General features: G+C 62.3%; 106 protein-coding genes, 2 tRNA genes and 1 riboswitch (1 of these 109 only partly in view). Of the genes, 47 read left to right on the top strand and 61 right to left on the bottom strand.

Annotated elements, in window-relative coordinates:
- The 5 genes from D618_RS19960 to D618_RS0101665 form a co-directional block, all read left to right on the top strand.
- Window positions 1–198: hypothetical protein (locus D618_RS19960; protein WP_026091172.1), on the top strand; the 198-nt coding region annotated here is incomplete at its 5' end.
- A 490-nt stretch (window positions 199–688) separates the two neighbouring features.
- Complete coding sequence (locus D618_RS0101680; protein WP_026091171.1) at window positions 689–1,819, top strand: fumarylacetoacetate hydrolase family protein; 1,131 nt, start codon at window positions 689–691, stop codon at window positions 1,817–1,819.
- Complete coding sequence (locus tag D618_RS0101675) at window positions 1,819–2,595, top strand: SDR family oxidoreductase (RefSeq protein ID WP_040370062.1); 777 nt, start codon at window positions 1,819–1,821, stop codon at window positions 2,593–2,595. Before D618_RS0101680 ends, D618_RS0101675 begins: the two co-directional genes overlap by 1 nt.
- 1 nt (window position 2,596) lies before the next feature.
- Window positions 2,597–3,457: an SMP-30/gluconolactonase/LRE family protein gene (locus D618_RS0101670; protein WP_040370060.1), complete on the top strand. Its 861-nt coding sequence runs from the start codon at window positions 2,597–2,599 to the stop codon at window positions 3,455–3,457.
- A 16-nt stretch (window positions 3,458–3,473) separates the two neighbouring features.
- Window positions 3,474–4,895, top strand: a complete 1,422-nt coding sequence (locus D618_RS0101665) for a sugar porter family MFS transporter (protein WP_081590379.1) — start codon at window positions 3,474–3,476, stop codon at window positions 4,893–4,895.
- A gap of 11 nt (window positions 4,896–4,906) precedes the next feature.
- Here the strand turns inward: D618_RS0101665 and D618_RS0101660 are convergent, their stop codons facing one another.
- Window positions 4,907–5,980, bottom strand: a complete 1,074-nt coding sequence (locus tag D618_RS0101660) for a LacI family DNA-binding transcriptional regulator (RefSeq protein ID WP_026091169.1) — start codon at window positions 5,978–5,980, stop codon at window positions 4,907–4,909.
- A gap of 83 nt (window positions 5,981–6,063) precedes the next feature.
- Here D618_RS0101660 and D618_RS17385 point away from each other — a divergent pair, with 83 nt between their 5' ends.
- Window positions 6,064–6,870, top strand: a complete 807-nt coding sequence (locus D618_RS17385; protein ID WP_017669744.1) for a ThuA domain-containing protein — start codon at window positions 6,064–6,066, stop codon at window positions 6,868–6,870.
- A gap of 4 nt (window positions 6,871–6,874) precedes the next feature.
- Here the strand turns inward: D618_RS17385 and D618_RS0101650 are convergent, their stop codons facing one another.
- Window positions 6,875–8,968 (bottom strand): alpha-glucuronidase family glycosyl hydrolase, encoded by a 2,094-nt coding sequence (locus D618_RS0101650; protein WP_017669743.1) that lies wholly within the window; start codon window positions 8,966–8,968, stop codon window positions 6,875–6,877.
- Window positions 8,969–9,109: 141 nt separating this feature from the next.
- On the opposite strand from D618_RS0101650, the gene D618_RS0101645 reads away from it, so the two are divergent.
- Genes D618_RS0101645 through D618_RS0101630 form a run of 4 tightly spaced genes read left to right on the top strand, consistent with a single transcriptional unit; the run spans window position 9,110 to window position 15,298 of the window.
- Entirely contained in the window at window positions 9,110–11,503 is a 2,394-nt protein-coding gene (locus D618_RS0101645; protein ID WP_017669742.1) for a glycoside hydrolase family 3 N-terminal domain-containing protein, read from the top strand.
- 8 nt (window positions 11,504–11,511) lie between these two features.
- A complete protein-coding gene (gene manD / locus D618_RS0101640; RefSeq protein ID WP_017669741.1) occupies window positions 11,512–12,723 on the top strand; it encodes a D-mannonate dehydratase ManD in 1,212 nt (403 codons plus the stop codon).
- A 5-nt stretch (window positions 12,724–12,728) separates the two neighbouring features.
- On the top strand, window positions 12,729–14,021 hold the full coding sequence (locus tag D618_RS0101635; RefSeq protein WP_026091167.1) for an MFS transporter: 1,293 nt from the start codon (window positions 12,729–12,731) through the stop codon (window positions 14,019–14,021).
- Window positions 14,018–15,298 (top strand): SGNH/GDSL hydrolase family protein, encoded by a 1,281-nt coding sequence (locus tag D618_RS0101630; RefSeq protein WP_238550561.1) that lies wholly within the window; start codon window positions 14,018–14,020, stop codon window positions 15,296–15,298. Before D618_RS0101635 ends, D618_RS0101630 begins: the two co-directional genes overlap by 4 nt.
- 174 nt (window positions 15,299–15,472) lie before the next feature.
- Here D618_RS0101630 and D618_RS0101625 read toward each other — a convergent pair whose 3' ends face one another.
- Entirely contained in the window at window positions 15,473–18,535 is a 3,063-nt protein-coding gene (locus tag D618_RS0101625) for a TonB-dependent receptor (RefSeq protein WP_017669738.1), read from the bottom strand.
- A gap of 176 nt (window positions 18,536–18,711) precedes the next feature.
- Window positions 18,712–20,013, bottom strand: coding sequence for a sugar MFS transporter (locus D618_RS0101620; RefSeq protein WP_026091164.1), 1,302 nt, complete (start codon window positions 20,011–20,013; stop codon window positions 18,712–18,714).
- Window positions 20,014–20,122: 109 nt separating this feature from the next.
- On the opposite strand from D618_RS0101620, the gene D618_RS0101615 reads away from it, so the two are divergent.
- Together D618_RS0101615 and D618_RS0101610 are read left to right on the top strand one after the other, a co-directional pair.
- Window positions 20,123–21,259 carry an aldose epimerase family protein gene (locus D618_RS0101615; protein ID WP_152414476.1) on the top strand — a complete coding sequence of 379 codons (1,137 nt, stop codon included), beginning with the start codon at window positions 20,123–20,125 and terminating at the stop codon, window positions 21,257–21,259.
- Between the two features lie 42 nt (window positions 21,260–21,301).
- Entirely contained in the window at window positions 21,302–23,098 is a 1,797-nt protein-coding gene (locus tag D618_RS0101610) for an IlvD/Edd family dehydratase (protein ID WP_017669735.1), read from the top strand.
- Between the two features lie 21 nt (window positions 23,099–23,119).
- Here the strand turns inward: D618_RS0101610 and D618_RS0101605 are convergent, their stop codons facing one another.
- From D618_RS0101605 to galB, 8 genes are all read right to left on the bottom strand, one after another.
- Complete coding sequence (locus tag D618_RS0101605; RefSeq protein WP_017669734.1) at window positions 23,120–23,830, bottom strand: FCD domain-containing protein; 711 nt, start codon at window positions 23,828–23,830, stop codon at window positions 23,120–23,122.
- A gap of 19 nt (window positions 23,831–23,849) precedes the next feature.
- Window positions 23,850–24,770, bottom strand: a complete 921-nt coding sequence (locus D618_RS0101600; RefSeq protein WP_017669733.1) for a Gfo/Idh/MocA family oxidoreductase — start codon at window positions 24,768–24,770, stop codon at window positions 23,850–23,852.
- The gene (gene araD1 / locus D618_RS0101595) at window positions 24,767–25,738 is read right to left on the bottom strand and encodes an AraD1 family protein (RefSeq protein ID WP_017669732.1); all 972 of its coding nucleotides are present in this window, start codon (window positions 25,736–25,738) and stop codon (window positions 24,767–24,769) included. The genes D618_RS0101600 and araD1 overlap by 4 nt, the downstream gene beginning before the upstream one ends.
- The gene (locus D618_RS0101590) at window positions 25,735–27,315 is read right to left on the bottom strand and encodes an aldehyde dehydrogenase (NADP(+)) (protein WP_017669731.1); all 1,581 of its coding nucleotides are present in this window, start codon (window positions 27,313–27,315) and stop codon (window positions 25,735–25,737) included. Before D618_RS0101590 ends, araD1 begins: the two co-directional genes overlap by 4 nt.
- A gap of 93 nt (window positions 27,316–27,408) precedes the next feature.
- Window positions 27,409–28,716, bottom strand: coding sequence for a xylose isomerase (xylA, locus tag D618_RS0101585; RefSeq protein WP_017669730.1), 1,308 nt, complete (start codon window positions 28,714–28,716; stop codon window positions 27,409–27,411).
- 29 nt (window positions 28,717–28,745) lie between these two features.
- Window positions 28,746–30,194: a xylulokinase gene (xylB, locus tag D618_RS0101580; protein WP_017669729.1), complete on the bottom strand. Its 1,449-nt coding sequence runs from the start codon at window positions 30,192–30,194 to the stop codon at window positions 28,746–28,748.
- A 5-nt stretch (window positions 30,195–30,199) separates the two neighbouring features.
- Window positions 30,200–31,318 (bottom strand): glycoside hydrolase family 43 protein, encoded by a 1,119-nt coding sequence (locus D618_RS0101575; protein ID WP_017669728.1) that lies wholly within the window; start codon window positions 31,316–31,318, stop codon window positions 30,200–30,202.
- A 114-nt stretch (window positions 31,319–31,432) separates the two neighbouring features.
- Window positions 31,433–34,153, bottom strand: a complete 2,721-nt coding sequence (galB, locus tag D618_RS0101570) for a beta-galactosidase GalB (protein ID WP_238550560.1) — start codon at window positions 34,151–34,153, stop codon at window positions 31,433–31,435.
- 202 nt (window positions 34,154–34,355) lie between these two features.
- Between galB and D618_RS0101565 the strand changes: the two genes are divergently transcribed.
- From D618_RS0101565 to D618_RS19595, 4 genes are all read left to right on the top strand, one after another.
- Window positions 34,356–35,990 carry a glycoside hydrolase family 43 protein gene (locus D618_RS0101565; RefSeq protein ID WP_040370056.1) on the top strand — a complete coding sequence of 545 codons (1,635 nt, stop codon included), beginning with the start codon at window positions 34,356–34,358 and terminating at the stop codon, window positions 35,988–35,990.
- Entirely contained in the window at window positions 35,990–37,939 is a 1,950-nt protein-coding gene (locus tag D618_RS0101560; RefSeq protein WP_040369986.1) for a sialate O-acetylesterase, read from the top strand. The genes D618_RS0101565 and D618_RS0101560 overlap by 1 nt, the downstream gene beginning before the upstream one ends.
- 483 nt (window positions 37,940–38,422) lie before the next feature.
- Window positions 38,423–39,118 carry a hypothetical protein gene (locus tag D618_RS19600; RefSeq protein ID WP_152414475.1) on the top strand — a complete coding sequence of 232 codons (696 nt, stop codon included), beginning with the start codon at window positions 38,423–38,425 and terminating at the stop codon, window positions 39,116–39,118.
- Complete coding sequence (locus D618_RS19595; protein WP_152414474.1) at window positions 39,115–39,837, top strand: hypothetical protein; 723 nt, start codon at window positions 39,115–39,117, stop codon at window positions 39,835–39,837. The genes D618_RS19600 and D618_RS19595 overlap by 4 nt, the downstream gene beginning before the upstream one ends.
- On the opposite strand, the gene D618_RS19230 is transcribed toward D618_RS19595, so the two are convergent.
- The 3 genes from D618_RS19230 to D618_RS0101550 all read right to left on the bottom strand — a co-directional run bounded on the left by D618_RS19230 (window position 39,834) and on the right by D618_RS0101550 (window position 43,231).
- Complete coding sequence (locus D618_RS19230; RefSeq protein ID WP_040369985.1) at window positions 39,834–41,108, bottom strand: DNA cytosine methyltransferase; 1,275 nt, start codon at window positions 41,106–41,108, stop codon at window positions 39,834–39,836. The two genes, D618_RS19595 and D618_RS19230, sit on opposite strands and share 4 nt — an antisense overlap.
- Before the next feature lie 52 nt (window positions 41,109–41,160).
- The gene (locus tag D618_RS19225) at window positions 41,161–42,342 is read right to left on the bottom strand and encodes a DNA cytosine methyltransferase (RefSeq protein WP_202949929.1); all 1,182 of its coding nucleotides are present in this window, start codon (window positions 42,340–42,342) and stop codon (window positions 41,161–41,163) included.
- A gap of 379 nt (window positions 42,343–42,721) precedes the next feature.
- A complete protein-coding gene (locus tag D618_RS0101550; protein WP_152414473.1) occupies window positions 42,722–43,231 on the bottom strand; it encodes a hypothetical protein in 510 nt (169 codons plus the stop codon).
- A 267-nt stretch (window positions 43,232–43,498) separates the two neighbouring features.
- On the opposite strand from D618_RS0101550, the gene D618_RS0101545 reads away from it, so the two are divergent.
- The gene (locus D618_RS0101545; RefSeq protein ID WP_017669722.1) at window positions 43,499–44,179 is read left to right on the top strand and encodes a hypothetical protein; all 681 of its coding nucleotides are present in this window, start codon (window positions 43,499–43,501) and stop codon (window positions 44,177–44,179) included.
- A gap of 38 nt (window positions 44,180–44,217) precedes the next feature.
- Here the strand turns inward: D618_RS0101545 and D618_RS19590 are convergent, their stop codons facing one another.
- On the bottom strand, window positions 44,218–44,787 hold the full coding sequence (locus D618_RS19590) for a hypothetical protein (protein ID WP_152414472.1): 570 nt from the start codon (window positions 44,785–44,787) through the stop codon (window positions 44,218–44,220).
- 924 nt (window positions 44,788–45,711) lie between these two features.
- Between D618_RS19590 and D618_RS0101530 the strand changes: the two genes are divergently transcribed.
- The 3 genes from D618_RS0101530 to D618_RS19220 all read left to right on the top strand — a co-directional run bounded on the left by D618_RS0101530 (window position 45,712) and on the right by D618_RS19220 (window position 47,860).
- Entirely contained in the window at window positions 45,712–46,041 is a 330-nt protein-coding gene (locus D618_RS0101530) for a hypothetical protein (protein WP_152414471.1), read from the top strand.
- A gap of 238 nt (window positions 46,042–46,279) precedes the next feature.
- Entirely contained in the window at window positions 46,280–46,936 is a 657-nt protein-coding gene (locus D618_RS0101520) for a recombinase family protein (RefSeq protein WP_017669717.1), read from the top strand.
- Window positions 46,937–46,981: 45 nt separating this feature from the next.
- Entirely contained in the window at window positions 46,982–47,860 is an 879-nt protein-coding gene (locus tag D618_RS19220) for a Fic family protein (RefSeq protein WP_081590378.1), read from the top strand.
- 50 nt (window positions 47,861–47,910) lie between these two features.
- Here D618_RS19220 and D618_RS0101515 read toward each other — a convergent pair whose 3' ends face one another.
- The 5 genes from D618_RS0101515 to D618_RS0101500 all read right to left on the bottom strand — a co-directional run bounded on the left by D618_RS0101515 (window position 47,911) and on the right by D618_RS0101500 (window position 51,289).
- Window positions 47,911–48,279, bottom strand: coding sequence for a hypothetical protein (locus tag D618_RS0101515; RefSeq protein WP_152414470.1), 369 nt, complete (start codon window positions 48,277–48,279; stop codon window positions 47,911–47,913).
- Window positions 48,280–48,363: 84 nt separating this feature from the next.
- A complete protein-coding gene (locus D618_RS19585) occupies window positions 48,364–48,783 on the bottom strand; it encodes a hypothetical protein (protein WP_152414469.1) in 420 nt (139 codons plus the stop codon).
- A gap of 69 nt (window positions 48,784–48,852) precedes the next feature.
- Window positions 48,853–49,608, bottom strand: a complete 756-nt coding sequence (locus D618_RS19580; RefSeq protein WP_152414468.1) for a hypothetical protein — start codon at window positions 49,606–49,608, stop codon at window positions 48,853–48,855.
- Window positions 49,609–49,815: 207 nt separating this feature from the next.
- A complete protein-coding gene (locus tag D618_RS18860; protein ID WP_152414467.1) occupies window positions 49,816–51,111 on the bottom strand; it encodes a tyrosine-type recombinase/integrase in 1,296 nt (431 codons plus the stop codon).
- Window positions 51,112–51,214: 103 nt separating this feature from the next.
- A tRNA-Gly gene (locus D618_RS0101500) sits at window positions 51,215–51,289 on the bottom strand.
- A 240-nt stretch (window positions 51,290–51,529) separates the two neighbouring features.
- Here D618_RS0101500 and D618_RS0101495 point away from each other — a divergent pair.
- Window positions 51,530–52,435 carry a tetratricopeptide repeat protein gene (locus D618_RS0101495; protein WP_017669713.1) on the top strand — a complete coding sequence of 302 codons (906 nt, stop codon included), beginning with the start codon at window positions 51,530–51,532 and terminating at the stop codon, window positions 52,433–52,435.
- Between the two features lie 14 nt (window positions 52,436–52,449).
- Entirely contained in the window at window positions 52,450–53,067 is a 618-nt protein-coding gene (locus tag D618_RS0101490) for an LON peptidase substrate-binding domain-containing protein (RefSeq protein WP_040370050.1), read from the top strand.
- Window positions 53,068–53,106: 39 nt separating this feature from the next.
- On the opposite strand, the gene rpoN is transcribed toward D618_RS0101490, so the two are convergent.
- The 6 genes from rpoN to D618_RS0101460 all read right to left on the bottom strand — a co-directional run bounded on the left by rpoN (window position 53,107) and on the right by D618_RS0101460 (window position 58,392).
- Entirely contained in the window at window positions 53,107–54,657 is a 1,551-nt protein-coding gene (rpoN, locus tag D618_RS0101485) for an RNA polymerase factor sigma-54 (protein ID WP_017669711.1), read from the bottom strand.
- Between the two features lie 30 nt (window positions 54,658–54,687).
- Window positions 54,688–55,470: an LPS export ABC transporter ATP-binding protein gene (lptB, locus tag D618_RS0101480; protein ID WP_017669710.1), complete on the bottom strand. Its 783-nt coding sequence runs from the start codon at window positions 55,468–55,470 to the stop codon at window positions 54,688–54,690.
- 193 nt (window positions 55,471–55,663) lie between these two features.
- Window positions 55,664–56,191 (bottom strand): LptA/OstA family protein, encoded by a 528-nt coding sequence (locus D618_RS0101475; protein ID WP_026091158.1) that lies wholly within the window; start codon window positions 56,189–56,191, stop codon window positions 55,664–55,666.
- Window positions 56,192–56,256: 65 nt separating this feature from the next.
- Window positions 56,257–56,898: an LPS export ABC transporter periplasmic protein LptC gene (lptC, locus tag D618_RS0101470; RefSeq protein WP_017669708.1), complete on the bottom strand. Its 642-nt coding sequence runs from the start codon at window positions 56,896–56,898 to the stop codon at window positions 56,257–56,259.
- Window positions 56,899–56,962: 64 nt separating this feature from the next.
- Window positions 56,963–57,580, bottom strand: coding sequence for a ribonuclease D (locus D618_RS0101465; protein WP_017669707.1), 618 nt, complete (start codon window positions 57,578–57,580; stop codon window positions 56,963–56,965).
- Window positions 57,577–58,392, bottom strand: coding sequence for a TerC family protein (locus tag D618_RS0101460; protein ID WP_017669706.1), 816 nt, complete (start codon window positions 58,390–58,392; stop codon window positions 57,577–57,579). Before D618_RS0101460 ends, D618_RS0101465 begins: the two co-directional genes overlap by 4 nt.
- Before the next feature lie 476 nt (window positions 58,393–58,868).
- Here D618_RS0101460 and D618_RS20135 point away from each other — a divergent pair, with 476 nt between their 5' ends.
- The 5 genes from D618_RS20135 to D618_RS0101430 all read left to right on the top strand — a co-directional run bounded on the left by D618_RS20135 (window position 58,869) and on the right by D618_RS0101430 (window position 63,063).
- On the top strand, window positions 58,869–59,636 hold the full coding sequence (locus D618_RS20135) for a cold-shock protein (RefSeq protein WP_026091157.1): 768 nt from the start codon (window positions 58,869–58,871) through the stop codon (window positions 59,634–59,636).
- Between the two features lie 149 nt (window positions 59,637–59,785).
- Complete coding sequence (locus tag D618_RS0101445; protein ID WP_017669705.1) at window positions 59,786–60,067, top strand: type II toxin-antitoxin system RelE/ParE family toxin; 282 nt, start codon at window positions 59,786–59,788, stop codon at window positions 60,065–60,067.
- Window positions 60,067–60,387 carry a HigA family addiction module antitoxin gene (locus tag D618_RS0101440; protein WP_017669704.1) on the top strand — a complete coding sequence of 107 codons (321 nt, stop codon included), beginning with the start codon at window positions 60,067–60,069 and terminating at the stop codon, window positions 60,385–60,387. The genes D618_RS0101445 and D618_RS0101440 overlap by 1 nt, the downstream gene beginning before the upstream one ends.
- A gap of 739 nt (window positions 60,388–61,126) precedes the next feature.
- Entirely contained in the window at window positions 61,127–62,311 is a 1,185-nt protein-coding gene (locus tag D618_RS0101435) for an acyl-CoA dehydrogenase family protein (RefSeq protein ID WP_017669703.1), read from the top strand.
- Window positions 62,308–63,063, top strand: a complete 756-nt coding sequence (locus D618_RS0101430; RefSeq protein ID WP_017669702.1) for an SDR family oxidoreductase — start codon at window positions 62,308–62,310, stop codon at window positions 63,061–63,063. The genes D618_RS0101435 and D618_RS0101430 overlap by 4 nt, the downstream gene beginning before the upstream one ends.
- 12 nt (window positions 63,064–63,075) lie before the next feature.
- Here the strand turns inward: D618_RS0101430 and D618_RS0101425 are convergent, their stop codons facing one another.
- Complete coding sequence (locus tag D618_RS0101425; RefSeq protein ID WP_017669701.1) at window positions 63,076–63,456, bottom strand: VOC family protein; 381 nt, start codon at window positions 63,454–63,456, stop codon at window positions 63,076–63,078.
- 125 nt (window positions 63,457–63,581) lie between these two features.
- On the opposite strand from D618_RS0101425, the gene ung reads away from it, so the two are divergent.
- Window positions 63,582–64,286 (top strand): uracil-DNA glycosylase, encoded by a 705-nt coding sequence (gene ung, locus D618_RS0101420; protein ID WP_017669700.1) that lies wholly within the window; start codon window positions 63,582–63,584, stop codon window positions 64,284–64,286.
- Here ung and D618_RS0101415 read toward each other — a convergent pair.
- From D618_RS0101415 to D618_RS0101395, 5 genes are all read right to left on the bottom strand, one after another.
- Window positions 64,283–64,687 (bottom strand): DUF2177 family protein, encoded by a 405-nt coding sequence (locus D618_RS0101415; protein ID WP_017669699.1) that lies wholly within the window; start codon window positions 64,685–64,687, stop codon window positions 64,283–64,285. The two genes, ung and D618_RS0101415, sit on opposite strands and share 4 nt — an antisense overlap.
- A gap of 39 nt (window positions 64,688–64,726) precedes the next feature.
- Entirely contained in the window at window positions 64,727–65,290 is a 564-nt protein-coding gene (locus D618_RS0101410) for a hypothetical protein (protein WP_152414466.1), read from the bottom strand.
- Between the two features lie 266 nt (window positions 65,291–65,556).
- Complete coding sequence (locus D618_RS0101405) at window positions 65,557–66,030, bottom strand: hypothetical protein (RefSeq protein WP_017669697.1); 474 nt, start codon at window positions 66,028–66,030, stop codon at window positions 65,557–65,559.
- 153 nt (window positions 66,031–66,183) lie between these two features.
- The gene (locus D618_RS0101400; protein ID WP_017669696.1) at window positions 66,184–66,567 is read right to left on the bottom strand and encodes a VOC family protein; all 384 of its coding nucleotides are present in this window, start codon (window positions 66,565–66,567) and stop codon (window positions 66,184–66,186) included.
- 150 nt (window positions 66,568–66,717) lie between these two features.
- The gene (locus tag D618_RS0101395) at window positions 66,718–68,310 is read right to left on the bottom strand and encodes an isocitrate lyase (protein WP_017669695.1); all 1,593 of its coding nucleotides are present in this window, start codon (window positions 68,308–68,310) and stop codon (window positions 66,718–66,720) included.
- 394 nt (window positions 68,311–68,704) lie between these two features.
- On the opposite strand from D618_RS0101395, the gene D618_RS0101390 reads away from it, so the two are divergent.
- A complete protein-coding gene (locus D618_RS0101390) occupies window positions 68,705–69,646 on the top strand; it encodes a MipA/OmpV family protein (RefSeq protein WP_017669694.1) in 942 nt (313 codons plus the stop codon).
- A gap of 67 nt (window positions 69,647–69,713) precedes the next feature.
- Window positions 69,714–71,102: a hypothetical protein gene (locus tag D618_RS0101385; RefSeq protein WP_017669693.1), complete on the top strand. Its 1,389-nt coding sequence runs from the start codon at window positions 69,714–69,716 to the stop codon at window positions 71,100–71,102.
- 12 nt (window positions 71,103–71,114) lie between these two features.
- Here D618_RS0101385 and D618_RS0101380 read toward each other — a convergent pair whose 3' ends face one another.
- The 3 genes from D618_RS0101380 to D618_RS0101370 all read right to left on the bottom strand — a co-directional run bounded on the left by D618_RS0101380 (window position 71,115) and on the right by D618_RS0101370 (window position 74,086).
- Window positions 71,115–71,909, bottom strand: coding sequence for a TIGR00266 family protein (locus D618_RS0101380; RefSeq protein WP_017669692.1), 795 nt, complete (start codon window positions 71,907–71,909; stop codon window positions 71,115–71,117).
- Window positions 71,910–72,044: 135 nt separating this feature from the next.
- Window positions 72,045–73,454, bottom strand: a complete 1,410-nt coding sequence (locus D618_RS0101375) for a hypothetical protein (protein WP_017669691.1) — start codon at window positions 73,452–73,454, stop codon at window positions 72,045–72,047.
- On the bottom strand, window positions 73,451–74,086 hold the full coding sequence (locus tag D618_RS0101370) for an ATP-binding cassette domain-containing protein (protein WP_017669690.1): 636 nt from the start codon (window positions 74,084–74,086) through the stop codon (window positions 73,451–73,453). Before D618_RS0101370 ends, D618_RS0101375 begins: the two co-directional genes overlap by 4 nt.
- Before the next feature lie 76 nt (window positions 74,087–74,162).
- A riboswitch (TPP riboswitch) is annotated at window positions 74,163–74,268 on the top strand.
- 47 nt (window positions 74,269–74,315) lie between these two features.
- Between D618_RS0101370 and thiC the strand changes: the two genes are divergently transcribed.
- Both thiC and D618_RS0101360 read left to right on the top strand, forming a co-directional pair.
- Window positions 74,316–76,220, top strand: a complete 1,905-nt coding sequence (thiC, locus tag D618_RS0101365) for a phosphomethylpyrimidine synthase ThiC (protein ID WP_017669689.1) — start codon at window positions 74,316–74,318, stop codon at window positions 76,218–76,220.
- A complete protein-coding gene (locus D618_RS0101360) occupies window positions 76,213–76,812 on the top strand; it encodes a hypothetical protein (RefSeq protein WP_081590375.1) in 600 nt (199 codons plus the stop codon). Before thiC ends, D618_RS0101360 begins: the two co-directional genes overlap by 8 nt.
- Window positions 76,813–76,897: 85 nt before the next feature.
- Here D618_RS0101360 and D618_RS19575 read toward each other — a convergent pair whose 3' ends face one another.
- Together D618_RS19575 and D618_RS17365 are read right to left on the bottom strand one after the other, a co-directional pair.
- On the bottom strand, window positions 76,898–77,326 hold the full coding sequence (locus tag D618_RS19575) for a hypothetical protein (RefSeq protein ID WP_152414465.1): 429 nt from the start codon (window positions 77,324–77,326) through the stop codon (window positions 76,898–76,900).
- Window positions 77,323–77,766, bottom strand: coding sequence for a DNA/RNA non-specific endonuclease (locus D618_RS17365; protein WP_238550559.1), 444 nt, complete (start codon window positions 77,764–77,766; stop codon window positions 77,323–77,325). Before D618_RS17365 ends, D618_RS19575 begins: the two co-directional genes overlap by 4 nt.
- A gap of 738 nt (window positions 77,767–78,504) precedes the next feature.
- Between D618_RS17365 and D618_RS0101350 the strand changes: the two genes are divergently transcribed.
- Window positions 78,505–78,924: a hypothetical protein gene (locus D618_RS0101350; protein WP_017669686.1), complete on the top strand. Its 420-nt coding sequence runs from the start codon at window positions 78,505–78,507 to the stop codon at window positions 78,922–78,924.
- Here D618_RS0101350 and D618_RS17360 read toward each other — a convergent pair.
- The 4 genes from D618_RS17360 to D618_RS0101330 all read right to left on the bottom strand — a co-directional run bounded on the left by D618_RS17360 (window position 78,911) and on the right by D618_RS0101330 (window position 82,041).
- The gene (locus tag D618_RS17360; protein WP_193746659.1) at window positions 78,911–80,149 is read right to left on the bottom strand and encodes a glycosyltransferase family 87 protein; all 1,239 of its coding nucleotides are present in this window, start codon (window positions 80,147–80,149) and stop codon (window positions 78,911–78,913) included. The two genes, D618_RS0101350 and D618_RS17360, sit on opposite strands and share 14 nt — an antisense overlap.
- A gap of 16 nt (window positions 80,150–80,165) precedes the next feature.
- On the bottom strand, window positions 80,166–80,681 hold the full coding sequence (locus D618_RS0101340) for a GtrA family protein (protein ID WP_017669684.1): 516 nt from the start codon (window positions 80,679–80,681) through the stop codon (window positions 80,166–80,168).
- Window positions 80,682–80,810: 129 nt separating this feature from the next.
- Window positions 80,811–81,245, bottom strand: coding sequence for a DUF2141 domain-containing protein (locus D618_RS0101335; protein WP_017669683.1), 435 nt, complete (start codon window positions 81,243–81,245; stop codon window positions 80,811–80,813).
- Between the two features lie 4 nt (window positions 81,246–81,249).
- Complete coding sequence (locus D618_RS0101330; RefSeq protein WP_017669682.1) at window positions 81,250–82,041, bottom strand: sterol desaturase family protein; 792 nt, start codon at window positions 82,039–82,041, stop codon at window positions 81,250–81,252.
- A 206-nt stretch (window positions 82,042–82,247) separates the two neighbouring features.
- Here D618_RS0101330 and crtY point away from each other — a divergent pair, with 206 nt between their 5' ends.
- A complete protein-coding gene (crtY, locus tag D618_RS0101325) occupies window positions 82,248–83,423 on the top strand; it encodes a lycopene beta-cyclase CrtY (RefSeq protein ID WP_017669681.1) in 1,176 nt (391 codons plus the stop codon).
- A 171-nt stretch (window positions 83,424–83,594) separates the two neighbouring features.
- Window positions 83,595–85,082, top strand: a complete 1,488-nt coding sequence (locus D618_RS0101320; RefSeq protein ID WP_238550558.1) for a diguanylate cyclase — start codon at window positions 83,595–83,597, stop codon at window positions 85,080–85,082.
- 194 nt (window positions 85,083–85,276) lie between these two features.
- Here D618_RS0101320 and D618_RS0101315 read toward each other — a convergent pair whose 3' ends face one another.
- From D618_RS0101315 to D618_RS0101290, 6 genes are all read right to left on the bottom strand, one after another.
- Window positions 85,277–85,525, bottom strand: a complete 249-nt coding sequence (locus tag D618_RS0101315; RefSeq protein ID WP_017669679.1) for a hypothetical protein — start codon at window positions 85,523–85,525, stop codon at window positions 85,277–85,279.
- A 233-nt stretch (window positions 85,526–85,758) separates the two neighbouring features.
- Window positions 85,759–85,989, bottom strand: a complete 231-nt coding sequence (locus D618_RS0101310; RefSeq protein ID WP_026091154.1) for a biotin/lipoyl-containing protein — start codon at window positions 85,987–85,989, stop codon at window positions 85,759–85,761.
- Entirely contained in the window at window positions 85,989–87,026 is a 1,038-nt protein-coding gene (locus tag D618_RS0101305; RefSeq protein ID WP_017669677.1) for an alpha-ketoacid dehydrogenase subunit beta, read from the bottom strand. Before D618_RS0101305 ends, D618_RS0101310 begins: the two co-directional genes overlap by 1 nt.
- The gene (locus tag D618_RS0101300) at window positions 87,023–88,006 is read right to left on the bottom strand and encodes a thiamine pyrophosphate-dependent dehydrogenase E1 component subunit alpha (protein ID WP_017669676.1); all 984 of its coding nucleotides are present in this window, start codon (window positions 88,004–88,006) and stop codon (window positions 87,023–87,025) included. Before D618_RS0101300 ends, D618_RS0101305 begins: the two co-directional genes overlap by 4 nt.
- Before the next feature lie 2 nt (window positions 88,007–88,008).
- Window positions 88,009–88,647, bottom strand: coding sequence for a glutathione S-transferase family protein (locus D618_RS0101295; RefSeq protein ID WP_017669675.1), 639 nt, complete (start codon window positions 88,645–88,647; stop codon window positions 88,009–88,011).
- Window positions 88,648–88,663: 16 nt separating this feature from the next.
- Window positions 88,664–89,428 carry an SDR family oxidoreductase gene (locus D618_RS0101290; RefSeq protein ID WP_026091152.1) on the bottom strand — a complete coding sequence of 255 codons (765 nt, stop codon included), beginning with the start codon at window positions 89,426–89,428 and terminating at the stop codon, window positions 88,664–88,666.
- A 246-nt stretch (window positions 89,429–89,674) separates the two neighbouring features.
- Here D618_RS0101290 and D618_RS0101285 point away from each other — a divergent pair, with 246 nt between their 5' ends.
- The 6 genes from D618_RS0101285 to D618_RS0101260 all read left to right on the top strand — a co-directional run bounded on the left by D618_RS0101285 (window position 89,675) and on the right by D618_RS0101260 (window position 94,639).
- On the top strand, window positions 89,675–90,184 hold the full coding sequence (locus D618_RS0101285; protein WP_017669673.1) for a DUF4345 family protein: 510 nt from the start codon (window positions 89,675–89,677) through the stop codon (window positions 90,182–90,184).
- Window positions 90,185–90,277: 93 nt separating this feature from the next.
- Entirely contained in the window at window positions 90,278–91,384 is a 1,107-nt protein-coding gene (gene gspL, locus D618_RS19795; RefSeq protein ID WP_017669672.1) for a type II secretion system protein GspL, read from the top strand.
- Entirely contained in the window at window positions 91,381–91,860 is a 480-nt protein-coding gene (gene gspM, locus D618_RS19790) for a type II secretion system protein GspM (protein ID WP_017669671.1), read from the top strand. The genes gspL and gspM overlap by 4 nt, the downstream gene beginning before the upstream one ends.
- Window positions 91,861–91,868: 8 nt before the next feature.
- On the top strand, window positions 91,869–92,576 hold the full coding sequence (gene gspN / locus D618_RS0101270) for a type II secretion system protein N (protein ID WP_026091151.1): 708 nt from the start codon (window positions 91,869–91,871) through the stop codon (window positions 92,574–92,576).
- A gap of 87 nt (window positions 92,577–92,663) precedes the next feature.
- Entirely contained in the window at window positions 92,664–94,208 is a 1,545-nt protein-coding gene (locus D618_RS0101265; RefSeq protein ID WP_017669669.1) for a hypothetical protein, read from the top strand.
- Window positions 94,205–94,639 carry a thioesterase family protein gene (locus tag D618_RS0101260; RefSeq protein ID WP_017669668.1) on the top strand — a complete coding sequence of 145 codons (435 nt, stop codon included), beginning with the start codon at window positions 94,205–94,207 and terminating at the stop codon, window positions 94,637–94,639. Before D618_RS0101265 ends, D618_RS0101260 begins: the two co-directional genes overlap by 4 nt.
- A 3-nt stretch (window positions 94,640–94,642) precedes the next feature.
- Here the strand turns inward: D618_RS0101260 and D618_RS0101255 are convergent, their stop codons facing one another.
- Window positions 94,643–95,395 (bottom strand): ferredoxin--NADP reductase, encoded by a 753-nt coding sequence (locus D618_RS0101255; protein ID WP_051041198.1) that lies wholly within the window; start codon window positions 95,393–95,395, stop codon window positions 94,643–94,645.
- 103 nt (window positions 95,396–95,498) lie between these two features.
- Window positions 95,499–95,575 (bottom strand) — tRNA-Arg (locus tag D618_RS0101250).
- Between the two features lie 66 nt (window positions 95,576–95,641).
- Here D618_RS0101250 and D618_RS0101245 point away from each other — a divergent pair.
- Window positions 95,642–96,394, top strand: a complete 753-nt coding sequence (locus tag D618_RS0101245) for a queuosine precursor transporter (RefSeq protein WP_017669666.1) — start codon at window positions 95,642–95,644, stop codon at window positions 96,392–96,394.
- A 22-nt stretch (window positions 96,395–96,416) separates the two neighbouring features.
- Here the strand turns inward: D618_RS0101245 and D618_RS0101240 are convergent, their stop codons facing one another.
- Both D618_RS0101240 and D618_RS20105 read right to left on the bottom strand, forming a co-directional pair.
- Entirely contained in the window at window positions 96,417–96,605 is a 189-nt protein-coding gene (locus D618_RS0101240; RefSeq protein ID WP_017669665.1) for a PspC domain-containing protein, read from the bottom strand.
- Window positions 96,606–96,649: 44 nt separating this feature from the next.
- Window positions 96,650–96,778, bottom strand: a complete 129-nt coding sequence (locus D618_RS20105) for a hypothetical protein (RefSeq protein WP_017669664.1) — start codon at window positions 96,776–96,778, stop codon at window positions 96,650–96,652.
- A 255-nt stretch (window positions 96,779–97,033) separates the two neighbouring features.
- Here D618_RS20105 and recF point away from each other — a divergent pair, with 255 nt between their 5' ends.
- Window positions 97,034–98,128 carry a DNA replication/repair protein RecF gene (gene recF / locus D618_RS0101230; RefSeq protein ID WP_026091150.1) on the top strand — a complete coding sequence of 365 codons (1,095 nt, stop codon included), beginning with the start codon at window positions 97,034–97,036 and terminating at the stop codon, window positions 98,126–98,128.
- A gap of 412 nt (window positions 98,129–98,540) precedes the next feature.
- Here recF and D618_RS0101225 read toward each other — a convergent pair whose 3' ends face one another.
- Window positions 98,541–98,750 carry a hypothetical protein gene (locus D618_RS0101225; protein WP_017669662.1) on the bottom strand — a complete coding sequence of 70 codons (210 nt, stop codon included), beginning with the start codon at window positions 98,748–98,750 and terminating at the stop codon, window positions 98,541–98,543.
- A gap of 180 nt (window positions 98,751–98,930) precedes the next feature.
- Between D618_RS0101225 and D618_RS0101220 the strand changes: the two genes are divergently transcribed.
- A complete protein-coding gene (locus tag D618_RS0101220) occupies window positions 98,931–99,122 on the top strand; it encodes a hypothetical protein (protein ID WP_017669661.1) in 192 nt (63 codons plus the stop codon).
- Window positions 99,123–99,128: 6 nt separating this feature from the next.
- Here the strand turns inward: D618_RS0101220 and D618_RS0101215 are convergent, their stop codons facing one another.
- The 3 genes from D618_RS0101215 to D618_RS17350 all read right to left on the bottom strand — a co-directional run bounded on the left by D618_RS0101215 (window position 99,129) and on the right by D618_RS17350 (window position 101,329).
- On the bottom strand, window positions 99,129–99,860 hold the full coding sequence (locus tag D618_RS0101215; protein ID WP_017669660.1) for a DUF2807 domain-containing protein: 732 nt from the start codon (window positions 99,858–99,860) through the stop codon (window positions 99,129–99,131).
- Window positions 99,857–100,513, bottom strand: a complete 657-nt coding sequence (locus tag D618_RS0101210) for a methyltransferase domain-containing protein (protein WP_017669659.1) — start codon at window positions 100,511–100,513, stop codon at window positions 99,857–99,859. Before D618_RS0101210 ends, D618_RS0101215 begins: the two co-directional genes overlap by 4 nt.
- Before the next feature lie 66 nt (window positions 100,514–100,579).
- Window positions 100,580–101,329: a head GIN domain-containing protein gene (locus D618_RS17350; protein WP_017669658.1), complete on the bottom strand. Its 750-nt coding sequence runs from the start codon at window positions 101,327–101,329 to the stop codon at window positions 100,580–100,582.
- Between the two features lie 166 nt (window positions 101,330–101,495).
- On the opposite strand from D618_RS17350, the gene D618_RS0101200 reads away from it, so the two are divergent.
- Window positions 101,496–102,479: a LacI family DNA-binding transcriptional regulator gene (locus tag D618_RS0101200; protein ID WP_017669657.1), complete on the top strand. Its 984-nt coding sequence runs from the start codon at window positions 101,496–101,498 to the stop codon at window positions 102,477–102,479.
- Between the two features lie 50 nt (window positions 102,480–102,529).
- On the opposite strand, the gene D618_RS0101195 is transcribed toward D618_RS0101200, so the two are convergent.
- Window positions 102,530–103,063, bottom strand: a complete 534-nt coding sequence (locus tag D618_RS0101195; protein WP_238550557.1) for a helix-turn-helix domain-containing protein — start codon at window positions 103,061–103,063, stop codon at window positions 102,530–102,532.
- Window positions 103,064–103,231: 168 nt separating this feature from the next.
- Here D618_RS0101195 and D618_RS17345 point away from each other — a divergent pair, with 168 nt between their 5' ends.
- Together D618_RS17345 and D618_RS0101185 are read left to right on the top strand one after the other, a co-directional pair.
- Window positions 103,232–103,570: a hypothetical protein gene (locus D618_RS17345; protein ID WP_051041197.1), complete on the top strand. Its 339-nt coding sequence runs from the start codon at window positions 103,232–103,234 to the stop codon at window positions 103,568–103,570.
- Between the two features lie 196 nt (window positions 103,571–103,766).
- Complete coding sequence (locus tag D618_RS0101185; RefSeq protein WP_026091147.1) at window positions 103,767–105,860, top strand: bifunctional (p)ppGpp synthetase/guanosine-3',5'-bis(diphosphate) 3'-pyrophosphohydrolase; 2,094 nt, start codon at window positions 103,767–103,769, stop codon at window positions 105,858–105,860.
- Window positions 105,861–105,866: 6 nt separating this feature from the next.
- On the opposite strand, the gene D618_RS0101180 is transcribed toward D618_RS0101185, so the two are convergent.
- From D618_RS0101180 to D618_RS0101165, 4 genes are all read right to left on the bottom strand, one after another.
- Window positions 105,867–108,179: a UvrD-helicase domain-containing protein gene (locus D618_RS0101180; RefSeq protein WP_017669653.1), complete on the bottom strand. Its 2,313-nt coding sequence runs from the start codon at window positions 108,177–108,179 to the stop codon at window positions 105,867–105,869.
- 233 nt (window positions 108,180–108,412) lie between these two features.
- The gene (locus D618_RS0101175; RefSeq protein WP_017669652.1) at window positions 108,413–109,654 is read right to left on the bottom strand and encodes a DUF2254 domain-containing protein; all 1,242 of its coding nucleotides are present in this window, start codon (window positions 109,652–109,654) and stop codon (window positions 108,413–108,415) included.
- Window positions 109,655–109,693: 39 nt separating this feature from the next.
- Entirely contained in the window at window positions 109,694–112,429 is a 2,736-nt protein-coding gene (locus D618_RS0101170; protein WP_017669651.1) for a valine--tRNA ligase, read from the bottom strand.
- Window positions 112,430–112,453: 24 nt separating this feature from the next.
- On the bottom strand, window positions 112,454–113,407 hold the end of the coding sequence (locus D618_RS0101165) for a S9 family peptidase (protein ID WP_017669650.1). 1,119 nt of this gene lie beyond the right edge of the window; the window shows 954 of its 2,073 coding nt (coding positions 1,120–2,073); its start codon lies off the right edge, out of view; the stop codon is at window positions 112,454–112,456.

Here is a 113,407-nt window from a genome sequence, read left to right as displayed (position 1 = left end):
TCTATGTTGGCGACCGGCGAAAGTGCGATGCGTTGGCGCCGCGTCCCGTCCGGTGAAAGGGCGTATATGGAGCACTTCGATTCGGGTCAAACGCTTTTTGCAGTTTTTTTCGCCGACGTCGCAAACCTGGCCAAAACGCCCTGCTTGCCTGTGCATTCCCTCTATCAGCGCACCATGACGATATTGGTTCCCCTATAGGCGTCGTACGGCTGGTCCCCTCGCATGCCCACACTTCCTTATGGGAGCCATCGATACGTCTGGCGGAGCCTGTCTCCATATACCGCGTCTCTATATAGCTCCGCACGGCTCTATATGTACGAGCTGGATATACGAGCAGGCAGACCGGCAGAATGCGGCGGGCGCCCCAGGCATCATGGCGCGCCTCCGCCACAGAACGGGGTCGATCCCTTTATATAGAGTACACCGTTATATAGCCCCCACACGCCTGTAGGTTCATGGCACCCCATAGCCCGAACAGTCCTGCATAGGCCTGGCGAGTGCGCACCCTCCCTTTCGCGAGCAAACATATGCCCTCGGATCGCATGATGCACCGCGCAAGGTCGGCTGTCGGCCCCGGACGCAGAACCGGACGCACCACGCAAAAGCCTGCACCGCCCACTGGAGGGCGCTTGACAAGTCGCGCAAAACCATGATGGTAGCGCTATCAGAAAGCAAGAAGGCTAATCACATGGAGGGGGTTCCCCAAGATATCCGGTCGGCATTGCCCGACGACTGGGAGGCCGGCGTCTTTGTCGGACGCATGCTTACCCAAGCAGGGCCCAGCCCTTTGCTCGTCATCCGCGGCGAGGCCTATGACATGGCACAGGTCGCCCCCACCGTCGCTGCGCTGGTCGAGCGTAGGGATTTCACCGGCACGGGCGGTGTCCATCTGGGTCGCTTTTCATTGACCGACACCGCCTTGCTCGCACCGATCGATCTGCAGTGCATCAAGGCCTGCGGTGTCACCTTCGCCGTTTCTGCCATCGAGCGCGTCATCGAAGAACGCGCCCGGGGCGACTGGACCGCCGCCTCTGCGATTCGCGAGAGGCTCGAAGACCGAATCGGCGGCTCCATCCGGTCGGTCGTGCCGGGTTCCCCGGAAGCCGCTGCCCTCAAGACCGCGTTGATCGAAGACGGGCTGTGGTCGCAATATCTGGAAGTGGCGATCGGCCCCGATGCCGAGGTCTTTACCAAGGCCCCCGTGCTGGCATCGATCGGTGCCGACGCGGATATCGGCGTGCGCTCCGATTCGCACTGGAACAACCCCGAACCCGAGGTCGCGCTGCTGGTCAGCAGCACCGGTGATGCGGTCGGTGCCATGCTCGGCAACGACGTGAACCTGCGCGATTTTGAAGGCCGGTCGGCGCTGCTGCTGGGCAAGGCCAAGGACAACAACGCCTCGTGCGCGCTCGGCCCGCTGGTTCGCCTGTTCGACGACACCTTCACCATCGACGATGTGCGGCAGGCCGAAGTCCGGCTTACCATCCGCGGCGAGGACGGATTTGTCCTGCGCGGCGAAAGCAACATGCGCGAAATCAGCCGCGATCCGCTGGACCTCGTCCGCCAGACGCTGAGCGAACACCAATATCCCGACGGCTTCGTGCTGTTCATGGGAACGCTGTTTGCACCGGTCGAAGATCGCGACGAACCCGGGCGCGGCTTCACGCACAAGGTTGGTGACATCGTCGCCATCGAAAACGGCAAGCTCGGGCGGCTGGTGAACCGCGTAATCACTTCACAAGACGCGGCCCCCTGGCAGATGGGGATAAGCGCGCTGATGACCAATCTGGCCGCACGCGGCCTGCTTCAGGGGGCATGATGACACAGATAAAGGCTGCCGAGGCGGGGACGGATCGCGCGATCTACCCCAGCCTGGCGAACAAACGCGTGCTGATAACCGGCGGAGCCAGCGGCATCGGTGCGGCTCTGGTGGAACAGTTCGCGCAGCAGGGCGCTGCCATTGCGTTTCTGGATGTCGATGATGCTGCAGGAGAAGCGCTCGCACTCACCATAGCCGGGGCCCATTACCATCATTGCGACCTGCGCGATCTGGACGCGCTGAACGCGTGCATGACCACCGTCATCGGTCAGCTTGGCGGAATCGACGTGCTGGTCAACAATGCCGCCAATGACGATCGCCACGACGTGATGGATGTGACCGCCGCCTATTGGGACGAGCGCATGGCCACCAACCTGCGCCACCTGTTCTTCACCGCGCAGGCGGTCGTTCCCGCGATGCGTGCGGCAGGCGGCGGTGCGATCATCAATTTCGGTTCGATCAGCTGGCATCTGGGCCTGCCCGATCTGGTGCTCTACCAGACTGCAAAGGCGGCCATCGAAGGCATGACCCGCGGGCTGGCGCGCGATCTGGGCCGCGACAACATCCGCGTCACCACGATTGTCCCCGGCAATGTCCAGACCCCGCGCCAGGAGCGCTGGTACACGCCCGAGGGCGAGGCCGAGATCGTGGCAGCGCAATGCCTGAGCGAACGGATCCAGCCAGCCGACGTCGCTGCAATGGCGCTGTTCCTCGCGTCGGACGATTCGCGGATGTGCACCGGGCACGAGTATTTCGTCGATGCCGGGTGGCGCTGAGATGACCGTCACTTCGGTCCTGGCCGTCGCAGCCATGCTGGGCGAAGGACCGGTCTGGCACGGCGATGGCCTGTGGTTCGTCGATATCAAGGGCAGGCGCATCCATCGCTTCACCCCGCACGACGGAGCCAGCCGCCAATGGCAGGCCCCCGATCAGGTCGGCTGGGTTCTGCCTTCGGTCCGGGGTGACATGATCGCCGGCGTCAAGACCGGGCTGCACCGGTTTGATCCGGCCAGCGGGCAGTTTGCCCTGCTGCACGATCCCGAGCCAGGCCAGCCTGGCAACCGACTCAACGATGCCGCGACCGATCCGGCAGGACGCCTGTGGTTCGGCAGCATGGACGATGGCGAGACGCTCGCGTCCGGACGGCTTTATAGCTGCGATGCAGGCACTTGCCGCGATTCGGGACTGCCGCCCGTCGTCATCACCAACGGCCCTGCCATCCAGCGCGATGGACCAACGCTGTATCACACGGACACCCTGGGCAAGACGATCTGGCAGGCGGCGATCAATAACGACGGCAGCCTTGGGCCTGCCCGCCGCCATGTCGTGATCGAGGATGGTGCCGGCTATCCCGATGGTTCGGTGATCGATGCCGAAGGCTGCCTGTGGGTGGCGCTTTATGGCGGTTGGGGCGTGCGGCGATACGATCCTGCAGGAACGCTGATGCAGACGATCCGCTTTCCGGTGGCCAATGTCACCAAGATCGCGTTTGGCGGCGAGAATCTGGCTACCGCCTTTGCGACGACAGCGCGCAAGGGGCTGAACGCCGCTGAGCTGGCGGATCAGCCGCTGGCAGGCAATGTGTTTTCGTTCGATCCCGGCGTTGCCGGCCTGCCGGTGGTACCGGCCAATATATAAAGAGGAGCAGGGAAAAATGGCATCTGTGGCGCAGCCGGCCGAAGGGCAGGTCAACATAGGCTTCATCATTGCGATCGTTGCGGTCGCGACGATCGGCGGGTTCATGTTCGGATATGATTCGGGCGTGATCAACGGCACGCAAAAAGGGCTGGAGAGCGCGTTCGACCTCGGCAAGCTGGGAATCGGCGTCAACGTTGGCGCCATTCTGGTCGGCTCTGCGATCGGCGCCTTCGGGGCTGGCCGCATGGCAGACCGCATCGGCCGTCGCGGCGTGATGCTGCTGTCGGCGATCCTGTTCCTGGTCAGCGCGCTGATGGCCGGGGCCGCTTCGTCCTCGCTCATCTTCATCATCGCGCGGATCATCGGCGGACTGGGCGTCGGCGCGGCGAGCGTCATCTCGCCGGTCTATATCTCCGAAGTGACCCCCGCCAACATTCGCGGCCGGCTTTCCAGCGTGCAGCAGGTGATGATCATCACCGGCCTGACCGGCGCGTTCGTCGCCAACTTTGCGCTGGCGCGCTATGCGGGCGGATCGACGGCGGAGTTCTGGATGGGCTATCCCGCCTGGCGCTGGATGTTCTGGCTGCAGGCGATCCCCGCTGCGGTCTATGGCCTGGCGCTGCTGGCGATCCCCGAAAGCCCCCGCTATCTGGTGGCGCGCGGTCGCGAGGCCGATGCCCATGTCGTGCTGTCCCGGCTGTTCGGTCTGGCAGAGGCCGACCGCAAGGTCGTGGAAATCCGCAACAGCCTGGCCACCGACCATCACCGCGCCAAGCTGTCCGACCTGATCGATGCGACCTCGGGCAAGATTCGTCCGATCGTGTGGACCGGCATCGGGCTGGCCGTGTTCCAGCAGGCGGTCGGCATCAATGTCGTCTTCTATTATGGCGCGGCCCTGTGGGAAGCGGTTGGCTTTTCGGAAGATTATGCGTTGCAGACCAACATCCTCTCGGGCGTGCTCTCGATCGGTGCCTGCCTTGCGACGATCCTGCTGGTCGATCGCATCGGTCGCAAGCCGCTGCTGCTGTTCGGGTCAGCAGGCATGGCCGTGACGCTCGGCGTCGTCGCCTATGCCTTCTCGACCGCCATCACCGGTGCGGATGGGGCGGTATCGTTGCCGGGGTATAATGGCGTGATCGCGCTGATCGCGGCCAATCTCTACGTGATCTTCTTCAACCTCAGCTGGGGTCCGATCATGTGGGTGATGCTGGGCGAGATGTTCCCGAACCAGATCCGGGGATCGGGGCTGGCAGTGGCCGGGTTTGCGCAGTGGATCGCCAATGCCGCGATCTCGGTCAGCTTTCCTGCCCTGGCGGTCTCACCAGGCCTTGCCTTCACCTATATGGGCTACGCGTTCTTCGCGGCGGTCTCGTACTTCTTCGTGCGCAAGATGGTCGTGGAAACCCGCGGCGTCGAACTGGAGGACATGGAGGGCTGATGCCCTTGCAGTCAGCGCGGCTTGCGCGTCGTCGGGCGACGGCGCGGGGCCGCGTCGGACTGTCTGCGGATCAGTTCATAATCTGCAATCACGCTCTGCGGCTCGCCTTCCTGCAGCTTGCCGCCGCGAATGGTGCGGACCAGCAACTCGACCGCCCTGCGCGACATTTCGATTACCGGCTGGCGGATCGTGGTCAGCTCGGGCCAGATCGTGGTGGCAAGGGCGGTGTCATCGAACCCGCACACCGTCAGGTCGCCCGGCACATCGAGCCCCTTGCGGTGGGCGATGGCGACCGTTGCCGCGGCCATGTCGTCATTGGCCGCAAAAATCGCCGTCGGCGGATCGGATCGATCGAGCAGCTGCTCGGCGGCATCCAGGCCCGAGCGGTAGGTGAACAGGCCCTCGGCAATCAGATCCGCGCCAGCATTCAGACCGGCCTCCTTGAGCGCAGTCCGATAGCCTTCCAGCCGTTCTGCGCTGGCCGTCTGGTTGGGGTTTCCGGTGATGAACCCGATGCGCATATGGCCCAGCTGCATCAGGTGGCGGGTCATGTCATAGGCCGCCTGCCGGTCATCGATGCTCACCGACAGCGCCCATTCGGGCGCGCGGCCTGTCGCCACCGCCACGACAGGGATGCCGCGTTCCTTGAGCGCGGTCAGGATGGGCAGAGAATCGCTGAGCGGTGGCGGCAACACCACGCCATCGATCCGGCCGCGCAGCAGGTGATCGATCGCCGCCGCCCCGCCGCCGTCCTCATCGCACTTTTCGACCACCAGATGGACATTGCTGCGACTGGCCTGATCGAGACTGCCCACCAGAAACTCGCTCAGATAGGCAAACGACGGGTTCGAATGGAGCAGCCCGATGCGGATGTCGTCCCCACCGGCGAGCGTCCGCGCTGCGGCATTTGGCGCGTAATTCAGCGCAGCAATCGCCTCTTCCACCTTTTGCCGTGTCTCATCGCGAACGTTGGTTTCACCGTTGATCACCCGGCTGACCGTCATGGGAGAGACACCGGCATGCGCCGCCACGTCGCTGATCGTCGGAACATTGCGCTGACGCCGGGGGCCGCGAGGTTCTTTCATGCGCATTCTTTCGCAAACGAGGTGGCTTTCGGGCCTGGGTCCAAGGTGCGCCCAATAAACGCACCGTCCAAGAAAGGCGAGATATGATCGAAATCCTGCTGGCGATGGCGCTGCAACAGGTGGCTTATGTCAAGAACCCCAAATACTGGCCGACGCCGGTGATGGACGAGGTCGCGCCGCAGGTGCCGTCCCTGAAGCGCGGGGCGGTGCTGGTGCTGTCGAAAACCAATGGCTTTCGCGATGACGAACAGATCGTCGCGGCCACTGCGGCCGTCGAGCAGATCGTCCGCGAGGGAGGACGCGATGTGTTCGCGACCGAAAACGCGGCGATCATGAACCCGCAGGATCTGGCGAAATTCCGGGTCGTCGTTCTCAATTCGAACAGCGGCAACATCTTCACAGACGCGCAGCGCGCGGCCTTCAGGGGCTGGATCGAAAAGGGCGGCGGAGTGGTGCTGCTGCACGGCGCGGGCGGTGACCACACGTACGATTGGGCCTGGTATCGCGACGCGCTGCTGGGTGTGCATTTTACCGGCCACACCTCCAGGCCCGATCAGTTTCAGCAGGGCGATATCCATGTTGCCGAGCCCAGGCACCGGGTGATGCGCGGCATTCCGGTCAAATGGACCCGCACCGAGGAGTGGTACGCATTTGATCGCGTCCCCACCGGACAAGGCACGCGCATCCTCGCGACGCTCGACGAGGCGAGCTATCGCCCTGCCCCCGAGCAGAAGATGGGCAAGGTCCACCCGATCATCTGGACACGCTGCATCGCCAAGGGTCGCTCGGTATTTTCCGCGCTGGGACACCAGGCGCAAAGCTATTCGGAGCCCCTGCACCGCAAGCTGATCGGCAACGCGGTCGACTGGGCGGCCGGCACACGCTGCTGACCGCCTATTTCGGGTTGCCGGGAGCGAACGGGAAGCTCTGCTTCTTGTAAAACTCGAGGGTCTGCTGCGGCGCTGCCGATCCTGCCGGCAGCGGCAGGCCATTGAGCGACATCCAGTATGCGAGGCTCGCATCGCGCCACCATTGCGCCTCGCGCTGCTGCACGCCCAGAAACGCGTCGGTCTTGGTCCAGCGCTCGGCATCGATTCGGGGCTTGAGCGTCGCCCATTGCTGGCGCATCGCTGTGACTTCGGCCACGCCGCGATCATAGCGGCGGACCAGCTCTTCCCACAAAGTATTGCCGCCGGGCATTGTGTAGTCCCAGGGCAGATGGTGGAACCACAGCAGCTCTTCGACCGGTGTGGTCTTCGGGTCAGCGTAGCGTTTGGCGAGCGATGGCGCATATTGCGCGACCGCATTGCTGCCGGTGCGGGTGCGGTCGAAACCGATGCCCTGGCTGTCGGCGCGGTGGTAATAGACCGGGTTCCATTCGGGCCGCGCCAGATCCGACACCCAAGGGCCGGGACCATAATGATGGCCGGTGGCAAACAGGTGCGCCAGCCCCAGCGGACCGGTATAATCGACCACAGCCTCGCGCGAGCGCATCATCATCGCAACGACGGTGTCGATCACGACAGGGTCGGTCCCATAGGTCTGCGCCGCCCATTCGCGTGCGATCGCCTCCGACGACAGTGTCGGGTCCCACGCCAGCCGTCCGAACACATACCAGTTGGCCTGATTGAACGTGCCACCCGACCAGTCACGATCGCGCCCGATATTGGCGACGCCCGCCATACCGCTGAGCGCATGGCCGTCGGCCTTGCCGGTCACCACCGACGCCACCGTCTCGCCCCGACGAACGCCGGTCGGCGCATCGAGCACCTCCTCAAACATCGGGCCGAGATACGCCAGATGCGTCGCGAACCCGAGATATTCCTTGGTGATCTGAAACTCTGCAACCAACGGTGTTTTGGGCATTGCGCCGAACAGCGGATGGAAGGGTTCGCGCGGCTGGAAATCGATCGCGCCGTTCTTCACCTGCACCAGCACATTGTCCGCGAATGTGCCGTCGAGCGGCTTGAACTCGGTATAGGCCTGTTTGGCGCGGTCTTCGGGGTCGGTATCGGCATAGACGAACGCCCGCCACATCACGATGCCGCCGTGCGGCTTGACCGCGGCTGCCAGCATGTTGGCACCATCGCCATGGCTTGCGCCATAGTCGCGCGGGCCGGGCTGGCCCTCGCTGTTGGCCTTGACCAGGAACCCGCCGAAATCGGGAATGGCGCGGTAGATCTCATCGGCCTTGGCCTTCCACCAGGCCGCCACTGCGGGGTCGCGCGGATCGGCGGTTTTCAGGCCGCCGATCTCGATCGGGGCCGAAAAGCGCGCCGACAGATAGACCTTGATGCCATAGGGCCGGAAGACGTCCGCCAGCGCCGCCGCCTTGGCGATATAGGGTGCGGTCAGGCTCTCGGCCTTGGCGTTGACATTGTTGAGCACGGTGCCGTTGATGCCGATCGAGGCATTGGCGCGCGCATAATCGGCGTAACGCGGATCCTTGAAATCGGGCAGCACCCACCAATCCCACAGCGACTGGCCCGAATAGCCACGCTCCACCACTCCATCCAGATTGTCCCAATGGTTGAGCATGCGCAGCTTGGTCTGGGGGTTCGACGTCAGATCGACCCTGGCCGCGTCCCCACCCTGGCGCAAATGGCGCACGAGCGCGAAACTGCCGTAGAGGATGCCGAGGTCGGAGGCTCCGGTTACCAATGTGACATTGCGTCCGCCCAGGCTGGCATGCTGGACGCGATAGCCCTCCGTACCCAGCGCCGCTGCATCGAGCTTCAGCCCGGCCAGCGCGGGATCATCCAACCGGGCCAGCAGCACTGGCCCCGCTGACGCCGGAAGGCTGCGACGCAATTCGTCGGCAGCGATCCGCAGCGTCGGCGAATCGGCGGTCATCTCCACCAGAACGGATGCTGCCTGCTGCTGCGGCTCACCGAGCCACAAGTTGTAGCCATCGTTCGCGAAAGCCGGGGTCGCAAGGGCAAGCGCTGCGCAGGCCCACAGCGGGGTCTTGGCGGTAAACAGCTTCATTATTCCTCTCCCTGGTCGCCGCACATCTTGCGCCGGCATTGCCCAACGGCATTGACAAGCCATTGTGGTGCCGTGCATGTTAGCGGTATCACAGCGACAACATCAATATAAATGTTGCGCCCTTTGGGACGGGAGAGACGGATGACACGGGCAACGGCAAACGGGGGCAAGGTCAGCCGCCGCGATGTTTTTTTCTGGAGCGCGTCGGTTTCCCTGCTGGCCATGATGCCCGCCGCAGCGCGTGCTGCCACCCCGATCTATCGCGATCCTGCCGCCCCCATCGACCTGCGCGTCGATGACCTGCTCTCGCGCATGACGCTGGACGAAAAGGTCGCGCAGCTGATCACCCTGTCACGCACCAAGCGCGACGTAATGAATGACTCGCTGGCCTTCGATCCTGCCAAGGCGTCCGCCGCCTATCCGCACGGATTCGGCCAGGTTGCCCGGCCATCGGACCGGGGCGGCGCTGCCACAGCCAACAACAACCCTGCCGAGGGCACGGGCCGCTGGCGTGCGCCTGCCGACACCATCGCCTTCGTCAACGCGACTCAGGCCTGGGCGAAATCGACCCGGCTGGGCATCCCGGTGCTGTTCCACGAGGAATGCCTGCACGGCTATATGGCGCCCACCGCGACCAGCTTTCCCCAGGCGATTGCCCTGGCGGGCACCTTCGACCGCGGTCTGATGGAAAAGGTCAGCGCGGTCATCGGCCGCGAGGTCCGTGCGCACGGCACCGTGCTGGCGCTGTCTCCGGTCGTCGATATCGCCCGCGATCCGCGCTGGGGCCGGATCGAGGAAACCTTTGGCGAGGATCCGTACCTGTGCGGCGAAATGGGCATCGCTGCGGTGCTGGGGCTGCAGGGACGTAGCAAGGTCCTGGGCCCCGGCAAGGTGTTCGCCACGCTCAAGCACATGACCGGCCATGGCCAGCCGGAAAGCGGCGAGAATGTCGCCCCTGCCCCGCTCGCCGAACGCGAGCTGCGCGAACGCTTCTTCCCGCCGTTTCGCAAGATCGTCCAGAAGACCGGCATCGGCGCGGTCATGCCCTCGTATAACGAGATCGATGGCGTCCCCAGCCACGCCAACCGCTGGCTGCTGGGCGACATCCTGCGCGGCGAATGGGGTTTCGATGGCGCGATCGTCAGCGATTATGCCGCGATCGGCGAACTCGCCTCCTTGCACCATGTCGCCCCCGACATGGCAGCGGCGGCACGGCTGGCGCTCATCGCGGGCGTCGATAGCGACCTGCCCGATGGCGAAGCATTCCGGACTCTGGGCGATCAGGTCCGCGCCGGCAAGGTGCCGCAGGCTCTGGTCGATCTGGCGTGCCGGCGGATGCTGACGCTCAAGTTCCGCGCCGGATTGTTCGAGGCGGCCGCTGCAGATGCGCGCGCCGCCGCAAAGCTCACCGCCAATGCCGAGGCGATCGCGCTGGCCCGGCAATCGGCCGAAAAGGCAATCACGCTGCTCACCAACGACGGCACGCTCCCCTTGAAGCCCGGCGCGCACAAGCGCGTCGCAGTCATCGGCCCCAACGCGGCTATCGCTCGGCTGGGCGGCTATTCCTCGCTGCCAACCAATCCTGTCTCGCTGCTCGAAGGGGTCAAGGCGCGGCTGAAGGACCAGGCCGAAGTCGTCTTCGCGCAGGGCGTGTTCATCACCCAGAGCGAGGACCGCTCGGCCAACGAGATCCTGCTCGCCGACCCGGCCAGGAATCGCCAGCTGATCGCCGAAGCCGCCGAGATCGCGAAGTCTTGCGACGTGATTCTGCTGGCGATCGGCGATACCGAACAGACCAGCCGCGAGGGCTTTGCCAAGAACCATCTGGGCGACCGTACCAGCCTGGACCTCGTGGGCGAACAGAACGACCTGTTCCAGGCGATGAAGGCAACCGGCAAGCCCGTCGTCGTCGTCGCCATCAACGGTCGTCCGCCCTCGTGGCCCACCGTGGCGGAACAGGCCAATGCCATGCTCGAATGCTGGTACATGGGCCAGCAGGGCGGCCATGCGATGGCAGCGGCGCTGTTCGGTGACGTGAACCCGGGCGGCAAGCTGCCGGTGACAGTGGCACGGCATGTCGGCCAGCTGCCGGTGTTCTACGATGCCAAGCCCTCGGCGCGGCGCGGCTATCTGTTCGACACCACCGACCCGCTGTTCCCGTTCGGCCATGGCCTGAGCTACACCCGGTTCGAACTGAGCCCCCCTCGCCTGTCCGCGCCCAGCATCGGCATCGGCGGCAGCGTGACGGTCGCGGTGGATGTCACCAATATCGGCGACCGGCCCGGAGACGAGGTCGTGCAGCTCTACATCCGTGACCAGGTGGCCTCGGTCACCCAGCCGATCAAGGTGCTCAAGGGCTTCGAGCGTGTGTCGTTGAAGCCCGGCGAGCGCAAGACGGTCAGCATTTTGCTGGAACCTGACACCTTCGCCATCTGGAACGAGCAGATGCACGAGGTCGTCGAGCCCGGCCTGTTCGACATCATGACCGGCCCCGACAGCCGCAACCTTCAAACCGTTACCCTCGAAATCGCCTAAGGATCATCATGCCCAAGATCGTCGATGCCCGCGTCATCATCACCTGCCCGGGACGCAATTTCGTCACCCTCAAGATAATCTGCGACGACGGCACAACCGGCGTCGGCGATGCGACGCTGAACGGCCGCGAACTGTCGGTCGCCAGCTATTTGACCGACCATGTCATCCCCTGCCTGATCGGCCGCGATGCGCACCGGATCGAGGACATCTGGCAGTATCTGTACAAGGGTGCCTATTGGCGGCGCGGGCCTGTGACGATGAGCGCGATTGCCGCCGTCGATACCGCCTTGTGGGACATCAAGGGCAAGATCGCGGGCCTGCCGGTCTATCAGCTTCTCGGTGGTGCGAGCCGTGAGAACGTGATGGTCTATGGCCATGCCAATGGCACGACGATCGAAGACACCATCGCGGTCGCGCTCGATTATCAGGCCCAGGGTTACAAGGCGATCCGCCTGCAATGCGGCGTTCCCGGAATGGCATCGACCTATGGCGTCAGCAAGGACCGCTATTTCTACGAACCCGCCGACGCCGATCTGCCCACCGAAAATGTCTGGAACACCAGCAAGTACCTTCGCGTCGTGCCCGAGCTGTTCAAGGCGGCGCGCGAGGCCCTGGGCTGGGACGTGCACCTGCTGCACGACATCCATCACCGGTTGACCCCGATCGAGGCAGGACGGCTGGGCAAGGACCTGGAGCCCTATCGCCCGTTCTGGCTGGAGGACGCGACGCCCGCCGAAAACCAGGAGGCGTTCAAGCTGATCCGCCAACACACCACCGCCCCGCTCGCGGTGGGCGAGATCTTCAACTCGATTCACGATTGCCGCGAGCTGATCCAGAACCAGCTGATCGACTATATCCGCGCCACCGTGGTGCACGCCGGCGGCATTACCCACCTGCGCCGCATTGCCTCGCTCGCCGATCTCTATCAGGTGCGCACCGGCTGCCACGGCGCGACCGACCTGTCACCGGTGTGCATGGCCGCCGCGCTGCACTTCGACCTGTCGGTGCCCAATTTCGGCGTGCAGGAATACATGCGCCACACGCCCGAGACCGATGCGGTCTTCCCGCATGCCTATACCTTTGCCGATGGCGCGATGCACCCGGGTGACGAGCCAGGTCTTGGCGTCGATATCGATGAGGAACTCGCCGCCGGCTATGAATACAGCCGCGCCTTCCTGCCGGTGAACCGGCTGGAAGATGGCACGATGTACAACTGGTGACGCCCGTGCGCGACACCGCCGAAGCCGTGGTTGCCAAGCCGCGCGGTCGCATCCGCTGGGTCATCTGCGCGCTGCTGTTCGCAGCCGTGGTGCTCTCCTATGTCGACCGGCTGGTGCTGGGCGTGCTCAAGCCCCAGCTGGAGACGCTCTATGGCTGGACCAACTCGGGCTATGGCGACATCTCGGGCTATTTCCAGGTCTGCTACGGCATCGGCTTCCTGGCGTTCGGCTGGCTGATCGACCGCATCGGCCCGCGCGCGGGCTATCTGCTGGCAATGGGGATGTGGACGCTGGGTCATTTCGCGCAGGTGCTGGTGACCACGACCACCGGGTTCGTGATCGCCCGCATCCCGCTGGCGCTGGGCGAGGCGGGCACCTTTCCCTCGGCCCTCGCCGCCGCATCACAATGGTTCCCCAAGAAGGAACGCGCGCTCGCCATCGGCATCTTCAATGCCGGGGCCAATGTCGGCGCGATCATCACGCCGCTGCTGGTGTCGTTCATCGTCGTCGGGCTGGCGTTCGACTGGCGCTGGGCGTTCATCGTCACCGGCCTGTTCAACCTGGTCTGGCTGTTCGTCTGGTGGCGCTTCTATCGCAACCCCGCGCAGCACCCCAAGGTGACACCCGAAGAACGCGCCTGGATCGAGGCCGAACCTTCGGAAGACGCTGGACGCACCGGCTTTTTCAATGTCATGCGCCACCGCGAAACCTGGGCCTATATGGCCGGGCGCTTCCTGATCGATCCGGTGTGGTGGACCTTCCTGTTCTGGTTGCCGGACTTCTTCAACAAGCAATATGGCTATGACCTCAAGAACTTCGGCCCGCCGCTGGTCGCAATCTATATCCTCGCTGATGTCGGGGCGATCGCGGGCGGCTGGTACAGTTCGCACCTGCTCAAGAAGGGCATGGCGACAGGACGCGCGCGCAAGCAGGCGATGTTCGTCTGCGCACTGTTCGCGCTGCCGGTGATGTTCGCGATCGAGGCGGACAATATCTGGATCGCGGTGTTCTGCATTGGCCTTGCCTGCGCGGCGCATCAGGGCTTTTCGACCAACCTGTTCGCACTTCCCGGCGACCAGTTCCCGCGGTTTGCGCAAGGTACCTTGATCGGCCTGGGCGGATTTGCCGGGGCCTGTGGCGGCTTCATTGCTTCCAAGTCGCTCGGTGTCCTGCTGGACCGCGTGGGCAGCTACGAACCCTTCTTCATCGCCTGCGGGATGGCGTATCTGGTCGCGCTGGGTGTATTCCACCTTCTCAACCCAAAGTATAAAACCGTAGCAGTAGCCACCAGCCGATGATCGATCCCCGCCGACGCACAGCCCTGACCAGCCCTGCTGCATGGCGCAGGCTGATGCTCGGCGGATCCACGCTGGCGCTGGGCCTTCTGGCCACGCCGGTGCTGGCGAATGCCCCGGTGGCAGCGTCACCGGCCTGCCCCTGGAAGGCGGCCTGGGCATCATCGCAGATGCTGCCAGACGCGGCCAACGCGCTGCCCGGCGGCGCGCTGGACGATGCGACGCTGCGCCAGATCGTGCGCCCGTCGATCACGGGCGCGCAGCTGCGCATCCGGCTGTCCAACGTCTTCGGCACGACACCGCTGCGCATCGGCCGGGTTTCGATCGCCCGGTCTGCCGACAATGCGAGCGCGAATATCGTGCCCGCCACCCTGAAGGCGCTGACCTTTGCCGGGCAGCCCGGCGCGGTCATCCCTCCAGGCGGCGAATGGCTGAGCGATCCTATCGCGTGGCCGGGCGGGGCCTTTGACGACCTCGCGGTGAGCATCCACGTGCTGGCGGAACCCGAAGGTCAAACCTCGCACCCCGGATCGCGCGCCACTTCGTATCTGACATCCGGCGACGCGACAGCCGCAGCCACGCTCACCGCTGCAACCCGGACCGACCACTGGTTCCTGCTGTCGGGCATCGAGGTGACAAGCTGCGCAGCTCGCGACGGCATCGTCGTACTGGGGGATTCGATCACCGACGGACGCGGATCGACCACCAACGGCAATGACCGCTGGACCGATTTCCTGGCGCGGCGTCTGGCGGGCCGGGCGGCGGTCATCAACCAGGGTATCGGCGGCAACCGCGTCCTGCTCGACGGGCTCGGCCCGAGTGCGATGGCACGGCTCGACCGCGATGTGCTGGCCCAACCGGGAATCCGCCACCTGATCGTGCTCGAAGGGATCAACGACATCGGCAATCTGGCGCGCCGCCCCGATGCGAGCGCAGCCGACCATGCCGCGCTGGTGGCGCAGCTGACCGGTGCCTATGCGCAGATCATCGCGCGTGCGCATGCCAAGGGCATCAAGGTCCACGGCGCGACGATCCTGCCGTTCATGAGCAACGAATATTACAGCCCGGATGCTGCCAGCGAGGCCGGCCGTCAGGCGGTCAATGCCTGGATCCGGACCTCTGGCGTGTTCGACAGCGTGATCGATCTCGACGCGGCGATGCGCGATCCTGCGCGCCCCGCCTATCTCAACCCGGCTTTCGATACGGGCGACGGGCTGCACCCCAACCCTGCCGGGTTCCGCGCGATGGCCGATGCCGTCGAGCTTTCGCTCTTCGACTGAGCAACCCCCACCGTTCTGAATCACCGCGACGCAGCCGCATCGGGCCTGCCGCGCCGTACCCGCAGGCGCGTGCAATGCCTGGGCAAGGCATGTCACGCGCTGTGCCCAAAAAAATGGACCGGTCGATTGCTCGACCGGTCCGATGAGGCAGGGAGACCCTTGCGGGGATGGCGATCAGAATACGCCGCGGAGGCCCACAAGGATGGTGCGACCCGGATTGTATTCGTTGAAGGTTGCGTTGGGGAACTGGAAGTACGTGCTCTGCGCTTCCTTGGTGATGTTGATCGCGTTGATCACCAGGGTCGGCAGGTAGTCGTTGCCGAACACCTCGGACAGATCGACATTGCCCGAGAAGTCGAGCTGGCCGTAGCTGCGCCCGAAGATCGCCGCCTGGGGGATGCCGTTCTGGTTGTTTCCAGATCCCTGCGACCCTTCGTTGAACGTGTAGGTCAGGCGCGCCGAGATGCCGTCCTTGTCGTAATATCCGGTTGCGGTGTAGGTCGTCGGTGCAACGCCGATGGCCACGGCCGGGGCACCCGTGCCCTCGCCCTTCTGGTCGATGAGCGTCAGGTTGCCCTGGAAGCCAAAGCCGGTGACGCCGATATACTGGGTGATGAAGTCCAGCGGCTGGGTGATCTGGAATTCCAGACCGTTGACCTTCAGCTTGCCGTCAGCGTTCACCTGCTGCTGCACCACCACGCTCACGTCGCGCAGTGCCTGGCCCGGCTGGGCACGGGCCGCGAGAGCCTCACGCTGTGCCTGGGTCAGCGAGTCGACGTTGATGCCGAACTGCTCGAAGAACGAGAACGGCACGTTGTTGAGACCGTTGACGGTAAAGCCGGTGATCGACTTGCGGAACGCCGCAAAGGCGATCACGCCTTCCCCGCCGGTGTACAGTTCAAAGCCCAGATCGATATTGTCCGAGATGAACGGATCGAGCGCGTTGTTGCCGACGGTGCCGATATCGGCCGACGGCTGAACGAAGCTGGCACCCGGCAGCAGCGAGTTGGGATCGGGCCGCGTCATCGTGCGCGAAATCGAGGCACGGGCCACGGCCCTGCCGCCGAAATCGAAGGCTGCGCTCAGCGATGGCAGGAAGTTCGAATAGCGGGTGTTCGTCGTCGGGAAGACAATGGTGTTGGGATAACGACCACCATCCGCGATCGCAGGCGCCCCGGCGGGCGTGTTGCGCGGATCGGGAATGGAAACGCGGCCACCGACAATCTGCTCTGTCCGAACATAGCGCACGCCGCCGTTCAGCCGGAGAGTGTTGTCGCCAACATCGAAGATGCCGTTGCCCTCGATGAACGTGCCGGTCACCTTCTCGCGGATCAGGCCGCCATTGGCGCCGCTGCTGCCCGAACCGATTTCGGTCGCACCGGCCAGCAGGCCGTCATAGTTGGTGTCGCGCCGAACCTTGTCCCAGTCGACCGTGATATAGCCGTTGTCGCCGGGCCGCAGATAGCTGGGCACGGCTGCGGTCGGGATCAGCGATCCGGCATAGGTGATCGGCGCTGCGCCTGCGGTGAAGTTGGTGCCATAGCCAGGGAAGGTCGGGAAGCCTGCCGGTGTTGCCGTGCCTGGCTGATCGAGGCCCGAGCACGGGGTCGTCGAGCTGTTCGGCGCGAGCAGGGTGACGCTGGGGCCGTTGCCGCAGATGGCGTTCTGCCACAATGCGGTGTTGTCGAACGGCGTGATGCGACGCTGCGTGTCGTCAAAGGCCGCGCCGACGCGCACGCTGAAGCGGGTTTCATCGCCAAACAACAGGCTGCCGCGGATGCCCTTGGTTTCCGTCGCGCGCTCTTCGCCGTTCAGGTTGACACGGCCGCCGCCATCCCAGCCGAAGTTGGCGGGGTTGTTGAGGTCCACGTTCGAGATGATTTCGGGGATGCCGCCATCGTTCTTGTACGTGACGGTCAGGCCGCTGTTGGGCGGGGTAATCACCAGGAAGGTCGGGCTTTCGCGGCGGAAGTTGCTCTTGGTGTAGTTCGCCTGCAGGTCGCCCTTGATCCAGTCGTTCAGCTTGAATTCGATGCCGGGGTTGATGCCGTAATAGTCCTGCGTGTCCTTGTAGGGACGATATTCGAGGAAGAACTGCGAGTTGGCATAGGTGCCGCCGGTGACGGTGCAGCCAGCAGAGCAATCGGCCTTGTCATAAGTGGTGTTGATCGGGATGACGGCGCCATTGCGGCCCACCCAGTTCATCGCGGTGCGGGTGAACTCGGTATCGCGTTGCGCATACATGCCATCGACATAGAAGTTGAAGTTGTCGCTGGGACGCCATTCAAGCGACACCAGGCCGTTGTAACGCTGGCGGAAGCCGGTTTCGCTGCGGGGACGGCCCAGGCGCGGGATGAGGCCGTTGTCGATCTGGTCGATCGTTGCGCCGGGGTTGTTGCGCAGCAGGAACGCCTCGTCGATCACCGCGCCGGGCGTCAGGCCGTTGCCAGCCCGCGAGGGAACCGTGGCGGGAATGGTGAAGTTGCCGCCGCCGGTTGCATTGCGCGTGCCCGAGACGCGCTGCGCCGCCGTCAAATTGGGGTTGGTGAAGCCGATGGTTTCATAGCCGTCGACGTTGAATTCATTGCGGACGGCCGCACCGCCGACGAGGATACCGAAATCGCCGAAGGTCGCGCTGGCCACCAGATGGCCGCGATAGCCCCATTTGTCAGCGCCGCTGACCTTGGAGCCCTGCAGGCCATAGCTGATGTAGGGCTTGGGGTTGTCGAACGGGCGAGCGGCGCGCAGGTTGACGGTACCCGCCGCACCACCTTCGAGCAGGCTGGCGGTCGGCGACTTGCTGACGGTGAGCTGGGTGAACAGTTCGGTCGGAATCAGGTCGAGATCGACTTCGCGGTTGGTGCTCTGCGCATCGAAGCGCACCGAGGCGATGGCAACCGGCGCCCCGTTCAGCAGGACACGGGTGAAGTTGGTGCCAAGGCCGCGAATGGCGACCGACGAACCTTCGCCGGTGACTTCACGACCAATGGTGATGCCCGGAATGCGGTTCAGCGATTCTGCGATGTTGGTATCGGGAAACTTGCCGATGTCTTCTGCGAAGATCGTGTCGGTAAAGCCGATCGAGTTGCGCTTTGCCAGCGTCTGGCTTTCCAGCGAGGCACGAAAACCGGTGACGACGATCTCGTCGGCGGTTTCGCTGCTGACATCGTCTGCCGATTCGGGGTCGGCAGTCTCCTGCGCGGCCGGGGCAGCGGGACCACCCGTGGTCTGAGCCATTGCAAAGCTCGGCAGCATCAAGCCGGAAGCGGCAACTGCCCCCAGAAGCCCGCGACGCACAACATCAATACGAGAAACCATATCAATCCTCCCCTTATTCGGCCTTGGCTTGGTGCCAACGGTCCACGCTATGGTAGCGCTATCAGTTCAATGGGTAATACTCTGAGTTATTCATGTCAAGGGCGTGTCGCACCATCATCGCAACGACAGCCCCACAGGGCATAAAAAAGAATGTAGAGTTCGCACGCCGCAGTCAGCAGGAACGACGCCTGCAACCCGTAGATGTCGGCGATCCAGCCCTGTACAACCACCAGTGCCCCGCCTGCAATCGCCATGATCAGCAGGCCTGAGCCCTCCTCTGTCAACGGGCCCAGTCCGCGTATGCCGAGCGTGAAAATGGTGGGGAACATGATTGAGTGGAACAGGCCGACCAGGATCAGCGCCCACATCGCTGCAGGTCCGGTTGTGAATACCGTTACCAGCATCACCGCAAATGCGCCGACACTGAAAACCGCCAGGACCGATTCGGCGGCGAATCGCTGCATCAGCCCAGAGCCGGCAAATCGCCCCACCATCATTCCCGCCCACAGCAAGGTCAGGTACCGGCCCGCCTGCTCCTGCGTCAGGTTGGCAATATCGGGCTGGCTCACGAAATTGACGAAGAGATTGGCGACGCCGATTTCGGCGATCAGGTAGATGAAGATCGCAGGCACCCCCCAGACCAGATTGCGGTGCTTCCACAGCGAAAGCGCCTTGCGCTCGTCCAGCGAGGCACGTGCAACAGAGGCCCCCATCGCCGGCAGCGGAAAGCGGGCGATGATGACGGCGAGCGCGAACAGCGCCAGCGCCACAAGACCGTAGGGCAGGATCACGGACTGGGCATCGGCGAGGCGCTCTGCCTGGCTCAGCACGGTCCCGGCCTGCGACGTCCCCCCCTTGGTTCGACCCAGGATGAGATAGGCGCCGAACAGCGGCGCAAACATCGTCCCGGCCGAATTCATCGCCTGCACCAGATTGAGGCGCGAGGACGCCGAGCTAGCCGGACCTATCACCGCGACATAGGGGTTTGCCGCCACCTGCAGCAGCGTAATTCCGCTGGCGATGATGAACAGCATGATCAGCGTGACGCCGTAGGACGGAAGGCTGGCGGCCAGCATCATGCCCAGCGCGCCCACCGCCATCACCAGCAGGCCGATGACGAGGGACCGTTGATAGCCGATCCGCGCGATCAGCCGCGCCGAAGGAATGGAAGCGACGAAATAGGCGATGAACCAGACCGATTCGATCAGTGTCGTCTGGGTGTAGGTCAGGTCGAACACGCTGCGCAAATGCGGCAGCAGCGTGTTGTTGATGACGGTGATGAAGCCCCACATGAAGAACAGGGTGGCCAGCAGCAGCAACGCTGGCGTGTATCCTGATCCTGTCTCTTGCCCGGCCCCGCTGGGCGGCGCTCCGGCCGATCGATTGCCCGTATCCATCGTTTTTCCCTCCGTGATGACCTGGTCTTGTGCAGATTTAATTGTCTGAGTATATACCGGCCCCACAGGCGTCAATCCGAGGCGCGTCGAGAGGAATGGAAGAGTGGCGATGACAATGCTGGGGCGAATCGGCCTTCTGTCCGTGGCATTGCTGCCCTGCAGCCCGGCCATTGCCGCCACCGCCGAACGCGCCGCTGCCGGCACGCTGGCCGATGGCACGGTGATAGAGGCCATCACTTTGACGGGTGCGAATCGTGTCTCTGCCCGGATCATCAGCTTCGGGGCCACGCTGCAATCGCTGACCGCGCCCGACCGCAAGGGCGAGCTTGCCGACGTCCTGCTCGGTTTCGACGAGGCTGCGGATTACGAGGCGCTTCCCAGCTATTTCGGCGTGACGGTGGGGCGCTATGCCAACCGGATCGATGGCGGTCGCTTCATGCTCGACGGCAAGAGCTATCAGGTCTCGCAGAACGACAAGGGCAACTCGTTGCACGGTGGCGCTATGGGCTTTGACAAGCGGCAGTGGCGCATCACCAGCGTCACCCAGGGCCAGCAGGCCTCGGTCACGCTGGCGCTGACCAGCGCCGATGGCGACCAGGGCTACCCCGGCAAGGTCGAGGCGCAGGTCACCTATACGCTCGATGATTCGGGCACGCTGACGATCAGGTTCGATGCGACCACCGACAAGCCGACGGTGATCAACATGACCAACCATGCGATCTTCAACCTGGCGGGCGATGGCGCGCCGGTTGGCGCTCTCGGCCATCGACTGACGATCCCCGCTGCAGCCATCACCCCGGTCAGCGCCCAGCTGATCCCGACGGGCGACCTGCGCCCGGTCGCCGGAACCGCATTCGATTTCCGCACCCCCCGAACACTGGACGAAGGCATCCGCGACGGGCGCGATAATCAGATCGTTTACGCACGGGGCTATGATCACAATTTCGCGCTCGACAAGGGGCTGACCCGGTCGCCCGAGCTGGCCGCGCGGCTGGAGGACCCGGCATCGGGACGGGTGCTGGAGGTGCTGACCACGGAACCTGGCATCCAACTGTATACCGGCAACTTTCTGGACGGCACGGTGATCGGCAAGGGCGGGCACCTGTACCGCATGGGCGACGGCATTGCGCTGGAACCGCAGAAATTCCCCGATGCACCCAACCAGCCGCAATTCGAATCCGCGCGGGTCGACGCCGCCAAACCCTATTCGCACACCATGATCTACCGATTGTCGGTCGCGCCCTGACCGCGTTGGCCATCATCCCTTTCACCGGAGCTATCTGAACACATGTCCGACGCAAAACCTTCCAGACTGCGCAGCCGCGCCTGGTTCGACAATCCCGACAACATCGACATGACCGCGCTGTATCTGGAGCGTTATCTCAACTTCGGGCTCAGCCTGGAGGAGCTGCAGTCGGGCAAGCCGATCATTGGCATCGCGCAAACCGGCAGCGACCTGAGCCCCTGCAACCGGCACCATCTGGTGCTGGCCGAGCGGGTGCGCGAGGGCGTGCGAGAGGCAGGCGGAATCGTCATCGAATTTCCCGTCCACCCCATCCAGGAAACCGGCAAGCGGCCGACCGCGGGACTGGATCGCAACCTTGCGTATCTGGGGCTGGTCGAGGTGCTGTACGGCTATCCGCTCGACGGCGTGGTGCTGACCATCGGCTGCGACAAGACCACGCCGGCCGCGCTGATGGCCGCTGCCACGGTCAACATCCCCGCCATCGCGCTGTCGGTCGGACCGATGCTCAACGGCTGGCACAAGGGCGAACGCACCGGATCGGGCACCATCGTCTGGAAGGCTCGGCAGATGCTGGCAGCAGGCGAAATCGACGACGCGCAGTTCATCAAGCTCGTCGCCTCATCGGCGCCATCGACCGGATATTGCAACACCATGGGCACGGCGACCACGATGAACTCGCTGTGCGAGGCGCTGGGCATGTCGCTGCCGGGTTCGGCGGCCATCCCTGCCCCCTATCGCGACAGGCAGGAGGTCGCCTGGCGCACCGGCAAGCGGATCGTCGAGATGGTGGCCGAGGATATCAAGCCGTCCGACATCCTCACCAAGGCCTCGTTTCACAATGCCATCCGCGTCAACAGCGCGATTGGCGGATCGACCAACGCACCGATCCATCTGAGCGCGATTGCCCGCCATATCGGGGTCGATCTGCCGATCAAGGATTGGGAAACCGAGGGGCACAAGGTGCCGTTGCTGGTCAATCTGCAGCCGGCAGGCGAATATCTGGGCGAGGATTTCTACCGCGCGGGCGGTGTGCCTGCCGTGGTCGGCCAGCTGATCGAGCAGGGGCTGATCCACGAGGACGCAGCGACGGTCAACGGCCGGACCATCGGCGAGAACTGCCGGGGTGTCGTGATTGAGGACGAAAAGGTCATCCGCCCCTTCGGCCAGCCTTTGGTCCACGATGCCGGGTTCATCGTGCTGTCGGGCAACCTGTTCGATGCTGCGGTGATGAAGACCAGCGTGATCTCGCCCGAGTTCCGCGAGCGCTATCTGTCGAACCCTGACGATCCCGATGCTTTCGAAGGGCCTGCCGTGGTCTTCGACGGACCCGAGGATTACCACGCGCGGATCGACGACCCGGCGACCGGCATCACCCCGGAATCCCTGCTGTTCATGCGCGGCGCCGGGCCGATCGGCTATCCGGGGGCCGCCGAGGTGGTCAACATGCGGCCGCCTTCGTACCTGATTACCGAAGGGGTCCATGCGCTGCCGTGCATCGGCGATGGGCGGCAATCGGGCACATCGGGGTCGCCCTCGATCCTCAACGCCAGCCCCGAAGCTGCGGCGATGGGAGGCCTGGCGCTGATCAGAACGGGCGATCGGGTGCGGATCGATCTGCGCCATGCCACCGCCAATGTGCTGATCAGCGACAAGGACCTTGCCGCGCGCCGCGCCGAACTGGAGGCCGCAGGCGGCTTCAGCTACCCGGCATCGCAAACGCCGTGGCAGGAAATCCAGCGCTCGGTGGTGGGCCAGATGAGCACCGGCGCCATTCTGGAAGGGGCTGAGAAATATCAGCGGATTGCCCAGACGATGGGGCTGCCGCGCGACAATCACTGACCGGCAGCATTGCTGCAACCATCAGGCGCGGGGCGGCAGGTCCATGTCGGCCAGCGCCAGATGGAGCAATTGCACCATGGCATGGTGCGCCCCGTCGGCGTCGCTTGCCGCGATGGCATCGTACACCCGGATATGGTCGGGCAGCGGATCGCGTGGCAGCGCGCGCGTCCGCTGCTTGTATTTGGTGGTCCAGCTGACCGCCGCACCGACCGAGCTCGCCAGCGCGGCGAGCGCTTCGTTTCCGGCGGCCGCCAGGATCGCCCGGTGGAACCGCTGGTCGGCAGCGCGCCCCTCGCTCACCGCCAGCCCCAGACGGCCCATGTCGTCAAGCGCGCCCTTCATGTCATCGATATGGGTCTGCGTGCGACGGCGGGCGGCAAAGGCGGCGGCAGCGGGCTCGATCACGCTGCGTAGCTCGAACAGGTCTAGAATGAACTCGGGGTCAGGTTCGCCTTCGAAGGTCCAGGCGAGCACATCGGGGTCCAGCAGGTTCCAGCGATGGCGGGCGGTGACCCGCGTTCCGGCCTTCGGGCGGCTTTCGACCAGCCCCTTGGCGGAAAGAATACGGATCGCCTCGCGATAAGCGGTTCGCGAAATGCCCAGCGCCTCGCTGGCTTCGATCTCTCCGCCAAAGACGTCGCCAGGCTTGCGCAGGCCGCCAACGATCTCGACGCCGATGTCATGCGCAATTGCCCCATGGATGCGAGGCGAAGCACTGCGCGCGTCATCCATGATCCCCCCTTCCTTTCGTTCAATCGCAAAACGCAGCCGTAGACGAACGATGGCCGGTTAGGAAGGCATCGGCAACAAGCCTGAGCGGGCTGATATCCACATCGCTGCGCCGCTCGCGGATCAGCGCGGCAAAACGGGTATAGAGCGCAGGATATTCCGCTTCGTCGGGCAGCGGCTGGAGCACGCCGTCGATAAAGAGGCTATTGCCCCCCTCGGCGAGCAGCAGCACGCCGGCATCGGTCTTGACCTCGATGTTCCAGCTCTGCCGGCCGGTCTGCCGCCAATCGAACACGGCGCTGACTGGCGCCCCATCTGCCGTCCGCATCGCAAGGGTCGCCGCGATGGGTGCCTCGCGGTTGACGGGAAATTCAAGCTGCGCATCGTCCAGCCGGACAGGCGCGTCCAGCAGCCGGGTAAGGATCGACAGCGCATTGATGCCGGGATCGAACACCCCCAGGCTACCGGGCGTCCAGATCCACTCCTGGCCCGGATGCCATTGCCGGACATCCTCTTTCCACTCGATCGCGATATCGGCTATTGCCTTGCCCGCAAGCCAGGCGCGCGCAGGTTCGACCCCCGCAGCAAAGCGCGAATGCCAGCTGGCAAACAGCGTCACGCCGACCTGCTCGGAAGCCTGCGCCAGATCCTCCACCTCGGACAAGGTTGCGCCGGGGGGTTTCTCCAGGAAGACGTGCTTTCCTGCCGCGATGGCAGCACGCGCTGCCGCGTGGCGGACCTGCGGCGGCTGGCACAGCGCCACGGCCTCGATCCCGGGCTCCTCCACCAGCATCGTGGCCAGATCGGGATAGGCTGCAATGCCTGGCGCCTGCGCATTTCGGCTGGCGGTGGCGGCCAGGGTGAAGTCGGGGCTCTGGGCAATGGCCGGAAGATGCTGGTCGCGCGCAATCTTGCCCAGCCCGACAAGGCCGATGCGGATCACAGCGCCGCGACCTTGACCTGCACCTCGCGCGCGCGCGCAAGGGTGTTGCTCACCGGAAGCGTGAATGGCGCAGCCGCAATCTCGAACCTGTCCCCTGGCTGCGTCACGAACCCGTCCGCGAACGACAATGTCGCGGTGCCGAAGAAATGGACATGGACGTCGCCGGGGCGACGAAAGCCCGCATATTTGAAATGATGGTGCTCGAGGTTGGTGATGCTGTGCGACATGTTGGCCTCGCCCGAGACGAACGGCTTTTGCCACGCGGCCTGTCCGTCGCGCCAGATCGTGCTGGTGCCGCGGATATCAGCGGGCAATTCACCCAGCAGCAGTTCGGGACCCAGCGCTGCAGCGCGCAGCTTGGAATGCGCAAGCCACAGATAGTTGCCACGCTCGGTGACATGGTCGGAAAATTCGTTGCCCAGGGCATAGCCGATCCGCGTCGGCGTGCCGTCCGGCGCAATCAGGTAGATCCCCGCAATCTCGGGCTCCTCGCCGCCGTCGAGCGCGAAGGCCGGCATTTCCAGCGGTGCGCCGGGGGCCGCGAGGATGGCTCCATCGCCCTTGTAGAACCACTCGGGCTGCGCCCCCACTTCCCCGTTGGCAGGCTTGCCACCTTCGACACCCATCAGGAACATCTTCATCGAATCGGTGGGATCGGGATTGGCCTGTGCCGCGCGGTGCATCGCGTCACGCCCCTCGGCCGAGCCCAGATGCGTGAGGCCGGTACCGCTCACCAGCAGATGCGCGGCATCGGGATGGTCGATCGGGCACAGCAGCTGGACGCTCGTCAGATCGATCGACTCGCCCAGCCGGTCGGCAGCATGGCGCGCCAATGCAGAACCCGCTGCCAGCGCTTCGTGTGCCAGCTCTAGGGTGGTTGTCGCACCCTTGAGCCGATAGGCGGCCCCGTCGCGCAGCGCGGCGACACCGCGCACGCCGTCGCTGAACTGGACGAGGCTGTCGATCACCGTGGCGAGCCTTCGCGCACGCCATCGATCCGCCGAGCGACACCCCAGGGGTTTTCGTCCGCAATCCCGGCTGGCAGCAGCGCAGCGGGCAGGTTCTGGAACGCCACGGGGCGCAGGAACCTGTGGATCGCGAGCGTGCCCACCGATGTCGTGCGGCCATCGCTGGTCGCGGGAAACGGCCCGCCATGCACCATCGCATGCGCCACTTCGACCCCGGTCGGCCACCCGTTGGCGAGCACTCGGCCGACCCTGTCGGCGAGCACCGGCAGCAGGTCCCGCGCCGCTTCGACATCGGCATCATCGAGCTGCAGCGTGGCGGTCAGCTGGCCTTCCAGGCTGGCGATGACCTGCGTGACCTCGCCCAGATCACGGCAGCGCACGATGACCGAGGAGGAACCGAACACTTCATGCGCCAGCGCGATATCGGCGAGGAACTGCTGCGCGCTGGTCTGGAACAGCGCCGCGACCGCCTGGTTAACGCCGGTCTCGCTTTGGCCGCGCGCGATGGTCTCCACCGCCGCATGGCCTGCCAGCGCCGACACGCCCTTGGCAAAATTGTCGTGGATCGACAGCGACAGCATCGTCTGCGGCGCGCTGCCCTGCATCACCTCGGCTGCGGCGGCCACAAAGGCGTCCAGATCAGCGCCTTCGACCGCGATCACCAGCCCCGGATTGGTGCAGAACTGCCCTGCCCCCATCGTCAGCGATTGCACGAAACCTTCCGCCAGCGCCCTGCCCCGGGCGGCGAGTGCTGCGGGCATCAGGACGACGGGGTTGATGCTCGACATCTCGGCATAGACCGGGATCGGTTCCTTGCGGGCTGCGGCAATGCGCATCAACGCCAGCCCGCCACCGCGCGACCCGGTGAAGCCCACGGCCCTGATGCGCGGATCGCCAACCAGCGCCTCGCCCAAGGCATTGGTCTCGCCCGGCAGGTACGAGAAGGTCCCTTCCGGCATGCCGCAGGCCGCCACGGCGCGCTGGATCGCGCGCGCGACCAGCTCGCCGGTGCCGGGATGCGCCGGGTGGCCCTTGACCACCACCGGGCAGCCTGCGGCCAGCGCCGAGGCGGTATCACCACCAGCGACCGAAAAGGCGAGCGGGAAGTTCGATGCGCCGAACACCGCGACCGGGCCGACCGCAATGTTCATGCGGCGCAAATCGGGCCGGGGCAGCGGCGCGCGGTCGGGCATCGCCGGATCGATCGTCGCATCGAGCCAGTCGCCTTGGCGAACGACCTTGGCAAACAGGCGTAGCTGGCCGGTGGTGCGCCCGCGCTCGCCCTCCAGCCGGGTGCGGGGCAGCCCGCTTTCCTGCATCGCGCGGACAATCAGGTCATCGCCGATTGCCTCGATCTTGATGGCAATTGCCTCGAGGAACGCAGCCCGGCTCTCGGGGTCGGTCGTGGCATAAACCGGCGCCGCTGCAGCAGCGAGCGCGCAGGCATCGGAGACCTCTGCCTCGCCCGCAGACGAAAAATCAGGCGTCAGCGTGGCGCCGGTCGAAGGATCGCAGCTCTGGAATCGGCCCGCCGATTGACGAACCTCGTTGCCCACTAGCATCGCACCATCGATCATCGAACTATCTCCAGAAATGAATAACTCAGACATATTTAGCCCCTCGAGCGCCTGTTCTCAAGCGCTCGAGGGGCTTTATTTGCGAGCTTCGGCTCAGATGAAGCGGTTGATCAGGTTCTCGATCCGCTCCTGCCGACCCGAACGCGGCTTGGGATCGAGGTTGTTGCTGACCGCGAGGTCCGCAATTCCCGCGAGGTCGAGCCCGGCCAGCGTCTGGCCGAATTCGCCGTCCCATCCGGCATAGCGTTCGGCCTTGATCGCGTCGATCCGGCCATCCTCGATCAGCGCTGCGGCGTTCAACAATCCGCGCGCCACGGTGTCGATGCCGCCGATATGGCCATAGAACAGGTCGACCGCGTCCATCGACTGGCGGCGCACCTTGGCGTCGAAGTTGAAGCCGCCAGTGGTGAAGCCGCCCGCACGGATGATCTCGACCATCGCCAGGGTCATTTCCTCGACCGAATTGGGGAACTGGTCGGTATCCCAGCCATTCTGGTGATCGCCGCGATTGGCGTCGATCGACCCGAAGATACCGAGCGCATTGGCCATCGCGATCTCGTGCTCGAACGTGTGCCCGGCGAGCGTCGCGTGGTTGGCCTCGATGTTGACCTTCACCTCGTTCTCCAGGCCATAGCGCTTGAGGAAGCCGTAAACGGTCGCGCTGTCGAAATCATATTGATGCTTGGTCGGCTCGTGCGGCTTGGGCTCGATCAGGATGGTGCCGTCGAACCCGATCTTGTGCTTGTGCTCGACCACCAGGTTGAGGAAGCGGCCCAGATTGTCGAGCTCGCGGCCCAGATTGGTGTTGAGCAAGGTCTCATAGCCTTCGCGTCCGCCCCACAGCACATAGTTCGCGCCGCCCAGCCGGTGCGTCGCCTCGAGCGCATCGCGCACCTGCATCGCGCCGAAGGCGAACACCTCCGGATCGGGGTTGGTCGCGCCGCCTGCGGCAAAGCGCGGGTTGCCGAACAGGTTGGCGGTGCCCCACAGCAATTTGCGGCCGGAGCTGGCCTGTAGCCGTTCCAGATCGTCCACCGCCTCGGCGAAGTGGCTGCGATGTTCGGCAACAGTATGCGCATCGGCCATCACATCGACATCGTGGAAGCAGTAATAGGGGATATCGAGCCGGGTGAAGAAGTCGAATGCTGCCGCGCGCTTGGCGGCAGACGCCGGGCCATCATTGGCACCGCGATGCCAGGGCCGGTCAAACGTGCCCGCGCCGAACACGTCCGATCCCGGCCAGCAGAAGGTGTGCCAGAAGCAGGCAGCAAAGCGCAGATGGTCTTCCATGCGCTTGCCCAGAACGACCCGGTCCTTGTCGTAATAACGATAGGCCAGCTCGTTATCGGTCTCGGTGCCTTCGAAGCGGATGGTGGGGATATCGGCAAAATAGTCGGTCATGGGACAGGTCCAGTCAGTTGAATGCGGAACTAGTGAGTACGCGGCGTGATGCGCGGATAGGCATCGCGAAAGGCGGCGTGCTTGGCCGCCAGCCGATCGGCGATCTCCGCGTCGGGGTGCAGGGTGTGCGCCACCGGCGGGGCGGCACAGATGTCCGCAGGCGATCCACCATCGACAGCGAGCTGCGCCAGCCGCGCTGCGCCCAGCGCCGGGCCGACCTCGCCGCCCTTCAGATAGACCAGCTCGACACCCAGGACGGCGGACAGGGTTTCGCCCCAATAGCGCGAGCGCGCGCCGCCGCCGATCACTGACAGGCGCTCCACATGGGTGCCCGCATCGCGCAGCGCATCGAGGCCGTCGGCGAGCGCGAATGCTACACCTTCGAGCACCGCCTGCGCCAGTCGCTCGGGGCTGGTGTCATGGTCGAGCCCCAGAAAGCCGCCGCGCACCTCGGCATCATTGTGCGGCGTGCGCTCGCCCGACAGATAGGGCAGAAAGATCTCGGGTCCGCTGGCAGGCCCGGTGCTCTCAGCGCGCGCGAACAGATCGGCGGCGCCCGCAGCGCCTGTCAGCCGCGCGACCCAGTCGATGCAAGAGGCGGCGGACAGGTGCACCGACATCTGGTGCCACAGCCCCGGCAGGCAATGGCAGAAGGCATGCACGGCGCGCGCAGGATTTGGGCGGAAGGCATCGGTGGCGACGAAGATCACCCCCGAGGTGCCGAGCGAGAGCAGTGCATCGCCATTGCGCACCACGCCAACACCCGCCGCGCCGGCTGCATTGTCGCTGCCGCCGCCCGCTACGGGGACCGCACCCATGCCCCAGGCTTCGGCGACCTCGGCGCGCAGCATGCCGGAGACGTCTGTTCCTTCGACCAGCCGGGGCATATGCGACATGTCCAGTCCGGTCGCCGCGAGCAGTGCGGGGCTCCATTGGCGTTGCGCGACATCGAGCCACAAGGTCCCGGCCGCATCCGACATGTCGGATGCCTTCTCGCCGGTCATCTGCAGCCGGATATAGTCCTTGGGCAGCAGCACCGTGCGCGTCCGCGCGAAGATATCGGGTTCGTGGTTGGCGACCCAGCGCAGCTTGGGGGCGGTGAAACCGGGCATGGCGATGTTGCCTGAAATCGCGCGCAGATCGGGCTCGCGCCCCTCCAGTTCGCCGCATTCGGCAAACGAGCGGCCATCGTTCCACAGGATCGCGGGGCGCAGCGGCTGATCGTCTGCCCCCAGCAAGGTCGCGCCGTGCATCTGCCCGGCGAGGCCCACGCCGCGCACCGAGCGGCGCACTGCTGGGTCGATCGCGCGCACAGCAGCGGTCGTCGCCTGCCACCAGGCGTCGGGGTCCTGTTCGGACCACAGGGATTGCGGCCGCTGAACGCTGAGCGCGGCGGTGCCCTGCGCCACCACCGCGCCATGCTCGTCGAGCACCACCGCCTTGACCCCCGAGGTGCCGATATCGATGCCCAGAAACATCGCGGTTACTTCACCATCGGCGTGATGGTCTTGATCGTGCCATCCGGGTTATAGGACAGCTCTGTCACCTTGACGTTGCGGAGCCGGGTGGTGCCGGACAGCTGGGTGTCATGATAGAACAGCCACCAGCGCTTGTCCCATTCGACGATCGAGTGGTGCGAGGTCCAGCCTTCGGTCGGCTCGAGGATCCGGCCCTGATAGGTGAACGGGCCGTACGGCGAGTCTCCGGTCGCATAGACCAGGTAATGCGTGTCACCGGTCGAGTAGCTGAAATAATATTTGCCGTTGTACTTGTGCATCCACGCCGCCTCGAAGAAGCGGCGGTCGGTGTCGCCGCCGAGGATCGGCTTGCCCGATTTGTCGAGGATCTGCACGTCGCGCGGCTTTTCAGCGAATTCCATCATGTCGTCGGCCATCGCCGCGACCTTGGGCGCGAGCGCAGGCTTGTCGGGCGCCTCAAGATCGGTCTTCGAGCCATCGGGATCGTACGTCCCGGTGGTGTTGCGCTGCAGCTGCCCGCCCCAGATACCGCCGAAATACATGTACGACTTGCCGTCATCATCGGTGAACACCGCAGGGTCGATCGAGAAGCTGCCCTTGATCGGCTGCGGCGCGGCCTTGAACGGACCGGTCGGCGACTTGGAGGTCGCGACGCCGATGCGGAACGCGCCCTGCTTGTCCTTGGCGGGGAAGTAGAGGAAATAGGTGCCGTTCTTGCGCGCGGCATCGGGCGCCCACATCTGCTTGTCCGCCCAGGGCACATCCTTGACGTCGAGCGCGACCGGATGCGTCGTCACCTTGCCGCCGATGCTGTCCATGCTGAGCACGCGATAGTCGCGCATCTCGAAATGCGCGCCAAGATCGTCCTCGGGCGTCGGCCCATCGATATCGTGGCTGGGGTAGACATAAATCTTGCCGTCCCAGATATGCGCCGAGGGGTCAGCGGTGTAGATTTCGGTCACCAGCGGCTGCGAGAGATAGCGCGAAGGATCGGCCTTGGCCCGGTCGGTGGCGGCGGTGCCGGCTTCGGGTGCGTCGCCGTCGCTTTTCTGCGGGCTGCAGGCCGTGGTGGCGGATGCTGTCACCAGCGCGGCACCCAGTGCCAGTGCACTCAATCGATTCATCGCAACTGCTCCTCTACCCAAATTCCTGCCCGGATCAGTCTGCGCTGTCCGGAGTATGGCGTTAGCGCTACCATTTTTGACGCAGGATGCAAGTCCATGTCCGCATCGTCATGTCTATCGAATGGTAATGACCGTGCTCGCCTGGGCCAGACCGTCTGCCTCGGCGCGCACCGTGACCTTGCCGGATTGCCCGGGAAGACCGCGCACGATGACCAGCGCCAGCCCATTGAACGCGTTGCGCTGGTGCGAGGGAAACGCGGTCATGTCGGTGGGGTCGCCATTGTCGGTGGCGACGATCTCGCCCGGCCCTTCGATGGTGAAGCGGACGGGGTTCTTGGCCGGGCGTACCATATCGCCCTTGGCATCCACGACGCTCAATGTGACGAACGACAGGTCCTTGCCGTCGCCTGCGATTGCCGCCCGATCGGGCTTCAGCGACAGCGCTGCGGCAGCGCCGGTGGTGGCGACGCTCGCGCTGGCCCACGGCTTGCCCTGCTTCCAGGTTTCGACCCGCACCTCGCCCGGCGCATAGGTCACGTAATCCCAGCGGAAGCGGTATTCATAGTCGCGCTTCTTGATTCTACCCTGCGACACGCCGTTGACGAACAATTCGGCCTCATCGGCGGAGCTGAACACGTGCACTGGGGTCACCTGCCCCTCGCGCCCCGGCCAGGTCCAGTGCGGCAGGATGTGCGCGAACTTCAGGTCGGGCCGCCAGCGCGCCTGATACAGCCAGAAGCGATCCTTGGGGAAACCGGCCAGATCGATGATCCCAGAATACGAGCTGCGCGAGGTGTAATACGGCGTCGGCTCGCCCAGATAGTCGAACCCGGTCCATACGAACTCGCCCGCGACATAGGGATGCTGGTCGTCGCTGGCGAACACCCGGTCGGGCGACGAGCCGAAATCCGCCGCGTGCATCTCATAGGCGCTGACCTGATGCGTCACAGGATCGCCGCCCGAATAGGGCCGCACCGGACCGCTGATCGCACCGGCCACCGGGAACAGATATTCGCCCCGGCTCGACAGCGCCGAGGCGCTTTCGCTGCTGAGGATGACCTTATCGGGGAACGCCGCATGAAAGGCGGGGTACTGGCCAATGATGCCGCGAATGCCGGCGCCCTGATAATTCAGGCTGATGACGTCCACCTCGCGCGGCATCGGCATGTCGGCCTTGGCAAAGTTCATCGCCACAGTGGTCAGCCGGCTGGGGTCCTCATCCTTGGCGATGGCGACCAGTTCGCGGGTCAGGCTCGCGCCCGCCTCGCCGCTATATTGCTCGCCCACCTCGTTGCCGACGCTCCACAGGATGACCGACGGATGATTGCGGTCGCGCCGGATCATCGATCGCAGATCGGCCTCGCGCCATTCGGGGAAGATAAGGTGGAAGTCGAGCGGGGTCTTCTTCAGTTCCCAGCTGTCGAACACCTCGTCCATCACCACAAAGCCCATTGCGTCGGTCAGGTCGAGCAGGCCCGGCGCGGGCGGATTGTGGCTCATGCGGACCGCGTTGACCCCCATGTCGCGCAGAATCTCGAGCTGGCGCTGCGCCGCCCGGCGGTTGAACGCTGCGCCGAGGGCGCCGAGGTCATGGTGGTTGTTGACGCCCTGGATGCGCAGCTTCTCGCCATTGACCACCAGGCCTTGCGCCGCATCGAACCGGACATCGCGGATGCCGAAACGGGTTTCGTAGACATCGCTGACACGGCCGCCGTGGCGGACTGTCGACACTGCGAGATAGAGGTTGGGCGATTGCGTAGGCGGCGGGCCCCACAGGCGGGGACGCAGGATTGCAACCTCGCCCTGCAGGTTGACGCTTCCGCCTGCCGGTGCATCGCCTGGCGCATGATCGATGCGCGCGACTGGGCGGCCCTTGCGCTTGCCCGCAGCGTCAAGCGCGAAAATCTCGGTTACTGCGCTGACCGGCGCGCGCGCGCTTCCGGCATTGTCGATCGCCAGCGCGACCTTGACCGTGGCCGACGCTGCCGACACCTCGCGCGTCGTTACCGCGCTGCCCCATTGCGCCACGCGCACCGGCTGCGCCTTGGTCAGCCAGATATCGCGGTACAGACCGCCGCCGGGGTACCAGCGCGCCGAAGCCGGCGGGTTGTCGAGCCGGATCGCCAGCATGTTGCGACCACCGGGGATGATGTGTTGGGTGAGGTCCAACCGCCAGCTGTTATAACCATAGGGCCAGCCGCCGATGATCTGGCCGTTGAGCCAGACCGTGGCATAGGACATCGCCCCATCGACATCGAGGAAGATCGATTTGCCCTTGTCGCTGGCCGGAATGTCGAGCGCGCGGCGATACCAGCCCACGCCCCAGCTTTTCAGCCGACCCATGCCGCCATAAGGCCCTTCCGTGAGGAATGGCCCTGCGATCGCCCAGTCGTGCGGCAGGTCGACCCGCGTCCAGCCGCTGTCGTCGAACCCGGGCTGGACATAGGCCACATCGCCGCCGGGGTTGCCTGCGGGCGCGACATGGCGCTTGGCCGGGTCCTTGATGAAGGGATTGGCGGTGGGCAATATCCAGGGCTTGAGCACGCCTGTGCCGTCGCTGCGAACCTTTGCTGCCTCTTCAGGCCTGGCATCGGCAGCCTTGCCATCGCCCGCATCGTCATAAGCCGGACGGACGTCGTAGCGCAGTTCGGCGGTTTCGCCGGCTGGATCGCCAAAAGTGAAGCGCCAACCGCTGTTGATCGATTCGCGCTCGCGCGGCGCCGACTGGCCAAAGGCAGGCATGACCAGCATTGCCAGCATGGCGATCAGCGCCGCCAGCCACCGGGATGACGTGGCGTCGGGGCGCGCTGCCCTGCGGTAAGTGATTGCTCGCAATGCCAAACTCCCCTGCTCGTTCTGAATCGGATGAACCCGCCACGCCGGGCGCCACCTGTTCGCGTTGCCCCCATCCTAGCGCGACAGACTGTGCGATCAACTATTTGTCTGAGTTTTTATTTTGTGTATGTCAGATGGCAATGCGTCCTCGAGCGGCGCACAAATGGAGGATGAAATGACGGCAACCACCGCCCTTCGCGGCATGACGGCCTCGATCGTGGCCGCGGCGTTATGGACTGCTCCCGCGCAGGCCACACCGGCACGATTCGACGAATTTCGCTATGAAGGCCGCGCGCAGGAACAGGTGACCGTCGCCGCTGACGAATACCGCAACCCGGTGCTGTCGGGCTATTATCCCGATCCGTCGATCACGCGGGTGGGAGAGGACTATTATCTCGTCACCTCGACCTTCACCCATTTCCCGGGGCTGCCGGTGTTCCATTCGCGCGATCTGGTGACATGGAAGCAGATCGGCAATGCCATTGATCGCCCGGATCAGCTCGATTTTTCAGGGCTCCCAGTGTCGCAGGGCGTGTTCGCGCCCGACATCTCGTATCACGATGGGCTGTTCTACATCGTCAACACCTGCGTGCGGTGCAAAGACAATTTCTTCATCACCGCCAAGGATCCCGCAGGGCCGTGGTCGAATCCGGTCTGGCTGCCGTTCGAGGGCATCGATCCTTCAATCTACTGGGAAGGCGACAAGGCCTATATCATCAACAACCGCGCGCCCGACGAACCCAAGCGCTATGACGGGCATCGCGCGATCTGGATCCAGGAGTTCGACTGGCGAAACGGCGAGATGGTGGGCGAGAGCACCCAACTGGTCAACGGCGGCATCGATATCACCACCAAGCCGGTGTGGATCGAAGGGCCGCACATCATCAAGAGGCAGGGCTTCTACTACCTCATCGCAGCCGAAGGCGGCACCGGCGACAAGCACAGCGAGGTCGTGCTGCGCTCCGACAAGCTGCGCGGACCTTATGTTCCCTATCAGGGCAATCCGATCCTCAGCCAGCGCACGCTCGACCCTGCAAGACCCAACCCGGTGACATCGGCGGGGCACGCCAAGTTCGTGCAGACGCCAGATGGCGACTGGTGGGCGACCTTCCTTGCCACCCGGCCCTATGGCGATGACCTGTACAATATCGGGCGCGAGACCTTCCTTCTGCCCGTCACCTGGCGCTACGGCTGGCCGCATATCCTGCCCGATGGTGCGCGCATTCCCTTTACCGCCAAGCGCCCGGCGCTCACCCCCGATCAGCCTGCCACCCCGCCGCTGTCGGGCGACTTTGCCTATACCGACAGCTTCGATGGGCCGAGGCTGGGGATGCAATGGATCGGTGTGCGCACGCCCAAAGCGCCGTTCCACCGGCTGGACAGCGGCGCGCTGGTGATGGAACCCGCCGCGCCCATGGGCGATCAGCAGGGCGTGCCTGCCTTCTGGGGCCGTCGCCAGCAGCATCATGTCGCCACGGTATCGACGGTGATGCGCTACACGCCAGGCAAGGACGGTGACCGCGCGGGGCTTGCCGCCATGCAGAACGACCAGTCCTTCCTGTTCTTCGGGCTGACAAAGATCGGCGGCAAGCCGGCCATCGCGCTCACAACCCGCGCGCAGGCAGACCGTGACACGCTGGTCGCGTCGGCGCCGCTGGATGCGCGCGAACCGGTCACGCTGACAATCCGCGCCAACGGCGGTGCGATGGCGTTCGATTACACGATCGGCGGCCAGACGAAGACGCTGAAAGCAGACCTTGATGCACGCTTCTTGAGCACCAGGCAGGCACGCGGTTTCACAGGCACGGTGATCGGCCCGTATGTGGAGGGCAACTGATGCGGACGCGGAGGCTTCGAGCCTGTGCCACGCTGATCGCCAGCAGCTTGGCCTCGGTGCCGGCGATGGCGCAGCCGGTTCTCGACCCCCAGTTCGGCGACCAGGCCGTTTTGCAGCGCGACCAGCCCATTTTCATTCGTGGACGCGCCACAGCCGACGAATCGGTCCGCGGCCGTCTGGGCGACACCGAAGTGGCCGCGCGCGCCAACAGCGAGGGCCGGTTCGAGCTCGCCTTCCCGGCGATGCCCGCTGGCGGGCCATACCGGCTGACGGTCGCTGCGGCCAGCGGGACGGCCAGCGCGAACGACATACTGATCGGCGATGTCTTCCTGTGTTCGGGCCAGTCGAACATGGAATTGGCGGTCGCCCGCGCGCAGGATGCCGACAACCAGATCGCCGCATCCACCGACCCGATGCTGCGGCTGTTCACCATTGAGCGGGCATCGGCACTTCAACCGGTGCGCGACCTCAGCAAGGTGTCCGGCTGGCTGACGTCAGCGCCCGACACCGCAGGCGGCTTTTCGGCGGCCTGCTTCTATATGGCGCAGGACCTGCGCCGCAGCGCCGACGTGCCCATCGGCGCGATCCACAGCAGCTGGGGTGGTAGCCGGATCAGCGCGTGGATGGGCGACGATGCGCTCAGGGCCTCCGACCAATCCGCCGCATCCGATCTGCGCCAGCTTTACGCGCGTGACCCGGCAGCGGCGTCTGAACGCATGGGGCGCAGCTGGGAGGCCTGGTGGCGCAAGACCACCGGCGACGCGCCGGGCCGCGAACCCTGGCAGGCCGACGCGGCGCTGGACTGGCAGCCGGTCCCGCGCATCGGCTATTGGGAAGAGTGGGGCATAGATGCGCTGATAGCATTCAACGGCATGGTCTGGTTCCGGCGCGTGATCATGCTGACGCCGGCGCAGGCGCGCCAGGCGGCAACGCTGGCGATCGGCCCCGTCGACGATGCCGACCAGACCTGGGTCAACAGCAGTCCGGTCGGCAGTGGCGGTAATCCCGGCACACCACGCGTTTACGCGCTGAAAGTCGGGGCGCTGCAGGCGGGGCGCAACGTCATCACGGTCAACGCCCATGACAGCTATGGCCGGGGCGGGATGCCCGGCCCTGCCGAGGCGATGCGGCTGACGCTCGCAGACGGCACGGTCATCGCGCTGGGCGAGGGCTGGGATTATGCGGTCGAAACGCGCAAGGCAGCGCGGCCGCCCCGCGCGCCATGGGAGGACACCGCCGGTGCCGGTACGCTCTATAACGCGATGATCGCGCCGCTGGGCCGAATCGGCTTGAAGGGCGTGGCCTGGTATCAGGGCGAATCGGATGTCGATCTGCCCGGCTATGCGCAGCGGATGGCCGCCATGATGGCAGGCTGGCGGCAGCAGTTTGGCGTTCCAGACCTACCCTTTGCCATCGTCCAGCTCGCCAACTATGGCGCGCGAGCGACGCGTCCGTCCGAAAGTGGCTGGGCGGCATTGCGCGAGGAGCAGAGGCGGGCAGTCATCGCCGACAACGGCCGCGCTGCACTGGCTCTGGCGATCGATCTGGGCGATCCGGCGGACATTCACCCCGGACAGAAGCACGTGGTCGGGCGGCGACTGGCGCACGCGATGCGCACGATCGGCTATGGCGCCGGTGACCCGCCCTCCGGTCCTGCCATCAAGGCGATCGCGCGGACGACAGATGGCGGCGCTGTACTCACCTTCAGCGACGTCACGGGTACGCTTGTCAGCTATGGCAGCAGCCTTGCGATCGGGTTTGAGCTTTGCGGCCCTGCGCCCGGTTCGTGCCGCTACGCAGCGGGCACCGTCTCTGGTGACACGGTGACCCTGGCAGGCGATGGCCAGCCGGTGACACGGGTACGCTATGCGTGGGCAGACAGTCCGACAATCAACCTTTACGACAGTGCCGGTCATCCGGCCGGACCCTTCGAAATGGCCATTCCGTAAACGGCCACATTCGGCGGCCCCCAGCATGGATCATGCTGGGTCTTGGTGATATGGTTTTCGATGGAAAACTGGAGCGGGCGAAGGGATTCGAACCCTCGACCCCAACCTTGGCAAAAGTCAAATCTATGCAATACGCGTGTTTTTTCAATAGATTATATCGTCGATACAAAATCCGAAGATGATCCGAAGATACCTTGCTGCACTTTGAAACTTCAATGTGCCGGTTCCATTGAGAAGTTACCCCGGGTACCGAGAGTTATTTCTGAGATTTGCCCCGGGTTTGAGCCTTTCCCTAGCTGCACCTCTGCATCGCTGACGGCGTTCTCAGCATATATCTGATGACTAAATCCAAGCTCAACGACCTCTGATTAGCTAGCAGAAACTAAGCCGGGCACATCACTCACTAGGACCGTGTGGTCAGCGGAATTCGGTAAGCTAAGCGGCGGATCTTGCGCAGGCAGCATGTGGTGCTACATGTACTCCATGATCCTGAAGCAACATCGCAAAAAAGATATCAAACTGAATGCCGATAAAGTGCCGGTCGACCTCCTGATACAAGCCGCTGATAACGTGAATGCTCATCTCAGAAATGCAGGTAAGCCGATAGATGGGGTCGACCTCGATCTATATGACATCATTGATTTGCGCATGCTCAGCGGCTTGATTGGAGAGATTTATGCCAATGAGGTTTCATCGTTGCATGTCGACTTAGCTCGAAATCCGGACATTGATGGGTACCCTGACATACTGGATCTGACCGGCTTAGGCCTCGATGGCAATCTCAACTCTTTCACTAAGCAAGATTTTTTAAAATTCCCCGGCGGCGGGTTAGAAGTTAAGAACACTTTTGGCGTTAAAAAATCAAAGTCAAAATGGTCTGAAAGAGAATGTCGCTTTTCGCATATCCAGAACATTTTGGTTTGGAAGGCTCATCATCGACAAACTAACAATCTCATAGCACTCCAATCGAATTACGTGGACCGTGTACCTCAGATTGTGGCAGGATTTTTTGCCGACGATCTTGAAGAATGTGATTGGACCGAGAAACAAAATCCCAAAGAGGGTAGCACCATGACTTCCTTTTGCCAGACGACACCGGGCGCTTTTGAAAAGCTAAAACGAGGAATTTTATTTAGTGGACCTCATATTTTGCCAGATGAATATGTAACAATCGAATGATGTTTACGCATAACTCAAACGGCAATTTTTGCCCCATCAGCCTAAGCGACTTGGCGAGATCCGCTGAGAAAGCGAATCATTATCTTGCAAAAATTCCTGAAATTTTGGGGTCTAACACTAATCAATTTTATAGCTCTCTCAACCAGCGCAATATCTCAGGTTTTGTAGGCGAGGTACTTAAACACGCTATACACGCAACAGATCAGAATTTCTTTCCCAACCCTCATCCTGACGGTCGCCCTGACCTGTTGAATCTCTCAGATCCTTCAGTGAGGCATTATTTTGAGAGCACTTGTTATGATACGGCCTCGCTGCGGCCAATCAGAGAGCATTTAGCGCCATTCCGTCACGGAGGGGTCGAAATCAAATGCACAATCGGCGACATTCGAACCGCCAGCTCCTATGGTATTGGACAGCCGAGGCAAGCGGCGATCACCAACCTCACGTATTGGGCCCATCACGCACACGCTTGTGATTTATTGGGATGCTACTATGATTTTTGTCCGCAAACGCATGGCTCTCCGCAAATAAAGGCAATATTTTTTGCTCGCCTCGATCAAAGCGATTGGAACAAGGTTAGCGTAGGAAAATCGGACAAAAAGAAGACCAGCAACACCGCAACAAACTCTCTCGGCAAAGCAAAGATAAAGTCTGGTTGCTTGATCTATCAAGATTCGCACAAAGATTGTCTTATTCGTCTAGGTGTAAAAATTTCCTAGACCTCACTTACTTCAATCATCTTCTTGCATATCTTTTCAATGAGCAGTGGCGGGACCGATTCTCCGATAACTTCAGCAATCCGAGCCGTACCGATTCCTTTACCTTGGATCGAGAACTTGTAGTCGTAATGATCGATAGTTTGAAGAATCAGCGCCTCTAAAACCGATAAAACTCTATTTTGGTCGGGATGAACTTTGTTATCGGAGGCTTCGTAAATAAAATTCTGCGTCAGCGCACGACCGGGCTCGTCCCATTTCATTCGGCGATATGCGGAGTGAAATCCCTTTAGAAGTCTGTGTGATCCATCTTTGTTAATCACGGTTGGTCGAGGCAAAAGGCTCCCACATTCAATGCAGTATATTGGTGTTTCCAATCCCGCCGTAGACTTTCCATTGACAACACTATCTTTGTGACGAGGATTTGATTGAAAACCGCATTCGGGGTTGACGCACTGGTTGCTGAATGCAGTGTCCCCTTCGGGAGTATTCTCAATCCACCAGTACTTTCGGTCATCAAGTGGATTTACATAATGGTAAGGGTGAAAGTCAGTTCTTGCATTTTCACCCTGTCGGCCATTTAGTTCCGGTAGATGTCCTATTGCGTCCCTTAATGTTTTTACGGGGGCCTGCATCGATTGGCTGAAAAAAGAGCCGCCATTCGATGTGAACCAGTTCTTTCCTCCAGCATCTCGAGTGAAGATTGTTATAAGGCGCTTGCGTGTTTGAGGAACACCATAGCGCTCACACTGAACAACCTCTGCCGCCCCCGCATATTCCGGTCCCAGCCGGTTCCGCACATAATCTATGATGTTCACGAAGCTTCCATTTTCGTCCGTGATTGCGGTGTTGCGCATCCCAGGAACATTTTCCAGAAGAAGCCACCGTGGGCGCAGATCACATGCAATATCCATCGTGGGTATGATGAGGCGATTCCGAGGGTCCTCAACGTCCCGCCTGCCTTCGGCAGCTTCCAATTTGAGCTTGCCAATCCCGTTCGTAGACATCCCTTGGCAAGGCGGGGTTGCGTAAAGCAAAAATAGCTCGTCGTTCTTAAGACTCTCTGCAGCTCGAGAAGTGATTTCGGATTTGAGCTGCCAAATGTCGCCGCATAGCATCTGGCTATCAGGAAAATTCTCTCGGTACAGTTGAGCCCGGTACGGGACCATCTCATTCGAGCAGATCAGGTCGATGCCAGCTGCATGGACGCCCAATTCACCAACCCCAGCTGACGAAAAGAGACAAACCGCCTTTGGCTTTGCATCGTCACTCATCGCCCCTTGGGAAGGCTTCGACACCGCAAACGGCAAAAATCCTTGGGAGAGATCATTCCGCACGGATGCTTCCCTCAAGATTCTGAATCAGCATTGGAGCAATAGCCTTGCTCAAGAGAGGTGGAACCGCATTGCCAAGCTGCGATGCGATGGCTGTCTTTGACCCACGGAACTGGAAGCAATCAGGAAAGCTTTGTAGACGAGCAGCTTCCCGGGGGGTGATAGCTCGATGCTGATATGGGTGGATGCACTTGCTGGAAGCTGGTGATGTGAACTTTACGGTTATGGTGGTCGCCGGCTGGTCAGGCTCCATGCGGGAGTAGCAAGAGCTAAAGCCGCTTGAAACGAGCCCTTCCGGCAAAGCATTCTTACTTGTGCCCGCTACCTTAATGACATCCAGCATTTTCGAGGAATGTGCTGCGGCCTGATGCAACGATAGCCTATCGGTACTACCTTTTCGCATCATTTTTTGAAACGGATTGTCCGGTTGGGTTGCGTAGCAATCGCTGGACTGACCGGCCGCCAATTCTGGAAGATCTGAAATTGCCTCCATTACAGAAAGCGCAGGGAGCCCTCGTGCTGGATTGGTCACATATTTGTCTTTGCGTTTAGTCCCAATCACACGCCCATTAAAAAAATGTGTTGGGTTTGGAAATTGTAATACTGGCTTGGAAACCAGATTTTTGTTGACACCCACCATAATCAGACGCTCCCGCTTTTGGGGAACACCATAGTTGGCTGCATTGAGAACTCGGAAATCTACGTCGTATTCAAGGCTGATGAAATCACTCATTATTTCACTAAGAAGCTCACCTTTTGTTTCTCCAATCAATCCAACTACATTCTCCATTAGAAAGACTTTTGGGCGGAAAAATCCAACATACTCAACAAAATCGAGATACAGGTAATTACGGTGGTCGTTTTTGTTGCTATTCCGTTTCGGCCGCAGTGAAGAGAACCCTTGGCAAGGTGGGCCGCCCACGATCACATCAACATCGGACAATCCGGCTTCCAAGGCGAAATCAGCTGCCGACAGGTCTCTTATGGACCGGCAAAGAATCTTAGCGCCTGGGTGGTTTGCCCTTGCTGTCTGACATGCGTCAGCGTCGTGATCGAGGCCTGCAACGACATGGAACCGGGAATCCTCCAAGCTCAGCCCGTAAGATAACGCTCCAGTGCCACAAAACAGGTCTACCACATTGTACATGCACTGCTCACCCTTGCGCTGATCCACCGCCCGGGTGGGTCCTTGCCTACCCGATCCCGATACATATACGCCGCAGGAGTGTCCACTGTTCTTGATTTGTTTTTCAAGGGCATCGGGAACCCCGGAGCGATCGACTTTGCGTGCTAGGTGTAGTCCGATACCGGGAATTTGGGCTGGATATTTAGGTTTGGAAGATCGATCGGCGCACCCAGGCGGAACCGCTATTACCTTTCGAATGCTACTAATCGGATGACTGCAGGCGTCTCCAAGCGAAGGCGAAAGGGAGCGAGGGAATGAAAGGTTCGGCAGAGGCTGTTACCCAGATTCGCCGCCAAGCAATGATGGATAAAGCAATCGCCGAACGGGAACGGCTGGGCACCGACATGGGATGCCCAGCTTTTTATTCTCAATTTTCCGATGCAATTCTGGCAACGCCGAAATCGGCATCGTTCAAGAACTTTTTTCGCTTCGATTTGGGAAGGTTCCATGCTCGAGCGAGTTCACGGCGGACATCTGTATCGACATGCTCTGACAACACTGCGAACAGCCGCTCGGTGTCGGCGTTCTCAAATTCCATGACTTGCGAGGCTGCGGCGGCAGCAAATTCTGCATCATCCGCACACCATTCAATCAGCAAGTCTGTGTTCGCCGATGTTTTGAAAACGTCGTTGTGAACCAGCGTTCGCCGTACCTGCCTGTTGCCACCAGCGATCAGGCATTCAACGGCTTCGACTGGCAAATCGGACCTCGATGCAATCGTGCATTGAACCATCGACGAATTATGAGAAGCCAGAGCCACCAGAAGTGCCGGAGCGCTATGCTCGGGCAAAGATGAGCAAATTCCGTTGATAAATTCAGCGTCATTCGGCAAATTAAAATTATTCGAATTGATGGCGATAGAAAAAATAATACTCACAGTAATCTCCAAATCTAATTGATGTGAAAGGCATAATTGCCAAACCACTTTTTTAATATAACAAATCTGGGAATTAAATAGTGGACAGAAGATGGTGAGAAGATTTGCCTACATTTACCAACTGACCTTTACTGGGAGCGGCTTTTCCTCTGAGCTCTTGCGATCGCTGCCGAGTGCCGATAACCGGCAGATGTTCACCGAAGCGGATCGACTTGCAGTTTTTGATCACCATTGCATTGTCTTGTCGAAATGATTGGTTGAACTAATATGAAGCAACCCATCGTCAAATCCCGGAAGCAGCACATCCGCCTGTGGTTCGAGTTCTATAAACTCGCCCTCGACGAACCAAACTTCCAATCGAACCTATCTGCGACGTTCCCGTTCTATGAGGAATGGGGCGACTGTCGGGATGTGAGGTTCGACGAGTGGTGGAAGGATCACTCTCACCTGTTTGGGGGGACAAGGGTCGAGGTGATCCAGAGGGTTTCGAACCACCCGAACGTCCTGAACCTATCCGTCCCGTTGAACCTGCCCGTCACTCAGACGGTGAATGAGATCAAACGTCTGATCGTGGAAACACAGCAGTCCCGATTGCGGGAACTGGGAATTGACCCGAAGACAGTGAAATCGACTTCTGTTGGGTTCGGGAAATATGAACTGTCCCCCGGTGAGATCAGAGGACGGACGGTCCATGAAGACCTGATGATCTATCGCTTATGGAAGGATCAAGGCAAACCCAAAGTCGGGCATGCGTTCTGCCAATCTATCATCGACCATATGGAAAACCGCCCTCGGAGTAAGTGGAAACCCCACTACCTCCAAGGACGTTCTGATGTTGATCGAAATGGGAACCCGGTCGTGACGCCGGAGCAGAAACGTCAGGTCAAGCGGTCACTGGAACGGTCTCGAAAAATACTGGTGTCTGTGTCCAGAGGGCGGTTTCCCTGAATTTTGAACAAAAAAAGACCCCCAGAAGGGGGTCTTTGTCATTGGATCACATCATCACATAATTTATAGCCCAGAAGCATAAGAGCCCCCTCGAGAACTCTATCGCTCTTCACCTCCTCCACGAGAGTATCGATATAAGTGATGGGTGATTTACGCACCAGAGTCTGGACTCCGTCTTCATCTTCCTTAAGAAGATAATAGTGATCGTCATCCAATTTTATTTTATTTGCATCACCTTGGAGACATAAATGACTCTCCATGTTTCCATTTGCAAACTTAAAAACCGATTGCAAATATAAATCACCCTCGGATGCAATACCCAGCAAAACAGTTAGTTCTGGAAACTTGTGTAAATCATCCATGATCGCTATTGGAGGACATTTTTCGCTACTACGTATTTTTATTACAAGGTATTCTAGACAAGACCAAACAATCTTTGATTCAATTTCTAATTGCTCAAAATAGTTCCACTTAGCGAACCAATTACGGTACTTCCATTCGCAGTCGGTATATATTTGAAATTCATTTTCATTAATCTCAATCAATTTACCGCCATCCGGAACATGAATTTTGGAATCTGTGTCCAATTCATTCTTAATGGAGAACATATAATTTAGAAATTTATCAATGTCAGGTTCGGACCCATTGAGGACTATAGTAGTATCAACATACATAACCATTATCAAATAACCTTATTCATGTCAGTGAGAACAATTCCCTCTGTCCACGATCTAGTTATCCCACGCATCCGATATACAGTCGTGGACGTAAGTTGTTTGGAGATTTGACCACACTCTGGAATGTTCGAATCTTATAAATAAGGGATATACACCCCCTCTTTATAGGATTCCCGTGACCATCCCTTCCTCATCTCTTCAACGATCCGTTCGTCAGTGGATCGACATCGACCACTGGAATTACCCGTTCGGCGTCACCCTGACCCTGAAACAACGGGTTTGGATCGATAACAACCGAGGACGTCACGGTGTGACACTGACCCCGGAGGACGGTTCCAGGAACCTCCGTCACTTCCTCAATGTCCTAAACAAACAGGTTTATGGTTCTTCCTCCCGTCGGTTCGGGAAACAACTCCCTGTAATCTCCGTTCTAGAGGGTGGTGGGACCAAGCGTCTCCATTACCATCTGGTCATGGATTGTCCCCGTGAGGACCTAATTGAGGTGTTCCCGTCAATGGTCATCCAGACCTGGAGACAGACCCTTTGGGGATACGACCAGACCCACATCACTCCCTGTGACAAGGGGTGGGTCTCCTACATTACGAAGTTCCGGGACAAACCCGACTTCGGATCATCCATAGACTGGTTGAATTGCCACAACCCCCATTGATCAAGGTTGTCGTTGATCGCTGGGTATAGACCCCTTTCACATCACCAATCGCTTGCTGCCACCGCCCCAGGACTCGCTCACCATAGCGGGTCTTGATACATAACTATATCCAATAGAATCATAATGTTAGACAGTATAATCCATAAAATAACCAGAAAGACCAATAATCACAGGAGGATAATCTCGTGACCAATACCACTCTGACCAATTTCAATGTCCCAGTACGAACACAAAAACGATTTGATGAGGTCTGCCACGCCAGTGGCAGAACGAGGACGTCAGTCCTCGTTGAACTGATGGGCGATTTTATCCTGAAGCAAGGACAGGTGATCGCCGAGCGGACCAAGCGGTTTCAGGAGGTCGATCATTCCCTGCGGGAAAATCGGCGTATAATGGGCTTCAAGGAATTCATCGCCGATCAGTCTGCCAAGGAAGGATCGGCCGTTTCTCGCCGTGTAAATCCGAATCTAGACATGCCTGATCCAATGTTTTCCGATGGGCAGGACGACTGGTGATGATCTCGAAAATCCAGAAACCCAAAACCAAACAGGATTTGGTCAAGGCTCTGCAATCAGCTCCGATAAAATCATTCGAAATCTATGAGGGTGGCGAGTTGACCCGGCTCCCCTCAAAGTCCGCTCTCACCCGTCAAGCTGCCACGGTTATCGTCATCCGTTCCTGATCAATCAGTTGTCCGATCCACCGATCTAACGGACCCCGTCAAACATAAACCAACGTTTGTATTTTACGGGAATGCGGAAAATGACTCGGTATGTGGCATATTTCAGGGTTTCGACGGAGAAGCAGGGAAAGTCCGGTCTAGGCTTGGCAGCTCAGCATACTTTGATCGAACGGTTCGTTTCCGATGGCGATGAGGTGATAGCGGAATATGTCGAAGTGCAGTCCGGTAAGAACGACGAGCGTATCCAGCTTTGGAAGGCAATCCATCACGCAAAGCGATCTGACGCCAAGCTGCTGATCGCCAAGCTGGACCGATTTTCCCGCAAGGTAAGTTTCATCGCTTCTATAATGGAACAAGGGATCGGGTTGGTGGTGGCAGAGATGCCTCACGCAACGGATTTCCAGTTGCATATCTTTGCAGCGCTCGCCCAGGAGGAGCGCCGCCTGATCTCAGAGCGAACCCGCAATGCGCTGGCAGAGGCGAAAAAGCGGGGTGTTCAGTTGGGGAAGAATGGCAAGGTGCTGGCGGAACAGAACCGCCGAACCGCCAACGAACGAGCCGAAGCATTCAGACCCGTCATCACGCCGATGAAGGAAGCGGGGCTGTCGATCAGTGAGATTGCCCGTCGCCTCAATATGGCTGGCTTCAGTACCGCAAATGGAAAGGGGTTTCATCCACAACAGGTCAAAAATATCCTCAGATATCTTTACCGAGGTAAGGTCGGGTGATCGCTGGGGGATTGCGGGCTGGCTGGAATCTTGGCAAACACTCATATGCTTGAATTAGAACCTGAAATTCTGCAGGAATACAATCGTATCCTGGCTGCGTACACTGAAGTAACAAGCTTCCCTTCTCCAGCCTTGTCAGTGACTGACGTGCTACGTGCGCACTTTATGATTGCAAACCATTTTTATCTGGAAGGTGAAGGCATTGGCGGAGTGGGTCCAAAGGACATCAACGAATTAGAGTCAACAGTTTGCCGACAGATAAGTAGCTTTGCCGGAAAAGCAAAGTGGATTACTCAATATGAAATTGCGGCAACATTATTTTATGGGATCATAAAAAATCATTGTTTTTATGATGCTAATAAGAGGACTGCTTTTTTGTCAATGATATATCAAATGCATTCAATTAATAGATGTCCTTGTGTATCTGAAAAGGTAATTGAAGACTTTACGGTAGAAGTTGCTGAAAATGGTCTTGAAAAGTATTCAAGATATAGGGAACTTAAAAAGGACGGAGACACCGACCCCGAGGTTCGCTTCATTGCTCACTGGATCAAGAAAAGCATGAGGCAAATGACTAATGATAAAAAATCAATCACATTTCGCCATCTTGACAAGATATTATCAAGGTATGGCTTCTACCTCGATAATGCCGATAAAAATTATATCGATGTTATGTCAGAAAGACAGGAGACGAAAGGGTTTATATTCAAAAAAACCAATACCGTTCGTGTAAGAATTGGGCAAATAGGCTTTCCGAGATGGGGGGCGGAGGTTCCACCTGGTACTCTTAAATATGTTCGGTCAATTACTAAGTTAAGCAGCAAAGATGGCGTTGACTCGAGAGCTTTTTTTGACGGTCTGGATTCAATGCAATCGCTTATATCGACCTATAACGAGCCATTACTTCGCCTCGCCCAGAGGTAAAAGCCGCAGACCAGATATTTTACCTTTGCTGCACCGATTGTGTGGTCAGGTTATGTTTTTTCGGTTTTCCCAAACTTTTTACGAATGTCCGACGACGCTTTCGTTAGCTGATCGTCAAAGTCTCCCTGCAATACCATTGCCCGGATCGTGCAAAGGGACCCTTCGACATGGTCGAGGTCGGTGCATTGAACCGAGAACATACCCTTCTTCAACTCGATGGGCTGGCGACCATATTTGATCGGCAGGAAATAAGTTCCAGCCTCATCCATCCAGACCCAAACTGCACGAGGCTGCTTGCCCTCGACCATCTGGCGGACATAGCCAATCTGCTGATCAATCCTACGGACAAGCTTTTGGCGGCGCTGTACGTCAGCAGAAGCCTTCTCTGGGCGTGCGGTGGCGGCAAACTTCAATTCCATCGGCATATCTCCTTGGTTGATATACCGGGCGTCTCGTCATTCGAATTTTAAGTCCACGGGCGTTTCAAAGTTAGTGATGGAGCTTCAGGCATCTTCAATGTTCACACCGCCATACTCGATTTCAAAGTATCGTTCACGCATCCTGAAACCAATCCTGTCCTCAAGGAATTCTTGCAAATCACCATAGCTATCACCGGTCTGGTCAAAGAGTTTTTGGAATTTTTCATAGTCTTCTGGTTTTTCAAAACCCCAATCTTCTTCGACTAGATCTTCGAAAATATCAGCATCTACCTTTGAAAAATCTTCAGAATAAAAATAGTCTTTCCCTATGCTTTCCGCTAACAATGCAGCGTCACTTTCGTTTTTCAAGGATATAATAATGGATCCAAATCGCCAAGTGCGTACTAGCGAAGCGCCTTTGCTAATATCATAGTTATAATTTGTGATTTCCTTGAACGATTTTTTCAGAATATTACTGACTTTATAAACTTTCCCAACCGTCATAAACCTGACTTCCCAATGGCTTACTGAACTTCCATTGATTTGATTTTGATCTCTGTCAAAATATATTATTCAAATTCCAAATACTGTACCGTACAGCTCACCCTCAGAAGTCTTTTCTACTGTAAAGTTAATCTGCGATTCTGATGAAAGTTCGCCTAACGATACATTTAAATCTGCCTTACATTCCACAGCGCCGGTAGCTTCATTCCGGTCTACCAAAATGATATTTTTTAGATCAAAAACAATATCATTTTTCCTCGAGAGCCATTCCTGCATATTTTTTTCGTAACTATTTTTTCTCTTTTGATCAAATAAGCTGGTATAATCCTTTTTCTTTTCGATTATATCGTTCATTTTATTTAGAATCGGGCGAATATTATTTGACGCATAGTTCGAAAAATACTTCAAAGCCGCCTTCTCAGCTTTGCTCTCCTGCCCAAAGTAATCAAGATCTTCATTGATTTCCATGAGACGAGCTTCAAATTCTCGTTGTTCTATTGGTGGTCGATCACATATCTCTTGTCGCCAAGTACCAGAAAATCTAAATCCTTGTGGATGCTTCTCGTCGTCGAAACAATCCGCTACTTTCGATCGGAGATCTTCTTGTAGCACTAGCTGCATTTCGTTCAGTCGCTGATACTCTGGATCCTTCTCAATATCAGTAAGCTTACCCTGTTTTGATGCAAGGCTTTGCATAAATGGATCCTGAAATGATTGTGGGATTTTACTATCTGCCAAGAGACTAGTGATAAGCTCTTTCTCATCGTTAGATGCGCAGTTTAACTCATCATTTGGCAGCAAAGAGCACCCCGTTACCATGATCATGCAGCCTGATACTGCCAATAACTTTTTTAGTTTTCTGTATTTCTTCATATTTTTCACACCAAATCCATAACACAAAGGACATCATTCATCATCTAGTTCAATGCACCAAAATCTTGAGATAAGAAACTTTTAAAAACATAGCTTTGATAGCCTAATCGCTATCTTTCATAATTCCAAGGGCTCCTCACTCGGCGCTGGATCCAATGTCTATTCCAACCAACTAAGCGACGATGCAGCCCCGCTGGCTTGCCTTTTAACCCGCTTGGTCAACTCCGATGCCGAAGCAACGTTAGTGGTATGTCCGTAATACTGCTCAATCATCGCAACCGACGTTCCCATGTTTTTGGCAAGTGTATACACCGCCACACCATGCTGAAGGCAAAACGTCGCATAGGTATGTCTGAGGGAGTAAAGCGACCTAAGGTTGCCGTAGCTGTCCCGTTCGACACCGGCTCTCTTCATCAAGGCAGCGAATGATTTTTTGAACGTACCGATCTCCGTACCATCCTTGTGGCAGAAGACTAAGCTGTTCGGATCGATCTTTGGCTTGGGCTTGCCCTCGACGGTCAGCTCCTCGACCCTCAGATCGTGTATCCGTTTGAAATAGGTTTTGATGTCGGCTGAACGGGCAACAACCTCCCGCTTACCAGTTTTTCCTGATACCAGCAGCGTGACATGCGCAGCCTCACCGTTGCCGCCACCGATTTCGGTTACATCCCGCCACTTTAATGTCCGGGCTTCGCCGACACGTATCCCTGTGTTGGCAAGGATGAGGACGTAGTCCCGCAGCATCATGCGGTCCCGCCTGATAGCACCGTTCTCGACCTTCACGATCTCCCGGAGCTGGCGGATCAACTTTGCCCAGTCCTTAGCATCAAAGTGCGGACGGCTGGATGCAACACCGTTGACCTTGGGGAAGCGGGGCATCTGGGTGATATAACCTTCCTCGATGCACCATTGCAGGAAGTGCTTGAGGTCGGTGTATGTACGCTTGATCGTATTGGGGGACAGCGTACCCTTCTTAGTCAGGGCAATCTGCTCATCGACCACCTTCGACAGCAATGAGGTTGAGAGATCGTCAAAGCTCTTCCGTTCGAGGAATGGCTTGATCCGTTTCAGCAGCAAAACCTTGTAGTGGATTGAGAGCTTATGCGGCTGTGATTCCAAACGCTCGATGTAGGACTGGATCGCTCTGCCCATCTGCTTGCCTGGCGGAGCCTCGCCAGTCAGCGATTTGACGAGCAGCTGGTTGTAGAGGTCATCAGCGAACTTGAACGCCTTATGCTCATCGCCCGTACCGGTGCTGCGGTTCACATAGCCCGACCCATTAGGAATCTTCACCCGGCAGAGCCAAGTTGGCTTTTTGAAATCCGCCCGTTGATAGAGGTAAATCAGCCCATCACGGAATGACTTGGAATCCGTGACCGCTCCTTTGGGGGCATTGCTGGCTGTTTTTGCGGGCTTTGCAGCCTCAGCGGAATCATTGAGACCCGTTTTTCCCAAAATCCGACTACCCCTCTGCGAATCCGAACATGATCCGAAGATGGTTGATTTTAGGATTTTTGAAAACGGCTATTTCCTAAACCGCTGTTTTCCCTAGGAAAACTGGAGCGGGCGAAGGGATTCGAACCCTCGACCCCAACCTTGGCAAGGTTGTGCTCTACCCCTGAGCTACGCCCGCTCGGCGGCTGGTTCGACGTGCGATCCAGCAGGTGAGGCGCGCAGTTAGCATCGGCTTTTGGGTCCGGCAAGCCCCAATTTGCATTTCTGTCGGAATCATTGTGCAGCCCTTGGCATAAGCGGCTTGCGCACCATCTTGGGGTTTCGGATAAGAGGTGCACAAACGCGGGGAAAACGCCCGCTGGCCATGCCGGTCACCGGTATCGCCCGCACGGCAGCAGGAGCATGACACTTGGCAAGCATGGGTTTGACGACCGAGGAACACAAGGCGGTCGAGGCGTTTCGGACCAGCGTGGTCGAACCTTCGATGACCAAGCTGGTGATCCTGGACTTCTGGGCCGAATGGTGCGGGCCGTGCAAGGCGCTGACCCCGGTGCTGGAAAAGGTCGCCGAGCAATATGCCGACAAGGGCGTGATGCTGGTGAAGGTCAATGTCGACGAAGAGCGTTTCATCGCCTCGCAGTTCCAGATCCAGTCGATCCCCACGGTCTATGCGATGTTCCAGGGCCAGCCGGTCGCCAACCTGACCAATGCGCGCACCGAATCGCAGCTGGCCGGGATATTGGACCAGCTGCTCGCCAAGCTGCCGGTGCAGGCAGGCGAAGGCGAGCCCGACATGCCCGATATCGCGCCGCTGATCGAGATGGGTGAAGAAGTGCTGGCGAGCGGCGATGGCGAGCGCGCGGCGGGCGTGTTTGCGCAGATCCTCGATATGGTGCCCGACAATGTGGCAGCACTCTCCGGCCTGGTGCGGGCCATGGTGGCGGCTGACAAGGTCGCCGAAGCGCAAGCGCTGCTCGACGACCTACCGCCCGAAATCGCGTCCGACCCTGCGCTCGACCGCGCCAGAGCGGCGGTCGCCCTGGTGGCAGACAAGGCCGATGACAGCGAGATCGCAGGGCTGCGCGCCCAGGTCGATGCTACGCCCGATGATCACGCCGCGCGTTACGATCTGGCCGCGGCGCTGTTCGCCGATGGCGCGCGTGACGAGGCCGCCGACCACCTTCTGACGATCGTGCAGGCCGACAAGGCCTGGAACGAAGGCGCGGCGCGCGCGCGGCTGTTGCAGATCTTTGAAGCGGTCGGACTGGAAGACCCCTGGGTCGCAGCCACGCGCCGCAGGCTTTCTGCTGCGTTGTTCGGTTGACGGGCATGGCAGAAATGGTCGCCCAGCGTCTTTCCATTTTCCCCCTGACCGGTGTGATCCTGTTTCCGGGCCTGCAGGTGCCGTTGCACATCTTCGAGCCGCGATACCGCGCGCTGGTCAGCGATGCGATGGCGCGCGACCGGCAGATCGGGATGATCCAGCCGCGCGGCACCGGTGATTCGCCGGCGTTGTTCGACATGGGCTGCGTCGGTCGCATCGTTGATGTCGAAGCGCTCGACGATGGCCGCTACAATCTGGTGCTGGAGGGCTTTGCCCGTTTTCGCGTGTTGCGTGAGCTCGATGTGACCACGGCCTTCCGGCAGATCGAAGCCGAACTGATCACCGAAAACGAGGACGATCAGGCGCTGTCGAGCGTCGAACGCGCGAGCCTGGAGCGCGAATCGCAGCGGTTCGCCAACGCGCAGGGCTATAGCGTCGACTGGGATTCGGTCGCGCGGCTCGACGACCGGTCGCTGGTCAATGGCATTGCGCAGATTGCCCCTTTCGATGCGGCGGCCAAGCAGGCATTGCTGGAGGCCGAAGGGCTTCAGGTCCGCGCCGACCTTCTCGTGCAGCTGATGCAGTTCTTTGGCCGGCGTGACAGTGACGACCCGCGGGTGACGCTGCAGTAAGAGCCCCTCCCCTCGCGCTGGCGCGAGGGGGCAAGCTGGTCATCGCGCCCCTTGCAGCTTTTTCTGGCGGCGGCGCTGCACGGACGATCCCAGCCCCAGCGCCTCGCGATATTTCGCGACCGTGCGCCGGGCGATGTCGAAGCCGCGCTCCTTCAGCAGATCGACCAGCTGGTCGTCGGAGAGGATGTTCTTGGCATCCTCCTCGTCGATCAGCGCCTTGATGTGGCTCTTGACCGCAGAGGCGGATACCGCATCGCCGCCATCGGTCGCCTGGATCGCGCTGGTGAAGAAATATTTCAGCTCATACAGCCCGCGCGCGCAGCTCAGATACTTGTGGCTGGTAACCCGGCTGACGGTCGATTCGTGCATCTCGATCGCGTCGGCGACGCTGCGCAGGGTCAGCGGCCGGAGCTGGGTGACGCCGTGGCGGAAGAAGGCTTCCTGCTGCTTGACGATCTCGCTCGCCACCTTGATGATCGTGCGCTGGCGCTGGTCGAGGGCCTTCACCAGCCAGTTCGCCTCGGCCAGGCACTCGCTCAGCCAGGCCTTGGACTTGGCATCGTGCCGTCCGCCGGTCAGCGAGACGTGGTAGGAGCGATTGACCAGCAGCCGCGGCAATGTCGCACTGTTGATCTCGATCAGCCATTTGCCCTCGCGCTCGATCACGAACAGGTCGGGCACCACCGCCTCAATGCTTGACCCGCCAAAGCGGCTGCCAGGCTTGGGGTCATATTGCCGCAGCTCGGCGATCATGTCGGCAAGGTCTTCATCGTCGACCCGGCACAGCCGCTTGAGCTGGGGCAGCGCGCCGCGCGCCAGCAGTTCCAGATTGTCGATCAGCCGCGCCATGCACGGATCGTAGCGATCGGCCTCTTTTGCCTGCAGCGCCAGGCATTCGGCCAGATCGCGCGCGCCCACCCCGGTCGGCTCGAGCGTCTGGACCACCGCGAGCGCTGCTTCCACCTCGCCCAGCGGCACGCCCAGCTGGTGCGAGACCTGCAGCAGATCGCCGCGCAGATAGCCGTTCTCGTCGATCAGCTCGATCAGGTGCCGCCCGATGAACAGCGCCGTGCCCGACAAAACGATGCCCGCCTGCGCGTGCAGATGTTCGCGCAACGACAGGTCGTATTCGAGCGAATCCTCCCAGCCGTCGCTGTCACCGCCGCTGCCCCCGGTCGCGATGTCGTTGAGCGACAATGCGCCGTCGAGCCCGCCGCTCGCTTCGCCCGCGATCCGTTCGGGGCAATCGCTGACGCTGTCGTGGTGAAAGACCTCGCCGTTGAGATCCATGTCAAGCGGGCGGTCGGTCTCGCCCATCCCTGCGCCGATCAGCTCGTCGCTGCCAGCCGGGTCGCCACCGGAAGCGGGTGCGGGCGGCGCATCGAACACCGCATCGACCCCACTCATGCCGATATCGCTGCCGGGCTCTTCACCGCCCAACTCGAGCAGCGGGTTGCGTTCCAGCTCCTCGCCGATGAACGCCTCGATCTCGATGTTCGACAGCGCCAGCAGCCGGATCGCCTGCTGCAGCTGCGGCGTCATCACCAGCGACTGGCTCTGCCTCAGGTCAAGACGCGGGCCCAATGCCATCGATTTAGTCCCTGGCCCCCCGGCTTGCCATTACAGCGCGAAGCCTTCGCCCAGATACAGCCGGCGCACATTCTCGTCGGCGACCAACGCTTCGGGGGTACCGGCGAACAGCACCTGGCCATCGTAGATGATGCAGGCGCGATCGACGATGTCGAGCGTTTCGCGGACGTTGTGATCGGTGATCAATACGCCGATGCCGCGCGATTTCAGCTGCTTGATCAGGTCGCGGATGTCGGCGATCGACAGCGGATCGATCCCGGCGAACGGCTCGTCGAGCAGGATGATCGAGGGGCTGGCGGCCAGCGCACGGGCGATTTCGCAGCGCCTGCGCTCGCCGCCCGACAGCGCCATCGCGGGCGAACTGCGCAACCGCGTCAGGCCGAATTCGTCGAGCAGCGTCTCCAGCTTTTCCGCGCGCGCTGCCACTTCAGGCTCGACCAGCTCGAGCACCGCCTTGATGTTCTGTTCGACGGTCATGCCGCGAAAGATCGATGTTTCCTGCGGCAGATAGCCCAGGCCCAGGATCGAGCGTCGGTACATCGGCAGCGGCGTGATATCGACGCCGTCGAGCATGATGCGGCCCGAATTGGGCTTCACCAGTCCCATGATAGAATAGAAACACGTCGTCTTGCCCGCGCCATTGGGGCCGAGCAGTCCCAGCACTTCGCCCTTGGCGACATGCAACGACACGTCGGACAGCACGACCTTCTTGTCATAGCTCTTGGCGATCGAGACGACATTCAGCCCGTCGGTCGACGCGAAAGGATCCGCCGCGGTGCCGCTGAGCACGCCAAGGGGGGCAACATCGTTCATCGCAACATCCTGCAAACCGTGGGGGCCGACATTCGCCGTGCCCTTTGCTTGGCCATCCCATAGCACGGATCAACGCGATGAAAACCGGCGATAATCACGTGTTGGCAGGATTTATGCATGGACGAGCGCGGGGGTTGGCTTGGGGGCAGCCAAACAACCTCCCCGGGAAGCTGGGAAAGGCTTTCTGGACGAATCAATCGCGCTTGGGCACCGCAAACGAGCCTGACACGCGGCCGCTCGCAGACCCTGTCTGGCCCGGAGCTCCGCCCGATGAACGGCCGTCGATGGTGGAGCGGCCTGTCGTCAGGTCGATCACCATCCGCCCGCCGTTGAGCGTATTGCCGCCCTGACGCAGAGCAACGTCGCCGATCAGCGTGATGATCCGCCGGTTGAAGTCATAGATCCCCACATTGCCGCTGGCGCGCTCTTCACCCTTGGTGACGACAACGCCGCCATTGGCGTCGATCCGCTCGATCTCGATGCTGCCTGCGTTGCGATAGGCCACGGTCATGCGTGCAGCCTGCAGCCGGAGACCCGCCTGGGTGATATCGACATTGCCCGACAGCAGCACGCGGTTGGCGCGGTCCTGCAGTTCGATGCGGTCGGCCGCATAATCGACCGGTGCATTGCTGTTGTGGTTCGCCAGCGACTGCGCGACGACCGAGCCGGGAACCAGCAGCAGCGCGGCCAGGGTCACGCCGCCGGCGGAAGCCGCCGGCATCGCGCGCCTGGCGATGGTCGAAATCGTGCCCGCAAACCGCATATTCAATCCCGTCTTACTGATCTTCACCGGGGCAGCCCGCCCTGGGTCATGCGCAAACGCGCGCGGCCCTCAAGGGTTACGGTGCGTTCGGCAAGATTGGCCTTTAACCGGTCGGCGCGGAAAGTGCCAGTCGGCAAGCGCCCGGTCACCTCGCCCCGGCTGACCATGCTGCGCTCGGGCAGATCGATGTCCACATCGCGCGTCACCATGCGATAGCCATTGGCCGAACTGAACTGCACCGGGCCCACGATCGAGACCTGCTCGGTATCCATATTGTAATTGCCACGGCCCGCTTCGAGGACGCCGGGACCTTCGGCCAGCAGGATACGCGCGGCCAGATCGTTCATCTCGACCACGGGGTTGCGCGAGCTCTTCTGCACGGCCGATCCCGCCTCCAGCGAAAAGGGACGTCCTTCGGTATCCTGACCGCGATACAGCGCCTGGGTCACGCGCATGCGCTCGCGCGCGATATCGACCTGATTCTTGTCGAGCAGAAAGCTGACCTCGGCGTTGCGCAAGAGCGGTGCGAGCGCGAGAAACGCCACCAGCACGCCGATGGCGGCAGGCAGGAACATGCCCAGAAAGCGCACAAGCCGGTCATGGCTGCTGCCAGGGGCGGCAAACAGCTGGCGTCGGTTGCGAATCTGATCGGCACGCTGGGTCATGTCGCGAATAAGCCTATTGGTTGCGAACCCGCGATGAACGGCGTCCGGTTAGGGGCGCGATATATTAGGCGTGCGCGAAAATATCAATTTCGGGCCAGCCGATAAGGTCCAGCTCGGCGCGGGCCGGCAGGAAATCGAAACAGGCCTGCGCAATCTCGCGTCGCCCTTCGCGCTCCAGCCGCACTTCCATCGCCGCGTGCAGCGCATGCAGGAAGCGCACATCGCTGGCGGCATAATCGCGCTGCGCATCGTTGATCTCGGGCGCACCCCAGTCGCTCGACTGCTGCACCTTGCTCAGTTCCTTGCCCAGAACCTCGCGCACCAGCTCCTTCAGGCCATGCCGGTCGGTATAGGTGCGGATCAGCCGCGAGGCGATCTTGGTGCAGAACACGGGCGCGGCCACCACGCCCAGATAATGCTTGATCGCTGCCAGATCGAACCGGGCGAAATGATAGAGCTTGAGCCGCTCGGGATCAGCCAGCACGGCGCGCAGGTTGGGCGCGGCATAATCGCTGCCGGGCTTGAAACGCACGAGATGTTCATCACCGCGTCCATCGGAAATCTGGACGACGCACAACCGGTCGCGCGGCGTGATCAGACCCATGGTTTCGGTATCCACCGCCACCGGGCCGGGGGCCAGCACATCGGCAGGCAGGTCTTCTTCGTGGAAATATACGCTCATGCTGTCTCGCCGTCGTTGGTACTCGGCGAATTGCCGCGTTTCTTTTCCCGGCCCCTGCGGGCCCAGATATTGAGGGCTTCCACCATCGCAGAAAAAGCCATGGCGGCATAGATATAACCCTTGGGCACGTGCACGCCGAAGCCATCGGCAATCAGCACCGCGCCGATCATCAGCAGAAAGCCCAAAGCCAGCATCACCACGGTGGGGTTGCGGTTGATGAAATTGGCCAGCGGGTCGGCCGCCACCAGCATCACGCCCACGGTGATGATCACCGCCGCCATCATGATCGGCACCTCATCGGTCATGCCCACGGCGGTCAGGATCGAATCGATCGAGAACACCATGTCGAGCGCGATGATCTGCACGATGGCGGAGCCAAAGCCGATCGCGGCCTTGCCCTTCTTGTCCAGCGCCTCGCCCGAGGGGTCGTCATCGACGCTGTGGTGGATTTCCTTGGTCGCCTTCCAAACAAGAAACAGGCCGCCGGCAATGAGGATCAGGTCGCGCCACGAGAACTGCGTCTCGAAGGTCGGCTCGCCATATTGGCCGGGCGCGCCGGTGATGCCCAGATCGAACACCGGTGTCGTCAGCGAAACGATGAATGCGATCATCGAGAGCAGCGCCAGCCGCATGATCAGCGCCAGGGCGATGCCTACGCGCCGCGCGGTCTGGCGCTGATGCTCGGGCAGCTTGTTCGACAGAATCGAGATGAAAATGAGGTTGTCGATGCCCAGCACGACTTCCAGAATGACCAGAGTGATCAGCGCGGCCCAGGCGGCCGGGTCGCTCAGAAGGGGGATGATGCTGTCCATCGGTCCCAATTGCCGCACAGGCTGGGGCATGGCAAGGCCTGACGAACCGCTGCCTCGCCAATTTTGCCGCGACTGGCCCAGGCCGCGCCGACCTGCTGCGGCGCGCCGCGTCAGACCGCTCCGGGCGCGCGGTAAAGCCTTTAACCCCGCCATTTATCGTTCGCCATTGAACGGAATTTGGGTTAAGAGAATCACTTGGAAGTACGTGCTTCAATCAGGCACTCTGGGATGTGCAAGTGCACATTCAAGGTCTTCCACAGATTTCTGGCCAGCAAGGGGCCGATGACGCGTCGTCAAAGTCATCATCCCGAACTGGCATATGTTGCGGTGTTTTAAGTTTTGCGCTGTACTCGTGGCGGCTGGCGAGATGCCAGGCAGATCGCCGGGATACAGGCCTGAAGTTGAGTGATGGGGTTCACGTCCGCCCTGTTCTTGAGCGAATGATCCAGGACGACATTGAAAGTGAATAGTTCGGCATGAGTTTTGACAGGGGTCGGCGCGGCGGCAGGGGCCGGGATAAACGCGACAGATTTGGCGAGGATGATTTCGACGCTTTTTCGCCTCCGCCTGCATATGGCGATCGTGACCGCTTCGGCGGCGGCGGTGGTGGTGGCGGTTACGGCGCTCCCGCAGGCGGCGGTGGCTTCGGTGCCCCGCGCGGACCTGGCGGTGGTGGCGGCGCTCCTCGCAGCGGCGGCTTTGGCGGCATGCCCACCCAGGTGGTCGGCGAAGCCAAGGGCAAGGTCAAATTCTTCAACGCGCAAAAGGGCTTCGGCTTCATCCAGCGCGAAGACGGCGGCGAAGACGTGTTCGTGCACATCAGTGCGGTTGAGCGCGCCGGTCTGTCGAACCTCGCTGAAGGCCAGGGCCTGGAATTCACGTTGGTGGATCGCGGAGGCAAGGTTTCGGCCAGCGACCTCAAGGTCGATGGTGAACTGATCGCGGTTGCCGAAGGCAGCGGCGGCGGCGACCGTGGGGGTGATCGCGGCGCTCCGCGCGGCGAAGCGCCTCGGCGCGAGCTTACCGGCGAGCGTGCGACCGGAACGGTCAAGTTCTTCAACGCCATGAAGGGCTTCGGCTTCATCACGCGCGACGACGGCCAGCCCGATGCGTTCGTGCACATCAGCGCGGTCGAACGCGCCAACATGAGCACGCTCAACCAGGGTGACCGTCTGGAGTTCGACCTTGAAGTCGACCGCCGCGGCAAGCACTCCGCCGTCAATCTGGTCCCGCACCACGACTGATCCGGCGCTCGGCCTGCAAAGGCCGGGATGCGAGACATGAGACCCCGCCTGCGCTTTTGCGCGGCGGGGTTTTTTGTTTTGCCAACCGCGGGGAAGACCGCTGTAAAGCATTGCTTTACATTCATGCATAGTATTGCTATACACGCACCATGGAAATCGAGAGCGTCCGCCACAGGCAATTGCGCAGGTTTCTCGAAACCGGCAACGCCAAGGGCATGATCGAGCCCGAGCGTCTGGCGGATATGGTTGCGTTCATCGATGCTGCCGAAAGCTTCGATGAACTGGTCATTCCGCCGAATTTCGGTTTCCACGCCCTGAAAGGCGACCGCAAGGGTGACTTTGCGATGACGGTCACCCGAAACTGGCGGCTAACCTTCACCAAGCTCGACGACACGACAATCGACAATCTTGACCTTGAGGATTATCACTGATGGCCATCAAGCTGCACACCAGCTTTGCGCTCCATCCCGGCCCCTGGCTGCGGCGCAACTTCATCGAGCCTTACGGCCTGACCCAGAGTGACGCTGCCGAGCGCCTGGGTGTCACGCGGGTTGCCTTGAGCAATCTGCTCAACGGCAAGTCCGCCCTTTCGCCCGAAATGGCGATCCGCTTTGAGATGGCCTTTGCCATATCCGCAAGGACGCTGCTGCGGATGCAGGCAGCGCATGACCTCGCCCGTGCACAATCGGCTGCAAAAGCGATCAAGGTCAGCCGGATCGCGCCGCCGAAGCATGGGCCGATCGCGGTTTGAAGGTGGCAGGGGTCACACCGTCCACTTCGCCTGATGGGAGGATGCCGATGGATTTAAAGCCCTTTATCAACCTGAGCCTTGGCGGGTTGAGTTTGTTTTTCATTGATGCTGCGATCGTAGGATCAGCAATTGCACATTCGGACGCCCAGCGCAGCATTTACCGAGCAGGGAATGCTCATTCTGCACCAGATCAGCCCGCGAGGCCGCTGAACGACACTGCCACATGGGTTACTCTGCAGGATTATCCCACAGAAACTTGGCACCAAGGCACAACCCGTTACCGTTTGTTGATCGCTCCCACAGGACGGGTCGCTAGATGCGAAGTCACCGAGCCATCTGGCTCCCAGAGGTTGGATGAAGCGACCTGTCGGAATCTGGTCCGGCGCGCTCGCTTCCATCCCGCGACCAACAGACAAGGCGAAGCTATCGAGGGTTCCTACGAAGGCATCATGCGCTGGTATATTCCAGACTAGCGACGCAATCTGCCAAATGAACTTGGCGTGCCGCAGAGCGCTTTCCGGTTTAGTGATAGCGCTAGTCATTGACCCTCCCGCTCCTGGTCTCCCGCGAAGGCGGGAGCCCATCTCCGAGCGTGTCTCCAGAACAACCGGTAGGAGATGGGCCCCTGCCTTCGCAGGCACCTCAATCGATGCGCACCCCTGCAATTTAATCAGTTGATTAACGCCTCAGCTTTGATACCCGGCTCACGCACACGCCAAGCATCCGGGAGACCATTGCCATGTCCCATCTGTCCGCCGCCGAAGTCGATGCCATTGCCGTGAAGGTCGAACGGTTCGTCCGCGATGTGATCGCACCCTATGAGCACGACCCGCGCTGCGGCGCGCATGGGCCGTCGGAAGAGCTGGTGCTCGAGATGCGCGCGCTTGCCCGTGATGCCGGCGTGATGACACCGCATATCCTGCCCGATGGCCGCCACCTCACGCAGGCGCAGACTGCGATCGTGCTGCAGAAATCGGGGCTTTCGCCTCTCGGCCCGGTGGCGTGCAACACCGCCGCGCCCGATGAGGGCAACATGTATCTGCTGGGCAAGATGGCGAGCGACGAGCAGAAGGCGCGCTTCCTCGATCAGCTCGTCTCCGGCGATTCGCGCTCGGCGTTCTTCATGACCGAACCGGCCGATGAGGGCGGTGCGGGCTCGGACCCGTCGATGATGCAGACCACCGCCAAGCTCGATGGCAACCATTGGGTGATCAACGGCCGCAAGGCGTTCATCACCGGGGCCGAAGGCGCGAAGGTCGGCATCGTCATGGCGAAGTCCGAGGATGGCGCGTGCATGTTCCTCGTCGATCTGCCCGATCCGGCGATCCGCATCGAGCGTGTTCTCGACACCATCGACTCTTCGATGCCGGGCGGCCACGCCATCATCGCCATCGACAATTTGCGCGTGCCTGCCGACCAGATGCTGGGACAGAGCGGCGAGGGTTTCAAATACGCGCAGGTGCGCCTCTCGCCTGCCCGCCTCTCGCACTGCATGCGCTGGTATGGCGCCGCATCGCGCGCGCACGAAATCGCCAGCGACTATGCCTGCCGCCGCCACGCGTTCGGCAAGCCTCTGGTCGATCACGAGGGCGTCGGCTTCATGCTGGCGGAAAACCTGATCGACCTCAAACAGGCCGAACTGATGATCGGCTGGTGCGCGGGCGTGCTCGATACCGGCGAGCTGGGCACGGTGGAAAGCTCGATGACCAAGGTCGCGGTGTCCGAAGCGCTGATGCGCGTGGCGGATCGCTGCGTGCAGGTGATGGGCGGCAAGGGCGTGAGCGGCGACACCATCGTCGAGCAGGTCTTCCGCGAAATCCGCGCGTTCCGCATCTATGACGGCCCCACCGAAGTGCACAAATGGTCGCTTGCGAAGAAGATCAAGCGTGACCACAAGCATGCCAACGAGGGAGCCGCCGCATGAGCCTGACTGCCGATCTGTCCTGCCAACGCATCCTCGTCACCGGCGCATCGAGCGAAGGTTTTGGCGCACATTTCGCGCGTGTGCTCGCCCGCTGCGGGGCGCATGTCGTGGTCGCCGCGCGCAGGCTCGAGGCGCTCGAAGCGCTGGTGGCTGAGATTACCGATGCTGGCGGCAGCGCGAGCGCGGTGCGGATGGATGTCGCCGACCTGGCCTCAGTGCGTGAAGGAATCGCAGCGGCGGGCGCGATCACCACCTGCATCAACAACGCCGGCGTCGCCGTCACCAAGCGCGCGCTCGACCAGACCGAGGCCGATTACGACTTCGTGATGGACACCAACCTGAAAGGCGCGTGGAACGTCGCCACTGAAGCCGCCAAGGTGATGCGCGATTCAGGCGGCGGCAACATCATCAACACGGCCTCGATCACCGGCTTCCAGACCGCGGCGGGCACCGGCCCCTATGCCGTGTCGAAGGCGGGCGTGCTGCACATGACGCGGCAGCTGGCGATGGAGCTCGCGCGGTTCAACATCCGCGTCAATGCCATCGCGCCGGGCTATTTCCTCACCGATATCAACCGCGACCAGCTTTCGGGCGAAGCGGGTGATCCATTGCGCAAGCGGATCGCGATGCGCCGGTTTGGCGAACTGCCCGATCTGGATGGACCGCTGCTGCTGCTGGTGTCAGACGCCAGCCGCTTCATGACCGGCAGCATTCTTACCGTCGATGGCGGCCATCTGGTGCATTCGCTGTAAAGGAGCTGAGCGTCAGCCGCTCTGGACGACGCTCAACACATTGCCATCCGGGTCCTGAAACCAGGCAACCTGCGCTGACCCGTCAGGCGCGCACCAGATGCCCAGCGCGTCCTGGTCAAGGCCATCATAGATTTTCGGCGGCATCCCCCTGCTGATCAGATGCTCCATCGTCTGAACGATATCATCGACCGACCAGCCCAGGACCGGATGCGATCCGGCGACATAGCCTTCCAATTCGGTCACGCGCAAAATCGCGCCACCCAGATCGAAGACGGCGGCAAACCCATCATCGGCGATGAATGCGACGCCCAGCACATCTCGGTAAAAGGCTTCGGCCGCCTGTCGGTTGGCCGTATTGATGAACGTAACGGGTTTTGAATGGGTAAGCGGCATCCAGAATCTCCCGCTAATGCGTCGCGATTCGCATCCTCTCGGCGGCGACCTTGTATCATCAAATTGTGCCAATGCGAAAACCCCTGACTTGACGCTACGGGGCAGACAAAGCCAAGGTCCGGGCGATGACAGACAATACCGGTCCCGAGGGCGACGTCCGGCTGAACCCGCAATGGCGGACAGCCCTCGCCGATGAGTTTGCCGCGCCGTATATGGCCCTGCTCAAGCAGTTCCTGCTCGAGCGCAAGGCGGCGGGCAAGCACATCTTTCCGCCGGGCAGCCACTGGTTCCGCGCGCTCGACCTGACCCCGCCCGACAAGGTACGCGTCGTGATCCTGGGGCAGGATCCGTATCATGGCCCCGGCCAGGCGCATGGCCTGTGCTTCAGCGTGCAGCCCGGCGTGCCGGTGCCGCCATCGCTGCTCAATATCTACAAGGAGCTGGAGCGCGACCTTGGCATTGCGCGCCCTGCCCACGGCTTTCTGGAAAGCTGGGCGCAGCAGGGCGTGCTGCTGCTCAATACCGTTCTGACAGTCGAGATGGGCGATGCCGGATCGCACCAGGGGCGCGGCTGGGAGCGGTTCACCGATGCGGTCATCGCCCGGGTCAACGCGCTGGAGCATCCGGTGGTGTTCCTGCTCTGGGGTGCCCATGCGCAGAAGAAAGCCGCAAAGCTCGACAGCAGGCACCTCGTGCTGAAGGCCCCGCACCCCTCGCCGCTCTCGGCGCATCGCGGCTTTCTGGGCTGCGGCCATTTCAGCCAGGCGAATGCGTTTCTGGAAGCAGCCGGGATGGCACCGATCGACTGGCGACTGCCCGAAACGCCCTAGCGCCAGATCGCCCGCGTCACCGCAAAGCCCGCCAGCGCCGACGATCCGGTGAGGAACGTCCCCCAAATGATGTCGAGCACGGTGATCTTGGTGCTCCATGTCGCCAGCGTCGCCTGGTTGGTGAGGTCATAGGTCATATAGCAGAAGAAGCCGAGCAGCGCGCCCTTGACCAATGCCGTCTGCCAGCGGCCATCGGCGAGCGCGGGCACGACCGCGAAAATCTGGATGCCCGCAATGTAGAGCACATAGAACACCACCGCCGGCGCCAGCCGGAACGACGGCGCGAGCATATCACCCAGGATCGGCTGGTACAGACGCGGCGCCATGGTCTTCAGCCACACGCTGTCGATCAGCGCGAAGGCCAGGCCCGTGAACAGATAAGCGGCAGCATAGCGGAGCATGATCAGACCTTTGCAAGATGGCTTTTGGCAGGTGTGCGGTCAGTCGCCGGTGCGCGTCAAGCGGGTGCGGTTGCGCGCCAGCCATTCGGTCGTGTCATCGTCGAGAAAATCGACCTCTTTCAGCGTCTCGATCCGGTCGCCATCGCGCACCGTGGTGAGGCGCAGCGTCGCGGGGCGGTTGGCATCCTCGCCCTTGGTCTGCTCGATCATCGTCCAGTGGAGGGAGTCGCGCGAACCCGGGTCGAGCGTGACCGCATAGGTCATGATCTCGGCGGCACGGCCTTTGCGAAAGCTGCCCGCCTGCACGGTCGCAGCCTTCGCATCGAACAGCTCGACCGTGGTGATCCGCACATTGCCGACCTTGGGGCCATCGTCGAAATCGGACGCACGGATGATCGTCGCGCCATCGCCCTGATCGGCGATGCGCGTCTTGACCGGAATGCCGAACCATGTGTCCGCGCTATAATCGCGATATTCCAGCTCGCCCGACCATGCGCCGGTCAATGAGGCGCGGGCGGCGGCGATATCCAGTGCGGGCGCTGGCTGAGCCACCGCAGGCGCGGCGGAGACGACCAGAAGGGCGGCGAAAAGAAACAGGCGCATGAAGGTCATCCCCCAGAGTGATCGATGGCCCAAGCTACGCCGCGCTGCCCCGCGTGGATGCAGCCCCGGTCGCAGCCGCTCCGTTAATTCACCATATTTTTAAGTCACTGGGAATTTATGAAAAAATTGGCCTCAGCTCGCTTTGCGGGCGATTGAACGGGTAACGATAGGGTGCAAGGCTGGGCGCGGAACGTCTGCTTACGGCGCAGCGTGACATGATCGCGAATGACTGACTATGGGTGGAAAGGCGAATGTCTGCTGCTAGATCAGCCCCTCTTGGAGACAGTCATTTCCTTGACCATCTTTCGAATTGCCAGAGGAACACGCCACCATGCCAAAAGCATATTGCCACCATAAAGCCACACAAAGGCAAATAGGCTGACGCACAGGCCTACCGCGATGCCTTGAAAGACGGTAGCAAAGATCAGAAACATCAATGCCGCGGCCAAGCAAAAAACTAAGCCATGCAAACTCCGCAAATCATATTGGAGGGAACGGTCATCGAGATCTTTTTCAATCCAAAAATTTCCACGGTCGTAAATCACTAGCGTCAGCCAATTGTTGACCGTAAACCAATCCTCCCAAAGCGGGGAGTGGAAGCTGATGGACGAATTGGTCTGTTCGCACACTGGCTTGTGCTGTTCAGTCAGGAAGGCTTCGATACGTTCGATTGCAACAATGTTCATGACATCGGAAGGCAATTTTACGGAGCCTCTCAAATGCCAAATGTTGTCAATCATCGGGAAACTTTTAGCGCAACAAACTATGGCTGCAATGGGGTCGCTTGCTGAATGGCAGCTTTTTTCCCCGAATGAGCAGATAGCTGACATGGGATTATAAGCCCAATCGCGCTTACCCATTGCAATCATCGTTACACAGCTATGCGGTGTTGATCACGCCATCGGCTGCGGCTGCCACAGTTCGATCTTGCGCCCGTCGGGGTCGATGATGTGCGCGAAGCGGCCGTTGGGCTCGGGCGACAAGACCTTGACCGGTTCCACCCCCTGCTCGGCGCAGCGCGCCAGCATGGCGTCGAGATCATCGACCATCAGGTTGAACATGAACTCCTTGTCCGACGGTGCGAAATAATCGGTTTCGGCGGAAAATGGCGAGAACACCGTGCCCGCGCCGGGATGCGCGGCGGCGGTGTCGGGGGTGAACACGACCCCGCCCCATTCGCCGAAATCCATCCCCAACACCCTGGCATACCAGGCGCATGTCGCGGCAGGATCGGCTGATTTGAAGAACAAGCCGCCCAGCCCGATGACCTTTGCCATTGCGCACCCTCCCTGATCCTGAACCCATCGGGACAATAGCATGGACCGGCGGCGCGGCGCCAAAGGAAAACCCGCCGGTGTTGCCACCGACGGGTTATACCTTTTCCTCCCCAGGAAAACTCTATCGGTCTTGGGACCGGTTCAGCGTGCTCAGCTGAACTGGTTCATGGTGTTGTTGACGCCGCCCGCCTTCAGCGCAGCTTCACCAGCGAAATATTCCTTGTGCGCATCGCCCAGGTCGCTGCCCGACATGTTCTGATGCTTCACGCAGGCGATGCCCTGGCGCAGTTCCTGACGCTGCACGCCCAGAACATAGCCCAGCATGCCCGCTTCGCCGAAATATTCCTTGGCGAGGTTGTCGGTCGAGAGCGCCGCGGTGTGATAGGTCGGCAGCGTGATCAGGTGATGGAAGATGCCTGCGCGCTTTGCGCCATCGGCCTGGAAGGTGCGGATGCGCTTGTCGGCGGCGATGCCCAGCTCGGTATCGTCATACTTCGCATCCATCAGCTGTGCACGGTCATATTCGGACACGTCCAACCCTTCCTTGACCATGGCGTCATAGACCTGCTGGCGGAAGTTGAGCGTCCAGTTGAACGAGGGCGAGTTGTTGTACACCAATTTGGCGTTGGGGATGACCTCGCGGACGCGGTCCATCATGCCGGCGATCTGCTCGACGTGCGGCTTTTCGGTTTCGATCCACAGCAGGTCGGCACCATTCTGCAGGCTGGTGATGCTGTCGAGCACGCAGCGGTCTTCACCAGTGCCTTCGCGGAACTGGAACAGGTTGCTCGGCAGACGCTTGGGACGCAGCAGCTTGCCGTTGCGGTTGATGATCACATCGCCATTGCGCGCGGTGGTAGGATCGATCTCCTCGCAATCGAGGAAGCTGTTATACTGGTCGCCCAGATCGCCCGGCTCGTTGCTGACCGCGATCTGCTTGGTCAGGCCCGCACCCAGCGAGTCGGTGCGGGTGACGATGATGCCGTCTTCGACGCCGAGCTCGAGAAACGCATAGCGGCAGGCGCGGATCTTCGCGAGGAAGTCCTCGTGCGGCACGGTGACCTTTCCGTCCTGATGGCCGCACTGCTTTTCGTCCGACACCTGGTTTTCGATCTGCAGCGCGCAGGCACCGGCTTCGATCATCTTCTTGGCGAGCAGATAGGTCGCTTCGGCGTTACCGAAACCGGCGTCGATATCGGCGATGATCGGCACGACGTGCGTCTGGAAATTCTCGACCTGCGCCAGCAGTTCCTGCTCCTTGGCGGTGTCGCCAGCAGCACGCGCCTTGTCGATGCCGCTGAACAGCAGATCGAGCTCGCGGGCATCAGCCTGGCGCAGGAAGGTGTAGAGCTCTTCGATCAGCGCGGGCACGCTGGTCTTTTCATGCATCGACTGGTCGGGCAGCGGACCAAATTCGCTGCGCAATGCTGCGACCATCCAGCCGGACAGATACAGGTACTTGCGCTTGGTGGTGCCGAAATGCTTCTTGATCGAGATCATCTTCTGCTGGGCGATGAAGCCGTGCCAGCAGCCCAGCGACTGGGTGTACTGCGAGGAATCGGCGTCATAAGCGGCCATGTCTTCGCGCATGATCCTGGCGGTGTAGCGGGCGATATCCAGGCCGGTCTTGAAGCGGTTCTGCAGCTGCATGCGCGCCACGGACTCGGGGTTGATGCCGGTCCAGCGACCCTGCTGGCTGCCGATGAGCTGTTCGTTTGCGCGGATATGGTCGGTATAAGACATGGCGGTTACCTCATTGCGAATCGGGCGTGTCATAAATTGACATCGCATGCTGTTGAGATACGCCGATTTGGCGGAAGCAGCCCATTTTTCGTCCATTTATCTTGTATCTTTGCGGCAGGTGCGAAGAGAGCAGCTGTCACTCTGTAAATTTAATTACATAGTGTTGCGGTGTTGTCAGCGACCGAAGCATCGGACGGAACCGTCTTCGCCCTCCACATCATCGGGTTTCCGAGCAGGCGGAACCCGGCGATATTGACTCACGACAGGCCGGCCATGCCCCGCGCTGTCAATCACCTTGATCTGCTGCAGCGCAGCATTATATCGGAGCTGTGGTGTCCCCCTCCTCCCGATGCGTGTGCCCCGGCAACGCAGTGCCATGTATGGAACGTCCCCGATGATCGCCAGAACCTTTGCGAGCCTTGCCCTGATCCTGGGGCTCAGCACCCCTGCCCTGGCGCAGACCGCCACCGACCAGCCGCCCGCACCTGAAGCCCGCCGCGAGGCCGCGCCCAAGCCTTATGGCCCGACGCCAGAGCAGCTCGAACTGCTGGGGACGGCCGCTGCCATGTCGCAATCGGTGTTCGTCAAGGACTTCTACATGACCGTGGGGCTCGGCGCGGGGTTTGTGCCCAGCTATGAAGGTTCGGACCAGTACGTCTTCTTCCCCGCGCCTGCGATCCAGGGCAGCTACAAGGGCTATTCGTTCGGCGCACGCGGCCCCGGCCTGTTCGTCGATCTCGTCAAGGATCCCGTGCTGCCCAAGGTCGAGTATATCGCAGGCCCGGTCATCCGCGCACGCTTCGACCGCAATGGGCGCATTCGCGATGAGGTGGTCAAGCTGCTGGGCAAGCGCGACATCGCGATCGAGGTCGGCGCGACCGGCGGCGTCAAGATCAACCGCATCTTCGACTATTTCGACAGCGTGACATTTCAAGCCGACGCGCTGTTCGATGTCACCGGCGCGCATTCGGGCGCCATCATCACGCCACAGGTGAGCTACAACAAGCTGTTCGGCACCAAGGGCGTGCTCAACCTGTCGGTTTCGGGTGATTTCGTCGACGGCGATTTTGCCGATTATTATTTCAGCGTCGATGCAGCGGGCAGCCGCGCATCGGGCCTGCCGCAATACCGCGCGGGCGGCGGGCTGAAGTCGATCAGCACCAGCGCGCTGCTGGGCTTCGACCTGTCGGGCAACGCGCTCGATGGCGGCTGGGGCGTGTTCGCGCTGGCCAGCTATTCACGGATGCAGGGTGATGCCGCCGACAGCCCGGTGGTCGCCATCCGCGGCGATGCGGACCAGTTCTTCGGCGGGGTAGGGCTGACCTACACCTTCTGATTGCGCGCAGCGGGCCGGTCTGCTCAGATCGGCATCAGGCCGGTCGGGCTGGCACGATGAGGACTCTATGGGCCGGAACATCACACGTGCGCTGATCGGCCTTGCCGCTCTCGCCTTCACCGCGCTGCCCGTCTCCGGCAAGACTGGTCCAGCCACCACCGTCAAGGCACCTCCCGTCAGCCTGCACATCACCCGTGCGCCCGGCAATGCCGTGCGCGCCGAATACCGGCTGGCGCGCCCCGCCAGAGCCCTGCACTTCGCGCCGCATCTCGATGGCTATCGCGCGCGCGACTGGAGGACGCTGGCGAGTGAATTCCGCTGGGTGCGCGACGGCGATGACGAGCGCATCGAGCGGATCGATGGCAGGCCCTTCACGCAGCTGAGCCTCGACATTCCCGTGCGCTACAGCGCGCTCGAAAAGGCCTATGCGCCGTTCTCTCCGTTCAGCGATGGCGGAATGCTGGTCTATTCCGGCCACTTCCAGACCTGCCCCGCGCTGCCGTGCAAGGGCACCGAGCCGCTCGCGGTCACGATCGATGCCGAAGGCGAGACGATCGGCGTCGGCGGCAGGCGCAGCGCGAACCGTGCCACGTTCGTCAGCCGTGAGGAGGGCACGTACGTCTATATCGGCGGTGCGGAGCCGGTTGCCACCGCGGGTTTCCTCGCCATCGTCGATCCAGCGCTGCAGACCTCGCTGCGCGACCATCTGCTCGAATCGCTGCCGCAATCGATGCGTGAATTCGCCGCGATCTATGGCGAGCTGAAAATCACGCCCGAGCTTTACGTGTCGCTCGATCCGCGGCCGCCATCGGGCACCAGCCTCTCGAGCCAGGGCGGCACATTGCCCGGGCAGGTGTTCATCCATCTCTATGGCGATGGCTGGCGCAAGCCGATCAACCTGGGCGAAGTTCTCTGGCTCGACTGGTTCTTCGCGCATGAAGCCGCGCATTTCTTTCAGCGTGCAGGGACAAATGACGTCATCGGGCCGGACTCCGAAGCCTGGATCCACGAAGGCGGCGCCGATGCCATGGCGGCGCTGGCGCTGCGCGACCGGGGCAGCGCAATGAGCGCCTATGTCGACCGGCGCGTTGCCGAGGCGCGCAAGGCCTGCGCAGCCGGATTGGCGCAGGTGGCGCTGAACACAGCATCGCGCACGGGCAAGTTCGACCTGCACTATCAGTGTGGCATGCTGATCGCGCTGGCGATCGATGCCGATCTCCGGCGGGCCTCATCGGGCGCGCGCGGGCTGCACGACGTCAACCGCCGCTTCTTCGCGACGGTGCGCGCAGGCACGCCGTGGAACGGACGCAGCTTTCTGGAAGCCGCCCGGCACAGCGGCGTGAGCGCGCCGACCTTGGCCGCGATCACCGCGATCACGAGCCGCAAGCTCGCAGACCCCGGCCGGCAGATCGACACGATGCTGCAACAGGCGGGGGTCGATACAGCCGCGCTCTGACGCGGCGGCGGCTCAGTTGCCGCTGAGCAGGTCGCCAATGCTGCCGAGCGCGGAGCCTTCGCCCCGGTTCTGCCCACCCCTGGGCCCGGCAGCCGCCAGCATCCGCCCGGCAAGCCGTGAGAACGGCAGCGATTGGATCCACACATGGCCCGGCCCGCGCAGCCGCGCGAAGAACAGTCCCTCGCCGCCGAACAGCGACGATTTGATGCCGCCTGCCGAGATCAGATCGAAGTCCACGCCCGACGTGAACGCCGCAACGCAGCCGGTATCGACATGCAGTTCTTCGCCCGGCGCCAGCTCGCGCTCGATCAGCGCGCCGCCCATCTGCACGAACACCATGCCATCGCCCTCGAGCTTCTGCATGATGAAGCCTTCGCCGCCGAACAGCCCGGTGAGGATGCGCTTCTGGAAATGGATGCCAATCGACACGCCCTTGGCCGCGGCGAGAAAGCTGTCCTTCTGGCAGATCAATTTGCCGCCATAGCGCGTCAGATCGAGCGGCAGGATGTTGCCCGGCGTCGGCGCGCCGAACGCGACGCGCGCCTTGCCCTGGCCGGTGTGCGTGAACACCGTGGTGAACAGGCTCTCGCCAGTGACCAGACGCTTGCCCGCGCCGAGCAGCGCGCCCATGAAGCCCCCACCCTGGTTCGCGCTGCCATCGCCGAACACCGTGGTCATCTCGACCGAAGCATCCTTCCACACCATCGCCCCGGCTTCCGCTACCGCACTCTCGCCGGGATCGAGCTCGATCTCGACAAACTGCAGCTCGTGTCCCTTGATTTCGTAGTCTATTTCATGCGCGGGCATGGGGTGCTCTCCTGATGGTGTTGAGTGAAGGGAGATTATCGCGCGAGTGTGACAGCGGCAATGCGGGCGGTCACAGGGGGGGGATAATCGTTCAAGGTAAATGGAGCGCGGCATGGTGCCATGAATAGACGCCGATTAGCTGGAGAGATAGACGTACCAGGCAATCAGCAGGACGACGCGCGGGGCAAAAGATGATCCGGTCAGCGTCGCGAGCATCATCGCAGCTATCGACGCAGCCCCGCCCGTCGCCAGTGCCAGCAACAGCGGCTCGCCCGATCCTCGCGCCGCAGCAGCGGGCAACGCCAGCAGGAGCGCCCAACCGGTGCCCGCCAACACAAAGGCGGCGCGCCGCATCATCGGCGACAGGCTCGTGGTCACGACCAGCTTGAGCAGCCCGCGCGCCTCGCTGCGCCCGGCATGCGCGCACAGGCCGAAGATCAGCAGCAGCAAAGACGCCGGGCTGCCCATATGGCGATAATCACCGCCCAGCCCCATCAGCGCCACCGCAACGGCGAGCAGCAGGAACAGCCGTCCCGCTCCGATCAAGCGGAATTCGGCGAGCACCAGGCCCAGCGCGGGGGATCCGGCCAGCCGGGCGGCCGGCGCATCGAGGCGCGCCGCTGGCGGTGGCCCTGCCGACAGCAGCTTGGCGATCCAGCCATGACCGGCCTTCCGCCTACCGACGCGATGCGGCCGATACATCAGCCCTCCGATCAGCACGATTGCCACCGCAATCCCGATCCAGGCCAGACGCGCTGCGATGTAGCCCGGCGCGTGCAGCCCGGCGCCGACATCCAGGTCGATGCGGCCGGGCTTCAGGCTGGCAGGGTCCACTCCGCCGATCTGGACATTCATCTCCCCCGCAGGCTCAGGACCCGCTAGCGGGCGCACAAAACCCGGATGATCGAACAGGTTGGCGGTGAAGGACGACGGCTGGTTCGCCCCCAGAAGGGGCATCACGATGGATGCCATCCACAGGAAGAAATAGGCGAGATCGCCCAGTGCCCCGCGTAGCCAGGGCAGCGCATCGAACAGGATGCGCAGGGCTGCGAGCATGATCAGTGGCGGGGCGGCGATCAGCCAGAGCGGATAGGCGATGTACCACGGGCTGAACGGCCCGGTCACCATCAGCCAACCCAGAAACCAGCCTGCCAGCGTCAGCGTGCAAAGCGACCCCAGCAGCACCACGCAATCGGCAGCAAACCGCCCGAGAAGCATCGCGATGCGCGGCGCGGCGGTCACCTCCTCCACCTGCCAGGGCTGGCGGCGATTGGTGTTGGCGCGCAGATAGATATAACCCACCGGCAGCAACAGCGTCGTCACCACGATGCCCAGCCACACCCCGAGCATCGCCGAGGTCAGCACCGGCAGCTGATCCTGGACGGCGATCACAACGCCCCGGCCGCTCTCGTCCGAAATCATGAGCCGCGCGCCGACCGGGGCAATCAGCAGCAGCAGCCAAAGCCCCCAGCTGCGTCGATAGCGCAGCATGCTGGTACGGAGCGACGAGCGCAGCACTTCGCCGGACCGGGCAGAAACGTTCATGCGGGTCGCACCTGACCCTGATCGACACGCAGCACATGCACCGCATGGGGGGCGAGCGCATCGGCCAGATGCGTGGTCATCACGACCACCGCCTCCCGCGCACGCTCGACGATCAGCGCGCTGACTTGCGCCGCTGTCTCGCCATCCAGCTCCGCCGTGGGTTCATCCAGCGCCAGCAGCCGGGGCGTGCCGAGCATAGCCTGCGCAAACACCAGCCGCCGCCGCATGCCGCCGGAAAAGGTGGCGATGCGGTTGTTGATATCGGCATGCAGCCCGATCCGATCGGTGATCGCCGCGAACTGCGCATCTGCCTCGGCCTGTCGAAGACCCTTCAGCGCCGCCATGTGCAGCGCGAATTCGCGCGCGGTCAGGTCCTCGGGCAGATCCACCGCTTGCGGCGCATAGCCGAGGCTCGTCCGTAACGCCTTGCGCGCAGCGGCCAGCGGCGCCCCGTCCCAGGCCATGTCGCCCGCATTGGGTTTCTCCGCAGTCGCCAGCAGCCGCAACAAGGTCGACTTCCCCGCCCCGCTCGGCCCCACGAGCAGCGTAAGGCCTGTGGGAAAGGTGGCGGAAACCCCATCCAGCACCCGCTTGCGGCCATAGGATCGTGTGATGTTGTTCAATGTCAGCATAACGCTGTGTTATTGTGACAATACACATCGCGCAAGCGGATTTCGCTGGCCTTGGCGGGCCGACCATCCTAATCTCCGCCCATCCCCGGGGAGCCGAGCGGCTGAGAGGTGGGCGTTGCGTCCCACGACCCGTTGAACCTGAACCGGCTGATACCGGCGGAGGGAGGGAGCGGCGTCTTTGTTCATGCGCCCGCGTCCGCTCTTTCCGTCGACCAAGGAGAGCAGACCCATGGCAGATATCCATTCCCGCACCGAGATCGGCGTGACCACCGGCCCCATTCGCGGCAGCCGCAAGGTGCATATTGCTACCAAATCGGGCAGCGGCATCCGCGTTGCGATGCGCGAGATCGATCTCGCCGGCGGCGAGCCCTCGGTCCGCGTCTACGACACCTCGGGCCCGTACACCGACCCCAACGCGCTGATCGACATTTCCGCAGGCCTTCCCGAACTGCGCCGCGACTGGATCCTCGGCCGCAATGACGTCGAGGCCGTGACCCAGCGCGAGGTCAAGCCCGAAGACAACGGCCAACTCGGCCCCGATCGCTCGGGCGGCGTGCCGGCGTTCCCCAATGTCCGCAAGCAGGTGCTGCGCGCGAAGCCCGGGATGAACGTCAGCCAGATGCATTATGCCCGCCGCGGCATCATCACGCCCGAGATGGAATATGTCGCCGAGCGCGAGAATCTGGGCCGCGAGCGCCTCGCGGAATACGTGCGCGACGGCAACAGCTTCGGCGCGTCGATCCCCGATTACGTCACCCCCGAGTTCGTCCGCGATGAGGTCGCGCGCGGCCGCGCAATCATCCCCAGCAACATCAACCACCCCGAAACCGAGCCGATGGCGATCGGCCGCAACTTCCTGGTCAAGATCAACGCCAATATCGGCAACAGCGCGGTCGCCTCGAACGTAGCAAGCGAAGTCGACAAGATGGTCTGGTCGATCCGCTGGGGCGCGGACACCGTGATGGACCTGTCCACCGGCCGCAACATCCACGACACGCGCGAATGGATTTTGCGCAACAGCCCCGTGCCGATCGGCACCGTGCCGATCTATCAGGCGCTGGAAAAGGTGGGCGGCGTCGCCGAGGAACTGACCTGGGAAATCTTCCGCGATACGCTGATCGAACAGGCCGAGCAGGGGGTCGATTATTTCACCATCCACGCGGGCGTCCGCCTTGCGTATATCCCGATGGCGGCCAAGCGCGTCACCGGCATCGTTTCGCGCGGCGGCTCGATCATGGCGAAATGGTGCCTCGCGCATCACAAGGAAAGCTTCCTGTACGAGCATTTCGACGAGATCACCGAGATCATGAAGGCGTATGACATCGCCTATTCGCTGGGCGATGGCCTGCGCCCCGGATCGATCGCCGATGCCAATGACGAGGCGCAGTTCAGCGAGCTGTACACACTCGGCGAGCTGACCCACCGCGCGTGGAAATCCGACGTGCAGGTGATGATCGAGGGCCCCGGCCATGTGCCGATGCACAAGATCAAGGAAAACATGGAAAAGCAGCTCGAGGTGTGCGGCGAAGCGCCGTTCTACACCCTGGGCCCGCTCACCACCGACATCGCGCCCGGCTATGACCATATCACCAGTGGCATCGGCGCGGCGCAGATCGGCTGGTACGGCACCGCGATGCTCTGCTACGTCACGCCCAAGGAGCATCTGGGCCTGCCCGATCGCGACGACGTGAAGGTTGGCGTGGTCACCTACAAGCTCGCCGCGCACGCCGCCGACCTCGCCAAGGGCCACCCGGCGGCGCAGGTGCGCGACGATGCGCTGAGCAAGGCGCGCTTCGAATTCCGCTGGCGCGACCAGTTTCACCTCTCGCTCGATCCCGACACGGCGGAACAGTATCACGACCAGACCTTGCCCGCAGAAGGCGCCAAGACCGCGCATTTCTGCAGCATGTGCGGGCCGAAGTTCTGCTCGATGCAGATCAGCCAGGAGGTCCGCGACTTCGCCACCAAGCAGAACCAGGGGGTGGAGGGCTTCATCGCCACCGGGCCAAGCGGGGCTGAGACGGCAGCGGCGAGCCGCGAAGCCGCGCTCAAGGGCATGGCGGAGATGAGCCAGCTGTACGAAGACATGGGCCGCGAGCTGTATCTGGGAGCTGGCGACCGCGAGCATGATTGAGCCAGTGAAGGCCGGGTTTGCAGCCGCATCGCTGGCGATGATGCTGCTTGGCGGCTGCGGGTCAGAGCCCGCAGCCGACCGCGCCGAGCCTGAAGCCGCCGCCGACCCGGTCACGGCCGAGGTTCCGGCAACCGCCGAACCCGGCGCGCCGACGCCTCCCGTTGCGGGCGCGCAAACGCTGACTCTCGAAGGCTATGGCGGGCTGATCATCGGCAAGCCGGTGCCCGCAGGCTCGCCCTGGGCCGCACGCGGCGCGCAGGCGTCCGACGCATGCCTGACGATCAGCGCGCCCGACTGGCCCGGCGCCTATGCCATTGTCGAGCAAGGCGTCGTCCGCCGGATCACGGTGAACGACGAATCCGGAGCGAAACTGGTCGAAGGCATCGGCCCCGGGTCGACCGAAGCACAGGTCCGCGCGGCCTTCCCGTCGTTCGTCGCCGAGCCGCACAAATATGTCGACGCCCCCGCCAAATACCTGACCCAGCCCGGCGCTGATCCCCGGCTGCTCTTCGAGATCGACGAAAAGGGCAAGGTCAGCCTGGTGCATGTCGGGATGATGCCGACGCTGGCGTATGTTGAGGGGTGTTCTTAGGGATGGGCAGCTTCTAGCCAGAGTTTCTTGAGGATTGCTAGAATCCCGGAGAAAACTCGGCCACAACAGCGATTGGAAGCTCTTTCTAATCTGCTTGTTCACCCCAGAAGCCCTTGGGCATGGGAGGGAATACAATCTCGCCTTCACCGAAATACGAATGAACCACTTCACGTCTCACTTCTAAATCATCTCGTTCTCGATCTACATCTTCAGGGTAGAGAATTCTTGTCGAAACCTTTCCATCCTTTATAAATATCTCGACGCCTTCACACTGTTTTTCCAACGGAGGTGTGTATTTCAGGTCTTCCATAAGATCAACATTCTCCATGTCTTCATCAAGGACATTGGAATATTCAATGCAATCCTTCTTTCCGACAAATACACAATAGGTAACTGCATTGAGCTCAAAATCGCTCAAAGCAAGAATTCCCCTGTTCTCTGTACCATGCTTCGCGACCAGATTGCGCGCAATATCAGAAATTATGTCTGCCATTTCCAACTGCCAATCGCTCATTTGCGTTTCCTCGCTTTTATCGGCTTTACCTTGACGCTGGGGCGGTTATCGATTTTGGCATACTTTGTATCTCCGCCAATATTGTACCAGATGCGAATGACATCGGGCCGTCTCGATCCCTTGGGATAGGATATATTCATTGCCAAGCTGACGGGCGTGCCCTTGGCCCTGGCATTGAACCATTTCTGTTCGAGGGCACGATATTTGCCGCGGTTGACCCCTGCGTCCTGCGGGAAATGGTTAAATGAATCATTGGGGCCGTTGAAGCGGTGCGCAATGTAATGGCCGCCGTCATCGGTTGGCAGCCGGTCAGGCTTGCCCGCATTGCGCTGCGCTGATCGTGACCGCGGCGTTTTGGCTTCGATTGACAGGGAGGCGACTTCAATCCTGTGTGGATCGTTCTGTTCATCAAGAAAAAAATGGTATTCGTTGCGTTCCACCTTCCGCCAGCGCGGCGTCCGCATGGGCCTTGATGGTACAGGCTTGGCGGATGGGCGGGGATTGACTGGACTTGGAGCGACAATAAGTTGAGCAGGTCTCGCGCGAGGTGTGGGCTCTGGCTTGGCCCGTACCTGACCGCCATATGCCCCCCCAGCGCCTGCACCGCCAAATGAGCCACCCCCACCGGTTGTTCGGCGCAGGGGCACGGCCGGGACGTCAACGCGGAGGTGTGGCCGGGCGCGTGACCGACTCGTCGGTCGCGATTCCGGCTCCTGCCCGCCCGATCCATAATGTCGCCCTGTCCCCCTAAAAGTGAAGCGACCGTCCTCAGGATCGTGCCACGGGTTAAACTTGCGTTCGATCGCGGGCGTTGCCGTTCGATCCGGCCAGCGCCCGGTTCGCAACCAAGTTGCAAAACCATTGCGTTTGTCATCGGGCGAACCCTGCATAGTGCCGCTCCATCAAGGAAAACCGGCAAGAACATATCAACAACATTTTCCAACAAGTCAATCAGGACGAAATAAGCCTCTACCGCACGAAAACAAATCTGGGCGAACAAATCCTTTTGCTTTGCTCAAACCTTACGAAGATTTGTCTATCGATTGTGTGTGACCACTGGGGCTAATGATCTGCTCCATTTCGGACCTACTTCCTCGCCAAAGGCTCCACCTCTTGCCGTGACCGCCTTATGCTCGCCCCTGCAGCGTGGGGCTGCGGCATGGCGTGGGGGCGATGCGATGAGGATCTTGTACGCAGCTCTGGCATTGGCGATGCTGGCCGCGCTGGCGTTCGCCTTGCCCGCCTGGACGATGGCGCCCAAGGAGGCACAGGCGATGGAGATGGACTTTTCGCATGTCACCAGCCGCGCGCAGGCTCAGGCTCTGGCAAGGCGCGGGGAGCTGACGAAGATCCTCTATTTCCCCAAACGGTTCGGTGGGGAGAACGTGAAAGAGAACACCGGCTATGTCCCGCCGGGCACGCAGGTGGCGCTCGACTTCGCGCATGACCGGATCAGCGGGCTGATCGACCTCAAGAGCATCAACCGCATGATCGTCGAGCCGAAATATCGCGGTAAGAGCGTCGTGCCGTCGGCGATCGTCTATATCTGCTCGGGCGAGGGCGAAGGGACGATCACGATGACCATCAATATCTGGTGACGGACCATTCGTGACGCTGGACCGAGACCGCGCCCGCTGGCTCCGCCAGAGGTGCCCGCCGCAGCGTCATCGCCACCAGCGCAATCAGCAGCATCAGCGGCGCAGCCATCAGCGAAGGCGGCGTGTCGCCTGCGCCAGCCATGTCGGGATCGGCGAGGAACGCGGTGATCAGCCCATAGCCGATCGCCGTCCAGCCCACGGCCAGCAGGCCGATCTGTTCGGCGGTGCGGGTGCGTTGCAGCAGGTCGGGCAGCACGAAGGCCAGCCCCACGCCCAGGATGCCGAGGTCATAATCATAATTGTACGGGCTGACGAAGACCGATGCGGCGCAGGCACTGGCTGCCAGCCAGCGCGGCGGCAGCCCGCGACGCCAGCCAAGCAGCAGCAGCCCCAGCGCCAGCAGCGCCCCTGCCGCCTGCACGGCAAAGGCAGCGCCCGATGGAAGCCCGGTGCTCAGCGTCATGGCGTAGAGCGATGTCATGCGGAACAGCGGATAATGCCCCTGGGTCAGGAATTCGCCGGATTCGGCAACGCCATCCAGGAACGCACTCCAGATGCCCGCGCCGAACACCCATGTCGGGACGAGCAAGGCTGTCACCACCACGGCGGCGGCGATGGCCATCGCCTGCCAGCGCCGTTCGATCAGCGCCAGCAGGGCAATGCCTGCGGCCAGATGCGGTTTCAGGATCATCAGCCCCAGCGGCCAGCCCGCCTGCGGACGGCGCGCCATGAAGGACAGCAGGAACCAGCCGGTCAGCGCGCCGGTCAGGAAGCCGTTCTGCCCGGTCATCACCGTCAGCGTCATCACCGGCAGCATCGCGATCAGCACCCCGGGCAGATGATCGCCCGCGATGCGCCGCAGCACCAGCACATAGGCAGTCAGCGTCAGCGCCATGAACAGCGCATAGGCCAGCCCCAGGGGCAAAGCGGCCAGCGCGGTGACCAGCAGCGTATAGGGGGGCGGATAGGTCCAGGGCATGAAATCATCCACGCCGGTGAACAGGTGCTGCGCCTGTTCCATCGTGGCCATGTGATAGGCATCCCCCGCCCTGCCCTCCAGCGCCAGGCTGCCCGCGACATAGAACGCGTGGAAGTCGGCGAAGATACCATCGCGCTCGGTCTGCAATGCAAGGTGGAACGAGATCGCCGCCATGGTCAGCAGCATGGCAAGCGCCGTCAACACTGCCTTGGTGGCAAACGGGCTGGTGGCGATCCGGGGCGGCATGGACAGGCGTCCGCGATCAGGCAGGCGGCGCTGCCGGGGCGGCATAGCGCACCGCGAGCCCCGAACGCCCCGCAAAGACGAAGCGGCGATCCAGATGGTATTTGACGCAATAGCCGATGCCGAGCCCCAGCAGCGCGCCGGCGACGCGCGCTTGATGCGTGTCCCAGACGATCCAGAATGTCGTTTCGACCGTCCAGAAGATCAGCGTGGTGGCCACACCCATCAGCGAATAGAGCGAAAATTGCTGCGCGTTGGTGACGATGTCGCGGCCCGGATCGGCAAAGATCCAGTATTTGTCGAGCGCGTATTTGAGCACGAGGCCCGCGCCGGTGCCGCAGACCAGCGCCGCATAATAGAAGATTGCGCCGTCGTTGACGCTCAGCAGCAAGGATTGGGTGCCCAGGTTGGCAATGGTCGCCAGGATTGCAAAAGCGGCGTAATGCAGCACCAGCCGAAGGCCGTGTTTCGGCCGATCACTGGCCACAAACGGCGGCATGGCCGTTGGCCCGCCGCCTGGTTCGGTCTTGCGCATCACATGTCCCCGGCGTCTTCCAGGCCGTCACAGCAGGACCGGGAAAGACGCGCAGAAACTGCAACATCAGGGCTTAGATTTCGTTAACATCCGTCTTGCGACGCGCGACGCCCCTGAAAACCCCTGCGCTCACAGATAGTATTTGATCTTCACCCGCTGGCTGGCACCCGCCCCCTGCGCCACGAAGACCACCTGCGAAAAGCGCGGCGGGCCGAAGCTGAAGCTGGGATTGCGCGAAAAGCCGATGCCCTCCTTGGGGATGCCGGCAAAGGTATCGAGCTTGTTGTTGCCGTTCTCGTCATGGACGATCGCCAGCGCATATTCGCCTGCGGGCAGGTTCTCGAAACGGGCAACGCCATCCCTGGCCCGCGCGGTCAGGCGATAGGCGCTCTTGTCCTTGTCGCAATCGGGGAAGCTGCGTTCATTGGCGGTCAGGCACAGCTGCAACAGCCCCTTGGACGAGCGCAGATGATCGACCGTGATTTCAACGGTGCTCAAAGGTGCCGCCCCAGGCAGGGTTAGCAGCGCCATGAAACCCATGGCCATCGTCGTGCGCAGCTTCACCACATCAACTCCCGGATGGCGCCGAGCGGGTCGCATCGCCCAGCGGCGACACTTCGCGCGGTCGCGACCTTGTATCCTGAAAGGTGCCCAGCCCCTTGTCCGTACCGCATAGCCTGTCCCACAAGCGGAAATAAAGCCCGTAATTGCAGGTATAGCGCGCATGATGCAACTGATGGTGGCTTGCGGTGATGAGCCCCTTGCCCAGCCGCCCCTGCACCAGCCAGCGCGGAAACAGCTCCCAGCCCATATGGTTGGTCACTCCCATCAGCGTCATCGTCGCCAGCACCAGCCCCAGCATCGCGGCATGAATGGGGATGACGAACACCAGGACGGGGATCACGATGGCGCCGGTCAGCGCCTCGATGGGGTGAAAGCTCATCGCCGCCCAGGCCGTCGGCGGGCGGCTGTCATGGTGCACGGCGTGCGCGATGCGAAACCATTTGGGCTGATGCATCCAGCGGTGCGTCCAGTAGAACCAGGTGTCGTGGGCAAACAGGAACGCAAGCACCGACACCGGAAGATACCACAGCGGCCATTGGTCCCAGTCAGTGTAGACCTGCGTCCAGCCCCGGTTCTGCCAGCCCCAGGCGACGATACCGGTGGGGATGCCATAGATCGCCGCGCTGTACAGCGACCAGCGAATCTCGCGCCCGATCTGCGGGTTGAGCCCGGCATACAGGCCCGGCCGCACCTTGCGCGTCAGCCAGGCGAACAACCCGCTGGTCAGCAGATAGCGCAGCCCGACGATCAACGTCATGGCGATTGCGGACAGCACGATATGCGAGGAACCCAGCATGTTTGACGCCTTAGCGCTAAAACGGGTGCACTGCAAAGCGGCAGGCGTCTGGGCCATGAATTGCCCGCATAACGGCCATCCGCTGACCCCAGCGGCGGAAACTGCCGTGCAATTGTAACATCGCATCCGATCCGCCTGGCTTGCAGCGGTAAAGCGCCCCTTCCGCCCTTCCCTCGCACGGCCTGCTGCGCTAGGGCGGAGGGAACATGAAATCCCCGCGCAATATCTCCAGCAAGACGCTCAAATGCGATGTCGCGATTCTCGGCGGTGGCCTCGCCGGCGGCCTGATCGCGCTCGCGCTGCGCCGCAAGCGACCCGAGCTCGACGTGCTGCTGATCGAGGAAAGCGCGACGCTGGGCGGCAACCATATCTGGTCGTTCTTCGGTCCCGATGTCGCAGGCGAGCACCGTTGGCTGGTCGCCCCGCTCGTCTGCCACGGCTGGCGCGGCTATGACGTGAAGTTTCCGGGGCACGAACGCGCGCTGGAAGAGAGCTATTACTCGATCCTGTCCGACCGGTTCGATGCCTATCTGCGCGAGGAGCTGCCCGCGCACCATATTGTCACCGGAGTGCGTGCGCTCGCGGCGAGCCAGACCAATGTCGTGCTGGAAAACGGCGCGCGGATCGAGGCAGGCGGCGTCATCGATGCGCGCGGCGGCGGCAATGTCCGCCATCTGCGCTGCGGTTGGCAGAAGTTCATGGGGCAGATGCTCCACCTCACCGAACCGCACGGCCTGACTCGGCCCATCGTGATGGACGCGACGGTCGAGCAGATGGACGGCTATCGCTTCGTCTACTGCCTGCCGATCAGCCCGATGGAAATCTTCGTCGAGGACACCTATTACAGCGACACGTCAGACCTCGATACGCAGGCGCTGGCGGGCCGGATCAGCGCCTATGCCGATGCCAAGGGCTGGCAGGTCGAACGCGTCAGCCGCACCGAAACCGGCGCGCTGCCGGTGGTCTATGGCGGCGATTTCGGCGGATACTGGCAATCGACCGGCGGCGACGTCGCCAAGGCGGGAACGCGCGCAGCGCTGTTCCACGGCCTTACCGGCTATTCTTTGCCCGATGCGGTGCGACTGGCCGCCCACATCGCCGAGATGCCCGACCTGTCGGGCGCGGCGCTTGCCGAGATGAGCCGCAAGACCAGTCTCGACCACTGGCAGGCGGACGGCTTCTACCGGATGCTCACCAAGATGCTGTTCAAGGCCGCAGGGCCGGATGAACGCTACCGCGTGCTCGAACGCTTCTACACGCTGCCCGACGCGTTGATCGCACGCTTCTATGCGGGCAAATCGACACTGATGGACAAGGCTCGCGTGCTCGCCGGCCGCCCGCCAATGCCGATCTGGCGCGCGATCCGGGGATTGTTCAGCTAGGCTCGCAACGGCAGAACAGCCAGGCCGGACAGCCAGTCCGCCCATCCCCTCAACCGGCAAGCCTGTGCGTTTCGCGACAGCCGTTCCATTCGGCGATTCAGCAGCAATTAACCGTTAATCAATGCTGGCTAGCAGGGGGTTATGGTCAGGATTGGCTCCGGAGAAGATGACGTGTCCACGGATTTCGAACAGGCGCGCCTTGGCGTATTGAACAGCCTGAACCTTCTCGACACGCCCCATGAGCGCGAGTTCGATACCATCGTGCAGTTGGCGCAGCGCCTGACAGGCTGCAAGATTGCGCTTGTCTCGCTGGTCGACAAGGATCGCCAGTGGTTCAAGTCCAAGATTGGCCTGGATGTGGACGAAACGCCGCGCGAGTTTGCATTTTGCGCGCATGCTGTGGCTGCAGATGACGTCCTGGTCGTTCCGGATGCGACCCAAGACGATCGATTTTCCAGCAATCCTCTCGTCACCGGCGCGCCCAACATCCGGTTTTACGCCGGAGTTCCCATCCATGCCGAGACGCAGCAGACGCCATCTAGGCGGGTCCCGCTGGGCACTCTGTGCGTGATCGATGACACGCCGCGCGACTTCGATCCCGGCGACATGAAGCTGCTGGCCGAACTGGCCCAGGTGGTCGAAACCCTGATTGCTGCAAGGACATCGACCGCCGAGGCGGTCCGGTTCGCCGAGGAGCGCGAGCGAAACCTTCAGGCGCTCGATCGCAAGCACCGCCAGCTTCGTCAGGCCGAGCGCATGGCCAAGATCGGATCGTGGCGCCTGACGCTGGCCGACAACAAGACCGAATGGTCCGAACAGACCTATGCGATCCACGGCGTTCCGCCCGGCGATGGCAAGCCGCTGGATTCGGCGCTGGACTTCTACCCTCCCAAGGCGCGCGCCACCCTTACCGAGGCGCTCGAGCGCACCATGGCAACCGGCGAGCCGTTCGACATCGAAACCGATTTCAACACCGCGCAGGGAGAGTATCGCCGCGTCCGCAGCATGGGCGAGATCGAAATGGACAAGGGCCAGCCGGTAGCGCTGATTGGCGTGTTTCAGGACGTCACCGCGCGCTTCCAAATGGAAGAGGCGTTGCGTCATGCCGCGCACACCGACGAGTTGACCCGCATCGCCAGCCGCGGGCGTTTCAATGAAGTGGTGGACGAACGGATCAAGGCGACGGTCGCCAATGCAGAGCGCTGCGCTGTGCTGCTGATCGATCTGGATCACTTCAAGGCGGTGAATGACCGGTTTGGGCATCAAGCCGGTGACGAGGTGCTTCGGGTCATGGCAGCACGGCTCAATGCCGACTATCTCTCCAACTGCTTTGCCGCCCGGCTGGGCGGGGACGAGTTTGTCCTGCTGATTTCGGATCAGGCGATCCTAAAGGATCTCACCGGATTGCTGCGCCGCTTGCTGTACGATCTGCAATACACGGTCAGCACCAACGGCGTGACGCTGAACGTCTCCGCAACGATCGGCGCCTGCTGGCTGGGTGGCCAAGTCAACAATCGCGGTCAGTTGCTGCGCAATGCCGATGCAGCGCTCTACGAGGCCAAGCGCAGGCAGCGTGGGTCCGCGATAATTGCGGGCAGGAGCGACCTTGTCCTCCCCGGGCAGGCAGAAACAGTGCCTCTGAAGCTGATCCGCAAATAGCCGCTGCTTACGGTGTCGGGTCAGCCCGATGCCTGTGCAGCGGGCCGCTGCGTTGCTGGACAATAGCCCAGTCCGTCCGCTCAGACTGAACGGACGGGGTCATTTGCGGCTGGTTCCAGGCATCGTCGTTTGGCGCGGGAAGGTCGCAAAGTGGCTGGATTCCAGCAACGCCGGTCGGCTCAACCGCCACCCAATTATTGCTTCTTGGCGCGCAAGGTTGACCAGAACATCATGGTGACGCCAAAAGCGACAAGGATCAGCGACAGCGGACCGACATACAGCATGAACCGCTCAACCTGTTCAACAGACCAGCGAGAGTTGATCGCGTCCACCAACATGTCGCCGCCTTTCAACAGCCCCGCATGAAGACCAAAGGCGGACAACATTGCTGCCGTTCCGAACAGCATGGCAAGTGCAAGGGCGATGATCCGAATTTGCGTCATAGGAAACGTTCCTTCAGACTTGGGCAACTCTGAGCGCTTTTTATCTCGCGAGGCAATGTCCGACAAGGGGTCGCTGCCTGAACGACAGGTTTTGCGCAACTGCACAGGTAGCTGACGAGTGGCTTTTAGTTCCGCGTGCCTGCGCAAGCTACATGTCGCTTCTGGTCGCGTTCACCCTTCCGACGCGTCGCGCAGCGGGCTGGGACAGGTGAGGGTGACGCAATCCAGCCCCCCTAGCCAATCGTCCCGATCACATCGCCGATCTTGTACGCCTCGCCTTCCTCGCCGGTGACGCGCAGCACGCCTGAATCCTGCGCTTCGATCTCGGTGGTGCTCTTGGCGGTCTCGACGGTATACAGCACATCGCCCTTTTCCACCGTCTCGCCATCGCCGAACATCCATTCGACCAGGGTGACCTCGGTGACACTCATGCCGAGCTTGGGAATGCGGATTTCTGCCGCCATCAGCGCTTCCATTCCATCGTCGTGCGGATCGCGTCGGCGATCTCGTCCTTCTTGGGGATCCAGGCCTGTTCGAGCACGCTCGCCATCGGGACGGCAGAAAACGCGCCGCCGATGCGCTGCACCGGGGCCTTCAGCTCGTTGAACAGGCTCTCGTTCAGCCGGGAGGCGATTTCCGCGCCGGTGCCATAGGCGCGCACCGCCTCGTGCAGCACCACCGCGCGGCCCGTCTTGCGCACCGAAGCGGTGACGGTCGCCTCGTCGTACGGCGCGATGCTGCGCAGATCGATGACCTCGACCGACACGCCTTCTGCGGCCAACGTTTCGGCCACCTCCAGCGCATCGAGCACGGTGCGGCCATAGGTGATCAGCGACACGTCAGAGCCTTCGCGCGCGACCGACGCCTTGCCCAAAGGCACGCGGTAGTCGGCACCCGGGTCATCGGACTTGAGCCCGTAGCACAGGATGTTCTCGATGAAGATCACCGGATCGTTGCACTCGATCGCGCTGCGCATCAGCCCTTTGGCATCGGCTGCGTTCGACGGCGTGACGATCTTGAGGCCAGGCACATGCGCGAACCAGGCTTCGAGCATGTCCGAATGCTGGCCACCAAAGCCCACGCCGACGCCCGTAGTGGTGCGAATGACCATCGGCACATTGGTCTGCCCGCCGCTCATGAAGCGCAGCTTGGCCGCGTGATTGACGATCTGGTCCATCGCCACGGTGACGAAGTTCATCAGCATGATCTCGGCAATCGGGCGCATGCCTGCCAGCGCCGCGCCGACGCACGCACCCATGATCGCCTGCTCCGAAATCGGCGTCGCGCGAATGCGATGATCGCCATATTTCTCGCTGAGCCCGGACGAGACCTTGAACACGCCGCCGCCTTGCTTGGCGCCGACATCCTCGCCGAGCAGGATGACGCCCTCATCAGCGGCCATCGCCTCGTCGATCGCGGCATTGAGCGCCTGAACGACGGTGATCTGCTTCGGCTTCTTGGCCTTGGTGGCTCCGACTTCGAGTGTTGCAGTATCGCTCATGCCGCGATCTCCTCTTCGAATACATCCTTGCGGATTTCGTCGGCATCCGGATAGGCGCTGGCAAAGGCGAACTCGACCGCCGCTTCCAGCTCCGCCTCGAGCCCCGCGACGATCGCGTCGAGCTGGTCTTGCGGGAACTGGTGCTCGAGCATCAGCGCATTGAGCTTGGGCAGCGGGTCTTCCGCCTTCATTTCCTCGATATGCTCAGGGGGCATGTACGAGAAGTCCGCGCCGAAGAAATGCCCCATCATCCGGTAGCACATCGCCTCGATCAGCGTCGGGCCTTCCCCGGCGCGGGCGCGATCCACCGCCTCCTTTGCGACCTGATACATCGCCACCGCATCATTGCCGTCGACCTTGACGCCCTTCATCCCATAGGCGGCAGCGCGGGTGACGATGCTGTCCACCTTGGTATGATCGGCAAAGGCGGTATGCTCGCCATAGCGGTTGTTCTGGCAGAAGAAGATCACCGGCAGCTTGTAGAGCTGCGCCATGTTCATCGCCTCGTGGAACGCGCCGATATTGGTCGCGCCATCGCCGAAGCAGGTGACGGTGACCTTGCCGTCCTTCCTGTTCTGGCTGGACAGCGCCAGGCCATTGGCGATCGGCAGGCCGGAGCCGACCACGCCGGTGGTGACCATGACGCCGGTGGCGGGATGGGTGATGTGCATCGACCCGCCCTTGCCCTTGCAGGTGCCGGTGGCGCGGCCAGCAATCTCGGCGATCAGAAGGTCGAGCGGAACCCCCTTGGCGATCTGGTCATGCTGGCCGCGATAGGTTGTGACGAGATAGTCGTCCTGATTGAGTGCCGCCATCATCGCCGATGTCACCAATTCCTGCCCACGCATCGTGTAATAGATGGTGGCCAGCTTGCCGCTCATCAGCAGCGAGCGCATCTTCTCGTCGAAGCGCGCCACCTTCATCGTGCGCTTGTAGATATCGAGCAGTTTTTCGCGATCGATCGGCGTGATGGCGGTCATGGTCAGGCGATCCCTGTCTTGGCGTTCATGCTGGCGGAGGCGCTCGGCCGTTCGGCCACCCGGGCGGACCAGGCCGCAAGATTTGCGAGGTCTTCGGGCATCGGCTGGCCGACCATCTTGCCGAATTCGGTCAGGCAATAGAGCATGATGTCCGCCAGCGTGAACCGGTCGCCCGCTAGCCAGGTCTTGCCCGCCAGCAGCGCGTTGAACGCGGCGAGACCATCGCGTGCACAGGCCTTGAGGCCATCGGCGGCCTCGGGCAGGCAGCGCAGGCGGTACTGGAACATCGGCAGGCCTTCGGACCCCCGGAACGCGGTGGTCATGGGCGCAACGACGTCATAATCCAGCCGGCGCACCAGCATTTGGGTCACCGCGCGCTCTTCGGCGGTGCTGCCGATCAGTGCGGGCGTCGGGAACTTCTCTTCGATGTAACCGCAGATCGCGGTGCTTTCCGACAGATAGGTGCCATCGTCCATCTCGAGCAGCGGCACCTGTCCGAAGGGGTTCTTGGCGAGGAAATCGGGGCCACGGTTTTCCCCTTTCATGATGTCGACAAAGGCGCGGTCGATGACGGCGCCCTTCTCCTCAAGGAACATCAGCACGACACGCGGGTTTGGGCCGATCGATTGATACAACTTCATGGAAAAACTCTCCGGATCAGAACTGGACACGCTGGGTGAAGCCGCCATCGATGACGACATTCGCCCCGGTCATATACGGGCATGCCGGGCTGGCGACGAAGACAATTGCCTTGGCCACCTCTTCCGGCTCGCCGAAGCGTCCCATCGGCATCCTGGCCAGGGTGCCTTCGTACAGCGCGGGGACCACGCCCTTGATCATCTCCCAGTTGCCGCCGGGATATTCGATCGCACCCGGCGAGATGCAGTTGACGCGGATGCCCTGACCGGCAAGCGCCTGGCTGAGCTGCGATCCATAGGTAATCAGCGCGGCCTTGAGCGCGTTGAAGGCCTGCGGCGCGACGAAGGTTTCGAGCGCGGCGGTCGACGACATGAACACGATCGATCCGCAGCCCGATTCGGTGAGCGCCGGGGTCAGCACCTCGACCCCGTGCACCGCGTTCATGATGTCCATGTCGAGACAGCGCTGCCAGTCGCCGGTCGCGCCCTGGCCCGATGCACTGGCGGTGTGGACGAAGATGTCGCAGCCGCCCAGCTTTCCGAGGCACTCGGCGAGCCAGGCCTTGTAGCCTTCCGGATCGCCGGTGATGTCGATCGCGGTGCCGTGCACCTTGCCGGGACCGCAGGAGTCGATCTCCGCCACGGCGGCCTCGACCTTGGCCGGATCGCGCGATAGGAAGGCGACGTCCGCGCCCTCAGCGGCGAAGTGGCGTAGCGCCGCCAGCCCGAGCCCGTGTGCACCGCCATTCATGATGACTTTTCTGCCTGCCAGACCCAGATCCATCGCCGCTCTCCTTGCCCGCGCGTTCGCGCTTTTGCTGCTGCGCGCCACGCTATCGGAAAGGCCCGCAGGCGGTAACCAGCAAAAATGACAGCCCGGCAGCGATGGCAAACAGTGCGCGTGTGACGCCTCTTTACTCACCGTCGCGGATCGAAACCGCGCGTCCCCCGTATCCCGGCCATGCTGGACAAGCCCAGCACACCACCATAACACGGCTCGCAACAGCCTCTTGGGAAAGGATCGACCGCCATGACCTGGGTCATTCGTCTGCTCGTCGCCGGATTTGCCACGTTGTTCATCATCATCGGCGTGCGCGCTATGGTCGACCCGCAGTCGATCATCGCGCAGTTCGAGCTGGGCCGCCAGAATGCCACCGGGCTCAGCGCAATCCGCGCGGACATGGGCGGGTTCTTCATCAGCGGCGGGCTTGCGGCGCTCGTCGGTCTTTTCCCCGGACGCCGCGAATGGCTGCTGGGCGCCGCCACGATGGTGGCGCTGGCGTTTACCGGGCGTGCTTTCGGCCTGATGAGCGATCCGCTGACCGCCAACATCGCGCAATCGATGATCATCGAGGCGATCGCGGTGGTGCTGCTGGTCGCCTCGTTCGCGATCCTCAACCCGCGCCGGCGCGAGGCTCTGGCAGCCGAAAAGGCCGAAGCGATCGAGCGCGAGCGCCTTGCTGCCGAGCAGAACGACACTGTCCTGCAAAACGCCGCTGACGAGCAAAGGGACCGTGACTTGGCCCAGCCGATTGTCTAGGGCAGGTGGTGTTCGATTCTGACGCCGTTCGGGGGTTTTGCGATCTTGTCTTCGACCCGCTTCCAACAGCTCCCTGTGTGGACGGCCTGACCCGTGTCAGCGCATGGCCTGATCGTCACGTGCCCGCCGTCGGCTGATGCCGCGCTGCATTGGTGGCAGGCGCAGGACGGCCATATCGTGGCGCGCGGACAGGATTTCAGCCCGCCCGCGATTGCAGCCGACGCGCCGGTTACCGCGCTGATCCCCGCCGCCGATACCGTCATCCGCACGCTCGACATGGGTGACATGACCGCTGCGCAGGCCGAAGCCGCAGCCCGCTATCGCGCGGCTGATCTCAGCATTGGCGGCGACGTGTTCGTTGCGGTCCGTGCGCTGGGAAAAGCAGAGGGCAGCGGCATGCGCGTGCTGTGCGCGACGATATCGCGCGCGACGCTCGCCGACCATCTTGCCGAACTGGCCCTGCGCGGGCTCGACCCCGACATCATCGTGCCCGTCGGGCTGTTGCTTCCCGCGAGCGATGACGCCATCAGCGCCACCTTCGGCGATCTGGCTGCGGACAGGCTGGGCGATCTGGTGCTGCCGCCCGATGAGACATTGAGCTCGTTGCTGCTGGGTGGCAGCACAGCCCGACAGCTCGATCAGGATGCGCGCGATGGCGCACTGGTCGCCGTGCTGACCGATCCACCGCTCAACCTGCGCCAGGGCGACTTCGCACGGCGCACCCCCCTGTTTGCGCTGGGGCCGGGCCAGGGACGGACGCTGGCATGGCTGCTCGGCGCGGTGCTGCTCGTCAGCCTTGCCATTCCGTTGACCGAGATCGCCAAGAACTACCTCGGCGCAGACCTCGCCGAACGTCGTGCACTCGCCAGCGCCCAGCGGCTGGTCCCCGGCGCGGTCGATGTGACGCAAGCCGAACAGCAGATCGACGCGCAGCTCGCCGCACGCGGTGCCGGAAACATGGTCGCCAGCGTCCCGCTCGCTGGCTTGCTGTCGGCAATGCAGCCGGTGCCCGGTGTCGTCATCCGCCAAGCCGATTACCGCCCTGGCGGGATCATCGGCGCGATGATTGCCGCCCCGCGCGTCGAGGATCTGAACACGGTGCTGATTGCACTGCAGAACAACGGCTACAAGGTCACCGCCGCCAACCGCAGCGATGCCACCGGGCAGGCAGTCGCCGATATCACGGTGCTGGCACCATGACCGAGGCGGCGAAAAACTGGTTCATCGCGCTGTCGCGGCGCGAACAGGTGCTGGTCGGCATCGCCGCCGTGCTGGCTGCGGGCGTCATCGGGTTTTTCCTGATCTACCGCCCGATCTACGATATGGCCACAGACGCCAAAGGCCGCTTCCATGAGGCAACGATGCAGGCCGGACGGATCGAGGCCAAGGCGCAGGCGCTTTCGATGCCCGCCGACAGGCGGCCTGCTGCTGCCATCGCGGCGCTTGACCTGCTGCTGGCCAGCGAGGCGGCAGAGCGCGGCTTCACGCTCGACAGCAACACCGCGCAGGGCCCCGGCCGCGCCGAAATCGCGATCGGATCGGCGCGCTCCACCGCGTTCCTCGGCTGGCTCGCCGATCTGGAGCGGCGCGGCGTCGTGCCAGAAACTTTGGTCATCCGCCGGATGGACAATGGCACCGTCTCGGTCTCCGCACGGCTGATCAAGGTCGGCGGATGAGCCGAAGCATGACGAGAGCCGTGCTGGTGTCGCTGGCGCTGGTCGTCGCGCTGCTGGCGTTGCTGCCGCTGCGGATCGTATTCGACATGGCGGGCCTTGGATCTGGCGGCGTCAGCGCACGCAGCGTCGAAGGCAGCATCTGGTCGGGTACGATACGCGACCTCAGGATCGGAAAGCTGAGCCTGGGAGATATGGACGCAGGGCTCGCCCCCGGTGGCGTTCTGCGCGGCGAGTTGGCGCTGGCGATGACCCGCGCTGCCGATACGCCCGGCCAGCCACCTTTGTCCTTTGACCTCGCGCGCAGCGGCGACAGCATCGCCATGCGCAATGCCAGCGGCGATATCGCCACCGCCGATCTGTTCGCGCCACTGCCGCTGCGCAGCGTCAGCCTGGACGGGGTCGATATTGCCTTTACTGGCCAACGCTGTGCGCAGGCATCAGGCGTGGTGCGAGCGAACATCGAACAGAGCCTGTTCGGGCTGACGCTCCAGCGCGGGCTCAGCGGCAATCTGCGCTGCGATGATGGTGACCTTCTGGTGCCATTGAAGGGCCAGTCGGGGCTGGAGCAGATGGATGTCCGCATCGCCGGCACCGGTCGCTACACCGCCGACTTCCGATTGGGCGGGTTGGCAGCCAGCACGGGAACTGCGCTCTCCGCCCTCGGTTTCCGCCAGCAGGGCGAAGCGATGACGATCCGGATCAACGGACGGTTCTGAGCAAGGCGAGGTGCTTTTCCGCTTCCGCTTGCGGAAGGGCAAAGCGCATGCTTGATAGCGCTCGAGAACAATAACGGAGAGCGTGCCATGACCCTGGATCCCAACACCCCGGTGCTGATCGGCGTCGGCCAGGCGGTCGATCATTGGGACGGCAGCGATGCCGCCGCCGTGCCCAGCCCGCAGTCGCTGATGCAGCGCGCCAGCGAGGCGGCGCTCGCCGATACTGGAGCCGCCGACGCAGTGCGCGCCGCCATCGACGTGATCGCGGTCGTCCGCCACTTTGCCGATAGCGCGCCGGGCATGGTCCCCGAAGGCACCGGAGGGTGCGACAAGCCGCCTTTGGGCCTTGCCCGCCGGATCGGCGCTGCGCCATCCCGCGCGATCTATTCGATCGTCGGCGGCCAGAGCCCGCAGTCTTTGGTCAATGAATTTGCCGCCGCGATCCATGCCGGCGAAGTGAAATGCGTTCTGCTCTCCGGCTCCGAAGCCATCGCCGCTGCCAAGACCGCCGCGCGCAAGGGCGTTGCCATCGACTGGGCCGAGACGATCGACGGCGAGATGGAAGATCGCGGGCTGGGCCCGATGCTGCTCGACCGGCACGAGCTCAGGAACGGCATCGGCGCGCCGATCCTCACGTACCCGCTGTTCGAGCACGCACTGCGCGCCCGGCTGGGCCGGACCCGCGCCGAGCATGTCGCCGCCATGTCCGAGCTCTGGGCCGGGTTCAGCACGGTCGCCGCGACCAACCCCTATGCGCAGTTCCCCAAGGCGATGGACGCGCAGTATCTGGGCACGCCATCGGACAGCAATTATCCCGTCGCCGACCCCTATCTCAAATGGCATGTCGCGCAGGATGCGGTGAACCAGGGCGCATCGCTCATCCTCACCAGCGTCGGCCAGGCCGCAGCAATGGGCGTTCCGCAATCGCAATGGGTGTTCCTGCACGGCAGCGGCGAGGCGATGGACAAGCCGGTCAGCCTGCGCGCCGACCTTTCGCGGTCGCGCGCGATCGAGGTGGCGCTCGAAGGCGCGCTCGCCAGCGCGGGCAAGACGCCCGAGGCTATCGCGCATTATGATATCTACAGCTGCTTCCCGGTCGCGGTATTGCTGGCGGCTGAAACCCTGGGCGTCGATCCGCGCACCACGCCGCTCACCCTTACCGGCGGGCTGCCGTTTTCGGGCGGCGCGGGCAACAATTACTCGATGCACGGCATCGCCGCGATGGTGGAGACACTGCGCGCCGACCCCGGCAGCTTTGGCCTTGTCCTCGCAAATGGCGGGTTCCTTTCGAAGGAAGCGGTCGGCATCTACAGCACCACTGCGCCCGCAAGCTGGGCCCCGGTCGATCACGCCCCGATGCAGGCCGAGGTCGATGCGCAGGCCTCGCCTGAGCGGTTGGAGGAGGATGCGACCGGCACCATCGAAAGCTATACCGTGGGCTATGCCAAGGGCCGGCCCGCACGCGCGGTGGTAATCGCACGTACCGGCAAGGGCCGCATCGTCGCGCGGCCCGATGATGCCGACAAGGAAGGCGCGATTGCCGCGCTGATCGATCCCGCGCGCGACCCCATCGGCCGCACCATCACCATCCGCCACGCAGACGGAGTCAACGCCTTCACGGTGAGCGCATGAGCCGCCCCGCCCGCCCGTCGCGCGCGCAATACGCCGCGTACACGCAGATCAGCACGCGCTGGTCGGACAATGACATTTACGGCCACGTCAACAATTCGGTCTATTATTTCTGGTTCGACACCGCCGTGAACGAATATCTGATCAAGGCAGGCGCGCTCGACATTCATGGCGGCGCGGTGATCGGGCTGGTGGTGGAAACGGGCTGCGCCTATTTCGCGCCCACCGCCTTTCCCGACACGATCCACGCCGGAATCCGCGTCGACCATATAGGCACCAGCTCGGTACGCTATGCGGTGGGGCTGTTCGCCAATGACGAGGACGCAGCCGCCGCCGCCGGGCATTTCACGCACGTCTATGTCGACCGCGACACGCGCCGCCCGGTGCCGCTGCCACAAGACCTGCGGACGGCGCTGGAGGCCATCCGCAGCTGATTGTCAGCCGACGAACGCGCGCTCGAGCACGTACGTGCCGGGGTTCGACTGTGCGCCTTCGACAAAGCCCAGGCTTTCGAGCAGCGCGCCGGTTTCCTTGATCATCGCCATGCTGCCGCACAGCATCACGCGGTCAGTCTCGGGGTTCAGCGGATAGTCGCCGCACGCGATGCGCGTGGTGATGCGGCGGTTTTCGCCGGTCCAGGTCGGGCACTTGGTCACCGACTGGTCATAGGTCAGCTGCTGCGCGGCCTCTTCGGCGACCAGCGGATCGTCCTTCAACTTCGATTCCAGAAGATCGCGATAGGCCAGATCCTGGATGTCGCGCACAGTGTGCTGTACGGTGATGTGCTCGAAGCGCTCATACGCATCGGGATCGCGGATGATCGACATCCACGGCGCAAGCCCGGTGCCGGTGCCGATCAGGTGCAGCCGCTTGCCGGGCAGCAACGCGTCAAGCGTCAGCGTGCCGGTGGGCTTGGCGCCCAGCAGGATCTCGTCGCCGGGCTGGATCTTGTAGAGGTGGCTGGTCAGCGGGCCATCGGGCACGATGATGCTGAGAAACTCGAGCGTTTCGTCCCACATCGGCGAAGCCACCGAATAGGCGCGCACCAGCGGCTTGCCGTTGATCATCAGGCCCAGCATGACGAACTGTCCGGTGACGAAACGGAATGACGGCGGGCGTTCGACCGTGAAGGAAAACAAGCCCTTGTTCCACTGATGCGTCGTCAGCACCTTAACCGTCGTAAAAGCCACGTTCGTCCAATCCGTCTAAAATGGGAGCGATGCCCCTAGCAGCATCCGTGGTGCAGCGGGAAGTAGCATTTTTACGCCCCGCGAAACCCTGGCTTGGGGTCATTGGCGCGCCCTACAGGAATCGAACCTGTGGCCTCAAGATTAGAAGTCTCGCGCTCTATCCAGCTGAGCTAAGGGCGCGCGCCGTGTGGTGGGGGCAATAGCGGGCTTTGCACGGGGCTGTAAACCGCGATATGGCAATGGTCTATGCAGCCCGCGCACCCTGATCCCGCCGCCCCCGCCACGCCCGCCGGCATCGGCTTCGACCCCGCCACGCACCGCTTCCGCTACTATGACTTTGTCATGGCGGCGTTCGTTACCGTGCTGCTGCTGTCGAACGTGCTGGGCGCGGCCAAGCCGACGTTCATCACCATCGGCGGCGAGCAATGGGTCTATGGCGCGGGGATTTTGTTCTTCCCGCTGGGCTATGTCATCGGCGACGTGCTGACCGAGATCTATGGCTATGCCCGCGCGCGCCGCGTGATCTGGGCAGGCTTCGGTGCGCTGCTGTTCATGGCGTTCATGAGCTGGGTCGTCGTCAGCCTGCCACCCGCCGACGGATGGGATGGCCAGGGGGCGTATGAATCGGTGTTCGGCCAGGTCCCGCGCATCGTCTTCGCCTCGATCGTCGCCTTCTGGGCGGGCGAGTTCGTCAACAGCTATGTGATGGCGCGGATGAAGGTGTGGACGAAGGGCAAGATGCTGTGGACCCGCACGATCGGCTCGACGATTGTCGGCCAGGGCGTCGACAGCCTGATCTTCTATCCGCTCGCGTTCTATGGCGAATGGGAGACGTCGCAGGTCATCACTGTGATGATCACCAACTGGCTGCTCAAGGTCAGCTGGGAGGTGGTGCTGACGCCTGTGACCTATGCGGTGGTCGGGTGGCTGAAACGGCGCGAAGGTGTGGAGGTGTTCGATACCGCCACCGATTTCACGCCGTTCAGCACCCGTGTCTGACGCTGCATAGGCTGCGCTCCTGTCAGCGGTCGGAGGCGACGAGGCCGATGATCAGATAGACGAGCACCGGTGCGCCAATGCCGAAGAAAGCGGCGAGCACGAAGGCGATGCGGATCAGGTTGGCATCCCAGTCGAAATAGTTGGCGATGCCCGAGCAGACGCCCATCAGCTTGCCGTTCGACTTGTCGAGATGAAATGCGCGGTTCTTCATGTGGGTTTCCCTTAAAACCTGGGGGTGAACGATGCGTCCGGCGATCAGACGATCATCGCCGACATCGTGCCGATTTCAGCAGGACCTACGCTCAGGCCGATGAAAAGTGCCGAGGTGGCCAGTGCGCAGATGGCAGCGATCATGTTGGTGTTGAAGGTCGAGATCGAGAACATGAGGGTTTCCTTTCAGTGTGTCTGGGTCCGTTCGGGCTGTCCGTCCGGAGATGCCAGATGCACTGCACGGGGCGTGCCAAACTGAAAAACCACGCAATTTCAACGCACTATACACGATGACGCAATTCTTGCCGCCAGCTGAATGCGAAGTTTTAGGATTATTCACGATTCATTGGGATCGCCGCTGGCTCGCTGTGCGAGCTCTATGCGATTTTGCGCGCGGTCGCCTGCGCAAGGCGCTATAGCCTCGGCCAGATGGCGCTCTCCACCCTCTCCCTCACCCAGTTTCGCAACCATGCCGAAAGCCGCATCACGGCGGGCGCGCGGTTCAACGTGATCTGGGGCGACAATGGCGCGGGCAAGACGAACATCCTCGAGGCGATCTCACTGCTCGCGCCGGGGCGGGGCATGCGCCGCGCCGGAATCGAACAGATGGCGCGCCAGCAGGGGCCGGGCGGCTTTGCCATCGCTGCGGCCCTGATGGACGACGAAGTGCGGATCGGCACCGGGACGAATGCGGATGCACCGTCGCGGCGGCAGGTGCGCGTCAACGGCGCGGCGGCAGCGGCGACGAGCCTGGCCGATTGGCTCGCAGTCGTCTGGCTGACTCCGGCGATGGACCGGTTGTTTCTGGAAAGCGCGGGCGGCAGGCGGCGGTTCCTCGACCGGCTGGTGCTGGCGCTCTACCCTGCGCACGCCCGCCATGCCGCGCGCTATGAGGCCGCAATGCGCGAGCGCAACCGGCTGCTCGGCGCCGAACGCCCGGTCGATCCGGGCTGGATCGACGCGCTGGAAATGCGGATGGCAGAGCATGGCGCGGCGCTGGCCGAGGCGCGCGGCGATACGTTGCTGGCGCTCGATGCGCAGATCGGCGTGCTGGAAGCCGGGCCGTTCGCGCAGCCATCGCTGGCGCTGGAGCGCAAGGGGCCGACCGAGGCCGGCGCGCTGGCCGCTGCGCTGAAGGCGGGCCGATCGCGCGACCGGGCGGCGGGCCGCGCGCTCGCAGGCCCGCACCGCGACGACCTCGTCGTGACGATGCGGCAGAAGGGCCAGCCAGCGGCTTTGTGTTCGACCGGCGAGCAGAAGGCGATGCTGATCGCGATCATCCTGGCGCATGCCGATCTGGTCGCCGAGCGGCGGGGCAGCCGCCTGATCCTGCTGCTCGACGAGGTCGCCGCCCACCTCGACCCCGCACGCCGCGCCGCGCTCTACGAGCAGCTGGCCGAGCGTTCAGGCCAGGTATGGATGACGGGGACCGATGCGAGCCTGTTCGATGACGTGCCGCTGACCGGCCGCGCCGACTGGAGCGTCAGCGGTGGGATGGTGACGGCGGTTGGGATGGGTGCATAAGGCTCAAGCCTCAGGTCCGGCTCTATCTGCAACGCCATACCACTCCCGCTCAGGCTGAGCGGGGTTTTGAGGATTCATGGCGCGTCAGCAGCATTGTACCCTGCCCCGCACCCGCTATTGTCAGAGAATGAAAAGATACTGGCGGTCTTTGATTGGCACTCTGGCCATAGGAATTGGTTTCCTGATCCGTGACCATGCTCATTCAATGGAAGCGCAGAATTGGGTGTTGATCAATAGTGGGAGGGCAGCAAACCCCGATGGCCCGCCAGCTTGCGCTTTTGACTGCTCTTACCAACTGACCGGCCAAGCAGCGGTGCTTGGCTGGATCTCGGTGGGCTTAATCGTGGCCGGGGTGCTTGTGCTCATTTTGTCTTCTGTCAGACAGAAGTCATCCGGCTGATCAGCCCGCCCCTCAGTGAATCGTCCCAATACTCTGGTCGATCGACAGGATCACCAGCAGCCGTTCGATCTGGCGCCAGTGGCAGAAATGGATGTGGTTGCCGCGCGCCCGTGCCGCTTCTGCCCGGTCGGAGGCCTCGATGCCGGCGGTCTCGCCAAAGCGCGACAGCAGCAGGCAGGCATCGTCATAGGCTTCGCGGCTTCCGATATAGGGCAGGTTCATAAGGTGCGTCTGTCCTCGTTGTCGCGCCGCCATCGCAACGTGGCTGCTGGTCGAACCGGGATACAGATGCCCCGTGGAGGAAGGCTCAACCGGCGTGGTAAACACAGCGTTAGGGTTTACGTTTGCCATGCCATGCGATTGGCGTTGGCAAAAACCCGCCAGCCGTGGCAAGGCGCAAACATGGTCAACGACACATCTGACAGCAGCCGCCCCCCTGTTCGCGCGGGCGGCGTGTTCATGGCGCTGGGTACGCTCGGCGGCACCGTTATCGGCGGATTTCTGGGCCAGCCCTCGATCGGCTTTCTCGCCGGTCTGGCCGGCGGTATCGCGCTGCACGGCGCGCTCTGGTTCATGGACCGGCGCAAACGCTGACCTGCCTCAGCGCGGTTGTTCCATTGCCGCACATCGGATCGCATTCGTCCCGGTCTGGCGAACGGTGCACGACGATTGACCGCCAATGGTAATTTCGGCGTCCCCCTTCACGACAATACGCGCAGGGCCATCCACGGTCATCCGCGCGCGGACCGGCCCCTCACCCACCAGATCCAGCGCAGACAGCTTGAGCCCCGTCGCCTCGATCAAGCCATCGCCCAGGATCATCGCGCGCGCGCTTGATGCCGCGCCGCCAACCTTCATGCTGCCGCTGCCGCTGACACTCATCGCCAATGCTTCAGCCTGCACCGCGCCGATCTCGATCGATCCGCTGCCACCCATGGTCGCGCTCGGCCGTGCGCCCGCTAGCCGGTCGAGCCGCACGCTGCCGTGCCCCAGCAGCGTCAGCGATTGAACCGCCCGCGCGCTGAGCCGCACCAGCGGCAGCGAATCCGGGCCGGTGGGTGCCATGCGGCGCTCGGTCGGCTGGTTCGTGCGTGCACGGCGGATGTTGAGCGTTCCGCCCTGGACCTTGAGCGTGAGTGCCTCCAGCGCACGCGGATCACCGCTGGCCTGTGCAAACGGCGCCGCGCCCGAAATGATCTCCACCGCGACGTCGCCCTCGATCCGGACCTTGTCGAACGCACCCAACGTAAAGCGCCGCTCCGCCGCCGCTGCGGGGTCTGGCGCAAGCACAACCAGGGCCGCAATCGCAAGCCCGACACACCGCGCCATCATGCCCGCGCCTCACCCATTTCGATCCAGCCCAGAAAGCGCGGCGTTTTGGGGAGGTAGCGGCTGTCTGCCCCCTCGACCCGGAACCCCTGATCGGTAAAGGCCTTGGCGACCGGGCGGGTCAGATGGCAGCCCCCGGCGATCCGCTTCCACACCGGTTCGATCCGCTGCTGCCAGCGCGCCGGAGCGGCATCGGGCGCAGCGCCATGTTCGAGGAACAGGATGGTCCCGCCCGGTGCCAGCACGCGGCGCATCTCGCGCAACACCGCCTGGGGATCGCGCACCGAGCACAGCGTGAAAGTGGTGAGCACGGTATCGAACAGGTCATCCTCGAACGGCAGGCTTTCGGCGTATCCAGCGCGAAAATCGGCGGTGATGCCACGCGCCTGCGCCTTGCCGCGCGCCGCTTCGAGCAGTTGCGGCGAGGGATCGACCCCTGCAAGCGCAGTCACGCGGCGAGTATCGTAATGATCGAGGTTGATGCCGCCGCCGCAGCCCAGTTCCAGCACGCAGCCCGAGGCCCGCGGCACGATCCGGCTGCGCGCCCTGGCGATGGCAGGCTGGCCGCAGCAAAAGGTGATCAGGCGCGGCATGATGTGCCGGTCCCAGAAATTCGGGCGGTCTGCCGCATGGTCGGTGATGGTCGTTGCGCTCAAGTCGATCTCTCCCCCGCCCGGCCAGCAGCCGAGCGAGGAGGAGTGTCTAGCATGGCTGGCAGTGCGTCAACCGCAGGTGATCGTGCCCGATCCCATCGCGCTGCTCTCGCACTTGGCGCTGCCCTTGATCGTGACATCGCCAGATCCCATCAGGCTGGCCTCGACCGCGCCATCGGACGCCATGGTGACATCGCCCGACCCTGCGATCGAGATATCGATCGCCGGGCTGGTGAACCGCTCACCCTTCACGCTGCCCGACCCTGCGATCGAAATGTCCGCGCGGTCCGCGCTGCCCGCCAGCTTGAGCGAACCGCTGCCCGCGATGGCACCTTCCAGCCTCTTTGCATCCAGCCTGGCGACATCGGCGTTGCCCGATCCTGCGATGTTCAGCTCGATTTCGTCGCCTTCCATCCGGTCGATCCTGGCCGATCCTGAGCCTGCGAGCGAAAGCGCGAGCAAGGCGGGCGCATTGACCGTGATCGTCGCCTCGCCCTTGTCGCTGAAGCTCCAGTTCGATGTCTTGCGGCGAATCTTCAGTTCGCCGTCGCGCACCTTGAACTGCAGCGCTTCGAGCGCCTTGGCATCGCCCCTGGCGCTCACTGCATGCTCGCTGCCGGTGACAAACGTCAGGTTATCCGGTCCGGCCAAGGTGATGCGATCAAAGGGCTCGCCCGACCAGCTGCTTGACCATTCTCCGCTGTCCTCGGATTCCATGTCGCCCTCGATCAGGCGCTCGGCGCTGTCGGCCATGCTGCATGCGCCCAGGGCCATGACGCCCGCCGAAACAACCAGTCCGCGCTTCCAATTGATCGCCATTGCGGCAACTCCTTTATGTGTGTTGCTGTATTAATACAGAGGCGGTAGCGAAAATGCAAGCGCAACAAGACAAGATGCTCGACGCCACGCCGCAGAGCGATTAGACCATTGTTGGGGAGCAGCGCAGTATCTGTCTGGAAAGGCGCTTAACATCAGCAAGATAGGCATGCAGGAGCTCGCCGAGCTCGCAGGGGTATCGGTATCGACCGTATCGCGCGCGTTGGCCGGCAAGACGATCATCAACGCCAAGACACGCGAACGCGTGGTCGAGCTGGCGCGCCTGCACGGCTTCAAGCCCAACCAGGTCGCACAGAACCTTCGGCTGCGCCGGGCGCAGGCGATCGGTGTCGTCATGCCGATGGGGCACGAAGTCGACCAGCACCCGTCCGATCCATTCTTCATGACGATGCTGGGCTATCTGGCGGACGCGCTCACGGAGCGCAATTTCGATCTGCTGCTGTCGCGCGTGATTCCATCGGGAGAGAATTGGCTCGACGATCTGCTGGATTCAGGCCGGGTCGATGGCGCGATCGTCATCGGCCAGTCCGACCAGATGGCGGTGCTGAATGCGGCTGCCGAACGGCACCGCGCGCTGGTGGTATGGGGTGCAAAGACCGACGGCCAGCAACATGTGACCGTGGGGTCGGACAATGTCCGCGGCGGGCTGATCGCCGGACGGCACCTGATCGAGCGCGGCAAGCGCAAGCTGCTGTTTCTCGGCAATCCCAGCCCGCCCGAATTCGGCCAACGCCAGGCAGGCTTCTTGCAGGCCTGCGCCGAAGCCGGCCTTTCGAACAGCGTCCACACGCTGCCGATCCATCTGACATCCGAGGCCGCCTATGCTGCGGCGAGTGACTTTCTGGATGCCAATCCGGGCGTGGACGGCATTTTCGCTGCGTCCGACGTGGTGGCGATGAGCGCGCTGCGTGCGCTGGCCGAACGCGGGCTGGCCGTGCCCACAGATGTCGCCGTGATAGGCTATGACGATATCATGCTGGCGGCCCACACCACGCCGCCGCTGACCACGATCCGCCAAGATCTGCAGGCGGGTGCCCGGCTGCTGGTCGACATTGTGTTCCGCCAGATCGATGGCGAAATCTGCGACGCCGTGCAGCTGGAACCCGAACTGATCATCCGCGCAACGACCTGACCCGTCAGGCCTGTCTGCGGCAGGCGCCAGCTGCAGTCAGATCGTCGCGATCAGATGGTGGCGATCCGCTTGACCACGCCATCATGCTCGCCCTCGTTTCCGGTGGCATTGTTGAGATCGGCAATATCGATCCAGCACAGATCGTTATGGGTCAGCACCCTGCCATCGTGCGCGCGGATCGAGATGGGCTGGATCGGGCGGCGGTCGCGTTCGTCGACCAGCACCGGGTTGGACGGCACGCCGCTTTCCCATTTCTCGCCCCACTGGCGAAGCGCGATCATCGTGGGCAGCAGGTCCAGTCCCTTGTCGGTCAGCCGGTATTCGATCTTGCGACGATCGTCGACGCAGGGTGCGCGCTTGAGAATGCCGCTTTCGACCAGACGCGTGAGGCGGTTCGACAGAATGTTGCGGGCAATGCCCAGCTCCTCGAGGAACTCCTCGAAATGGTGCAGCCCGTTGAACGAGGCGCGCAGGATCATGAACGACCAACGCTCACCCATCGTCTCCAGCGCCTGGGGCAGGCTGCAACAGGCGGCGATCTCGGCAAGCGGTTCGCGCAGTTTGTAGGGTCCGTTGTGGTTCATGATCATAAATCCGGTTTCAAGCCGCCATCTTATCCAAAATTGCGGCCTTGCCAATGAAATTTCGGTTTCTAGTTGCAACTCGAAACCTATTATAGTAGGTAGTGATTCGCAACCTATATTGCAGCCCCTGATTTCCTCCCCGGGAAACTCTTGTTGAAAGGATATGCCATGACCCGCCTCGCCAACACGTTGACACAGATCGCCTTCGTCGCCGCCGCCTCGCTCTCAAGCATCGTCATGATGCAGGCGAGCACCGCCAGCGCCCAGACCCCCGGCAGCAGCTATTTCACGGCAGAACTGGCCGCACCGGTCGAAAAGACCACCAAGATCATCCAGGGCGTGGTCTGGCAGTGCGAAGGCACCGTCTGCAACGGATCCAAGGCGACCTCGCGTCCGGTCAACGCCTGCACGCGGCTCTCACGAAAGATGGGGGAAGTTACCGCCTTTACAACCCGCAGCGAGGCGATGGCCGGTGAGGATCTGGCCGCCTGCAACGCCAAGGGCTGACCCGCCGAACCGGCTTTTCGCCGGATGAACCACGCTGCGATACTCCCACGTTGCAGCCACGCGCATCCGGCAAACCTGGCGCGCCTGTGCCGACCCCTGGCCTTGTAGCCCCTGCCCCCCGCAAAACCGCTGCAAGACCCATGCACAGGCGCGCTTTTTCTGTTGCTTTTGAGCGCAAAGCACCGACATTCAGTTGGTGCTGAGACAATATGAACTGGTCGAACGGGTCAAGGACTATGACCCCGATGCTGATGAGGCGCTGATCAACCGCGCCTATGTGTTTTCGGTCCAGAAGCACGGCAGCCAGAAGCGCGCCAGCGGCGATCCGTATTTCAGCCACCCCATCGAGGTGGCGGGTCTGATGACCGACCTGAAGATGGATGTCGAAACCATCATCACCGCTTTGCTGCACGACACCGTCGAGGACACGCTGACCACGATCGAGGAGATCGAGCGGATGTTCGGCCCCAAGGTCGCCGAGATGGTCGATGGGGTGACCAAGCTTTCGAAGATCGAGGCGCAGACCGAAAGCGAGCGCGCGGCGGAAAACCTGCGCAAGTTCCTGCTCGCGATGTCGAACGACCTGCGCGTGCTGCTGGTCAAGCTGGCCGACCGGCTGCACAACATGCGCACGCTCCACTTCATCTCCAACCCGATCAAGCGCAAGCGCATCGCGCGCGAGACGATGGACATTTTCGCGCCGCTGGCAGAGCGCGTCGGCATGTACGAATACATGCGCGAAATGCAGATGCTGGCGTTTCGCGAGCTCGAGCCCGAAGCCTATGCGACCATCGTCGGCCGGCTCGACCAGATCAAGGCGAACGACGAGAACCAGGTCGATTCCATCGCCGATTCGCTGAAGGGCGAGCTGGCAACGCATGGGCTGGATGCCGAAATCAGCGGGCGCGAAAAGCACCCCTATTCGATCTGGCGCAAGATGGCCGAACGACATGTCTCGTTCGAGCAGATGACCGATATCATCGCGTTTCGCGTCATCGTCGACAGCATCGAGGATTGCTATGCCGCGCTGGGCCACATCCACCGCAAGTGGAAGATGATCCCCGGTCGGTTCAAGGACTATATCTCCACGCCGAAGCGCAACGGCTATCGCTCGCTGCACACTGCGATCATCCATGGCCGCTCGATGCGCGTCGAAATCCAGATCCGCACGCACGACATGCACCGGCAGAGCGAGTTCGGGCTGGCAGCGCACTGGGCGTACAAGCAGGGGGGCACCCGCCCCGATGGCCAGGCCGGCTGGATCCGCGACCTGATCGAGATTCTCGACACCGCGCAGGATGCCGACGAGCTGCTCGAGCACACCCGCATGGCGATGTATCAGGACCGCATCTTCGCCTTCACCCCCAAGGGCGCGCTGCACCAGCTGCCCAAGGGCGCAACGGCGGTCGACTTTGCCTATGCGGTGCACACCAACCTGGGCAACAAGGCGGTGGGCGTTCTGATCAACGGGCGCAACGTTCCGCTGCGCACGCCTCTGGCCAATGGCGACATCGTCGAAATCCTGAAGTCCGAAGGCCAGGAACCGCAGACCAGCTGGCTGGGCTTTGTCACCACCGGCAAGGCACGCGCCGCGATCCGCCGCTATGTCCGCGACAAGGAGCGCGAAGAAACCGCCGCGATGGGCCGGGTGATCTATGACGAGATCGCCGGACGCCTGCCCACCAAGATCGGCAAGAAGGCTCTGAAACAGGCGATCGAGCGGCTCGATCTGGCCGACGAGACCGAGCTGATGATCGCCATCGGCAAGAACCAGATCACCGACGTGGCGCTGATGGACGCGCTCGTTCCCGGCAGCAGCAACGATCAGGCCGCCTTGCGCGAGTTTCCGCGCCAGGACCGCGCGATCTCGATCCGCGGGCTGACCCCCGGCGTCGCCTTCCAGCTGGCCGAATGCTGCCACCCCGTGCCCGGCGACCGCATCGTCGGGCTGCGCCGCCAGGGCGAGAATATCGAGGTGCACACCATCGATTGCCTCAATCTGGTGAGCGGCGTCGATGCCGACTGGATCGACCTGTCATGGGATGGCGATTCGGAAGGCGCGACCGCGCGCATCCGCGCGATCCTCTACAACCGCCCCGGCACGCTGGCGGACATGGCGGGCATCTTCAGCCACCACAAGGCGAACATCGTCAATCTGAAGCTGACCAACCGCGACCAGCCGTTCCACACCTATGAATCCGACCTGGAAGTACACGATGTCGCGCATCTGATGCAAATCATCATGGCGCTGCGGGCATCCGAATCGGTCGCGAGGGTAGAGCGGATTTAAGCCCCCTCAGGCAAGGGTGATGAAGCTGTCGATCACCCGCTTGCGACCCGAATTCTCGAAATCGATCTCCAGCTTGTTGCCTTCCTTCTCGGCAACCAGCCCATAACCGAATTTCTGGTGGAACACGCGGGTGCCGACCAAGACATCGCTGCGCCCGGCATTGCCCATGCTGATTGCGCTCGACCGCGCTTCGGCCACGCGCTGCGGATTGGTGTTGAACCCGCCGGGCACCTGCGCCGCGCGCTGCCAGCCGGGGCCGCGCCGCGCCGCACGCTCAGGGTCGCGCGCGATGTGCGCAAACGGATCGTCGCGCTCGGACAGGCCCGCCCGCCACAGCGACGCCCCGCCGGTGAGCGAGCTTTCCTCCTCGATATGCTCTTGCGGCAATTCGCCGATGAAGCGCGAGGGGATCGAGCTGGTCCACTGGCCATAGATGCGCCGGTTGGCGGCGTGCATGATCGTGCAGGTCGCGCGCGCGCGGGTAATCGCGACATAGGCCAGCCGGCGCTCCTCCTCGAGGCTGGCGAGCCCACCTTCGTCGAGCGAGCGCTGCGAGGGGAACACCCCCTCCTCCCATCCGGCGAGGAAGACATGCTCGAACTCGAGCCCCTTGGCGCCGTGGATGGTCATCATCGTGACCTTGGCCTCGTCGGCGCTCGCCTCGTTGTCCATCACCAGGCTGACATGCTCGAGGAAATCGCCGAGACTCTCATAGTCCTCCATCGCGCGCGCAAGTTCGGACAGGTTTTCGAGCCGCCCGGAGGCCTCGACCGACTTTTCCGCCTGCAGCACCTGGGTATAGCCCGATTCGTCCATGATCTGCCGGACGAGGTCCGCAGGGTTCATCGTCGAAAGCAGGTCGCGCCAGCGGGCAATGCCGCGCATCAGCCCGGTGAGCGCGGTGCGCGCGCGCGCGGGCAGCTCGTCGCTGTCGAGGATCTGGAACGCGGCAGCGGACAGTGGCAGGCCGGTCGCCCGCGCCACCCGGTGCACCTTCTCCAGCGCCTTGTCGCCCAGCCCGCGCTTCGGCGTGTTGAAGATCCGCTCGAACGCCAGATCATCCGCCGGCTGGTTGACGACGCGCAAATAGGCCAGCGCGTCGCGGATTTCTGCGCGCTCGTAGAAGCGGAAACCGCCGATGATGCGGTACGGCATGCCGATCGCGATGAACCGGTCCTCGAACTCGCGCGTCTGGAACGAGGCACGCACCAGGATCGCCATCTTGTCGAGGCTGCTGCCCTCGCGCGACAGCCGCTCGAGCTCCTCGCCGGTGCGCCGCGCCTCTTCAGGGCCATCCCATACGCCCAGCACGCGCACCTTCTGCCCCGCATCGACCTCGGTCCACAGCGTCTTGCCGAGCCGGTCGCTGTTCGATGCGATCAGGCCGGATGCCGCGGCCAGAATGTGCGGGGTCGACCGGTAATTCTGTTCCAGCCGGATTGTCCGCGCGCCGGGGAAGTCCTTCTCGAACCGCAAGATGTTCGCGACCTCTGCGCCGCGCCACGAATAGATCGACTGGTCGTCATCGCCGACGCAGCAGATATTCTTGCGCGCCTGGGCAAGCAGCCGCAGCCACAGATACTGGCTCGAATTGGTGTCCTGATATTCGTCGACCAGGATGTATTTGAAGCGTTGCTGATACTGCTCGAGCACCGCGCGGTCGGTCTTCAGCAATGTCAGCATGTGCAGCAGCAGGTCGCCGAAATCGCAAGCATTGAGCGCCTTCAGCCGGTCCTGATAGGCGGTGTACAGCTCCTGCCCCCGCCCGTTGGCATACAGCTCGCTCTCGGCGGCGTCGAGCTCGGGCGGATTGAGCCCCTTGTTCTTCCAGCGGTCGATGCAGCCGGCCAGCTGGCGCGCGGGCCAGCGCTTGTCGTCGATGTCGGCGGCCTGGATCAGCTGCTTGAGCAGCCGCAGCTGGTCGTCGGTATCGATGATCGTGAAATTGCTCTGCAGCCCGACCAGCTCGGCATGGCGGCGCAGCATCTTCGCGCCGATCGAGTGGAAGGTGCCGAGCCAAGGCATGCCTTCGACCGCATCGCCGATGATGCGCCCCACCCGCTCGCGCATCTCGCGCGCGGCCTTGTTGGTGAAGGTGACCGCGAGGATCTCCGATGGCCAGGCGCGGCGCGTCGCGATCAGATGCGCCAGCCGCGCGGTCAGCGCCGCGGTCTTGCCCGTGCCTGCGCCCGCCAGCACCAGCACCGGACCTTCGGACGACAGCACCGCCTCGCGCTGCGGCGTGTTGAGCCCCTGCAGATACGCGGGGTCACTGGCCGAGGGCGGCGGGAATTCGGATGCGGGGGCGAGATTGTTCACCACGAACGTTTAGGGAACGAGGCCGCCCGGGGCAAGGGGGCAGGTGACAGCGATGCGATGGGTGGACAAGGCGCAGACCTCGCCACCACCGTCATCCTGAACTTGTTTCAGGACCCATCGTGCCCCGGCACCCGAAGCTTTGTGGGGAGAAATGGGCCCTGAAACAAGTTCAGGGTGACGGAAAGGAAGAGGGGGAGCGTTGCTTAGTCCCGACACCCCCCAAACCCAACCGATCAGTCGAGCAAGAACCGCTCCAGAATCTCGACATCCCCAGGCAATGCCAGCCCGATCTTCGCCCGCGCAAAGGCCTCGTGCGACATCGCGCGCGCCGCTGCGCCGAACACCACCGGGTCGTGCGCCGCCAGCGACGCCAGCGCCTTTTGCAGCCGAATCTGCACCTCAAGCTGCCCCGCGCCATCGCGCGCGATCCAGCGGAACGCATCCACCACCATGTCATCGACGCTGACCGGCGGCACGTGCAACCGTGGGCAGGTCACGCGCGTCGGCGTTTCCCTGGCCGCGCTGCTCCACTTGGCGAGCACGCGCAACGACGTGCCCAGCACATCGATCGCGGTCCCTGGATCGTTGATACCCGCTGACAAAGCCTTGGACGCGGTTTCCGATAGCACGATCAGGCAATAGCGCGGATCGGCCTCGAATGTGCGATCACCGCCGATCACGAACGCCTGGCGCACCGAGCGCGTGGTGTCCTCGTCGAGCGGCTTCGATGTCTTGAGCAGCACGGTGCTCGAATCGACATAGGTTCCGGGGCGCACGGCGAGATGGAAATCGACATCCTGCTCGGCGCAGATTGTCGCGAACAGGGCATCGTCGATCGCCTGGACGAAACCGAACCGATCGGCGTGCAGAGGAATGCCGTGGTCGGGCAGCGCCGTCATCGCCACCCCGCCCAGCAAGGGCCGCCTGGCCAGCTCGGCAAATGCCCTGTCGGCAGCGCCTTCGAGCAGATCGACCACTTCGGAGACATCGCCCAGATTACTCAGGCGCCCGATCCAGCGGATGAGCGCGTAGATCACCGAGACAATCACCAGGCAGGTGGTGAGGAACAATATGACCCGCGAGGGCGCGCCGTAATAACTGGTCGACAGCCCGACAGTGCCGACGATCGCGAAGATGAAGCCGCCGATGAACACCGAGATCGCGTTCTGCGCGGTCCGGTCCTGCATCAGCAGCGGCCGCGCGCGCGGCGTGGCGGCGGATGCTGCTGCCTGCAGCGACGAGACCATGATGCCAAGCGAAAAGATCGCCACCGCGAGCAGCGTGTTGGCCAGCACGCCGAGCAGATCGTCGACGCCATCGAGCCCGATCAACTCGTTGAACTCGTCGGGCAGCAGGACGGCCGCCGCCGGCGCGAGCAGCAGCACCGCCACCGCCAGCACCGCATAGGCCGCTGGTGTGAACCACAACGAGCGGACCATCCGCCGGGCGAGCAGACGCGCATAGGACAGGCTCATCGCGCGAGCCTCGTGCCCTGCGGGCGCAGCGGGGGACGCTTATCCAAGCCGCGCCAGAGCCGCCGACAGCCGCTCCGCCTCGGCGGATTTCTCTGCATGGTCGGCGCGCGCCTTCTCGACCGCCTCGGGCTTGGCCTTCTCGACGAACGCCGGGTTCGACAGGCGGCCTTCGAGCGATTTGGCTTCCTTGGCGACCGCTTCCAGCGCCTTGGCGAGCCGCGTCTTTTCGGCGGCGATGTCGATGATGCCTTCGAGCGGCAGCACGAAGGTCGCCTCGTTGACCACGATCTGGATGGTCGCACCAGCGGGCGCGGCTTCATCCAGCGGCGCGAAGTCGATCCGCGCAAGCCTCTGCGCTCCGCTCCAGAAGCCATTGATCCAGCCCTTGGTCTGATCGTTGGCATCCTGAACGAACGCCTTGAGCCGCGCTCCGGGCGCGATGCCCAGCTCGTTCTTGGCCGAGCGGATTTCGCGTACCAGCGCGATGCGCCATTCGGTTTCCGCCTTGGCACCCACATCGACGTTCGCGTCCGGCGCAGGCCACTCCGCGAGGATCAGATCGTTCTTGCGCTCACCAAGCGCATGCCAAAGCTCTTCGGTGATGAACGGCATGAACGGATGCAGCATCACCAGGATCTGGTCGAGCACCCAACCTGCGACCGCGCGAGTCTCTGCGGCCTCGCCCGCGTCGCCCTCGGCCGAGAGCACCGGCTTGATCAGCTCGAGATACCAGTCGCAGAACTGATCCCAGACGAAGTGATAGATCGCGTTGGCCGCCGCATCGAAGCGCAGGTCCGCCAGCGCCTTGTCGAGCGCCGCAACCGTATCGACCACCTCGCCGATGATCCAGCGGTTGACCGCCAGCGTGGCGTCCGGTGCCTTGACCGATGCACTCGCGCCGATGCCGTTCGACTGGCAGAAGCGCGAGGCGTTCCACAGCTTGGTGGCGAAGTTGCGATAGCCCTCGACGCGGCGCTCATCCATCTTGATGTCGCGGCCCTGGCTTTCCATCGCCGCCATGAAGAAACGCAGCGCATCCGCGCCATACTGGTCGATCAGGCCCAGCGGATCGACAGTGTTGCCCTTGGACTTGGACATCTTCGCGCCATCGGCAGCGCGGACGAGGCCGTGCAGGTAAAGCTGCTTCCAGGGCGCAGCGCCCATGAAATGCGTCCCCATCATCGCCATGCGCGCATCCCAGAAGAACAGGATGTCGAAGCCGGAGATCAGTAGATCGTTGGGATAGTGCTTGGCAACCAGCGGCGCGTCCGCGCCATCCTGGGGCCAGCCCAAGGTCGCAAACGGCCAGAGCGCGGAGGAGAACCAAGTGTCGAGGACGTCGGAATCGCGATCGAGCGTCACGCCCTCGCCTGCCAGCAGCTGCGCCGCTTCCTCGGTCTCGGCGACGTAGCACTGGCCATCAGAGCCATACCAGGCCGGAATCCGGTGGCCCCACCAAAGCTGGCGTGACACGCACCAGGGCTGAATGTTGTCCATCCAGTGGAAGAAGGTCTTTTCCCAGCTCTTGGGCACAATCTCGATCACGCCGGTCTTCACCGCCTCGATCGCGGGCTGCGCGAGGGTCTTGGCGTCGACATACCATTGGTCGGTCAGCCAGGGCTCGATCACCACGCCGCCACGGTCGCCATAGGGCGTCTGGATGGTGCGCGGTTCGGCGTCGTGTTCGGCTGTCTCGCCATCCTTCGACGTGACGACATGCGGAACGAGGCGGCCCAGCGCCTTCATCCGCTCGACGACCTGGCGACGCGCATCGAAGCGATCGATGCCGACGAACTCCGCCGGGATCAGGCCATCGGCGGTCTGCACCACCTTCGCCTCGGCATCGAACATGTTGAGCATGTCCGCCGCCGCAATGCCTGCGCGCCGTCCCACCTCGAAGTCGTTGAAATCATGACCCGGCGTGATCTTCACCGCGCCCGAACCCAGTTCGGGATCGGCATGGTCATCCGCCACGATGGGGATGCGCCGTCCGGTGATCGGCAGCTCGACGAACTTGCCGATGACGCTGGCATAACGCGGGTCAGCGCCGTTCACCGCGACGGCCATATCGGCGAGCATCGTTTCGGGCCGCGTCGTCGCGACGACGATATGATCGCGGCCGTCGTCCAGCGTCACGCCGTCTGCCAGCGGATAACGGAAATGCCAGAAATGGCCCTGAACCTCGCGCGTCTCGACCTCGAGATCGCTGATCGCGGTCTTGAGCTTGGGGTCCCAGTTGACGAGGCGCTTGTCGCGGTAGATCAGTCCCTGATTATACAGGTCGACGAACACCTTGAGCACCGCCTTGCTGAAATGCGGGTCCATCGTGAACTGCTCGCGCGACCAGTCCATCGAACAGCCGAGGCGGCGCAGCTGGCGGGTGATCTGCCCGCCGCTTTCTTCCTTCCACTCCCAGACCTTGTTTACGAAGTCTTCGCGGCTGTAATTGGAGCGCTTGTCACCTGCGGCCTCAAGCTGGCGCTCGACCACCATCTGCGTCGCGATTCCGGCATGATCGGTGCCGACCACCCACAAGGCATCCTTGCCGCGCAGTCGCTCGTAGCGGATCATGATATCCTGCAGCGTGTTGTCGAGCGCGTGGCCGATGTGCAAGCTGCCCGTCACGTTCGGCGGCGGGTTGACGATCGTATAGGGCACAGCATCGGGCCGCTCGGGACGGAACGCGCCCGTCCCCTCCCAATGCAGATACCATTTCGCCTCGATCGCGGCAGGATCGAATGTCTTGGGCAGCTCTTGCTTGTCGGTGCTCGTCATCCCGCCGCTTTAACGCAGGGCGCGTTATTTTCCAGACGTTTTGATCGTCCCCGGCTTCAGATGCTGCCCCAGCCAGTCGAACACGTTGCGGTGCCACTGCACGCTGTTCTGCGCTTTCAGCACCCAATGGTTCTCATCCGGGAAGATCAGCAGCTTCGATTCGATGCCCTGGCGTTGCAGCGCAGTGAACGCGGCGAGCGATTGCGAATAGGGGATGCGGAAGTCCTTCTCGCCGTGGATCACAAGCGTCGGCGTCTTCCAGTTGGTGACGTAGTTGACCGGGTTCCACTTTTCCGCGTCGGTGCGCTGCCACCACGGGCCGCCATGGTCCCATTCGTCGAACCACAGCTCCTCGGTCTCGAACGCCATGGCGCGCAGGTCGAACACGCCCGCATGCGTGACCAGGCACTTGAAGCCATCGGGCCATTGGCCTGCGATCCAGTTCATCATATAGCCGCCATAGCTGCCGCCCAGCGCACAGGCGTTGCTGGTGTCGAGCGCGGCGTCGATGCCCGGCAATGCTGCCATTCCTACCTTCAGGTCCTCGAGCGGCTTGCCGCCCCAGTCCTTGTTGATGCTGTCGGTGAACGCCTGGCCGTATCCGGTCGAGCCATGGAAATCGATGGTGACCGCAGCATAGCCTTGCGAGGCCATCACGGCAGGGTTCCAGCGGTACGACCAGCTGTTGTTGAAGCTGCCCTGCGGTCCGCCATGCACCAGCAGAGCGACCGGCAGCTTGCCCGTCACCCCTTGCGGCTTGATGATCTGGCCGTGGACGAGATCGCCGTTCGCACCGGTGAAGCTGAACTTTTCATATACGACCGGGTCGAGCCCGGCGAGCTTGTCGGCATTGACGTCGGTCAGGCGGCGGGTCTGGCCCTTGCTGTCCATCAGCACCAGATCGTCGGGCGCGGCGAGCGAGTTGACGGTATAGAGGAAGCTGCCGTTCGCCAGCGGTACGACATTATTCACATTGCC

Source organism: Blastomonas sp. AAP53 (assembly GCF_000331245.1).
Lineage (GTDB): Bacteria > Pseudomonadota > Alphaproteobacteria > Sphingomonadales > Sphingomonadaceae > Blastomonas.
Note: the sequence above shows the minus strand (reverse complement) of the source record. Positions and strands in the feature narration are given on the sequence as shown.

Coding starts and splice junctions, on each gene's coding strand:
- D618_RS0101680 (WP_026091171.1), top strand. CDS start 689: ATGGAGGGGGTTCCCCAAGATATCCGGTCGGCATTGCCCGACGACTGG.
- D618_RS0101675 (WP_040370062.1), top strand. CDS start 1,819: ATGACACAGATAAAGGCTGCCGAGGCGGGGACGGATCGCGCGATCTAC.
- D618_RS0101670 (WP_040370060.1), top strand. CDS start 2,597: ATGACCGTCACTTCGGTCCTGGCCGTCGCAGCCATGCTGGGCGAAGGA.
- D618_RS0101665 (WP_081590379.1), top strand. CDS start 3,474: ATGGCATCTGTGGCGCAGCCGGCCGAAGGGCAGGTCAACATAGGCTTC.
- D618_RS0101660 (WP_026091169.1), bottom strand. CDS start 5,980: ATGAAAGAACCTCGCGGCCCCCGGCGTCAGCGCAATGTTCCGACGATC.
- D618_RS17385 (WP_017669744.1), top strand. CDS start 6,064: ATGATCGAAATCCTGCTGGCGATGGCGCTGCAACAGGTGGCTTATGTC.
- D618_RS0101650 (WP_017669743.1), bottom strand. CDS start 8,968: ATGAAGCTGTTTACCGCCAAGACCCCGCTGTGGGCCTGCGCAGCGCTT.
- D618_RS0101645 (WP_017669742.1), top strand. CDS start 9,110: ATGACACGGGCAACGGCAAACGGGGGCAAGGTCAGCCGCCGCGATGTT.
- manD (WP_017669741.1), top strand. CDS start 11,512: ATGCCCAAGATCGTCGATGCCCGCGTCATCATCACCTGCCCGGGACGC.
- D618_RS0101630 (WP_238550561.1), top strand. CDS start 14,018: ATGATCGATCCCCGCCGACGCACAGCCCTGACCAGCCCTGCTGCATGG.
- D618_RS0101625 (WP_017669738.1), bottom strand. CDS start 18,535: ATGGCTCAGACCACGGGTGGTCCCGCTGCCCCGGCCGCGCAGGAGACT.
- D618_RS0101620 (WP_026091164.1), bottom strand. CDS start 20,013: ATGGATACGGGCAATCGATCGGCCGGAGCGCCGCCCAGCGGGGCCGGG.
- D618_RS0101615 (WP_152414476.1), top strand. CDS start 20,123: ATGACAATGCTGGGGCGAATCGGCCTTCTGTCCGTGGCATTGCTGCCC.
- D618_RS0101610 (WP_017669735.1), top strand. CDS start 21,302: ATGTCCGACGCAAAACCTTCCAGACTGCGCAGCCGCGCCTGGTTCGAC.
- D618_RS0101605 (WP_017669734.1), bottom strand. CDS start 23,830: ATGGATGACGCGCGCAGTGCTTCGCCTCGCATCCATGGGGCAATTGCG.
- D618_RS0101590 (WP_017669731.1), bottom strand. CDS start 27,315: ATGATCGATGGTGCGATGCTAGTGGGCAACGAGGTTCGTCAATCGGCG.
- xylA (WP_017669730.1), bottom strand. CDS start 28,716: ATGACCGACTATTTTGCCGATATCCCCACCATCCGCTTCGAAGGCACC.
- xylB (WP_017669729.1), bottom strand. CDS start 30,194: ATGTTTCTGGGCATCGATATCGGCACCTCGGGGGTCAAGGCGGTGGTG.
- D618_RS0101575 (WP_017669728.1), bottom strand. CDS start 31,318: ATGAATCGATTGAGTGCACTGGCACTGGGTGCCGCGCTGGTGACAGCA.
- D618_RS0101565 (WP_040370056.1), top strand. CDS start 34,356: ATGACGGCCTCGATCGTGGCCGCGGCGTTATGGACTGCTCCCGCGCAG.
- D618_RS0101560 (WP_040369986.1), top strand. CDS start 35,990: ATGCGGACGCGGAGGCTTCGAGCCTGTGCCACGCTGATCGCCAGCAGC.
- D618_RS19600 (WP_152414475.1), top strand. CDS start 38,423: ATGATCCTGAAGCAACATCGCAAAAAAGATATCAAACTGAATGCCGAT.
- D618_RS19595 (WP_152414474.1), top strand. CDS start 39,115: ATGATGTTTACGCATAACTCAAACGGCAATTTTTGCCCCATCAGCCTA.
- D618_RS19230 (WP_040369985.1), bottom strand. CDS start 41,108: ATGAGTGACGATGCAAAGCCAAAGGCGGTTTGTCTCTTTTCGTCAGCT.
- D618_RS0101545 (WP_017669722.1), top strand. CDS start 43,499: ATGAAGCAACCCATCGTCAAATCCCGGAAGCAGCACATCCGCCTGTGG.
- D618_RS19590 (WP_152414472.1), bottom strand. CDS start 44,787: ATGTTCTCCATTAAGAATGAATTGGACACAGATTCCAAAATTCATGTT.
- D618_RS0101520 (WP_017669717.1), top strand. CDS start 46,280: ATGCGGAAAATGACTCGGTATGTGGCATATTTCAGGGTTTCGACGGAG.
- D618_RS19220 (WP_081590378.1), top strand. CDS start 46,982: ATGCTTGAATTAGAACCTGAAATTCTGCAGGAATACAATCGTATCCTG.
- D618_RS0101515 (WP_152414470.1), bottom strand. CDS start 48,279: ATGGAATTGAAGTTTGCCGCCACCGCACGCCCAGAGAAGGCTTCTGCT.
- D618_RS19585 (WP_152414469.1), bottom strand. CDS start 48,783: ATGACGGTTGGGAAAGTTTATAAAGTCAGTAATATTCTGAAAAAATCG.
- D618_RS19580 (WP_152414468.1), bottom strand. CDS start 49,608: ATGATCATGGTAACGGGGTGCTCTTTGCTGCCAAATGATGAGTTAAAC.
- D618_RS0101495 (WP_017669713.1), top strand. CDS start 51,530: ATGGGTTTGACGACCGAGGAACACAAGGCGGTCGAGGCGTTTCGGACC.
- D618_RS0101490 (WP_040370050.1), top strand. CDS start 52,450: ATGGTCGCCCAGCGTCTTTCCATTTTCCCCCTGACCGGTGTGATCCTG.
- rpoN (WP_017669711.1), bottom strand. CDS start 54,657: ATGGCATTGGGCCCGCGTCTTGACCTGAGGCAGAGCCAGTCGCTGGTG.
- lptB (WP_017669710.1), bottom strand. CDS start 55,470: ATGAACGATGTTGCCCCCCTTGGCGTGCTCAGCGGCACCGCGGCGGAT.
- D618_RS0101475 (WP_026091158.1), bottom strand. CDS start 56,191: ATGCCGGCGGCTTCCGCCGGCGGCGTGACCCTGGCCGCGCTGCTGCTG.
- lptC (WP_017669708.1), bottom strand. CDS start 56,898: ATGACCCAGCGTGCCGATCAGATTCGCAACCGACGCCAGCTGTTTGCC.
- D618_RS0101465 (WP_017669707.1), bottom strand. CDS start 57,580: ATGAGCGTATATTTCCACGAAGAAGACCTGCCTGCCGATGTGCTGGCC.
- D618_RS0101460 (WP_017669706.1), bottom strand. CDS start 58,392: ATGGACAGCATCATCCCCCTTCTGAGCGACCCGGCCGCCTGGGCCGCG.
- D618_RS20135 (WP_026091157.1), top strand. CDS start 58,869: ATGAGTTTTGACAGGGGTCGGCGCGGCGGCAGGGGCCGGGATAAACGC.
- D618_RS0101445 (WP_017669705.1), top strand. CDS start 59,786: ATGGAAATCGAGAGCGTCCGCCACAGGCAATTGCGCAGGTTTCTCGAA.
- D618_RS0101440 (WP_017669704.1), top strand. CDS start 60,067: ATGGCCATCAAGCTGCACACCAGCTTTGCGCTCCATCCCGGCCCCTGG.
- D618_RS0101435 (WP_017669703.1), top strand. CDS start 61,127: ATGTCCCATCTGTCCGCCGCCGAAGTCGATGCCATTGCCGTGAAGGTC.
- D618_RS0101430 (WP_017669702.1), top strand. CDS start 62,308: ATGAGCCTGACTGCCGATCTGTCCTGCCAACGCATCCTCGTCACCGGC.
- D618_RS0101425 (WP_017669701.1), bottom strand. CDS start 63,456: ATGCCGCTTACCCATTCAAAACCCGTTACGTTCATCAATACGGCCAAC.
- ung (WP_017669700.1), top strand. CDS start 63,582: ATGACAGACAATACCGGTCCCGAGGGCGACGTCCGGCTGAACCCGCAA.
- D618_RS0101415 (WP_017669699.1), bottom strand. CDS start 64,687: ATGCTCCGCTATGCTGCCGCTTATCTGTTCACGGGCCTGGCCTTCGCG.
- D618_RS0101410 (WP_152414466.1), bottom strand. CDS start 65,290: ATGCGCCTGTTTCTTTTCGCCGCCCTTCTGGTCGTCTCCGCCGCGCCT.
- D618_RS0101405 (WP_017669697.1), bottom strand. CDS start 66,030: ATGATTGACAACATTTGGCATTTGAGAGGCTCCGTAAAATTGCCTTCC.
- D618_RS0101400 (WP_017669696.1), bottom strand. CDS start 66,567: ATGGCAAAGGTCATCGGGCTGGGCGGCTTGTTCTTCAAATCAGCCGAT.
- D618_RS0101395 (WP_017669695.1), bottom strand. CDS start 68,310: ATGTCTTATACCGACCATATCCGCGCAAACGAACAGCTCATCGGCAGC.
- D618_RS0101390 (WP_017669694.1), top strand. CDS start 68,705: ATGATCGCCAGAACCTTTGCGAGCCTTGCCCTGATCCTGGGGCTCAGC.
- D618_RS0101385 (WP_017669693.1), top strand. CDS start 69,714: ATGGGCCGGAACATCACACGTGCGCTGATCGGCCTTGCCGCTCTCGCC.
- D618_RS0101380 (WP_017669692.1), bottom strand. CDS start 71,909: ATGCCCGCGCATGAAATAGACTACGAAATCAAGGGACACGAGCTGCAG.
- D618_RS0101375 (WP_017669691.1), bottom strand. CDS start 73,454: ATGAACGTTTCTGCCCGGTCCGGCGAAGTGCTGCGCTCGTCGCTCCGT.
- D618_RS0101370 (WP_017669690.1), bottom strand. CDS start 74,086: ATGCTGACATTGAACAACATCACACGATCCTATGGCCGCAAGCGGGTG.
- thiC (WP_017669689.1), top strand. CDS start 74,316: ATGGCAGATATCCATTCCCGCACCGAGATCGGCGTGACCACCGGCCCC.
- D618_RS0101360 (WP_081590375.1), top strand. CDS start 76,213: ATGATTGAGCCAGTGAAGGCCGGGTTTGCAGCCGCATCGCTGGCGATG.
- D618_RS19575 (WP_152414465.1), bottom strand. CDS start 77,326: ATGAGCGATTGGCAGTTGGAAATGGCAGACATAATTTCTGATATTGCG.
- D618_RS0101350 (WP_017669686.1), top strand. CDS start 78,505: ATGAGGATCTTGTACGCAGCTCTGGCATTGGCGATGCTGGCCGCGCTG.
- D618_RS17360 (WP_193746659.1), bottom strand. CDS start 80,149: ATGCCGCCCCGGATCGCCACCAGCCCGTTTGCCACCAAGGCAGTGTTG.
- D618_RS0101340 (WP_017669684.1), bottom strand. CDS start 80,681: ATGCGCAAGACCGAACCAGGCGGCGGGCCAACGGCCATGCCGCCGTTT.
- D618_RS0101330 (WP_017669682.1), bottom strand. CDS start 82,041: ATGCTGGGTTCCTCGCATATCGTGCTGTCCGCAATCGCCATGACGTTG.
- crtY (WP_017669681.1), top strand. CDS start 82,248: ATGAAATCCCCGCGCAATATCTCCAGCAAGACGCTCAAATGCGATGTC.
- D618_RS0101315 (WP_017669679.1), bottom strand. CDS start 85,525: ATGACGCAAATTCGGATCATCGCCCTTGCACTTGCCATGCTGTTCGGA.
- D618_RS0101310 (WP_026091154.1), bottom strand. CDS start 85,989: ATGGCGGCAGAAATCCGCATTCCCAAGCTCGGCATGAGTGTCACCGAG.
- D618_RS0101305 (WP_017669677.1), bottom strand. CDS start 87,026: ATGAGCGATACTGCAACACTCGAAGTCGGAGCCACCAAGGCCAAGAAG.
- D618_RS0101300 (WP_017669676.1), bottom strand. CDS start 88,006: ATGACCGCCATCACGCCGATCGATCGCGAAAAACTGCTCGATATCTAC.
- D618_RS0101295 (WP_017669675.1), bottom strand. CDS start 88,647: ATGAAGTTGTATCAATCGATCGGCCCAAACCCGCGTGTCGTGCTGATG.
- D618_RS0101290 (WP_026091152.1), bottom strand. CDS start 89,428: ATGGATCTGGGTCTGGCAGGCAGAAAAGTCATCATGAATGGCGGTGCA.
- D618_RS0101285 (WP_017669673.1), top strand. CDS start 89,675: ATGACCTGGGTCATTCGTCTGCTCGTCGCCGGATTTGCCACGTTGTTC.
- gspM (WP_017669671.1), top strand. CDS start 91,381: ATGACCGAGGCGGCGAAAAACTGGTTCATCGCGCTGTCGCGGCGCGAA.
- gspN (WP_026091151.1), top strand. CDS start 91,869: ATGACGAGAGCCGTGCTGGTGTCGCTGGCGCTGGTCGTCGCGCTGCTG.
- D618_RS0101265 (WP_017669669.1), top strand. CDS start 92,664: ATGACCCTGGATCCCAACACCCCGGTGCTGATCGGCGTCGGCCAGGCG.
- D618_RS0101260 (WP_017669668.1), top strand. CDS start 94,205: ATGAGCCGCCCCGCCCGCCCGTCGCGCGCGCAATACGCCGCGTACACG.
- D618_RS0101245 (WP_017669666.1), top strand. CDS start 95,642: ATGCAGCCCGCGCACCCTGATCCCGCCGCCCCCGCCACGCCCGCCGGC.
- D618_RS0101240 (WP_017669665.1), bottom strand. CDS start 96,605: ATGAAGAACCGCGCATTTCATCTCGACAAGTCGAACGGCAAGCTGATG.
- D618_RS20105 (WP_017669664.1), bottom strand. CDS start 96,778: ATGTTCTCGATCTCGACCTTCAACACCAACATGATCGCTGCCATCTGC.
- recF (WP_026091150.1), top strand. CDS start 97,034: ATGGCGCTCTCCACCCTCTCCCTCACCCAGTTTCGCAACCATGCCGAA.
- D618_RS0101225 (WP_017669662.1), bottom strand. CDS start 98,750: ATGAACCTGCCCTATATCGGAAGCCGCGAAGCCTATGACGATGCCTGC.
- D618_RS0101220 (WP_017669661.1), top strand. CDS start 98,931: ATGGTCAACGACACATCTGACAGCAGCCGCCCCCCTGTTCGCGCGGGC.
- D618_RS0101215 (WP_017669660.1), bottom strand. CDS start 99,860: ATGATGGCGCGGTGTGTCGGGCTTGCGATTGCGGCCCTGGTTGTGCTT.
- D618_RS17350 (WP_017669658.1), bottom strand. CDS start 101,329: ATGGCGATCAATTGGAAGCGCGGACTGGTTGTTTCGGCGGGCGTCATG.
- D618_RS0101200 (WP_017669657.1), top strand. CDS start 101,496: ATGCAGGAGCTCGCCGAGCTCGCAGGGGTATCGGTATCGACCGTATCG.
- D618_RS0101195 (WP_238550557.1), bottom strand. CDS start 103,063: ATGAACCACAACGGACCCTACAAACTGCGCGAACCGCTTGCCGAGATC.
- D618_RS17345 (WP_051041197.1), top strand. CDS start 103,232: ATGACCCGCCTCGCCAACACGTTGACACAGATCGCCTTCGTCGCCGCC.
- D618_RS0101175 (WP_017669652.1), bottom strand. CDS start 109,654: ATGAGCCTGTCCTATGCGCGTCTGCTCGCCCGGCGGATGGTCCGCTCG.
- D618_RS0101170 (WP_017669651.1), bottom strand. CDS start 112,429: ATGACGAGCACCGACAAGCAAGAGCTGCCCAAGACATTCGATCCTGCC.